Source organism: Caenispirillum salinarum AK4 (genome assembly GCF_000315795.1).
In the GTDB taxonomy this organism is placed as follows: Bacteria; Pseudomonadota; Alphaproteobacteria; order Rhodospirillales; family Rhodospirillaceae; genus Caenispirillum; species Caenispirillum salinarum.
Genome location: NZ_ANHY01000002.1, coordinates 170,937 through 283,237, shown reverse-complemented (window position 1 = coordinate 283,237; position 112,301 = coordinate 170,937). Strand labels below are relative to the sequence as shown.

The 112,301-nt window shown below is 69.9% G+C and carries 108 protein-coding genes and 1 tRNA gene (1 of these 109 only partly in view); 58 read left to right on the top strand and 51 right to left on the bottom strand.

Annotated features, from left to right (window positions below; all coding sequences use genetic code 11):
- Positions 1-144: 144 nt before the first annotated feature.
- Positions 145-900 carry a bifunctional 2-polyprenyl-6-hydroxyphenol methylase/3-demethylubiquinol 3-O-methyltransferase UbiG gene (gene ubiG, locus C882_RS01415; RefSeq protein WP_009538741.1) on the top strand — a complete coding sequence of 252 codons (756 nt, stop codon included), beginning with the start codon at positions 145-147 and terminating at the stop codon, positions 898-900.
- A 29-nt stretch (positions 901-929) separates the two neighbouring features.
- On the opposite strand, the gene C882_RS01410 is transcribed toward ubiG, so the two are convergent.
- Together C882_RS01410 and C882_RS01405 are read right to left on the bottom strand one after the other, a co-directional pair.
- On the bottom strand, positions 930-2,384 hold the full coding sequence (locus C882_RS01410) for a TrkH family potassium uptake protein (RefSeq protein WP_009538740.1): 1,455 nt from the start codon (positions 2,382-2,384) through the stop codon (positions 930-932).
- A gap of 42 nt (positions 2,385-2,426) precedes the next feature.
- Positions 2,427-2,942 (bottom strand): DUF1178 family protein, encoded by a 516-nt coding sequence (locus C882_RS01405; RefSeq protein WP_009538739.1) that lies wholly within the window; start codon positions 2,940-2,942, stop codon positions 2,427-2,429.
- A 95-nt stretch (positions 2,943-3,037) separates the two neighbouring features.
- Here C882_RS01405 and C882_RS01400 point away from each other — a divergent pair, with 95 nt between their 5' ends.
- Entirely contained in the window at positions 3,038-3,592 is a 555-nt protein-coding gene (locus C882_RS01400; RefSeq protein WP_009538738.1) for a class I SAM-dependent methyltransferase, read from the top strand.
- 20 nt (positions 3,593-3,612) lie between these two features.
- Here the strand turns inward: C882_RS01400 and C882_RS01395 are convergent, their stop codons facing one another.
- From C882_RS01395 to C882_RS01385, 3 genes are read right to left on the bottom strand one after another with little or no spacing between them, the layout of a single operon-like run.
- The gene (locus C882_RS01395) at positions 3,613-4,431 is read right to left on the bottom strand and encodes a carbon-nitrogen hydrolase family protein (protein WP_009538737.1); all 819 of its coding nucleotides are present in this window, start codon (positions 4,429-4,431) and stop codon (positions 3,613-3,615) included.
- Between the two features lie 10 nt (positions 4,432-4,441).
- A complete protein-coding gene (gene grxC, locus C882_RS01390) occupies positions 4,442-4,699 on the bottom strand; it encodes a glutaredoxin 3 (RefSeq protein WP_009538736.1) in 258 nt (85 codons plus the stop codon).
- A gap of 48 nt (positions 4,700-4,747) precedes the next feature.
- Positions 4,748-5,527, bottom strand: coding sequence for a ComF family protein (locus tag C882_RS01385; RefSeq protein WP_043642807.1), 780 nt, complete (start codon positions 5,525-5,527; stop codon positions 4,748-4,750).
- Between the two features lie 81 nt (positions 5,528-5,608).
- Between C882_RS01385 and C882_RS01380 the strand changes: the two genes are divergently transcribed.
- The 5 genes from C882_RS01380 (at position 5,609) to C882_RS01360 (ending at position 9,568) form a co-directional block, all read left to right on the top strand.
- Entirely contained in the window at positions 5,609-6,517 is a 909-nt protein-coding gene (locus C882_RS01380; protein ID WP_009538734.1) for a methyltransferase domain-containing protein, read from the top strand.
- 9 nt (positions 6,518-6,526) lie between these two features.
- The gene (sfsA, locus tag C882_RS01375; protein ID WP_009538733.1) at positions 6,527-7,264 is read left to right on the top strand and encodes a DNA/RNA nuclease SfsA; all 738 of its coding nucleotides are present in this window, start codon (positions 6,527-6,529) and stop codon (positions 7,262-7,264) included.
- A 50-nt stretch (positions 7,265-7,314) separates the two neighbouring features.
- A complete protein-coding gene (map, locus tag C882_RS01370; protein ID WP_009538732.1) occupies positions 7,315-8,124 on the top strand; it encodes a type I methionyl aminopeptidase in 810 nt (269 codons plus the stop codon).
- A gap of 24 nt (positions 8,125-8,148) precedes the next feature.
- A complete protein-coding gene (radC, locus tag C882_RS01365) occupies positions 8,149-8,928 on the top strand; it encodes a RadC family protein (RefSeq protein WP_009538731.1) in 780 nt (259 codons plus the stop codon).
- 184 nt (positions 8,929-9,112) lie between these two features.
- Positions 9,113-9,568, top strand: coding sequence for a MarR family winged helix-turn-helix transcriptional regulator (locus tag C882_RS01360; protein ID WP_009538730.1), 456 nt, complete (start codon positions 9,113-9,115; stop codon positions 9,566-9,568).
- Between the two features lie 24 nt (positions 9,569-9,592).
- On the opposite strand, the gene C882_RS01355 is transcribed toward C882_RS01360, so the two are convergent.
- Positions 9,593-9,991, bottom strand: coding sequence for a pilus assembly protein N-terminal domain-containing protein (locus C882_RS01355; RefSeq protein WP_043642804.1), 399 nt, complete (start codon positions 9,989-9,991; stop codon positions 9,593-9,595).
- Between the two features lie 148 nt (positions 9,992-10,139).
- On the opposite strand from C882_RS01355, the gene purB reads away from it, so the two are divergent.
- The 6 genes from purB (at position 10,140) to grxD (ending at position 15,494) form a co-directional block, all read left to right on the top strand.
- Positions 10,140-11,441, top strand: coding sequence for an adenylosuccinate lyase (purB, locus tag C882_RS01350; protein WP_009538728.1), 1,302 nt, complete (start codon positions 10,140-10,142; stop codon positions 11,439-11,441).
- A 141-nt stretch (positions 11,442-11,582) separates the two neighbouring features.
- Positions 11,583-12,602, top strand: a complete 1,020-nt coding sequence (locus tag C882_RS01345; RefSeq protein WP_009538727.1) for a hypothetical protein — start codon at positions 11,583-11,585, stop codon at positions 12,600-12,602.
- A gap of 40 nt (positions 12,603-12,642) precedes the next feature.
- On the top strand, positions 12,643-13,281 hold the full coding sequence (gene eda, locus C882_RS01340; RefSeq protein ID WP_009538726.1) for a bifunctional 4-hydroxy-2-oxoglutarate aldolase/2-dehydro-3-deoxy-phosphogluconate aldolase: 639 nt from the start codon (positions 12,643-12,645) through the stop codon (positions 13,279-13,281).
- A complete protein-coding gene (locus C882_RS01335) occupies positions 13,278-13,955 on the top strand; it encodes an HAD-IA family hydrolase (RefSeq protein WP_009538725.1) in 678 nt (225 codons plus the stop codon). The genes eda and C882_RS01335 overlap by 4 nt, the downstream gene beginning before the upstream one ends.
- 64 nt (positions 13,956-14,019) lie before the next feature.
- The gene (gene rarD, locus C882_RS01330; RefSeq protein ID WP_009538724.1) at positions 14,020-14,979 is read left to right on the top strand and encodes an EamA family transporter RarD; all 960 of its coding nucleotides are present in this window, start codon (positions 14,020-14,022) and stop codon (positions 14,977-14,979) included.
- Positions 14,980-15,158: 179 nt separating this feature from the next.
- Positions 15,159-15,494, top strand: a complete 336-nt coding sequence (gene grxD / locus C882_RS01325) for a Grx4 family monothiol glutaredoxin (RefSeq protein WP_009538723.1) — start codon at positions 15,159-15,161, stop codon at positions 15,492-15,494.
- 66 nt (positions 15,495-15,560) lie between these two features.
- Here the strand turns inward: grxD and C882_RS01320 are convergent, their stop codons facing one another.
- Positions 15,561-15,917, bottom strand: a complete 357-nt coding sequence (locus C882_RS01320) for an antibiotic biosynthesis monooxygenase family protein (RefSeq protein ID WP_009538722.1) — start codon at positions 15,915-15,917, stop codon at positions 15,561-15,563.
- Positions 15,918-16,092: 175 nt separating this feature from the next.
- On the opposite strand from C882_RS01320, the gene C882_RS01315 reads away from it, so the two are divergent.
- Complete coding sequence (locus C882_RS01315; protein WP_009538721.1) at positions 16,093-16,920, top strand: aldo/keto reductase; 828 nt, start codon at positions 16,093-16,095, stop codon at positions 16,918-16,920.
- Here the strand turns inward: C882_RS01315 and C882_RS01310 are convergent.
- The 7 genes from C882_RS01310 to C882_RS01280 form a co-directional block, all read right to left on the bottom strand.
- Complete coding sequence (locus C882_RS01310; RefSeq protein WP_201448315.1) at positions 16,917-17,357, bottom strand: putative toxin-antitoxin system toxin component, PIN family; 441 nt, start codon at positions 17,355-17,357, stop codon at positions 16,917-16,919. The genes C882_RS01315 and C882_RS01310 overlap by 4 nt on opposite strands.
- Positions 17,336-17,581, bottom strand: coding sequence for a hypothetical protein (locus tag C882_RS01305; RefSeq protein WP_009538719.1), 246 nt, complete (start codon positions 17,579-17,581; stop codon positions 17,336-17,338). Before C882_RS01305 ends, C882_RS01310 begins: the two co-directional genes overlap by 22 nt.
- A 143-nt stretch (positions 17,582-17,724) precedes the next feature.
- Positions 17,725-18,339, bottom strand: coding sequence for a 30S ribosomal protein S4 (gene rpsD, locus C882_RS01300; RefSeq protein ID WP_009538718.1), 615 nt, complete (start codon positions 18,337-18,339; stop codon positions 17,725-17,727).
- Positions 18,340-18,554: 215 nt separating this feature from the next.
- Positions 18,555-19,217, bottom strand: coding sequence for a 5,6-dimethylbenzimidazole synthase (bluB, locus tag C882_RS01295; protein WP_009538717.1), 663 nt, complete (start codon positions 19,215-19,217; stop codon positions 18,555-18,557).
- Positions 19,218-19,219: 2 nt separating this feature from the next.
- Positions 19,220-20,089, bottom strand: a complete 870-nt coding sequence (locus C882_RS01290) for an RNA methyltransferase (RefSeq protein WP_009538716.1) — start codon at positions 20,087-20,089, stop codon at positions 19,220-19,222.
- A gap of 21 nt (positions 20,090-20,110) precedes the next feature.
- A complete protein-coding gene (gene cimA, locus C882_RS01285) occupies positions 20,111-21,706 on the bottom strand; it encodes a citramalate synthase (protein WP_043642800.1) in 1,596 nt (531 codons plus the stop codon).
- 170 nt (positions 21,707-21,876) lie between these two features.
- Positions 21,877-22,254 (bottom strand): hypothetical protein, encoded by a 378-nt coding sequence (locus C882_RS01280; protein ID WP_009538714.1) that lies wholly within the window; start codon positions 22,252-22,254, stop codon positions 21,877-21,879.
- Between the two features lie 318 nt (positions 22,255-22,572).
- Here C882_RS01280 and C882_RS01275 point away from each other — a divergent pair, with 318 nt between their 5' ends.
- Entirely contained in the window at positions 22,573-23,850 is a 1,278-nt protein-coding gene (locus tag C882_RS01275; protein ID WP_009538713.1) for a nucleotide sugar dehydrogenase, read from the top strand.
- A 4-nt stretch (positions 23,851-23,854) separates the two neighbouring features.
- Here the strand turns inward: C882_RS01275 and C882_RS01270 are convergent, their stop codons facing one another.
- On the bottom strand, positions 23,855-24,670 hold the full coding sequence (locus C882_RS01270) for a hypothetical protein (RefSeq protein ID WP_009538712.1): 816 nt from the start codon (positions 24,668-24,670) through the stop codon (positions 23,855-23,857).
- Positions 24,671-24,874: 204 nt separating this feature from the next.
- Between C882_RS01270 and C882_RS01265 the strand changes: the two genes are divergently transcribed.
- The 3 genes from C882_RS01265 to C882_RS22775 all read left to right on the top strand — a co-directional run bounded on the left by C882_RS01265 (position 24,875) and on the right by C882_RS22775 (position 31,331).
- Positions 24,875-26,548: an NAD+ synthase gene (locus tag C882_RS01265; protein WP_009538711.1), complete on the top strand. Its 1,674-nt coding sequence runs from the start codon at positions 24,875-24,877 to the stop codon at positions 26,546-26,548.
- Positions 26,549-26,623: 75 nt separating this feature from the next.
- Positions 26,624-27,973 carry a glutamate--tRNA ligase gene (gene gltX, locus C882_RS01260; RefSeq protein WP_009538710.1) on the top strand — a complete coding sequence of 450 codons (1,350 nt, stop codon included), beginning with the start codon at positions 26,624-26,626 and terminating at the stop codon, positions 27,971-27,973.
- Between the two features lie 175 nt (positions 27,974-28,148).
- On the top strand, positions 28,149-31,331 hold the full coding sequence (locus C882_RS22775; RefSeq protein ID WP_009538709.1) for an EAL domain-containing protein: 3,183 nt from the start codon (positions 28,149-28,151) through the stop codon (positions 31,329-31,331).
- Between the two features lie 51 nt (positions 31,332-31,382).
- Here C882_RS22775 and C882_RS01250 read toward each other — a convergent pair whose 3' ends face one another.
- From C882_RS01250 to C882_RS01240, 3 genes are read right to left on the bottom strand one after another with little or no spacing between them, the layout of a single operon-like run.
- Positions 31,383-32,030 carry a class I SAM-dependent methyltransferase gene (locus C882_RS01250; RefSeq protein WP_009538708.1) on the bottom strand — a complete coding sequence of 216 codons (648 nt, stop codon included), beginning with the start codon at positions 32,028-32,030 and terminating at the stop codon, positions 31,383-31,385.
- A 5-nt stretch (positions 32,031-32,035) separates the two neighbouring features.
- Positions 32,036-32,908, bottom strand: a complete 873-nt coding sequence (locus C882_RS01245; protein WP_009538707.1) for a fructosamine kinase family protein — start codon at positions 32,906-32,908, stop codon at positions 32,036-32,038.
- Between the two features lie 57 nt (positions 32,909-32,965).
- Positions 32,966-33,436, bottom strand: coding sequence for a low molecular weight protein-tyrosine-phosphatase (locus tag C882_RS01240; protein WP_009538706.1), 471 nt, complete (start codon positions 33,434-33,436; stop codon positions 32,966-32,968).
- 111 nt (positions 33,437-33,547) lie between these two features.
- Between C882_RS01240 and cobB the strand changes: the two genes are divergently transcribed.
- Together cobB and C882_RS01230 are read left to right on the top strand one after the other, a co-directional pair.
- A complete protein-coding gene (gene cobB / locus C882_RS01235) occupies positions 33,548-34,288 on the top strand; it encodes a Sir2 family NAD+-dependent deacetylase (protein WP_009538705.1) in 741 nt (246 codons plus the stop codon).
- A gap of 35 nt (positions 34,289-34,323) precedes the next feature.
- Positions 34,324-34,938 (top strand): uracil-DNA glycosylase family protein, encoded by a 615-nt coding sequence (locus tag C882_RS01230; protein ID WP_009538704.1) that lies wholly within the window; start codon positions 34,324-34,326, stop codon positions 34,936-34,938.
- Between the two features lie 126 nt (positions 34,939-35,064).
- On the opposite strand, the gene gor is transcribed toward C882_RS01230, so the two are convergent.
- From gor to glmU, 4 genes are all read right to left on the bottom strand, one after another.
- Positions 35,065-36,441, bottom strand: coding sequence for a glutathione-disulfide reductase (gor, locus tag C882_RS01225; protein ID WP_009538703.1), 1,377 nt, complete (start codon positions 36,439-36,441; stop codon positions 35,065-35,067).
- Positions 36,442-36,556: 115 nt separating this feature from the next.
- Positions 36,557-36,973, bottom strand: a complete 417-nt coding sequence (locus tag C882_RS22770; protein ID WP_009538702.1) for a hypothetical protein — start codon at positions 36,971-36,973, stop codon at positions 36,557-36,559.
- 201 nt (positions 36,974-37,174) lie between these two features.
- Positions 37,175-39,004 (bottom strand): glutamine--fructose-6-phosphate transaminase (isomerizing), encoded by a 1,830-nt coding sequence (gene glmS / locus C882_RS01215; protein ID WP_009538701.1) that lies wholly within the window; start codon positions 39,002-39,004, stop codon positions 37,175-37,177.
- A 4-nt stretch (positions 39,005-39,008) separates the two neighbouring features.
- Positions 39,009-40,376: a bifunctional UDP-N-acetylglucosamine diphosphorylase/glucosamine-1-phosphate N-acetyltransferase GlmU gene (gene glmU, locus C882_RS01210; protein ID WP_009538700.1), complete on the bottom strand. Its 1,368-nt coding sequence runs from the start codon at positions 40,374-40,376 to the stop codon at positions 39,009-39,011.
- A gap of 123 nt (positions 40,377-40,499) precedes the next feature.
- Between glmU and gph the strand changes: the two genes are divergently transcribed.
- Together gph and C882_RS01200 are read left to right on the top strand one after the other, a co-directional pair.
- The gene (gene gph / locus C882_RS01205; RefSeq protein WP_043642961.1) at positions 40,500-41,219 is read left to right on the top strand and encodes a phosphoglycolate phosphatase; all 720 of its coding nucleotides are present in this window, start codon (positions 40,500-40,502) and stop codon (positions 41,217-41,219) included.
- 81 nt (positions 41,220-41,300) lie between these two features.
- Positions 41,301-41,375 (top strand) — tRNA-Val (locus tag C882_RS01200).
- 81 nt (positions 41,376-41,456) lie between these two features.
- Here C882_RS01200 and C882_RS01195 read toward each other — a convergent pair.
- The 7 genes from C882_RS01195 to C882_RS22765 form a co-directional block, all read right to left on the bottom strand.
- Positions 41,457-42,926 (bottom strand): AMP nucleosidase, encoded by a 1,470-nt coding sequence (locus tag C882_RS01195; RefSeq protein ID WP_009538698.1) that lies wholly within the window; start codon positions 42,924-42,926, stop codon positions 41,457-41,459.
- Positions 42,927-42,997: 71 nt separating this feature from the next.
- On the bottom strand, positions 42,998-43,477 hold the full coding sequence (locus C882_RS01190; RefSeq protein WP_009538697.1) for a phosphate-starvation-inducible PsiE family protein: 480 nt from the start codon (positions 43,475-43,477) through the stop codon (positions 42,998-43,000).
- A complete protein-coding gene (locus tag C882_RS01185; protein ID WP_009538696.1) occupies positions 43,474-44,667 on the bottom strand; it encodes a geranylgeranyl diphosphate reductase in 1,194 nt (397 codons plus the stop codon). The genes C882_RS01190 and C882_RS01185 overlap by 4 nt, the downstream gene beginning before the upstream one ends.
- Positions 44,664-46,007 (bottom strand): BCD family MFS transporter, encoded by a 1,344-nt coding sequence (locus C882_RS01180; RefSeq protein WP_009538695.1) that lies wholly within the window; start codon positions 46,005-46,007, stop codon positions 44,664-44,666. Before C882_RS01180 ends, C882_RS01185 begins: the two co-directional genes overlap by 4 nt.
- Positions 46,004-46,882, bottom strand: coding sequence for a chlorophyll synthase ChlG (gene chlG, locus C882_RS01175; protein WP_043642796.1), 879 nt, complete (start codon positions 46,880-46,882; stop codon positions 46,004-46,006). The genes C882_RS01180 and chlG overlap by 4 nt, the downstream gene beginning before the upstream one ends.
- A 70-nt stretch (positions 46,883-46,952) precedes the next feature.
- Positions 46,953-48,392, bottom strand: a complete 1,440-nt coding sequence (gene ppsR / locus C882_RS01170; RefSeq protein ID WP_009538693.1) for a transcriptional regulator PpsR — start codon at positions 48,390-48,392, stop codon at positions 46,953-46,955.
- Entirely contained in the window at positions 48,389-49,327 is a 939-nt protein-coding gene (locus C882_RS22765) for a cobalamin B12-binding domain-containing protein (protein ID WP_009538692.1), read from the bottom strand. The genes ppsR and C882_RS22765 overlap by 4 nt, the downstream gene beginning before the upstream one ends.
- 162 nt (positions 49,328-49,489) lie before the next feature.
- Here C882_RS22765 and bchF point away from each other — a divergent pair, with 162 nt between their 5' ends.
- From bchF to C882_RS24845, 5 genes are read left to right on the top strand one after another with little or no spacing between them, the layout of a single operon-like run.
- Complete coding sequence (bchF, locus tag C882_RS01160) at positions 49,490-50,182, top strand: 2-vinyl bacteriochlorophyllide hydratase (RefSeq protein WP_009538691.1); 693 nt, start codon at positions 49,490-49,492, stop codon at positions 50,180-50,182.
- The gene (locus tag C882_RS01155) at positions 50,179-51,510 is read left to right on the top strand and encodes a ferredoxin:protochlorophyllide reductase (ATP-dependent) subunit N (RefSeq protein WP_009538690.1); all 1,332 of its coding nucleotides are present in this window, start codon (positions 50,179-50,181) and stop codon (positions 51,508-51,510) included. Before bchF ends, C882_RS01155 begins: the two co-directional genes overlap by 4 nt.
- Positions 51,495-53,108: a magnesium-protoporphyrin IX monomethyl ester anaerobic oxidative cyclase gene (gene bchE / locus C882_RS01150; protein ID WP_009538689.1), complete on the top strand. Its 1,614-nt coding sequence runs from the start codon at positions 51,495-51,497 to the stop codon at positions 53,106-53,108. The genes C882_RS01155 and bchE overlap by 16 nt, the downstream gene beginning before the upstream one ends.
- A 4-nt stretch (positions 53,109-53,112) precedes the next feature.
- A complete protein-coding gene (bchJ, locus tag C882_RS01145) occupies positions 53,113-53,751 on the top strand; it encodes a bacteriochlorophyll 4-vinyl reductase (RefSeq protein WP_009538688.1) in 639 nt (212 codons plus the stop codon).
- A gap of 56 nt (positions 53,752-53,807) precedes the next feature.
- Positions 53,808-54,071, top strand: coding sequence for a V4R domain-containing protein (locus tag C882_RS24845; protein WP_009538687.1), 264 nt, complete (start codon positions 53,808-53,810; stop codon positions 54,069-54,071).
- Positions 54,072-54,083: 12 nt separating this feature from the next.
- Here the strand turns inward: C882_RS24845 and C882_RS01135 are convergent, their stop codons facing one another.
- Positions 54,084-54,869: a cobalamin B12-binding domain-containing protein gene (locus tag C882_RS01135; protein ID WP_009538686.1), complete on the bottom strand. Its 786-nt coding sequence runs from the start codon at positions 54,867-54,869 to the stop codon at positions 54,084-54,086.
- A gap of 457 nt (positions 54,870-55,326) precedes the next feature.
- Here C882_RS01135 and bchB point away from each other — a divergent pair, with 457 nt between their 5' ends.
- From bchB to puhE, 10 genes are all read left to right on the top strand, one after another.
- Positions 55,327-56,859, top strand: a complete 1,533-nt coding sequence (gene bchB / locus C882_RS01130; protein WP_009538685.1) for a ferredoxin:protochlorophyllide reductase (ATP-dependent) subunit B — start codon at positions 55,327-55,329, stop codon at positions 56,857-56,859.
- On the top strand, positions 56,831-60,550 hold the full coding sequence (locus C882_RS01125; protein WP_009538684.1) for a magnesium chelatase subunit H: 3,720 nt from the start codon (positions 56,831-56,833) through the stop codon (positions 60,548-60,550). Before bchB ends, C882_RS01125 begins: the two co-directional genes overlap by 29 nt.
- A gap of 85 nt (positions 60,551-60,635) precedes the next feature.
- On the top strand, positions 60,636-61,466 hold the full coding sequence (gene bchL, locus C882_RS01120) for a ferredoxin:protochlorophyllide reductase (ATP-dependent) iron-sulfur ATP-binding protein (protein WP_407637664.1): 831 nt from the start codon (positions 60,636-60,638) through the stop codon (positions 61,464-61,466).
- Positions 61,466-62,179 (top strand): magnesium protoporphyrin IX methyltransferase, encoded by a 714-nt coding sequence (bchM, locus tag C882_RS01115; RefSeq protein WP_009538682.1) that lies wholly within the window; start codon positions 61,466-61,468, stop codon positions 62,177-62,179. Before bchL ends, bchM begins: the two co-directional genes overlap by 1 nt.
- Positions 62,167-63,612: a BCD family MFS transporter gene (locus tag C882_RS01110; RefSeq protein ID WP_009538681.1), complete on the top strand. Its 1,446-nt coding sequence runs from the start codon at positions 62,167-62,169 to the stop codon at positions 63,610-63,612. The genes bchM and C882_RS01110 overlap by 13 nt, the downstream gene beginning before the upstream one ends.
- Positions 63,613-63,642: 30 nt before the next feature.
- Entirely contained in the window at positions 63,643-64,425 is a 783-nt protein-coding gene (gene puhA / locus C882_RS01105; RefSeq protein ID WP_009538680.1) for a photosynthetic reaction center subunit H, read from the top strand.
- On the top strand, positions 64,422-65,096 hold the full coding sequence (gene puhB / locus C882_RS01100; RefSeq protein ID WP_009538679.1) for a photosynthetic complex putative assembly protein PuhB: 675 nt from the start codon (positions 64,422-64,424) through the stop codon (positions 65,094-65,096). Before puhA ends, puhB begins: the two co-directional genes overlap by 4 nt.
- Positions 65,097-65,106: 10 nt before the next feature.
- Positions 65,107-65,583, top strand: a complete 477-nt coding sequence (gene puhC, locus C882_RS01095) for a photosynthetic complex assembly protein PuhC (RefSeq protein ID WP_009538678.1) — start codon at positions 65,107-65,109, stop codon at positions 65,581-65,583.
- Complete coding sequence (gene acsF / locus C882_RS01090; protein WP_009538677.1) at positions 65,580-66,686, top strand: magnesium-protoporphyrin IX monomethyl ester (oxidative) cyclase; 1,107 nt, start codon at positions 65,580-65,582, stop codon at positions 66,684-66,686. Before puhC ends, acsF begins: the two co-directional genes overlap by 4 nt.
- A gap of 6 nt (positions 66,687-66,692) precedes the next feature.
- Positions 66,693-68,426: a putative photosynthetic complex assembly protein PuhE gene (gene puhE, locus C882_RS22760; RefSeq protein WP_009538676.1), complete on the top strand. Its 1,734-nt coding sequence runs from the start codon at positions 66,693-66,695 to the stop codon at positions 68,424-68,426.
- Between the two features lie 213 nt (positions 68,427-68,639).
- Here puhE and C882_RS01080 read toward each other — a convergent pair whose 3' ends face one another.
- The 4 genes from C882_RS01080 to crtD form a co-directional block, all read right to left on the bottom strand.
- Complete coding sequence (locus C882_RS01080) at positions 68,640-69,452, bottom strand: methyltransferase domain-containing protein (protein ID WP_009538675.1); 813 nt, start codon at positions 69,450-69,452, stop codon at positions 68,640-68,642.
- On the bottom strand, positions 69,449-70,642 hold the full coding sequence (locus tag C882_RS01075; protein WP_009538674.1) for a cyclic nucleotide-binding domain-containing protein: 1,194 nt from the start codon (positions 70,640-70,642) through the stop codon (positions 69,449-69,451). Before C882_RS01075 ends, C882_RS01080 begins: the two co-directional genes overlap by 4 nt.
- A 74-nt stretch (positions 70,643-70,716) precedes the next feature.
- Positions 70,717-71,634 (bottom strand): carotenoid 1,2-hydratase, encoded by a 918-nt coding sequence (locus C882_RS01070; protein WP_009538673.1) that lies wholly within the window; start codon positions 71,632-71,634, stop codon positions 70,717-70,719.
- Positions 71,631-73,160, bottom strand: a complete 1,530-nt coding sequence (crtD, locus tag C882_RS01065) for a 1-hydroxycarotenoid 3,4-desaturase CrtD (protein WP_009538672.1) — start codon at positions 73,158-73,160, stop codon at positions 71,631-71,633. Before crtD ends, C882_RS01070 begins: the two co-directional genes overlap by 4 nt.
- 63 nt (positions 73,161-73,223) lie before the next feature.
- Here crtD and C882_RS01060 point away from each other — a divergent pair, with 63 nt between their 5' ends.
- The 11 genes from C882_RS01060 (at position 73,224) to pufC (ending at position 83,926) form a co-directional block, all read left to right on the top strand.
- Positions 73,224-74,093, top strand: coding sequence for a polyprenyl synthetase family protein (locus C882_RS01060; RefSeq protein ID WP_009538671.1), 870 nt, complete (start codon positions 73,224-73,226; stop codon positions 74,091-74,093).
- Positions 74,090-75,256, top strand: a complete 1,167-nt coding sequence (locus tag C882_RS01055; RefSeq protein WP_009538670.1) for a methyltransferase — start codon at positions 74,090-74,092, stop codon at positions 75,254-75,256. The genes C882_RS01060 and C882_RS01055 overlap by 4 nt, the downstream gene beginning before the upstream one ends.
- A gap of 60 nt (positions 75,257-75,316) precedes the next feature.
- Positions 75,317-76,267 (top strand): chlorophyll synthesis pathway protein BchC, encoded by a 951-nt coding sequence (gene bchC / locus C882_RS01050; RefSeq protein ID WP_009538669.1) that lies wholly within the window; start codon positions 75,317-75,319, stop codon positions 76,265-76,267.
- Positions 76,264-77,220 carry a chlorophyllide a reductase iron protein subunit X gene (locus tag C882_RS01045; protein ID WP_009538668.1) on the top strand — a complete coding sequence of 319 codons (957 nt, stop codon included), beginning with the start codon at positions 76,264-76,266 and terminating at the stop codon, positions 77,218-77,220. Before bchC ends, C882_RS01045 begins: the two co-directional genes overlap by 4 nt.
- Positions 77,221-77,238: 18 nt before the next feature.
- Positions 77,239-78,669 (top strand): chlorophyllide a reductase subunit Y, encoded by a 1,431-nt coding sequence (bchY, locus tag C882_RS01040; protein WP_009538667.1) that lies wholly within the window; start codon positions 77,239-77,241, stop codon positions 78,667-78,669.
- 3 nt (positions 78,670-78,672) lie between these two features.
- Positions 78,673-80,124 carry a chlorophyllide a reductase subunit Z gene (gene bchZ, locus C882_RS01035; protein ID WP_009538666.1) on the top strand — a complete coding sequence of 484 codons (1,452 nt, stop codon included), beginning with the start codon at positions 78,673-78,675 and terminating at the stop codon, positions 80,122-80,124.
- 96 nt (positions 80,125-80,220) lie between these two features.
- Entirely contained in the window at positions 80,221-80,439 is a 219-nt protein-coding gene (pufB, locus tag C882_RS01030; protein ID WP_009538665.1) for a light-harvesting antenna LH1, beta subunit, read from the top strand.
- A gap of 13 nt (positions 80,440-80,452) precedes the next feature.
- Positions 80,453-80,629 (top strand): light-harvesting antenna LH1, alpha subunit, encoded by a 177-nt coding sequence (gene pufA / locus C882_RS01025; protein WP_009538664.1) that lies wholly within the window; start codon positions 80,453-80,455, stop codon positions 80,627-80,629.
- A gap of 249 nt (positions 80,630-80,878) precedes the next feature.
- Positions 80,879-81,718 (top strand): photosynthetic reaction center subunit L, encoded by an 840-nt coding sequence (gene pufL / locus C882_RS01020; RefSeq protein WP_009538663.1) that lies wholly within the window; start codon positions 80,879-80,881, stop codon positions 81,716-81,718.
- A 13-nt stretch (positions 81,719-81,731) separates the two neighbouring features.
- Positions 81,732-82,709, top strand: coding sequence for a photosynthetic reaction center subunit M (pufM, locus tag C882_RS01015; RefSeq protein ID WP_009538662.1), 978 nt, complete (start codon positions 81,732-81,734; stop codon positions 82,707-82,709).
- Positions 82,706-83,926, top strand: a complete 1,221-nt coding sequence (gene pufC, locus C882_RS01010; RefSeq protein ID WP_009538661.1) for a photosynthetic reaction center cytochrome PufC — start codon at positions 82,706-82,708, stop codon at positions 83,924-83,926. Before pufM ends, pufC begins: the two co-directional genes overlap by 4 nt.
- A gap of 77 nt (positions 83,927-84,003) precedes the next feature.
- Here pufC and C882_RS01005 read toward each other — a convergent pair whose 3' ends face one another.
- From C882_RS01005 to bchI, 5 genes are read right to left on the bottom strand one after another with little or no spacing between them, the layout of a single operon-like run.
- Positions 84,004-85,035 carry a phytoene/squalene synthase family protein gene (locus C882_RS01005; RefSeq protein WP_009538660.1) on the bottom strand — a complete coding sequence of 344 codons (1,032 nt, stop codon included), beginning with the start codon at positions 85,033-85,035 and terminating at the stop codon, positions 84,004-84,006.
- Entirely contained in the window at positions 85,016-86,557 is a 1,542-nt protein-coding gene (locus tag C882_RS01000) for a phytoene desaturase (RefSeq protein WP_009538659.1), read from the bottom strand. Before C882_RS01000 ends, C882_RS01005 begins: the two co-directional genes overlap by 20 nt.
- A complete protein-coding gene (gene bchO, locus C882_RS00995) occupies positions 86,554-87,483 on the bottom strand; it encodes an alpha/beta fold hydrolase BchO (RefSeq protein WP_009538658.1) in 930 nt (309 codons plus the stop codon). The genes C882_RS01000 and bchO overlap by 4 nt, the downstream gene beginning before the upstream one ends.
- Positions 87,467-89,236 carry a magnesium chelatase subunit D gene (locus C882_RS00990; RefSeq protein ID WP_009538657.1) on the bottom strand — a complete coding sequence of 590 codons (1,770 nt, stop codon included), beginning with the start codon at positions 89,234-89,236 and terminating at the stop codon, positions 87,467-87,469. Before C882_RS00990 ends, bchO begins: the two co-directional genes overlap by 17 nt.
- Positions 89,233-90,336, bottom strand: a complete 1,104-nt coding sequence (bchI, locus tag C882_RS00985; RefSeq protein WP_009538656.1) for a magnesium chelatase ATPase subunit I — start codon at positions 90,334-90,336, stop codon at positions 89,233-89,235. The genes C882_RS00990 and bchI overlap by 4 nt, the downstream gene beginning before the upstream one ends.
- A 323-nt stretch (positions 90,337-90,659) precedes the next feature.
- Here bchI and C882_RS25345 point away from each other — a divergent pair, with 323 nt between their 5' ends.
- Positions 90,660-92,141 carry a sigma-54 interaction domain-containing protein gene (locus C882_RS25345; protein ID WP_160166758.1) on the top strand — a complete coding sequence of 494 codons (1,482 nt, stop codon included), beginning with the start codon at positions 90,660-90,662 and terminating at the stop codon, positions 92,139-92,141.
- Between the two features lie 38 nt (positions 92,142-92,179).
- The gene (locus C882_RS00975; RefSeq protein WP_009538654.1) at positions 92,180-93,577 is read left to right on the top strand and encodes a transporter; all 1,398 of its coding nucleotides are present in this window, start codon (positions 92,180-92,182) and stop codon (positions 93,575-93,577) included.
- A 15-nt stretch (positions 93,578-93,592) separates the two neighbouring features.
- On the opposite strand, the gene C882_RS00970 is transcribed toward C882_RS00975, so the two are convergent.
- From C882_RS00970 to C882_RS00940, 7 genes are all read right to left on the bottom strand, one after another.
- Complete coding sequence (locus C882_RS00970) at positions 93,593-93,976, bottom strand: hypothetical protein (protein ID WP_009538653.1); 384 nt, start codon at positions 93,974-93,976, stop codon at positions 93,593-93,595.
- A 95-nt stretch (positions 93,977-94,071) separates the two neighbouring features.
- A complete protein-coding gene (locus tag C882_RS00965; RefSeq protein WP_009538652.1) occupies positions 94,072-94,635 on the bottom strand; it encodes a hypothetical protein in 564 nt (187 codons plus the stop codon).
- A 17-nt stretch (positions 94,636-94,652) separates the two neighbouring features.
- Positions 94,653-95,372, bottom strand: a complete 720-nt coding sequence (locus C882_RS00960) for a C39 family peptidase (protein ID WP_009538651.1) — start codon at positions 95,370-95,372, stop codon at positions 94,653-94,655.
- A gap of 18 nt (positions 95,373-95,390) precedes the next feature.
- Entirely contained in the window at positions 95,391-95,771 is a 381-nt protein-coding gene (locus C882_RS00955; RefSeq protein WP_009538650.1) for a hypothetical protein, read from the bottom strand.
- Positions 95,772-95,867: 96 nt separating this feature from the next.
- Entirely contained in the window at positions 95,868-96,791 is a 924-nt protein-coding gene (locus tag C882_RS24500; RefSeq protein ID WP_009538649.1) for a hypothetical protein, read from the bottom strand.
- Positions 96,792-97,166: 375 nt separating this feature from the next.
- Positions 97,167-97,493, bottom strand: a complete 327-nt coding sequence (locus tag C882_RS00945) for a hypothetical protein (RefSeq protein WP_009538648.1) — start codon at positions 97,491-97,493, stop codon at positions 97,167-97,169.
- Between the two features lie 58 nt (positions 97,494-97,551).
- Positions 97,552-99,891, bottom strand: a complete 2,340-nt coding sequence (locus tag C882_RS00940; protein ID WP_009538647.1) for a xanthine dehydrogenase family protein molybdopterin-binding subunit — start codon at positions 99,889-99,891, stop codon at positions 97,552-97,554.
- Positions 99,892-100,095: 204 nt separating this feature from the next.
- Here C882_RS00940 and C882_RS00935 point away from each other — a divergent pair, with 204 nt between their 5' ends.
- The 3 genes from C882_RS00935 (at position 100,096) to C882_RS00925 (ending at position 104,120) form a co-directional block, all read left to right on the top strand.
- Entirely contained in the window at positions 100,096-101,805 is a 1,710-nt protein-coding gene (locus C882_RS00935) for an NADPH-dependent assimilatory sulfite reductase hemoprotein subunit (RefSeq protein ID WP_009538646.1), read from the top strand.
- Between the two features lie 145 nt (positions 101,806-101,950).
- Positions 101,951-103,366 (top strand): siroheme synthase CysG, encoded by a 1,416-nt coding sequence (gene cysG / locus C882_RS00930; RefSeq protein WP_009538645.1) that lies wholly within the window; start codon positions 101,951-101,953, stop codon positions 103,364-103,366.
- A gap of 22 nt (positions 103,367-103,388) precedes the next feature.
- Positions 103,389-104,120: a phosphoadenylyl-sulfate reductase gene (locus C882_RS00925; protein ID WP_009538644.1), complete on the top strand. Its 732-nt coding sequence runs from the start codon at positions 103,389-103,391 to the stop codon at positions 104,118-104,120.
- A 172-nt stretch (positions 104,121-104,292) separates the two neighbouring features.
- Here the strand turns inward: C882_RS00925 and C882_RS00920 are convergent, their stop codons facing one another.
- Both C882_RS00920 and C882_RS00915 read right to left on the bottom strand, forming a co-directional pair.
- Positions 104,293-104,604, bottom strand: coding sequence for a hypothetical protein (locus tag C882_RS00920; protein WP_009538643.1), 312 nt, complete (start codon positions 104,602-104,604; stop codon positions 104,293-104,295).
- 90 nt (positions 104,605-104,694) lie between these two features.
- Positions 104,695-105,513 carry a transglutaminase-like domain-containing protein gene (locus tag C882_RS00915; RefSeq protein ID WP_009538642.1) on the bottom strand — a complete coding sequence of 273 codons (819 nt, stop codon included), beginning with the start codon at positions 105,511-105,513 and terminating at the stop codon, positions 104,695-104,697.
- A 168-nt stretch (positions 105,514-105,681) separates the two neighbouring features.
- Here C882_RS00915 and C882_RS00910 point away from each other — a divergent pair, with 168 nt between their 5' ends.
- Positions 105,682-106,119 (top strand): CBS domain-containing protein, encoded by a 438-nt coding sequence (locus tag C882_RS00910; RefSeq protein ID WP_009538641.1) that lies wholly within the window; start codon positions 105,682-105,684, stop codon positions 106,117-106,119.
- A gap of 168 nt (positions 106,120-106,287) precedes the next feature.
- On the opposite strand, the gene C882_RS00905 is transcribed toward C882_RS00910, so the two are convergent.
- The 3 genes from C882_RS00905 to C882_RS00895 all read right to left on the bottom strand — a co-directional run bounded on the left by C882_RS00905 (position 106,288) and on the right by C882_RS00895 (position 108,606).
- Positions 106,288-107,043, bottom strand: a complete 756-nt coding sequence (locus C882_RS00905) for an amino acid ABC transporter ATP-binding protein (protein WP_009538640.1) — start codon at positions 107,041-107,043, stop codon at positions 106,288-106,290.
- Between the two features lie 23 nt (positions 107,044-107,066).
- On the bottom strand, positions 107,067-107,735 hold the full coding sequence (locus tag C882_RS00900) for an amino acid ABC transporter permease (protein WP_009538639.1): 669 nt from the start codon (positions 107,733-107,735) through the stop codon (positions 107,067-107,069).
- Positions 107,736-107,838: 103 nt separating this feature from the next.
- Positions 107,839-108,606: a transporter substrate-binding domain-containing protein gene (locus tag C882_RS00895; RefSeq protein ID WP_201448314.1), complete on the bottom strand. Its 768-nt coding sequence runs from the start codon at positions 108,604-108,606 to the stop codon at positions 107,839-107,841.
- 272 nt (positions 108,607-108,878) lie between these two features.
- Here C882_RS00895 and C882_RS00890 point away from each other — a divergent pair, with 272 nt between their 5' ends.
- The 4 genes from C882_RS00890 to C882_RS00875 form a co-directional block, all read left to right on the top strand.
- Positions 108,879-110,207 (top strand): TRAP transporter large permease, encoded by a 1,329-nt coding sequence (locus tag C882_RS00890; protein ID WP_043642784.1) that lies wholly within the window; start codon positions 108,879-108,881, stop codon positions 110,205-110,207.
- On the top strand, positions 110,204-110,650 hold the full coding sequence (locus C882_RS00885) for a paraquat-inducible protein A (protein ID WP_009538635.1): 447 nt from the start codon (positions 110,204-110,206) through the stop codon (positions 110,648-110,650). The genes C882_RS00890 and C882_RS00885 overlap by 4 nt, the downstream gene beginning before the upstream one ends.
- Positions 110,650-111,168, top strand: coding sequence for a metallophosphoesterase (locus C882_RS00880; RefSeq protein ID WP_009538634.1), 519 nt, complete (start codon positions 110,650-110,652; stop codon positions 111,166-111,168). The genes C882_RS00885 and C882_RS00880 overlap by 1 nt, the downstream gene beginning before the upstream one ends.
- A gap of 260 nt (positions 111,169-111,428) precedes the next feature.
- Positions 111,429-112,301, top strand: partial view of a polysaccharide pyruvyl transferase family protein gene (locus C882_RS00875; RefSeq protein ID WP_043642781.1) — the 5' portion only. The gene runs 399 nt beyond the window's last position; the window shows 873 of its 1,272 coding nt (coding positions 1-873); its start codon is at positions 111,429-111,431; its stop codon lies off the right edge, out of view.

Here is a 112,301-nt window from a genome sequence, read left to right as displayed (position 1 = left end):
GCGCTCGCCGGTTGCCCCGCCGCACGGGCGCGTATACATACTCTGTCCGGGGATGGGAGGCAAGGGAAGCCCCTGTGAGGGGCGCATGACCCGTCTTCCGATCACCGCCCAACCGCACCTGTCCATTTACCGGGAGTGCCCTCCATGTCCGCCACCGCAGCCCCGCAGACCTCCACGGCCTCCGCCGAGGAAATGGCGAAGTTCGAGGCCATGGCGGATGCCTGGTGGGACCCCGTCGGCAAGTTCAAGCCCCTGCACAAGTTCAACCCGGCGCGCGTCGCCTTCATCCGCGACAGCCTGGGCGCCCACTTCGGGCGCGACCTGGGCAGGCCGCGCCCGTTCGAGGGGCTGACGCTGCTGGACATCGGCTGCGGCGGCGGGTTGCTGTCGGAGCCCATGGCCCGGCTGGGCTTTTCCGTCACCGGCCTGGACGCGGTGGAAAAGAACGTCGGCGTGGCGCGACTCCATGCCGAGCGCTCCGACCTTGCCATCGACTACCGCTGCCAGCTGGCCGAGGACGTGCTGGCGCAGGGCGAGCGCTTCGACGTGGTCCTGACCATGGAGGTCGTGGAGCACGTGGCCGACGTGCCGCTGTTCCTGCGCACCTGCGGCGACCTGGTCAAGCCGGGCGGGGCGCTGGTGGGGGCGACGCTGAACCGCACCCTGAAAAGCCTGGCACTGGCGAAGTTCGGCGCGGAATACGTGCTGCGCTGGGTTCCCGCCGGCACCCACGACTGGCGCAAGTTCGTCAAGCCGTCGGAGTTCGCGGCCGGCCTGCGCGAGGGCGGCCTGGTGACCGAGGCCCTCCGCGGCATGACCTTCCTGCCGCTGACGGACACCTGGGAGGTGACGGGCGACCTGGACGTCAACTACATGATTTTCGCCACCAAGCCGGACTGAGGATGGCGGGGCGGGGCGGCCCGCCGCCCTCACCCTTTCCAGAAGCGGGGCGACAGCAGCACCAGCACGGTGAAGAATTCCAGCCGCCCCAGCAGCATTCCGGCCGACAGCAGCCACTTCGCCGCGTCGGGCAGCGTCGCGAAGTTGCCCGCCGGGCCGATGATGGCCCCCAGCCCCGGGCCGACGTTGGACACCGCCGTGGCGGCGCCGGAAATGGCCGTCACCCAGTCCAGCCCCAGCAGGCCCAGCAGCAGGGCAATGCTGCCGACCGTTCCCACATAGACGAAGAAGAACAACAGCACCGACACCGCCACCTCGTCGGTGATGGGGGCGTCGTTGTAGACGCGCGGCACCACGGCGTGCGGCGATTGCAGCCGCCGCAGATGGACCGAGAACAGCCGCCACGACACCTGGAAACGGAAGATCTTGATGCCGCCGGCCGTCGATCCCGTGCAGCCGCCCACGAAGGTCAGCGCGAAAAAGGCCGCCACCGCGAAGGCGCCCCACAGCGTGTAGTCGGCCGTGGCGTAGCCGGTTGTGGTCACGACGCTGGTGACGTTGAAGGCGGCCAGGGTGAGGGCCTCGAAGGCCGGGACCTTGTCCACGATCACCAGCCACCCCGCCAGGAACACCGACACCAGCGCCAGAAACGCCAGGAACGCGCCAACCTGGGCGTCGGTGAACAGCGGCCGGACACCGTTGCGGGCCATCTTCAGGTACAGCACGAACGGCACCGCGCCCGCCACCATGAACACCGTGCCGATCCAGTGGATCGCCGGCGACTGCCAGTGCCCCATCGAAGCGTCGGAGGTGGAATAGCCGCCGGTCGAAACCGTGGTCATGGCGTGGTTGATCGCCTCGAACGGCGTCATTCCGGCCAGGGCATAAAGCACGCCGCACGCCACGGTCATCGAGATGTACGTGACGACGATCAGCAGGCCCAGGTGCCCCACCTTCGCCACCGCCTTTTCCGAGCGGTCGCTGCTTTCCATGCGGAACAACTGCATGCCGCCGACCCGCAGGAACGGCAGCAGCACGATCGCCATGACGATGATGCCGATGCCGCCCAGCCACTGCAGAACGCTCCGCCAGACCAGGATTCCCGGCGGCGCGGTGTCCAGCCCCGTCAGGATGGTGGAACCGGTGGTGGTGAGGCCGGAGATCGCCTCGAAGAAGGCGTCGGTGTAGCTCAGGTCCAGCCGGGAGAAGAAGAACGGGACCGCCGAGAAGGCCGCCGTGCCGATCCACCCAAGGGCCGTCAGCAGGAACGCCTGCCGCAGGGTCAGCGACAGATCGCGGGTGCGGTTGGTCAGCACAAGCAAGCCGCCGACCAGCGTGGTGACGCCGGCGCCGACGAAAAAGCCGATCCAGTCGACATCGCCGGCCGCCAGGTCCGCCACGCCCGGCACCACCATCGCGGCGCCGAGCACCGAAACCAGCAGCCCCAGCACATAGAGCACGGGCTGCAGCGTCAATGTCTGCACGGGGATCGTCCTTTGAAGGTGAGACGGCGCCGGCGAAGCCGGTCAGGACACCGGCCGGCGCCACGGGATGGACGCGAAGGAAACGCCTTCCTCCTTCAGTTCCTCGGCCTCTTCCGGGGTGGTCTCGCCATAGATGCCGCGGGCCTCGGCCTCGCCGTAGTGGATCTTGCGGGCCTCTTCCGCGAAGCTGTCGCCCACGTAATCGCAGTGCTTTTCCACCGCCTCCTGCACCTGGCGCAGCACGTCGCTCATGCGGCGGTGGAACTCGGCCACCTTCTCGGAGTTGCCGGCGGGAAACTGCGCCGCCTGCTGCGGCGCCGGCACGTTGGCGGCTGCCGGCGCCTGCGCCGCCTGCTCATCCCGCGGCGGACGGGCCGGCCCCTCCTGCCCCTTGCGGCGCGCCAGACGGGGCGCCATGAGGGCCTTGCGGACGGAACGGTCGCCGCAGGTCGGGCATTCCACCGCGCCGGCGGCCGCCATCTTGTCGTAGGCGGCGCTGTCGCGGAACCAGGACTCGAAACGGTGGTCGTTGGCGCAGAGAAGCTCGTAGCGGATCATGATCATGTTCCCGAAAAGCGTGCGTCTGCTTTACCCCAGGGGCCTCGCCGTGACAAGCTTGCGCACCCGCAAGACATAGGAGGCATGCAACGCTCATGCACGGGGAGACGCGCCTGAAACCCGCCGCCGCGACGCCCGCCTCGCCCTGGCTGACCCGCTGGCTGCCTCTGGCTCCGACCGGCGCCACGGTGCTGGACGTCGCCTGCGGCTGGGGCCGGAACCTGCGGTGGATGCAGGCGGCCGGCTACCATGTCACCGGCATCGACCGCGACATCGCCGCCGTGTCCGACGCGGCGGGGGCCGAGATCATCGAGGCGGACCTGGAGGACGGCTCTCCCTGGCCCCTGCCCGGCCGGCGCTTCGACGTGGTGCTGGTCTCGCGCTACCTCTACCGGCCGCTGTTCCCGGTGCTGGAAAAAAGCATGGCCAAAGGAGGCTTGCTGATCTACGAGACCTTCATGCAGGGCAACGAAAAGTTCGGCCGGCCCCGCAATCCGGATCACCTGCTGAAACCGGGGGAACTGCTGGGCGCCTTCCCGAACCTGTCGGTGGTGGCCTTCGAGCAGGGCGAGGTGGAAACCTGCGGCACCGGCGTGGTGCAGCGGATCGTGCTGAGCAAGGACGCAGCGCCGCGGCGGCTGGACCTGTAAGCAGGGCCCCGCCCCGTCGCTCACACCAAACTGAACGGCCGGTCGTGCGTCAGCGACGGCACCTTGCCCCGCGCTTTCTCCACCGCGGCGGTATCCACGTCGGCGTAAACGATCCCCACCTCTTCCCCCGCGTCGGCCACCACCTCGCCCCAGGGGGCGACGATCAGCGCGTGACCGTAGGTTTCGCGGCCCTTGTGTTCGCCGGTCTGCGCGGGGGAGAAAACCCAGCATCCCGTCTCGATCGCCCGCGCTCGCAGCAGCACGTGCCAGTGCGCCGCGCCGGTCGGGCGGGTGAAGGCGGAGGGCACGGTCAGGAAGTCCGCCCCCGCCTTCGCCAGCGTGCGGTACAGGTGGGGAAAGCGCAGGTCGTAGCAGATGGTCAGGCCCAGTCCGCCCCAGGGTGTCTTCACCACCATCGCTTGATCGCCGGGGCGGAAGGTGCTGGATTCGCGGTAGGCCTCGCCGTTGCCGAGGTCCACGTCGAACATGTGGATCTTGTCGTAGCGCCCGACGATGGCGCCCGAGGGATCGAACATCAGCGTGCGGTTCGCCACCCTTCCGTCCGCCAGCTTCACCGCGATCGTCCCTGCGTGCAGCCACAGCCCCGTGTCCCGGGCAAGCTCGGCGAAGGCGGGCACGGCGGGGTGCTCGGCCTCGGGCAGGGCCTTGGCGAGCGTGTTCGACCGCCCCCACTCCATCATGGTGACGTTTTCCGGCATCAGCACCATGTCGGCGCCGTTCGTCCGCGCCTCGCGCGCCATCAGGCAGGCAGTCTCCAGGTTGGGCGCTATGTCGGGACCGGCGTTGACCTGCAGGCAGGCGACCTTGAAGGACGGCATTGCCACCCCCTCAGGCGCCCAGCATGACGTCGAGCGCGCCCTTGCGCTCCAGCGCCATCAGCTCGTCGCAGCCGCCGACATGCTCGTTGTCGATGAAGATCTGCGGCACGGTGCGGCCGCCGTGGGCGCGCCTTTCCATCTCCTTGCGGCGCTCGGGCTGCTGCATGACGTCGATTTCCTCGAAGTCGACGCCCTTGCTGGTCAGCAGCTTCTTGGCGCGGACGCAGAAGGGGCAGAAGGCGGAGGAATAGACTTCAACCTTGGCCATGGGGCCTCCTTGTTGGTTCGGCTTGAGGGTCTCTGCCCTGCGTTACGTTTAAGTTAGGGGGTCCGTGTCCGGTTGCCACTCGGGCGTGAGCACCACGCGAGCCACCGTCACCACGTCCACCGCCGCCGCACCGGCCTGCCGCAGGGCGCGCGCGCACTCGCCGACCGTGGCGCCGGTGGTCATCACGTCATCGACCAGCAGCACCACCCGACCGCGCACCGCGTCGGGATCGGACAGCGCGAAGGCGCTGCGGACATTGCGGCGGCGCGCGGCGCGGCCCATGCCCTCCTGCGGCGGCGTTTTGCGGGCACGCAACAGCAGGTTCGGCGCGAACCGCCCCGACTGCCCCTGCCCCAGACGATCCAGTTGCCGGGCCAGAAGGGCCGCCTGGTTGTAGCGGCGCTTCATCAGCCGGCCGCGATGCAGGGGCACGGGCGCGATGAGATCGGCCCCCTCCACCAGCGGACGGGCGGCGCGCAGCATCCAGCGGGCGAAGGCCGGCGCGGAGTCGGTTCGGTCGGCGTGCTTGAACCGCAGGATCAGGTCGCGCGCCACGCCCTCGTAGGTGAACACAGCCCGCGCCCGGCGCCACGGCGGCGGATCGTCGATGCAGGCGGCGCACAGGGCGCCCGGCTCCATGGGCAGCTCAAACGGGTCGCCGCAGGAGTTGCACACCGGGTCCACCAGGAATTCAACCCCGGCGAAGCACTCCGCGCACAGCGCCCCCGGCTCGGCCACCAGCGTCCCGCACGCGAGGCAGCGGGGCGGCAGCAGGGCATCGAGGACGGCGCGGGAGGCCGTGTGCAAGGGGCGGAGCGTCTGGGTCATGGTTCCTTCCGCATAGCACGATTCGCGCACCGCCGCCCTTCGCACTTGCCAGCGCCCCCGCGCGATGCCATCTAACGGCGCATGTCCGACCAGATGACAGTCTTCGACAGGGCGACCGTCCGCCGCCACCGCGACCGCGCGGCGGCCGGGCTGGATGCGTTCGATTTCCTGTTCCGCGAAAGCGCCCACCGCCTGGCCGACCGGCTGGACGACATGACGCGCACCTTTCCCGTGGCGCTGGACCTGGGCTGCCACGGCGGGGAACTGGCAGCCGCGCTCTCGCCCAAGACGGGGATCGAGACGCTGGTGCAGGCGGACCTCTCGCCCGCCATGGCCGGGCGCGCCGGCGGCCTTGCCGTCACGATGGACGAGGAATTCCTGCCCTTCGCCCAGGGCTCTCTGGATGCCGTTCTGTCGAACCTCAGCCTGCACTGGGTCAACGACCTGCCGGGCGCGCTCTTGCAGATCCGCCATGCGCTGAAGCCCGACGGCCTGTTCCTGGCCGGCGTCCTGGGTGGGGAAACCCTGCACGAGCTGCGCCACTGCCTGACCCAGGCGGAAGTGGAGGTCGAGGGAGGCTTGAGCCCCCGCGTCAGCCCCTTCGCCGACGGACCAGACCTGGGCAGCCTGCTCCAGCGCGCCGGCTTCGCCCTGCCCGTGGTGGACAGCGAGATCATCACGGTGCGCTACGAGAACCCGCTCAAGCTGCTGTCGGACCTGCGCGGCATGGGCGAATCCAACGCCATCGCCGAGCGCCGGAAGGGCTTCATGCGCCGCGCCACGCTCATGCGCGCCATGCAGATGTATATGGACGAGTTCGGCGGCGACGACGGGCGTGTGCCGGCGACCTTCCACATCATCTGGATGCACGCCTGGGCGCCGCACGAAAGCCAGCAGAAGCCGCTGCGCCCCGGCAGCGCCAGCGCGCGGCTGGCCGATGCGCTGAATTCGGAAGAAATCGGCCTTGGCGTCAAGCCCGGGCGCGACTAGGGTTTGGGAATGCAATTTACAACGCCTCTCATCCGCGGGACGCTGATCAAGCGCTACAAGCGGTTCCTCGCCGACGTCACGCTGGAGGACGGCACCGTCGTCACCGCGCACACCGCCAACTCGGGCAGCATGAAGGGCTGCGCCGAGCCTGGCAGCGCGGTGTGGCTGTCGCCGGCCGACAACCCCAACCGCAAGCTGAAGTACACCTGGGAGATCGTGCAGGTGGACGGCGGCGGGCTGGTCGGCATCAACACCAGCTGGCCCAACGCCCTGGTCGCCGACGCCTGCGCCGCCGGCGCGATCCCCGAATTGTGCGGCTACGACACGGTGCGGCGCGAGGTGAAGTACGGCAGGAACAGCCGCATCGACGTGCTGCTGGAAAAGTCCGACACCGGCGAGAAGTGCTACGTGGAGGTCAAGAACGTCACGCTGGCCCGCGACGGCCATGCCGAATTCCCCGATGCCGTCACGGCGCGTGGTGCCAAGCACCTGGTGGAGATGACCGACATGGTGGCCGAGGGCCATCGCGCGGTCATGGTCTACCTGGTCCAGCGCGAGGACTGCCACGCCTTCCGCGTTGCCGCCGACATCGACCCGGCCTATGAAAAGGCGCTGGCCCTTGCCATGTCGCAAGGGGTGGAGGCGCTGTGCTATGCCTGCACGGTGACGCCCGAGGCCATCACGGTGGCGCAGCCGCTGCCGCTCAAACTGGCCCCGGCCGCCGCGCCCGAGCCCGTTTCCGCCTGACCCGACGCCGCCCGCAAACCAGACGATCCCGAACGGACCCCGATCGACCCATGACCCAGACCGCCCGCCGCATCGACACCGCCCCGCAGCACGGCCCCGAGGACTTCGAGGCCATGCGCAAGGCCGGCCGCGTGGCCGCCGAAATGCTGGACACCATCACGCCCTTCGTGAAACCGGGCGTGACCACCGGCGAACTGGACGACCGGCTGGCCAGGCTGGGCGAGGAACTGGGCGTCACCCACGGCCCCATGGGCTATCGCGGGTTCCCCAAGCACATCTGCACGTCGGTGAACCACGTCGTCTGCCACGGCATCCCGGGCGACAAGAAGCTCAAGGACGGCGACATCATCAACATCGACGTGACCCCCATCGTCGACGGCTGGTACGGCGACACCAGCCGCACCTTCTACGTCGGCAAACCCAGCGTGAAGGCGAAAAAGCTGGTCGAGGTCACCTACGACTGCCTGATGCGCGGGATCGAGGTGGTGCGCCCCGGCGCGACGCTGGGCGACATCGGCTGGGCCATCCAGGAATACGCGGAGGCGCAGGGTTTCTCCGTCGTGCGCGATTTCTGCGGCCACGGCGTCGGGCGCGTCTTCCACACCAAGCCGAACGTCATGCACTTCGGCAGCCCCGGCGAGGGCGAGGTGATCGAGGAAGGGATGTTCTTCACCATCGAGCCCATGATCAATGCCGGTAAGGCCGCCACCAAGATCCTGCCGGACGGCTGGACGGCGGTGACGCGCGACCGCTCCCTCTCCGCCCAGTTCGAGCACACGATCGGCGTCACCGCCGACGGCTGCGAGATCTTCACCCTCTCGCCCAAGGGCTGGCACTGCCCGCCCTACGACGGCGCCTGAGGCGGCGGAACCCGGAGGGGGATCATGGGGGACGCCGGGGACGAACGGGATGATGCCGTGGCAGACATGTTCGGCCGCGTCTCTTCCGTGTCCGGCGGTTTGGCCGAAGAACCCGCATCGCCTCCCGCCAAGGACGACCACAAGCACGGCCACCGCGAGCGCCTGCGCGACCGCTTTCTCAAGGGCGGGGCCGAAAGCGTGGCGGACTACGAGTTGCTGGAGCTGATGCTGTTCGCCGCCATTCCCCGGCGCGACGTCAAACCCATCGCCAAGGAACTGCTGCGGCGCTTCAAGACAGTCGGCAACGTGGTGACCGCCAGGCCGGAGGACCTGATGCAGGTCGACGGCATCAAGCTGGCCGCCGCCACCGCCCTTAAATCGGCCGAGGCGGTCGCCGTGCGCATGCTGCGCGACCAGGTGATGGACCGCCCGGTCATTTCCTCGTGGGAAGCACTGATCGACTACTGCACGGCCTCCATGGCCTACCGCGACACCGAGCAGTTCCGCATCCTGTTCCTGGACCGCCGCAACCGGCTGATCGCCGATGAACTGCAGCAGAAGGGCACGGTGGACCACACCCCGGTCTACCCGCGCGAGGTGCTGAAACGGGCGCTGGAGGTTCAGGCCAGCGCCCTGATCCTGGTGCACAACCACCCCAGCGGCGACCCGACGCCCAGCCAGGCCGACATCCAGATGACCCGCACCATCCGCGATGCCGCCGGCCCCCTGGGGGTGACGCTGCACGACCACGTCATTGTCGGGCGCGGCAGCTATACATCCCTCAAGGCGCAGGGCTTCATCTGACAACCGCCGACTCGGCCGGACCGGCGGCGGGTTCATGTTTTCGGATGTCGGCGGGCCGGGCCGGCGTCCGCGTGCAAAATCCACAAAAATGGTGCACGGCAATTGACCAAACATTCATGAATGGGTAGTAAATGCTTATGCCGTTCGGCTTAACGGCTCGCCGAACGGACAAAAGGACTACCCCATGCTGGACGCCTATAACACCATCGTTCATATGCTGGAGCGCCTGCACCGGCACTTCCTGGATGTGCTGCGGGCCGAGTTGCGCCGGATGAACGTCAACGACATCAACGCCGTTCAAGCCCTGCTGCTGTCCAACATCGGCGACCAGGACGTGGTGATCCGCGACCTGAAGGACCGGGGCTACTATCACGGCTCCAACGTCAGCTACAACATCAAGAAGTTGACGGAATTCGGCTACATTCATCAGGAGCGCGCGGAGCACGACCGCCGCGCCACGCAGCTGCGGCTGACGGAAAAGGGCATGGAGTTGTGCCACGCCATCCGCGACCTGCAGAACCGCCTAGCCGAATCCCTGAACACCGATGCCGGCGCCACCGAGGCCGAACTGCGCAAGGCCGACGAAGTGCTTCAGAAGCTGGAACGCACCTGGACGGACTATATCCGTTACGGCCGCTGACGCGGCCTTGCCCTACAGACCGGGCTACTGCGGCGCCACCTTGATGGTGGAGGCGAACATCTCGTTGTAGCCTTCATCGGCGACGACCACCTTCGTCTCGCCCGGCTGTTCGGCAAAGATGAACAGCATCCCCGGCTCCTGCGTGCCCACGGTCACCACGCCCGGCACCAGCGAGATGATCGTGCCCGCCGGCTGCGGCAGGCGGATCACTTCCATGTCGCCCACCGTCATCTCCATCACCGGCAGGCGCTCGGCCGCCTGGGCATCGCCCTCCGCACCCGGTGCGGGATCGGGAATGGGAACGACCGGCGTAGTGAAGGGGTCGCCGCGTTCGGGCTGCTCGACCCCGTTCGCCGCCGCCGACAGGGGCGCCGCCGCCAGCAGCACGGTCGCGACAAGCGCGGATCGCAACGATAGGCGCATGGTCACCCTTCCCCTTCGAAACCACTGAACGGCAACGCTACTCCAGCGCTCCGGCCGTTGCAACGCGCTACGGTCTGGAGGTGGGCGCCGAAATCTCCTATAACCGCGCCCATCCCGAGTCCTCTGGCGAAAAGCGAGATCCGTCGACATGATTCCCCGCTACACGCGCCCCAAGATGGCCGCCATCTGGGAACCCGAGAACAAGTTCCGCATCTGGTTCGAGATCGAGGCCCACGCCTGCGATGCCCAGGCCAAGCTGGGCGTCATTCCGGAAGCCGCCGCCAAGGCCGTGTGGGAGCGCGGACAGTTCGAGGTCGCCCGCATCGACGCCATCGAGGCCGAGGTCAAGCACGACGTCATCGCCTTCCTGACCAACCTGGCGGAATATGTGGGCGACGAAGCCCGCTTCGTCCACCAGGGCATGACCAGTTCCGACGTGCTGGACACCTGCCTGAACGTCCAGCTGGTCCAGGCCGCCGACCTTCTTCTGCAGGACCTGGACGAGCTGCTGGCCGCCCTGGAAAAGCGTGCGTTCGAGCACAAGATGACGGTGTGCATGGGCCGCAGCCACGGCATCCACGCCGAGCCGGTCACCATGGGCCTGAAGTTCGCCAGCTTCCACGCCGAGTTCCAGCGCAACCGCGACCGCCTGCTGGCCGCGCGCGAGGACATCGCCACCTGCGCCATCTCGGGCGCCGTCGGCACGTTCGCCAACGTCGATCCCTTCGTGGAAGAGCACGTGGCGGAAAAGCTGGGCCTGAAGCCCGAGCCCATCTCCACCCAGGTCATTCCGCGTGACCGCCACGCCATGTTCTTCAGCGTTCTGGGCGTCATCGCCTCGTCCATCGAGCGCCTGGCGACCGAGGTCCGCCACCTGCAGCGCACGGAAGTCCGCGAGGCCGAGGAGTTCTTCTCCAAGGGCCAGAAGGGCTCCTCCGCCATGCCGCACAAGCGCAACCCGGTGCTGACCGAGAACCTGACGGGCCTCGCCCGCATGGTGCGCTCCTACGCCCTGCCGGCCATGGAGAACGTGGCGCTCTGGCACGAGCGCGACATCAGCCACTCCTCCGTCGAGCGCTACATCGGCCCCGACGCCACCGTCACGCTGGACTTCGCGCTGGCCCGCCTGACCAACGTGGTCGCCAACCTGGTGGTCTACGAGGATGCCATCGACCGCAACCTCAACCAGATGGGCGGCCTCGTGTTCAGCCAGCGCGTCCTGCTGGCGCTGACCCAGAAGGGCGTCTCGCGCGAGGACAGCTACAGCCTCGTCCAGCGCAACGCCATGAAGGTGTGGAACGGCGAGGGCAACCTTCAGGACCTGCTGAAGACCGACCCCGAGGTCTCTGCCAAGATGAGCGCCGAGGAGGTCGACGAACTGTTCGACCTGGGCTACCACACCAAGCACGTCGACACGATCTTCAAGCGCGTCTTCGGCCGCAGCGAATAAGGGCTGATGCCCCACTCATCGCGGGGGAGCGCGAGGGGGACCACGTTGGTCCCCCTCGTTTCTTTCACGAATAATGGCTCTTCTCTCACCCCCGCCGTCCGCCCACACTGCGCGCCGCCTTCACCACGCCGGAGCGCCTGAATGTCCGCCTTCCTCACCGCCGTCCAGCGCCTGATCCGCGACTCCTTGCGCGTGTGGTGGGTGCTGCTGCGCATGATGGTGCCCATCATGATCGCGGTGAAGGTGGCCGCCGAGATGGGCGCCATCCCCTACATCGCCGCGGCCTTCGCGCCGGTGATGGACCTGGCGGGACTGCCGGCGGAAGTGGGCGTGGTGTGGGCCGCCGCCTGCCTGACGACCATCTACGGCGCCGCCGCCGTGCTGCCGACGGTGCTGCCCGACGTGTCCCTGACCGTCGCGCAGATGACGGTTCTCGGCACCATGATCCTGGTCGCCCATTCCCTGCCCGTGGAGGGCCGGGTGTGCCAGCGCGCCGGGGCGGGCATCATCTTCCAGACGCTCCTGCGCCTGGGCGCCGGTCTGCTGTTCGGCATCGTGCTCAACGCCGTCTACAGCGGCCTCGGCGTGCTGCAGGAGCCGGTGACCATATCCTGGCTGCCCGAGGCCGACCCCGACGCCGGCTGGATGGGCTGGGCCGCCGACTCCGCCGTCGGCCTGGGCTGGATCTACCTCATCATCCTGGCGATCATGGCCGGCATGGCGCTGCTGGACGCCGTGGGTGCGAACCGGCTGCTCACCCGGCTGCTGTCACCGCTGCTGCGCGTCATGGGCATCGGCGAGAAGGCCGTGCCGCTGACCGTGATCGGCGTGCTGCTGGGCATTTCCTACGGCGGCGGACTGATCATCCGCGAGGTGGAGCGCGGCGGCCTGAGCCGGCGCGACGTGCTGCTGTCCATCTCGTTCATGGCGCTGTGCCACAGCCTGATCGAGGACAGCCTGATCATCATGGCCCTGGGCGGCCACTGGTCGGGCGTGATCATCGGGCGGCTGGTGCTGACGCTGGTGGTGATCGCGGTGCTGGCCCGCATCATCCACCGCATGTCCGACGAGACGCTCGCCCGCCTGTTCCTCAGCCGCGTGAAGATACCCGACCCCGCGCCTGAAACCGCCGCCGCAACCAGCGCGCCCACCGCGCGTTGACGGCGGGCCCAAGCCCATTTCCATGCCGACGGAGGCCGCCATGCCCGATGCCATGCTCGACATCCTCAAGCGAGCCCCGGTGGTGCCGGTGCTGGTCATCGAGAACGCCGACGACGCCGTGCCGCTCGCCCGTGCCCTGGTCGCGGGCGGGCTGCCGGCGCTGGAGGTGACGCTGCGCACCTCCGCCGCCCTCGACAGCATCCGCCGCATCACCGCCGACGTGCCCGAGGCGCTGGTGGGCGTCGGCACGATCATGAAGCCCGCCGACCTCGACACCGCACAGGAGGCCGGCGCCCGCTTCGCCGTCAGCCCCGGCGCCACCGACGCCTTGCTCGGGGCCGCCCGCGCGAGCGGCATGCCGTTCCTGCCCGGCGTCGCCACCGCCAGCGAAGTGATGCGCGGCCTGGAGGCCGGCCTGACCGTCTTCAAGGCCTTCCCCGCCGCCGCCATCGGCGGGCCCGCCACGGTGGCGGCCTTCGGCGGTCCCTTCCCCGAGGCCCGCTTCTGCCCGACCGGCGGCATCCGATCCAATACCGCCGCCGACTACCTGCGCCTGCCCAACGTGGTCGCCATCGGCGGCACCTGGCTGGCGCCCAAGGAAAAGGTCAGCGCAGGCGACTGGCAGGGCATCGAGGACCTCGCCCGCTCCGCCGCCGGCCTGGCGGAGCACCTGGGATGACCGCAGAGGCCGCCTTCCCGCCGCTCATGGCCGAGGCCCTGCTGCTGGACTTCGACGGCGTGCTGTTCGACACGTCGGCCTCGGTGGACCTGTTCTGGCGCCGCTTCGCCGAGAACGCCGGCCTGCCCGCCGAGCAGGTGCTGGCGGACGTCCACGGCCGGCGCGAGGTCGACACCATCCGCGCCCTTGCGCCGGACCGAGTCACCAGCGACGCCACCTACTACCGCGACCGCCCGATCCTTCCCGAGGAGATCGAGTGGGCGCGGGAGTACACCGGCGCCGTCGACCTGCTGAGGACGCTGGCGCCGGAGCGCTTCGCCATCGTGACTTCGGGCCATCGCGCGCTGTTGAAGGCGCGGCTGGCGCACTTCGGCCTGGAGCTACCGAGGGTGACGGTGACCGCCGACGACGTGTCGGACGGCAAGCCCTCCCCCGCGCCCTATCGCCTGGCGGCTGAGCGTCTGGGCGTGAACGCCGCCCGCGCGGTGGTGATCGAGGACGCCCCGCCCGGCATCACCGCCGGCAAGGCCGCCGGCGCCCGCGTCATCGCCGTCACCACCACCCATGCCGCCGCGGAACTGGGCGAGGCGGACCGGATCGTGCCCGACCTTGGCGCCCTGGCGGTTTCGGCGCTGGAGGACGGCACGATTCGGATCGCACGACGGACGCCGTAGCGGCCCCTGTCCGGGCGGCTCAGCGGCACTGGACACTATCGCGGTCCGCGGTCACTGTGCCGCCATGACCCAGTCCCCGACGCCCAGCCAGACCTCCGCCGGCGCCGCCGTCGCCGATCCCACCGTGCGCGCCGGCTTCGCCGCCGCCGTGGGCGCCTACGGCATCTGGGGCATCTCGCCCCTGTTCTTCCGCGAGATCGCCATGGTCCCGCCGCTGGAGGTGGTGGCGCATCGCATCCTGTGGGCGCTGGTGGTGCTGGCACTGGTCATCACCATCCGGGGCGGCTGGACGGAAACCATCGCCATTCTGCGCGACCGCAAGAAGGCGCTGATCTTCGTCGCCTCGGCCACCGCCATCACCGTCAACTGGATCACCTTCGTCCACGCCGTCACCAGCGGACGGGCCCTGGAGGCGAGCCTGGGCTACTACATCTTCCCGCTTGTGACCGTCATGCTGGGGGCGGTGTTCCTGAAGGAGCGCTTCTCGCCGCGCCAGATGGTGGCGCTGGGGCTGGTGATCGCGGGCGTGGCGGCGCTGGTCATCGGCCTGGGCCGGCTGCCGTGGGTGACGCTGACGCTGGCGTGCTCGTTTGCCATGTACGGCCTGTTGCGCAAGACCGCGCCGGCGGAAAGCCTGGTCGGGCTGTTCCTGGAAACCATCCTGCTGAGCCCGCTGGTGCTTGTCTTCCTGGCCTGGCTGGAATGGACCGGCACCGGCCACTTCATCGGCGCGCCCGAGGGGGCCTGGGTGACCACCTTGCTGGTGCTGGCGGGCCCGCTGACCGCAGTGCCGCTGTTCCTGTTTGCCTTCGCCGCCCGGCGGATGCGGCTGGCGACGCTCGGCCTCATGCAGTACATGAACCCGACCATCCAGTTCCTGCTGGCGACCCTGATGTTCGGCGAGACCCTCACCACGCCCCACGCGGTGGCGTTCGGACTTATCTGGACGGGCATCGCGGTCTACAGCATCGGTCCCGGCCGACTGTGCCGCCGACGCCGCGCGCGGACCGGCGATGCCGCTTGACGCCGGACAAACCCTCCATCGCTTGCGGTTGACTTGCGCTTGCGATGGGTCCATATGGCGGAACAGCCGCGAAGGACAGTGACGCCGGCGGAACAGGCGCGGTTGCCCGCAGCCCGCCCGCCAGGTCTCCCCCGACCCGCCGTCACGGACGCCCAGACGCCACAGGAGTTGAGCGAAGAATGACTGACAATCCGGCCTTCCAGCAGATCCAGAACGACATCGACACCAACGACGTCGTGGTGTTCATGAAGGGCACCAGCCAGTTCCCGCAGTGCGGCTTTTCCGCCGCCGTCGTGCAGGTGCTGAACCACTTCGGCGTTCCGTTCAAGGACGTCAACGTGCTTGCCAGCGACGACATGCGCCAGGGCATCAAGGACTTCTCCAACTGGCCGACCATCCCCCAGCTCTACGTGAAGGGCGAGTTCGTGGGCGGCTGCGACATCGTGCGCGAGATGGCCGCCAACGGCGAACTGCAGCAGATGCTCAAGGACAAGGGCGTCATGACCGCCGCGTAAGGCGGCGCGACACGCTGATCCCGAAAGGGCCGGTCTCTGCGGAGGCCGGCCTTTTTCGTATGCGCGTCAGGTGTCTTCCGTCGCCGTCTCCGGTGCCTTGGCCGGATCGCCCATGGCGTAGGCGCGTTCCAGACGGGCGACGCGGGTGATGTAGGCGGAATACCAGCCGGCGCGCCCGCCCTCGCGCGCCACGACATGCTCGGCGTGGTGCTTCCAGGCGCGGATGGCCTCCTCGCTCTCCCAATAGCTGACGGTGATGCCGAAGCCGTCCGGCCCGCGTGCCGACTCCACGCCCAGGAAACCGGGCTGGGCACGCGCAAGCGCCACCATGCGGTCGGCCATGGTCTCGTAACCGTCGTCCGGCGCTTCTGTGCGGCGCGAGGTGAAGATGACGGCGTAGCAACCCGGCGTGCGGTCGTCCATGACGGCTCCCTCCCCTGTTGAGCGGTCAGAATAACCGGCCGGCCGCGGCGGGCGGCAGGGCCATTGCGCACCGCAACCGCAGGGCGATTGCCCGCGTTGCCGAAGCAGATACCGCACGGCGCACCCGCGCCGGGCCGCGCCGTCTTCATCATCCAAAACCGTAAGGACAGCATCCATGTGGACCGTTCCCGCCAAGGACGCGCAAATTCCCGCGCTCGGCTTCGGCACTTTCACGCTTTCGCCCGACGACTGCCAGCGCATGGTGACGGCGGCGCTGGAGGTCGGCTACCGCCACGTGGACACCGCCCAGGTCTACGACAACGAGGATGCCGTCGGCGCGGCGATGGCGCAAAGTCCCGTCCCGCGTGAGGATGTCTGGCTGACCACCAAGGTCTGGGTGGACAAGTTCCGCGACGGCGATCTGCAGAAGAGCGTCGACGACAGCCTCAAGCGCCTCCAGACCGACTACGTCGACCTGCTGCTGCTGCACTGGCCCAACCCCGACGTGCCGCTGGAAGAGACGCTCAAGGCGCTGGCGTCGGTCAAGCGTGACGGCCGCGCGCGCCACATCGGCCTGTCCAACTTCACGGTGGCCCTGATGAAGCAGGCTTTCGCCGTGACCGAGGAGCCGCTGGCCGTGAACCAGGTGGAATATCACCCCTACCTGAACCAGGACCCGGTGCTGGACATGGTGCGCGCCAAGGGCATGGCGCTGACGGCCTACAGCCCGGTCGCCCAGGGCAACATCCTGGGCGACGAAACGCTCAAGCGCATCGGCGACAAGTACGGCAAGAACGAGGCCCAGGTGACCCTGCGCTGGCTGATCCAGCAGGACGGCGTCATCGCCATCCCCCGCACCAAGAGCGAGGAGCATTGCAAGACCAACCTGGAGGTCTTCGACTTCGACCTGACCGAGGAGGAGATGGCCGAGATCAAGGCCCTCCACCGCCCCGACGGCCGCCAGATCAGCCCCGAGGGCTTGGCGCCGGAGTGGGATACCTAAAGGCGGAAGCGCTCGCGGAACTCGGCGGGCGTGAGGATGGGCACCGGGAACTCGGCAGCGAGCACGAGGAGATCCCGGTCCCCTGTCACCAGGGCGTCAGCCTTGGCGGCATGGGCGGCGGCGAGGAAAATGTCATCGTCGCCGTCGCGGCACTGGGCGGGGAGCGGCATTGCCGGCGGCAGTTCGATCGGGCTGACATACGACACGTAGTCGTGGAACAGGTAGAACTTCTTGGCGGACGTCAGCCGGAGCTTGGGATAGGAAAGGACCCTATCCAGTTCCTCCACCATTGCCGGCGTTGCAACAGGCACAACGTGCCCCTTGAACCATGCCCGCCGTAGCCAAGCAAAGCCCTGTCGACTGAAGGCAAGCGATGAAATGAGAACGTTGGTGTCCAATACGGCGTGAACGGGCCTCAGCGGCCCCGGCGTGCCCACCGAACCGCCTCTTCCAGGTCCGCTTCGGTAATTCCGCGCTCTTCAAGCTCGGCCCTTACCTGGTCTGCCGGAGACATGTCTTCACCGGTGCGCGCTCCATTAAGCGGAATGAGCACGAGGCGGCCGTTGTCCTCAACGATGTCGAACCGGCGCGCGCCGCCAACGGCCTTGAGCAGGCTTTCCGGCAGCGGCAGGCAGTTGTCGGCGTTCAGGTCTGCGTGCATGGCCTGATCCAGTGTCAGCTATTTGCTCATACCAATATCGCCCGTCGCGCACTCCTTCGCAACCCGCACAAAGAAAACCGGCGGCACCCACAGGGCGCCGCCGGTTTCTTGTCGGCGGGAATTCCCGCTCGCGCCGGGGATGATTAGCGCGAGTAGAACTCGACCACCAGGTTCGGTTCCATCTGGACCGGGTAGGGAATGTCGGCCAGCTTCGGCGTGCGGACGAAGGTGCCCTTCATGGCCTTCGGGTCGACGTCCATGTAGTCGGGCACGTCACGCTCGCCGGACTCGATGGCTTCCATGATCTGCGGGATCTGGCGGGAGCGCTCGCGCACCTCGACCACGTCGCCTTCCTTGACCATGTAGGACGGAATGTTGACGCGCTTGCCGTTCACCAGGATGTGGCCGTGGTTGACGATCTGGCGCGCGGCGAAGGGGGTCGCCACGAACTTCATGCGGTAGACGACGGCGTCCAGGCGGCGCTCCAGCAGGCCCACCAGGTTCTCGCCGGTGTCACCCTTCCGGCGGGTGGCCTCGACGTAGTACTTGTGGAACTGCTTCTCGCCGATGTTGCCGTAGTAGCCCTTCAGCTTCTGCTTCGCCATCAACTGGATGCCGAAGTCGGACGGCTTGTGGCGGCGCTGGCCGTGCTGGCCGGGGCGCGACTCGCGCTTGTTCAGCGGGCTCTTGGCGCGGCCCCACAGGTTGACCTGAAGGCGGCGGTCGATCTTGTGCTTGGCGGCGATACGCTTCGACATAGCGTGCTCGATCCTTGTTTTAAAAGGTTGCGTAGCGTTGTTGTTCCGGTAGTCCCGGCCGCCGGCCCGAAGGCCGTGGTGGGCGGGGTGAGCGCACGCGGGCGCCATCCACATTCCCGGAAAGAAGCGCGCAGTATGCGTATATTTGCGGCCCCGTCAACCCCTGCGGCGCCGGGCGGGCGCCGTCCGGTTCACGCGCCGCGGAGGCGCACGCCTCACCGCCGGTAAACGAAGCTTCCGTGCGGCTTGCGGTCCTGCCAGCCGCGGCGCTGAAGCTCGGGCTCGGGGCTGTCGGCGATGTCGGGCCAGCCGATGCACATGTAGGAGACGAACTGCCACGCCTCCGGCACCTCCAGGTCCGCCTTCAGACGCTCGGGGTCGAGGATCGACACGTAGCCCACGCCGACCCCCTTGGCCCGCGCCGCGAGCCCGAGTATGACCGCCGCCCCCGCCACCGAATGCTCCAGGGTCTGCGGCATGGTGCGCGACCCCAGGCCGTGCCCCAGCGCCCCCGCGCCGTCGCAGAACAGCGCCACCTGCACCGGCGCCCTGTCCAGGCCAGACAGCTTCAGGCTGGCGTAGAGCTTTGCGCGCTCGCCGTCATAGTCGTGCAGGGCGTCGGAATTGGCGGTGGCGAAGTTGGCCCGCACGCGCACGCGCAGCGCCGGGTCGTCGACCATCACGAAGCGCCACGGCTGGCTGTTGCCCACCGAGGGCGCGAGACAGGCCAGCCGGATCAGGTCGTCCACCAGCGCCGGGTCCACCGGGTCCGGCTTGAAATGCCGGATGTCCCGACGCCACGCGACGAGGTCTTCGAAGCGGCGGCGGAAATGTTCGTTGAACACCGGCGCGGCATTGGACGGCGGCGCCTCGGCCATGGTCACTCCCCCTTGTCGTCGGTCCCCTGCCCTGCCCCGCCGGACAGGGCCTCCTCGCCCACCTCCGCCGGCTGCTGGTTTCCCTGGTAGGGCGGACGGTCGGGCCGGCGGCCCCAGCGCAGTTCCTTGACGATGCCGTGCAGGGTGCGGATTTCCGTCTCCGTCAGGTTGGCGCGCAGGAACAGGTTGCGGATGTTGCGCACCATGCTGGGCCGCTTGTCGGCCACCCGCAGGAAGCCGCTGGCGTCCAGTTCCGCCTCCAGATGCCCGAAGAAGCGCAGAACCATCTCCTTGCCCGCCAGCTGGGTCTGGTTGGTGATCAGTTGCTCCGCCGGCGGATCGACCTTCACCTGATACCATTCATAGCCGATCAGCAGCACCGCCATAGCCAGGTTCAACGAGCAGTAGGCCGGGTTGAGCGGCGCCTCGACGATCACGTCGGACAGCGCCAGCGCGTCGTTCTCAAGGCCCGTGCGCTCCTTGCCGAACAGGATGCCCGTGGCGTTGCCCGCCTGCCCTTGCGCGTGCATGTCGATCGCCGCCCGCTTGGGCGTCATCAGCGGCTTGATCATGCCGCGCCGCCGCGCGGTCGTCGCATAGACGCGCTTCAGGTCCCCGACCGCCTCTTCCAGGCTGTCGAAGACACGCGCCTGCTGCAGCACCTCCACCGCGCCCGAACTGGCGCTGATCGCCTTTTCCGACAGATGGTCCTCGCGCGGTTGCACGAGGCGCATCTGCGTCAGGCCGCAGTTGAGCATGGCGCGGGCGGCGGTGCCCACGTTCTCCCCCAGTTGGGGGCGGTCGAGAATGATGACGGGCGCGAGCGGGTCTTCCGCCAGCTCGCGTGCCCGGGTCTTGTCGGTGCCAGCCATTGTTCCGTTTTCGAAAGCCGCTCAGACGGTCGCGCCGTCGCGGTGGAGCTTGAAGTTGATGGAATCCGACAGCGCCTCGAACGACGCGTCGATCAGGTTCTCCGAGACACCCACCGTGGTCCAGCGCACGCCCGATCCGTCGGCGCTTTCAATGGTGACGCGGGTGACGGCGGCGGTGGCGGCCTCGGGGTTGAGGATGCGCACCTTGAAGTCCACCAGCCGCAGGTCGGACAGCTGCGGATAGTAGGGCAGCAGCAGCTTGCGCAGGCAGGCGTCCAGGGCGTTCACGGGGCCGTCGCCCTCGGCCACCGTCATGTTGCGCTCGCCCTGCACGGTCAGCTTGGCGATGGCCTCCGACAGGGTGATGAGCTGGCCCTTGGCGTTCCAGCGCCGTTCGTCGATGACGCGGAAGCTGTCCACCTTGAAGTACTCGGGCACGTCCTCCAGCATCCGGCGGGCCAGAAGCTCGAAGCTGGCCCAGGCGCCGTCGTAGGCATAGCCCTGGAACTCGCGCTCCTTCACCAGCTCGATCAGGCGGGCGAGGCGCGGGTCCTTGCGGTCCACCTCCATGCCGATCTCGTCGAAGCGGGCGAGGATGTTGGACAGCCCCGCCTGGTTGGAGACCAGGATCAGGCGCTTGTTGCCGATGCTGTCGGGGTCCACGTGCTCGTAGCACTTGGGGTCCTTGGCGACGGCGGAGACGTGCAGTCCCCCTTTGTGGGCGAAGGCCCGCTCGCCGACATAGGCCGCTTCCTTGCTGGGCACCCGGTTGAGCCGCGCGTCCAGGGAGCGCGACAATTTCGTCAGGCCCTTGAGGTCGGTGTCGGTCAGCCCGGTCGTCATGCCCATCTTGAGCATGAGCGTCGGGATGATGGTGATGAGGTTGGCGTTGCCGCAGCGCTCGCCCAGACCGTTCAGCGTGCCCTGCACCTGGCGGGCGCCGGCGCGGACGGCGGCCAGGCTGTTGGCGACGGCGTTTTCCGTGTCGTTGTGGCAGTGGATGCCCACATGCGTACCCGGCACCACCTTCACCACTTCGGAGACGATGTCGAACACCTCGTGCGGCAGCGTGCCGCCGTTGGTGTCGCACAGCACCACCCAGCGGGCGCCGGCTTCGTGGGCGGCCTTGATGCAGTCCAGCGCGAAGCCGGGGTTGGCCTTGTAGCCGTCGAAGAAATGCTCTGCATCGAACATCACCTCTTCCGCCACCGTGGCGGCGTGGGCGATGGAATCCGCGATCATCCGCACGTTCTCGGCCGGCTCGATGCCCAGCGCAACCTCGCACTGGAAGTCCCAGCTCTTGCCCACCAGGGTGACCACCGGCGCGCCCGACCGCACGACGGCCTGAAGACCGGGATCATTGTCGGCCGAACGCCCGGCACGGCGCGTCATGCCGAAGGCGGCGATGCGCCCGCGCGTGGTCTCGGGCAGGCTTCGGAAGAAGGCGTCGTCGGTGGGGTTGGCGCCGGGCCAGCCGCCTTCCACATAATCGAAGCCGATGGCGTCCAGTTCCCGCGTGATGGCAGCCTTGTCGGCGGCCGAAAAGTCCACGCCGTGCGTCTGCGCACCGTCGCGCAGCGTGCTGTCGTAGATGTAAACGCGGGTGTCGTCGCTCATCGGGTCCATGGTCCCACTGTATTCGAAAATGCGCTGCAAGGGGTGCGCAGAATGCCCCAGCGGCGCGGTCCTGCCAAGTCCCGCCGGCGCAGCCGGCTCCAAACGGAAAACGGCCCCCGCGACAAGCGGAGGCCGTTGTTCCCATCACGCGCCATGCAGCCCCGCGATATTCACTCCTTGACCACCCAGCCCTCGGCCCCTTCCATCAGCGTCACCGTGTCGGTGTTCGTGTCGCCGCCCGGGAACGTCAGGGTCACCACGGCGGTATAGGTCCCGTCGCTGTTCTCGGTCACGTTGCCCACGTCGACCTCCATGCCGTCGAGCATCTTCCGGGCCTTCTCCTGCTCGGCGGCCATGCGCGCCTGGAGGGGGGTGTTGCGGCCGCCGGACATGAGCTGGCCGAGGTCCTGCCCCAGTTCCATATTCTCGTTGAACTCGGCCTCGACGGCGGCACGGACGGCGTCCTGCACGTCGCTGTCGGAGGGACCGCCGCAGGCAGCCAGCACGAGCGTCATGGCGCACACGGTCGCCGCAAACAGCTTCTTCATGGTTCTCTTTTCCCCGGGGAGCGTCTTGAGCAACGGCGCGGGCGCCGCCTCTCCCCCCATTCGGCGCCGTCCGAGACGATTTTCTACCTCCTTTCCCCCTAAACAATCCAGGGGTAAAAGATGCCGCCGGCAGCCTCCAGCCGACGACGCCGGGCAACGCCGGGCGGCGCCGGGCGCCGCCACAGGGATAGGCGGCGCGCGAATAAGATGCTTCCGCACGGATTAGCCCGCGCGGGTTAAGCAGCCGGGTCAATATTGAGACCCCCGCCGGCGTGCTAGACAAGACCCACGCAGTGATTAAACAGCGAGGGCCTTCGCATGTCCGGCACCGAGAAGATTTCCGTCATCGGCCTTGGCTACGTGGGCCTGCCGCTGGCGGTCGCCATCGCCCGCCATTTTCCCACCGTCGGGTTCGACATCGACGAAGCCCGCATCGCCCAGCTTCGTGCCGGCCACGACCGCACGCGCGAGGTCGAGGACGACGCCATGGCGGCCACCGCCCTGCACTGCACCGCCGACCCGGCCGAAATGGCGGGCTGCGCGGTCTATATCGTCACGGTGCCGACGCCGGTCGACCAGTGGAACAAGCCCGACCTGTCGCCGCTGAAGGCGGCGTGCAAGACGGTGGGCGACGTGCTGACGCCGGGGGCGACGGTCGTGTTCGAAAGCACCGTCTATCCCGGCGTGACCGAGGACCTGTGCGGGCCGCTGCTGGAGCGGTTCTCGGGCCTGACCTGCGGCACCGACTTCTTCCTGGGCTACAGCCCCGAGCGCATCAACCCCGGCGACCGCGAGCACACGGTCGACCGCATCACCAAGGTGATCGCCGGCCAGACGCCCGAGGTGACGGAGCAACTGGCGCGCGTCTACGGCACGGTGACCACGGGCGGCGTCTTCCGGGCGGCCAGCATCAAGGCGGCCGAGGCGGCGAAGGTGATCGAGAACGCCCAGCGCGACATCAACATCGCCTTCATCAACGAGATCACCATGATCTTCCAGCGCATGGGCCTGTCCATTCAGGACGTGCTGGCAGCCTCCAACACCAAGTGGAACTTCCTGCCCTTCCAGCCCGGCCTTGTGGGCGGCCACTGCATCGGCGTCGACCCGTTCTACCTGGCCGAATGCGCCAGCCAGCTGGGCCACCACCCCGAGATCATCCTGTCGGGGCGCAAGGTCAACGACAGCATGGGCCACTACATCGCCGATCGGGTCATGGACCTGATGGGCCCGGACAAGGAGAACGCCCGCGTCCTCGTCATGGGCCTGACCTTCAAGGAAAACGTGCCCGACCTGCGCAACACGCGCGTGGTGGACATCATCGCCAAGCTGCGCGCCAAGGGCCATGTGGTGGACGTTCACGATCCCATGGCCGACACCGAAGAGGCCGCGCGCTACTACCAGATCGAACTGAAGCGGTCCCTGGACGAGTTGTCGGGCTACGACGCGCTGATCGGCGCCGTTCCCCACACCCCTTACAAGGCACTGGCGGCCGATGCCTTCCAGCGGCTGGTCAAGCCGGGCGGGCTGATCGCCGACATCAAGGGCATGTGGCGCGGCGCTCCGCTGCCCCAGGGGATGCAGGTCTGGAGCCTGTAGGCGCTCAAGCGGCGCGCTCCAGCGCGTCCAGCAGGCGGGCAGCGTCGGTCACGGCCACGTCGCCGAAGCGCCGGCGCAGAACGCCGCTGGCCGCCGGGTCTGCGAGCCGTTCGGCCAGCGGGTCATACAACGCGCGCAGCAGAAGCCGCGTGCGCCCGGCATCGCAGCGCCAGGCGGGGTCGTGATCCTCCGGCAGGGGCGGCGGCAGGTGGCTGTTGACCACCTCCGTCAGCCAGTCCAGGCGACGACCGACGTCCTGGAAGTGGCGCGCCGCCGCCATCAGCACGTCGCACAGCACCGCCTCGGCCTCGGGCTGGGCGGTCAGTTGCGGCCAGTCCACCAGGCCCAGCCGGTCCTCTCGGTGGCGGGCGAGCAGCGCCTCGGTGCGCCGCGCGGCGTCCTCCAGCGTCGCCGGCCCGACCATCTTGGACAGCGCCGCCATCAACCCCGGGATGGCGCGGCGCGACAGGGGGGCGTCGGGCGCCGGGCCGCCTTCGTCTCCCGCCCGCTTGGGCAGAAGATGGCTGAATCGGCGCGTCAGCAGGCGCTCGAAGGGGCGGTGGCGGCGATCCTCCCACAGCACGGCGTCATGCAGCCGCAGGCATTCGCTGGGCGCGGCGCCCGCCGAGGGACCGACCTCGGCCAGGTACGCTTCCGCCAAGCCGCGCAGATAGTCCTCGTCGGGGAAATCCCCCGGCACGGGCGCCAGATGCCCCTCCGCCCGCAGGCGATCGATGAAACCCATGAGCAGGCGGCGGTTCATGTCCAGCGGGCATGACCGCTCACGCGCGGGCGTGGCGGGCGCGGTCGCGGCGGGCATGGCGCAAGTCTCCCTGGCAAATGATTCTTGTTGCACGCAGTCTACCGCGCCGCCGGCGTCCTGGCGACATGGCCGGAAGGCATGGCCCCGACGGACGGGCCCGGGCGGCCACTCCCGCGCGAGACCGATCCGCCGCCGCCGCCCCGGCGTTGACAGCATGACGCCGCGCCCATAGCTTCGCTCCATCTTGTTCCAGGGGTCTTCATGACGATCACGGACGCGCCCATAGACCGCCTCAACATCCTGCTCGCGCAGCTTAATCCCACCGTCGGCGACATCGACGGCAACGCCGCCATGCTCCGGCACGCCCTGGAGCGGGCCGAGGCCGCCGGTGCCGACCTGGTGGTGGGGCCGGAATTGTGCCTGTGCGGCTACCCGCCCGAGGACCTGGTCTACCGCCGCGCCTTCCTCGACCGCGTGGAGGAGGCCGTCTCCGCTCTAGCCGCCGACACGAAGGACGGCCCGGCGCTCATCGTCGGCGCGCCCTGGCGGGTGGACCTGGGCGTGGTCAACGCCGCGCTGCTGCTGTGCGACGGCGAGATCAAGGCGGTGCGGGCCAAGCATCACCTGCCCAACTACGGGGTCTTCGACGAACAGCGCGTGTTCACGCCCGGCCCGCTGCCCGAACCCGTGGACTTCAAGGGCGTGCGGCTCGGCATCCTGGTGTGCGAGGACATGTGGTTCCCCGACGTGGCGGCGAACCTCAAGGAGCACGGGGCCGAGATCCTGGTGATCCCCAACGGCTCGCCGTTCGAGGTCGACAAGCACGAGGTGCGCCTGAACCACGCGGTCGCGCGGGTGGAGGAAACGCACCTGCCGCTCATCTACGTCAATCAGGTGGGCGGCCAGGACGAACTGGTGTTCGACGGGGCGAGCTTCGTCATCAATTCCGACTACGCGCTGGCCGGCCGCGCCGCCGCCTGGGCGGAGGACGACCTGCTGACGGTGTGGACGAAGAGTGCGCGCTTCGGCACCTGGAACGCCGACAGCGCGCGGGTGGAACCGCCCGACGACCGCTGCGCCGCCATCTATCAGGCCATGGTGCTGGGCACGCGCGATTACGTGAACAAGAACGGCTTTCCCGGCGTCATCCTGGGCCTGTCGGGCGGCATCGACAGCGCGTTGGCCGCCGCCGTGGCCGTGGACGCGCTGGGCAAGGACCGCGTGCGCTGCGTCATGATGCCCTCGCCCTACACCAGCCAGCACAGCCTGGAGGACGCTGCCGCCATCGCCGAGACGCTGGGGGTGGAATACGACATCATCAACATCGGCCCCGCCATGGAGGCCTTCGACACCATGCTGGAAGGCGTGTTCGAGGGCACCGAGGTCGGCATCACCGAAGAAAACATCCAGTCCCGCGCCCGCGGCATCGTGCTCATGGCGCTGTCCAACAAGTTCGGCCCCATGGTGCTGTCAACCGGCAACAAGTCCGAGATGTCCGTCGGCTACGCGACGCTGTACGGCGACATGAACGGCGGCTTCAATCCGCTGAAGGACGTCTACAAGCTGGACGTCTTCGCCGCCTGCCGCTGGCGCAACGAGAACAAGCCCGCGGGCGCGCTGGGGCCGGAGGGCCGGGTGATGCCCGACCGCGTCATCTCCAAGCCGCCCAGCGCCGAGTTGCGCCCCGACCAGAAGGACGAGGACAGCCTGCCCGGCTACGACGTGCTGGATGCCATCCTGCGCGGCCTGAACGAGGACCAGAAGGGCGTGCGCGAGCTGGTGGAGGACGGCTTCGACGCCGAGGTGGTGGAAAAGGTCTGGACCCTACTCAACCGCGCCGAATACAAGCGCCGCCAGGCCCCGCCGGGCGTGAAGATCACAAGCATGGCGTTCGGCCGCGAACGGCGCTATCCCATCACCAACCGTTACAAGTGACGCCCGCGGGCGGGTCCCGGACACGGGGTCCGCGCCCCGCGTCCGCCCGTGAGAGAAAGAGAGACCCGACCCGCCATGAGCATCCGAGTCCGTTTCGCGCCCAGCCCCACCGGTGCGCTGCATGTGGGCAACATCCGCGTCGCGCTGGTCAACTGGCTGCTGGCGCGCCGCAGCGGCGGCTCGTTCCTGCTGCGCTTCGACGACACCGACCAGGAGCGTTCCAAGCCCGAATACGTCGACGGCATCCGACGCGACCTGGCGTGGCTCGGGCTCGGCTGGGACGAGGAAGCCTTCCAGTCCGGCCGCCTGGCGGACTATGACGCCGCCTTCGAACGCCTGAAGCAGGCGGGCCGCGTCTATCCCTGCTGGGAAACCCCGGAGGAACTGGACTACAAGCGCAACCGCCAGCGCGCCCGCGGCCGGCCGCCGGTCTACGACCGCGCCGCCCTGTCGCTCAGCGACGAGGAAAAGGCCCGCCACGAGGCGGAAGGCCGCAAGCCCCACTGGCGTTTCCTGCTCGACGGCGGCGAGGTGGCGTGGAACGACGGCGTGCGCGGCCCCAGCAAGACCCAGATGGGCAGCATTTCCGACCCCGTGGTCAAGCGCGCCGACGGCACGTATCTGTACATGCTGCCCTCGGCGGTGGACGACATCGCCATGGAGGTCACCGACGTGGTGCGCGGCGAGGACCACGTCACCAACACCGCCGTGCAGATCCAGATGTTCCACGCCCTGGGCGGCGAACCGCCACGCTTTTCCCACCTGCCGCTGCTGGTGGACGCCGAGGGCAAGGGCCTGTCCAAGCGCCTGGGCAGCCTGTCCATGGCCGAGCTGCGCAACGACGGCCTGGAGCCGGGCGCGGTGACCAGCCTGCTCGCCCGCCTGGGGACCGCCGATCCGGTGGAGCCGCGCCAGAACCCGCACGACTTGGCGGCGGAGTTCGACATCACCCGCTTCGGCCGGGCGCCGGCCCGGTTCGATCCGGCGGACCTGGACCAGATCAACGCCCGCCTGCTGCACGAGATGACCTTCGGCGCCGCCGGGCCGCGCCTGGTGGCGCTGGGCATCCCCACGGATGCGGCAGAGCCGTTCTGGCACGCCATCCGCCCCAACATCACCCGCTTCGCCGAGGCCCGGGACTGGTGGAAGGTGGTAACCGGCCCGGTCGCGCCGGTGATCGAGGACGAGGACCGGGAGTTCATCGCCGCCGCCCGTGCCCTGCTTCCCCCGGAACCCTGGGATGCGGAAACCTGGACGCAGTTCGTCTCCGTTGTGAAAACCGAGACGGGCCGCAAGGGCAAGGGATTGTTCATGCCCTTGCGCAAGGCCTTGACCGGATTGGCTCATGGCCCTGAACTCAAGCCCCTTCTGCCCCTCATCGGCCGGGCGCGCGCGGACTCGCGTCTGGCTGGTGAAACGGCATAACCGCCCCCGTCGTATCCCCGCTATCCGGCCGGGTGCATTTATGGCGCTCGTCCATTCGGATAGGATATCCATTCCACGTTTGGCGTATTAGCGTTTGAGGTTACCTCCCTCGTGACGCTATTGTGTCATTCGTTTGATCTGGGGTGCGTCGGCGCGACCGGCGGGAAGTGGGGTCATGGCGACCGTCCTCATTGTAGAAGACGACAAGACATGCGCGGAACTGGTCCGCGCCCTGCTGGGCCGACGCGAAGCGCCGGCCTTCACGCCCGTGCTCGCCACCAGCGTCGCCGAGGCGCGCCGCCAGCTCGCGTCGCGCAAGGTCGATGCCGTGGTGCTGGACCTCAACCTGCCGGACAGCAAGGGCACGGCCACCGTCTCCACCCTTGTCGCCGCGGCGCCCGGCGTGCCCGTGGTGGTGCTGACCGCCGAGGATGACGACCGCACCGCCCGCAACGCCCTGCGCGCCGGCGCCCAGGATTATCTGGTCAAGGCCGACCTGACCGGCGACCGGCTGGCGCGCAGCCTTACCTACGCCATCGAGCGCCGCGCCACTCTGGCCGGCCACGATACAGGCGACGGGCTGGTGGAAAGCCTGCTCAACGGCATGGCGCCGGCGGTGCTGGTGCTGGAGACCGTCCGCGAGCGGGACGGCCCTCCCGCGGACTTCGTCTTCCGTCTGTGCAATGCGTCGTGCGAGCAGGTTCTGGGCCGGCACGGGCGCGAGCTGGCCGGCCGGCGCCTCGGCGAGGGGCTGCCCGAGCTGGCGGCGCTGGGCCTGCGCGAGCACCTTCTGGGCGTGGTCGAGACGGCCATCGGCCTGGACATCGACCTGCCCGTCCGCCTGCCCCACGCCGCCGGCATCGCCGACGGCACCGGCGGGCAGGACCGCGAGCCGTCGGAGGAGCCGCCCCGCTGGCTGCGCATCTCGGCGTCCCATGTGGCGGAGGGGGTGGCGCTCATCATCACCGACGTCACCGCCACCCACCAGCAGACCGACGCCCTGCGCGCCGCCAAGCAGAAGGCGGAAAAGGCGGATGCCGAAAAGTCCGCCCTGCTGCGCGCGCTGAGCCACGAGGTGCGCACGCCGCTGAACACCATCCGCGGGTTCTCGGAAATGGTGGCCGGGGAAATGCACGGGCCCCTGCCCCACCCGCAGTACAAGGGCTATGTCGACAGCATCCACAAGGCCGCCGAGACCCTGTCGGACGTGGTCGACGGCATGCTCGACATGAGCCGCCTGCAGGCCATGGGGCGGGGCGAGAGCGGCTCGGCCCACCTGATCGATCTGGCGCCCGACTGCGTGGCGGTCTGCCGCGACGGCATCGTGGAGATGCTCAACCCCGCCGGCGCCGACATGCTGGGCCTGGCGGCCGGGGACGAGGCCGTGGGCCGGCACTTCCGCGAGTTCGTCGCCAGCCACTACCGCCCCATCGTCGAGCACGGGCTGGATATCCTGGTGCGCGAGCGCACCCGCGTGCCCATGAAGATGCTGCGCGCCGACGGCGCCACGGTGGACGCCGAGGTGGCGGCCACGCCCTTCGACAGCGCCGGCGGCGGGCGGTCGGTCATGCTGGTCGCCCGCGACGTCACCGAACGCCAGCGCGCCACCCGCGCCATCGTCCAGCGCGAGGAACGGCTGCGCAAGATCATGGAAACCATGGTCGACGCGCTGGTCATCATCGACGACCGCGGCATCATCGAAACCTTCAACCGTGCCGCCGAGCGCATCTTCGGCTACAAGGCGGCCGAGGTGGTGGGCCGGTCGGTCAACATCCTCATGTCCGAGGAGCACGCCACCCACCACGACGAATACATCCGCCGCTACAAGCAGACCGGCGAATCCCATGTCCTGGGCGTCGGCCGGGTGGTGGAGGGGCGCCGCAAGGACGGCTCCGTCTTCCCGGTGGAGCTGGCCCTGTCGGACCTGAAGATCGGCGAGAGCCACCTGTTCATCGGCGTGCTGCGCGACATCACCGAACGCCGCGCCCAGGAAGAACGGCTGCGCTATCTGGCGACCCGCGACCACCTGACGGGCCTGCCCAACCGCGCCCTGTTCCAGACCCGCCTGGACGAGGCCGTGCGCGACGCCGACGCCGCCGGACGGCACGTCGCGGTTCTGTTCCTGGACCTCGACCACTTCAAGAACATCAACGACACCCTCGGCCACCCCATGGGCGACCGCGTGCTGCAGGCCGTCGGCCGCCGGCTGGAGGCACAGGCGCGGCCGAACGACACGGTGGCGCGGCTGTCGGGGGACGAGTTCACGGTCATCCTGGACGGCGTCGACGGCCCCGAGGAGGCCTCGGCGCTGGCCACGGTGCTGCTGGACCGGCTGTCGGACCCCTTCGAGATCGACGGGCGCGAGATCTACACCTCGGGCTCCATCGGCATCGTGATGTACCCGGAAAACGCCGAGGACATCGCCAACCTGATGAAGAACGTCGACACGGCCGTCAACTTCGCCAAGAAGCAGGGTCGCAACAACTTCCAGTTCTATACCGAGAAGCTGTCCGACGACATGGTGCGCCGGCTGCAGATCGAGAACGGCCTGCGCCGGGCGCTGGAGCGCGGCGAGATGCAGGTCTTCTATCAGGCCAAGATCGACCTGGACAGCGGCGACATCGTCGGCTGCGAGGCGCTGCTGCGCTGGTTCTCCAAGGAGCTCGGCTTCGTCTCGCCGGTGGAGTTCATTCCGGTCGCCGAGGAAACGGGCCTGATCGTGCCCATCGGCGAATGGGTCCTGCGCGAGTCCCTGCGCCAGTTGGACACCTGGATGCGCGCCGGGCTGCCGCCCGTGCGCGTCGGCGTCAACCTGTCCGCCCGCCAGTTCCGCGAGGCCGAACTGGCGGGCAAGATCACCGCCATCCTGGAGGAAACGGGCGTCAGCGCCGAGCTTCTGGAACTGGAGCTGACCGAGTCCATGCTGGTGGAGAACGCCGACGAGGTCATCCAGTCCCTGTGGGCGCTGAAGGGCCTGGGCATCACCCTGTCCATCGACGACTTCGGGACCGGCTATTCGTCCCTCAGCTACCTGAAGCGCTTCCCCATCGACGAGTTGAAGATCGACCGCAGCTTCGTGAAGGACATCCCTGACAGCATCGACGACATGTCCATCACCAAGGCCATCATCAGCATGGCGCGGTCGCTGGAGATGAAGCTGGTGGCCGAGGGCATCGAGACGGACGAGCAGTGGGAGTTCCTGCGCGACAACGGCTGCCATGTCGGCCAGGGCTATCTGTTCGCCAAGCCCCTGCCAACGTCGGAGTTCTTCGACCTGATGGAGCGCCGCCGGTCGGCCAACGACGACCACGGCAGCGAAAACGAAGGCGGCCTGTGGGCGGCGGTGGCGACCAAATAGGGATCGACGCTGTGTCCGGACGACCCGCAGCCTTGCGCGGCATTTCCGGTATCAGTACCGCACCAGCATGGTCCAGTCGCCGGGCATGTAGCCGTCCAGCACGGTGGCCTCCATGCCCGCGGCCTCGAACGCATCACGGAAGGCATCGGGCGCGGTGTAGAACATCAGCTGGTCGCGCCGCGGGTGGTCGAGGCCCAGCATGTTGAAGGCGAAGCCCTTGCGGTTCATGGCGGCGAAAGCCTTGAGCTGCGCGATCACCTCGGCCCGCCAGGCGTCTGCATCGCCGCCCGCCAGGACATTGAAGGTGCCCGAGGCGAACCCGTAATCCGCCATCACCGTCGCCCGGTCCGACAGCAGGAATCGTGCCCGGTGGTCTCGGATGGCGGACCGCGCCTGCGCCACCATGGCCCGCGTCATGTCGTACCCCACATAGCCGCGCACCCGCACCGCCTTCTGGGTCAGCAGGAAGGGGAACAGGGCGCCGTAGCCGCATCCGAGGTCGTTGACCGTGACGGACGCGCCGTGGGGCTCCCCTTCCATCAGCCGCACCAGCTGGGCGAAGCGCAGAAGCTGCCCCGCCCGGTCGCGCCAGCCCACCCCCTTGGGCGCGCATCCGTGGCGCTTGACGGCCAGGGTGTAGAGCCACTGGATGCGGGCGATGCGGTCTTCCCCGGTCTCCGGCGTCTCGGGCTGGTTCATGACGCTCACCCGACGAACCGGTCGAGGGTGCGCGACACGCTGCCGACGTAGGACCCGCCGAACAGCCGCACGTGCACCAGCAGCGGATACAGGTTGTAGAGATCCCGCCGGGCCTCGAAGAAGCCGGGCCGCAGGGGGCGCTTTTCCTGGTAGCGGCGGAAGAAGGGCTCGCCGAACGTGCCGAACAGGGTGGAGAACGCCAGCTCGATCTCGGCGTCCCCGTAATAGATGGCGGGGTCGATGAAGCCGGCGATGCGACCGCCGTCGCACAAAACGTTGCCCGTCCACATGTCGCCATGGATCAGCGCCGGCGCATCCGGCTCCTCGATCCAGTCGTCGAGCCGGCCGGCCAGGGTGTCGACCTTGCGGCGCACGTCGGCGGGCAGGCGGCCGGCGCGGTGGGACTCGTCGGCCATGTAGAGCAGCCGGTGATCGCGGAAGAACGTGCGCCACGAGGCCTCCCGCGGGTTGGGCTGGTGCAGCCCGCCGATCAGCGTGTCGCGCTCCAGCCCGAAGGCGTCCCAGGTGACGGAATGCAGGTCGGCCAGCAGGTCGGCGGCGTGCTCCTGACACGATGCCGAGATCCCGCCGCCGCCGGCCTGGATCTCCTCCATCACCAGCAGCCCCGCCTCGGCGTGCAGGACGCCCGGCACCGGCAGGCGGCTGGTGTCGGCCAGGTATCGGAGCATCCAGCCCTCGATGTCCAGGCCGCCGCCGGCATCGTCGGCCACCTTCACCACCACGGGCGCGGCGCCGTCCTCAAGCTCGGCGCGCAGCACGTCGCCGACGCAGCCGCCCGACAGCGGGCTCAGGCGCCGCACGCCATGCCCGATGGCCCGGGCGATGCGGTCGGACAGGTCTTGGCGGTCGGATGCCATGGGCGGCCTCCTTTCTGCCGTGGGCCGGTTGACGCGGATGCGCGTGGCCGGAACGCGTCAGAGCCGGGTGCGGATGTGGTCCAGAAGCCCCCGGGACGCCGCCTCCACCATGTCCAGCACGTCCTCGAACCCCCGGCCCTCGCCGTAGTAGGGGTCGGGCACGTCCTCGATGCCCAGGTGCGGGGCCCAGGCCAGGAACATGGACAGGCGGTCGCTCAGGTCCGGCGGGGCAAGGCGCGACAGCGAGCGGTAGTGCCCCGTGTCCATGGCGAGCACCATGTCGTAGTCGTGGAAGTCCTCGACGGCCACGCGGCGCGCCCGCTGGGCCGAGAGGTCGTAGCCCCGCGCCAGGGCGGCCTCCTGCGAGCGCGGGTCCGGCGCCTCGCCCACATGATAGCCGGCCACGCCGGCCGAGGCGGCCAGGATGCGGTCGGACAGGCCCTCGCGCTCCACCAGGGCGCGGAAGACGCCCTCGGCGGTGGGAGAGCGGCAGATGTTCCCGGTGCAGACGAACAGAACCTTGAACACGGCCGTTGGCCTCCTTTAATCCGGGGCGGAAAGGGACGCGAGAAACTGGCCTTCGCGCTCCCATGGCTTACCATGCCGCCGCCACTCGTCAAAGACCGGAGCCCGAGCCCCATGCACCAGACCGCCGACCAGCCCTCCATCGTCATCCTGACCGGTGCCGGGATTTCCAAGGAATCGGGGCTGGACACCTTTCGCTGCGCCGACGGCATCTGGAACAAGGTCAGCCTGGAGGACGTGGCGACGCCCGAGGGTTTCGCCCGCGATCCCGACATGGTGCACGGCTTCTACAACGCCCGCCGCGCCCAGCTCGCCGACCCGACCCTGTCGCCCAACGCCGCCCACGAAGCCCTGGCCAGGCTTGAGCGCGAGTGGCCGGGCGAGGTGCTGGTGGTCACCCAGAACATCGACGACCTGCATGAACGCGGCGGCTCGAAGAACGTGCTGCACATGCACGGCGAACTGAAGAAGGTCCGCTGCGAAGGCTGCCGCGCCGTCGCCGTGTGGGACGGCGACCTGGGCCGCGACAGCGCCTGTCCCACCTGCGGCGTGGCCGGTGCCATGCGGCCGCACGTGGTGTGGTTCGGCGAGATGCCGCTGGGCATGGAGCGTATCTATGCGGCCCTGGAGGACTGCGCCCTGTTCCTGTCGGTGGGCACGTCGGGCAACGTCTATCCGGCGGCGGGCTTCGTCCATCATGTGCTGGAAACCTCCGGCGGGCGGACGGTGGAACTCAACCTGGAGCCCAGCCAGGGCGCCACCCTGTTCGCCGAGCAGCACTACGGTCCGGCGACCGAAGTGGTGCCGGCCTTCGTCGACCGCCTGCTGGCCGAAGGACCTGCGGCCCTGGAGTAGCGCCGGGGCCCCCAACGGCCCATATCCGCACCGCCATGACATCGACTGCCTCCCACGACATTCCCGCCCCCGACCTCGCCGCCCTGAAGGCCGAGGCCGCCGCCTGCCGGGTGTGCGCACATGTCCTGCCGCTGGGTCCGCGCCCCACCTTCCGCGCCAGCGAGACCGCGCGCGTGCTCATCATCGGGCAGGCGCCGGGCACCCGCGTGCACGAGACCGGCATCCCCTGGAACGACCGCTCGGGCGACCGGCTGCGCGACTGGCTGGCGCTCGACCGCGAGACCTTCTACGACGAGGGCCGCATCGCCATCGTGCCCATGGGCCTGTGTTATCCCGGCCGCGACAGGAACGGCGGCGACGCCCCGCCGCGCCCGGAGTGCGCGCCGCTGTGGCAGAAGCGCTTCCGCGCCGCGCTGCCGGCCGTGGAACTGACGCTTTTGATCGGCATCCACGCCCAGACCTACTGGCTGGGCGACGCCCGCAAGCGCCGCTCCATGACCGAGACGGTGCGCGACTGGCGGGCCATGCCCGACGGGCTGATCCCCCTGCCCCACCCCAGCTGGCGCAACACCGCCTGGCTGCGCAAGAACCCCTGGTTCGAGGAAGAGGTGGTGCCCGAACTGCGCCGGCGCGTAGGACGGCTCCTCTAGGCACCCCGGCGAGAACCGGGGTCCACTACCGACGTCAGCCGCCTGCGCCACGGCGCACGGCGCACGCTGCATGAAAAAGGGGCCGCCCCACCGGGAGCGGCCCCTTCGTCATTTCATGCCGGCGCCTTATTCGGTGTGCTCGGCGTCCGGCTCCGGGACGGGATCGCGCATGGTGACGAACTCCTCCGCCGCCGTCGGATGAATGCCGACCGTGGCGTCGAACTGCGCCTTGGTGGCACCGCACTTCAGCGCGATGGCGATGCCCTGGACGATCTCCGGCGCGTCCACGCCCAGCATGTGGGCGCCGACCACGCGGTCGGTCTCGGCATCGACCAGAAGCTTCATGACCGATCGCTCGTCGCGGCCCGACAGGGTGTACTTCATGGGCTTGAAGCGGCTGAGGAACACCTTGATCCTGCCGCGCTTGCGGGCTTCTTCTTCCGTCAGCCCGACCGAGCCGATGGGCGGCTGGCTGAAGACGGCCGAGGCGATGTTCTCGTAGTCCATCTTGCGCGGGTTGTCGCGGAAGACCGTCTCGAAGAAGCAGATACCCTCGTTCAGCGCAACCGGCGTCAGGTTGACCCGGTCGGTGACGTCGCCGATGGCATAGATGCTGTCGACGCTGGTCTTGTTGTAGTCGTCGACGACCACCGCACCCTTGTCATTCAACTTCACGCCCGCTTCCTCGAGCCCCAGGCCCGAGGTACTGGGCGCGCGCCCGGTGGCGTACATCACTAGGTCGGTCTCGTGCTCGTCACCGCCGGCGAAGCGCAGGTTGTAGGCGCCGGATTCGGTCTTCTCGATGGAGCGCACCGTGGTTTCGGCCAGGATCTTGATGCCCTTCTTCTCCATCTCCTCCTGCAGGCCGGCCCGCATGGAGTGGTCGAAGCCGCGCAGGATCATGTCCTTGCGGATGATCTGGGTGACCTCGGCCCCCAGGGCGGCGAAGATGCCGGCGAACTCGACGGCGATGTAGCCGCCGCCGACGATGGTCACGCGCTTGGGCAGCTCGGGCAGGTCCAGCGCCTCGTTCGACGTGATGGCGTGCTCGATGCCCGGGATGTCCGGCATGGTGGGCCAGCCGCCCACGGCGATGAGGATCTTTTCCGCCGTGTAGGTCTTGCCGTCGACGGCCACCGTGTGGGCGTCGACCACCGTGCCGCGGCCGCGCAGAAGCTCGACGTTGTTGTCGCGCAGGATGCGGTTGTAGATGCCCTCCAGCCGCTCCAGTTCCTTCTGCTTGTTCTCGATCAGCGTCGGCCAGTCGTGGCGGGCGCCCTCGATGGTCCAGCCGTAGCCCTTGGCGTCCTCGAAGTCCTCGGCGAAGTGGGCGCCGTAGACCAGCAGCTTCTTGGGCACGCAGCCGCGCATGACGCAGGTGCCGCCGACGCGCGAGCTTTCCACGATGGCGACCTTTCTGCCCGAACCGCCGGCCAGGCGCGTCGCCCGCACGCCGCCCGAGCCCGCGCCGATGGTGATCAGGTCGTAATCGTACTCCGCCATGTCGGTGTGTCCTCGTTCCTGCGTCACTGAAAGGGAAGAAATCCGGAAAAAGAATGCGCGCCCGATGTGGGACGCGCAAGCGTGCGGTGCAAGATGGGGCGGCGCGGGGCCGGGATCAGATGTCCTTGTACGGTGCGTCGGGGTCGTCCGGCCCTGCCTCGCGCTCGGGCTCAGGCTCGGGCAGCGGCGTGAAGTCGGGATCACCGGGCGAAGGGCTCTGCGGCCCCTGCCCGCCCTTTTCCGAAAAGCCTTCGAAGAAGCGCTGCATGTTGCGGAACTGCTCGGCCACCCACGGCTTGGCGGCCTCGTATCCCGCCTTGGCCTCGCACACCGCCCGGTCGGCGGCGCAGGCGGCCTGGCATCCGGCCCTGGCGGCGGCGTCCTCGCGGTAGGAGAGTTCGCAGCGGGCCGTGCACCGGTCGAACTCGGTCCCGCAGGCGGCCAGGGCCTCGGGGTCCTCTGCGGCACCGACGGGCGCGGCGAGCAGGAACAGGACGGCGACGGCGATGACGGGCACAAGGCGGCGGCGCATGACGGACCTCTTGGTGGTTCGCGGAAGACCCTACAGGAGGAATGCGGCACGGGCGAGGCGCGATGCGGCGGAGGGGCGCCCCGCCGACAGCCGTCACGCGTCGCCACCACCGCCGCTGTCATTGCCGGCGTCCGCCGCCGAAGACGGCGTGGGGAGCATGACCCGCGGCCAGCCCCGGCGACTGGCCGCTTCGCCCCGCCCCTACTCCACCGTCACGCTCTTGGCCAGGTTGCGCGGCTGGTCCACGTCGGTGCCCTTCAGCACCGCCGTGTGGTAGGCCAGCAGCTGCACCGGGATGGCATAGAGGATCGGCGCCACGAAGGGGTCGACCTCGGGCATGGCAATGGCGTGCAGGGCCGTGTCCTGCATCCGCAGCACACCCTTGGCGTCGGAGAAGAAGATCACCTGCCCGCCGCGCGCCACCGTTTCCTGCACGTTGGACGCCGTCTTCTCGAACAGGTCGTCCTCGTCGTGCGGGGCGATGACGATGACCGGCACGGACTCGTCGATCAGCGCGATCGGGCCGTGCTTCATCTCGCCCGCCGCATAACCCTCGGCGTGGATGTAGCTGATTTCCTTAAGTTTCAAGGCGCCTTCCAGGGCGATGGCGTAGGACGTGCCGCGCCCCAGGTAGAGCACGTCGCGGGCCTCGGCGACGAACTGGGCGATGTCGCGGATGGCCTCGTCATGAGCCAGAACCTCCGCCGCCCGGCCCGGCACCTCCGCCAGCGCCGCCGCCAGGGCCTTCTCGCGCGCCGGGGTCAGGGTGTCCTTGGCGCGGCCGAGCGCGATGGCGAAACAGGCCAGAACCGTCAGCTGCGTCGTGAAGGCCTTGGTGGAGGCCACGCCGATTTCCGGGCCGGCGTTGGTCTGCAGCACCACGTCGCTCTCGCGCGCCATGGAGCTTTCCGGCGAGTTGACGACGGAGACGATCCGCTGTCCCTCGGCCTTGCAGTGGCGCAGTGCGGCCAGCGTGTCGGCCGTCTCGCCCGACTGGCTGATGAACAGCGCCACGCCGCCGTCCTGCAACACGGGGCGGCGATAACGGAACTCGCTGGCGACGTCGATCTCCACCGGCACGCGCGCCGTGCGCTCGATCCAGTACTTGCCCACCAGCCCGGCGTAATAGCTGGTGCCGCAGGCGACGATGGTCACCTTGGGCACATCGGCCATGTCGAAGGGCAGGTCCGGCAGGGTGATGGAGCCGCGCGCCGGGTTGTACATGGCGTTCAGGGTGTCGCCGATGACCTGCGGCTGCTCGAAAATCTCCTTCGCCATGAAATGGCGATGCTCGCCCTTGCCGATGAGCGCGCCGGACAGCGCCGTCTGGCGCACCTGGCGCTCCACCTTGTTGTCGCCGACGTCGTAGAAAGTGGCGCCGTCAAGCGTGAGGACGGCCATGTCGCCTTCCTCCAGGTAGGCCAGCCGCTGGGTCAGCGGCGCCAGCGCCAGGGCGTCGGAGCCCAGGTACATCTCGCCGTCGCCGAAGCCGACCGCCAGCGGGCTGCCCATGCGGGCCCCGATGAGCAGGTCATGATGGCCGGCGATCAGGATGCCCAGGGCGAACGCGCCGTGCAGGCGCTTCAGGGCCTTCTGCACGGCCTCCACCGGTTCCATGCCCTGGTCGAGGTGGTAGTGCACAAGATGGACGACCACTTCCGTGTCGGTGTCGGATTCGAAGCCGTGGCCGTGCTCCTGCAATTCGGCCTTCAGCTCCTGAAAGTTCTCGATGATGCCGTTGTGCACCACCGCCACCTTGGCCGAGGCATGCGGGTGGGCGTTGGCCTCGTTGGGGCGGCCGTGGGTCGCCCAGCGGGTGTGGCCGATGCCCACCGTGCCGGCGATGGGCTTCTGGGCGATGCGATCGGCCAGGTTGACGATCTTGCCTTCGGCGCGGCGGCGGTCGATGGAGCCGTTGACCAGCGTGGCGATGCCCGCCGAGTCGTAGCCGCGGTACTCCAGGCGCTTCAGCCCGTCCACCAGCAGCGGCGCCACCTCCTGGCGGCCGATGATACCGACGATCCCGCACATGGCTTCAGGCTCCCTTCTTGTCGTTGGATTTGCCGGCTTTCAGCGCCGCCATGCGCTGGCGGAAGCGCCCGGCCCAGCCGGGGCGCGCCTCCTGCCTGCCGCGCGCGACGGCCAGGGCGTCGGGCTCGACGTCCCGGGTCACCACCGAGCCGGCGGCGACGATGGCGCCGTCGCCGATCTTCACCGGCGCCACCAGGGCCGAGTTCGACCCGATGAAGGCACCGGCGCCGATGTCGGTGTTGTACTTCATGAAGCCGTCGTAGTTGCAGGTGATGGTGCCCGCGCCGATGTTGGCCTTGGCCCCCACCCGGGCATCGCCGATGTAGGTCAGGTGGTTGACCTTGGCGCCCGGCTCGACGACGGCCTTCTTGATCTCGACGAAATTCCCGATGTGCGCGCCCTCGCCCACGTCCGCGCCGGGGCGCAGGCGGGCGTAGGGGCCGACGGTGGCCCCGTCCGCGATCGTGCACTGCTCGAAGTGGCAGAAGCCCTTGATCTCGACGTGGTCGCCGACGGTCACGCCGGGGCCGAATGTGACGTGGGGCTGGATGACCACGTCGCGGCCGATCACCGTGTCGTGGGACAGGAACACCGTTTCGGGCGCGATGAGCGTCGCGCCATTGTCCATGGCCGCCGTGCGCAGGCGGGCTTGCGCCACCGCCTCGGCCACGGCCAGTTCGGCGCGGCTGTTGACGCCCAGCAGTTCCTCCTCGGCGCCCTCCACCACCGCGCAGGCCAGGCCGTCGGCACGGGCGAGTGCGACGATGTCGGTCAGGTAGTACTCGCCCTTGGCGTTGTCGTTGCCGACCCGGTCCAGCAGGTCGAACAGGCGCGCGCCGTCGACGCACATGACGCCGGAGTTGCACAGGCTCACGGCCAGCTGCTCGGCCGTCGCGTCCTTGGCCTCGACAATGGACTCCAGGCTATCGCCATCCATCATCAGCCGGCCGTAGGAACCGGGATCGTCGGGGCGGAACCCCAGCACCACGACCGCCGGACGCGCCGGGCCGCGGCGCGCCTCCAGCATCTTCGACAGGGTCTCGGGCGTGATGAGCGGCGTGTCGCCGTACAGCACCAGCACGTCGCCGTCGAAGCCTTCCAGAGCCCCACGCGCCTGCATCACGGCGTGGGCGGTGCCCAGCCGGTCGGCCTGCTCCACCGTCGGGTGTGGCGCGACGGTGCGGCCGACCGCCTCCATGCCGGGACCGACGACCACGACGGCCTCGTCCACCCCCAGGGCCTCCACCGTGGAGAGCAGATGGTTCACCATGGGCCGCCCGGTCAGCGGGTGCATGACCTTGGGAAGGGCGGACTTCATGCGCGTGCCCATGCCAGCGGCAAGCACGACGGCGGCAGTTTTGGTTTTGCTCATATGCTCGAAAACACGTTAGAACGGGTGTGCAGGCGGGTTTGGCGGAAGATGCCACAGGGGGCGAACCTGCACCAAAACAAACATTGTTGCAGGTTGTTGCGGACCATCATGACGGACACGGACATGCCTTCGATCTCCTCTCCCACCGCATCCGGCGCGCCGCTTGCGTTGATCTTCGACCTTGACGGCACGCTGGTGCACAGCGTCCCCGACCTGACCGTCGCCCTGAACCATCTGCTGGCCGAGCACGACCGGCCGGCGGTGGCCGAGGACGACGTGGCCTTCATGGTCGGCGACGGCGCCCGCGTGCTGGTCCAGCGTGCCTGGGCGCACACCGGCGCGGCGGCGGCGGAAGACGACCTCGACGGCCTGACGGAGCGCTTCGTCGCCATCTATGAGACGGCAACGGCGGGCGCGACACAACCCTACCCTGGCGTCGTAGCCACGCTGGAGACGTTGAAGGCGCGCGGCCATCCCCTTGCGGTCTGCACCAACAAGCCGCATGGGGCGACGCTCAAGCTTCTGGAGGAGCTGGACCTGGCGCGGTTCTTCACCGCCGTCGTCGGCGGCGGCTCCACGCCGGAGCGCAAGCCCCAGGCCGGCCCGGTGCTGGCGGTGCTGGCAGAAATGGGCGTTCCGGCGCGGGGCGCCCTGTTCATCGGCGACAGCCGCAACGACGTGCGCGCGGCCGCCGCGGCGGGCGTTCCTTGCGCCTGCGTCACCTACGGCTACCCCCGCGGCCCGGTGGAAGCACTGGGCGCCGACCGCCTGATCGACCACTTCGACCAGGTGCTGGACCTGGTGGACGCAGGCGCCGACATGGACCTGCAAAAAAAGGTTTGACAGGGGGCGCGGCGATTTCCTATATAGCGGCTCCCACGACGGCGGGGGCCACGGCCTCACCGGACGGGACCTGAGAGAGATGGGCGCGTAGCTCAGCGGGAGAGCACACCCTTCACACGGGTGGGGTCGTAGGTTCAATCCCTACCGCGCCCACCATCTCCTCTCAAAAAATATGACCGACACGCACCGGGCGCCGCTGCATTTCAGCCGGCGCCCGTGTCGTATGTGGTGCCTTCCCTACCGGAACGCCGGCTCGTCGAAGCTGCGCAGCTTGCGCGAGTGCAGTGTCGTCGCCCGCGCCTCGTCGCGCAGCATCTCCAGGGCGCGGATGCCAATGCGCAGGTGCTGGCTGACGCTGCGCTCGTAGAAGGCATCCGCCATGCCGGGCAGCTTGATCTCGCCGTGCAGCGGGCGGTCGGAGACGCACAGCAGCGTCCCGTAGGGCACCCGGAAGCGGTAGCCGTTGGCGGCGATGGTGGCGCTTTCCATGTCGATGGCGATGGCGCGGGACTGGTTGAAGCGCTGGGCCAGCGTATCCATGCGCAGCTCCCAGTTGCGGTCGTCGGTGGTGACCACCGTGCCCGTGCGCAGGTGCTCCTTCAGCGCGCGGCCGCGGCGGCCCATCACATCCTCCACGCCTTGCGCGAGCGCGACCTGCACCTCGGCGATGGTGGGCAGGGGGATTTCCGTCGGCAGCACCTGGTCCAGCACGTGGTCGTCGCGAAGATACGCATGGGCCAGCACGTAGTCGCCCAACCGCTGGCTCTCGCGCAGCCCCCCGCAGTGGCCGATCATCAGCCAGACATGGGAGCGCAGCACCGCCAGGTGGTCGGTCACCGTCTTGGCGTTGGAGGGGCCGACGCCGATGTTGACCAGCGTAATGCCCGTCCGCCCCTCGCGCACCAGGTGATAGGCCGGCATCTGCGGCGGCTTGGCGATGGGCGCCTTGTCGGGCTCCGCACCCTTCCAGGTGATTCGGTCGCCGGGCTCGACCAGTTTTTCGTACTCGCCCGCCTCCACGGCCTGACGCCCGAACGTCACGAATTCGTCGACATAACGTTGATAATTCGTGAACAAAACGAAGTGCTGGAAGTGCTCCGGCGCCGTCGCCGTGTAGTGCCGCAGGCGGTGGAGCGAATAGTCCGTCCGCCCCGCCGGGAACATGGACAGCGGCGTGATGGCCTCTGTCGCGGCGGGGCGCCGGCCGTCGGCGATGTCGTCGTTGGTATCCACCAGGTTGGGCAGGGCGAAGGCGTGGCGCAGGGCGCCCCGGCGGTCGGGCGTGACCTCGGCCGTCGCCCTGTCCAGCGCAAAGGTCAGCGGGATGGGCACCCGGCTGCGGCCGACGTGGAAGGTGGCGCCGTGGTTCTCGGCCAGCAGGCGCATCTGCTCCATCAGGTAGTCGGCGAACAGGCGCGGCTGGGTCACCGTGGTGCCATGGAGGCCCGCCTGGGTGACCTTGCCGAAGGCCATGCTGGTGGTCACAGCCAGATCCTCGGGCGCGATCTCGGCGCAGAGGTAGGGGTAGACCACCCGCCGCGCCGGCCCCTGCAGCCGGCCGGCTGCGAAGGCGTCGAAGTCCTCCCGCAGCATTTCCAGGCCCGTCTCGTAGATGTCGACCATGCGGGCCAGGGCCTCGTCGGGGCCGGCGCAGGTGTGCAGGTCGTCGCAGGGGATGGTGTCGAGCAGGCGGGAGGGGGTGGTCATGGAGCGGGGGTCTCCGGCGGTGGATCGGGCTTTCCTCAATAATGAGAGCCGTTTACACCCTCCGCAACGGTCTACTCCTCCTCCCGTTCCCCCGGCGTGATCGGCGGCGGCTGGGGCGCGACCTTCCCCTCCACCCACAGGATCAGCGCATAGACCGCCCCCAGCGCCAGCACCGCCACGCCCAGGCCCATGAGGAAGGTGCCCGTGGTGTCCTCGATCTCCAGCACGATCAGCTTGCGCACCACCGCCAGCACGCCGATCAGGATGACGGTGCGCACCTGCACCAGCCCCTTCTGCCCCTCGGCCATCTGCTGGACGGAGTGCGCCAGTTCCAGCGCGATGACGGCAGCCAGGATGCCGTCGAACAGGGCCTGGAAGGTGCGGTAGTCCCAGCCCGTCTCCCAACCCAGTGCCGTTTCCAGCACCGCCCGCAGAAAGTTGCCCGTCGCCAGCAGAATCACGCCGCCCATGCCGATCAGCAGCAGCCAGGCGATGATGCGCTCGAAGGCGGAATAGCCGCGGCTGGCCTTGCGCGTTCGTCCGCCCGTCACGGCCGCACCAGACCGAACAGGTGCGCCAGGTCCTTGAAGAAAATGCGCATATGGGCGGCGGGGTCGCGGCGGGTGAGTTCCTTGTTCATGTAGGATTGCCAGGTCAGCGCCTGCACGTCGGGGTCGCGGCAGATGCTGACGAAGCGCTCCCGCCGCGCATCCGACGAGTACCAGAACCGCTGCATCAGCCCGAGGATCCAGAACACGCGGCCGTGCGCCTTCAGGAACCGTTTCCGCGCCGTCGCCAGCGCGCGGGCGTCACCGGTGTCCAGCGCCACGGCCACGGCCTCGGCGGCCATGCGGCCCGAGGCCATGGCGTAGTAGATGCCTTCTCCCGAGGCCGGGGCGACGGTGCCCGCCGCATCGCCGCACAGCACCACGTCGCGGCCGTTGTCCCAGCGCCTGCGGGGCTTGAGCGGGATGGGGGCGCCTTCGGTGCGCAGGGTTTCAGCGTCGGCCAGCCCGGCCCGCTTCCGCAAAAGGGCGGTGGCTTCGCGCAAGGGGAAGCCGTCTTGCGCGGTGCCCATGCCGATGCTGGCCGTCTCGCCGTGGGGAAAGACCCAGCCGTAGAAGTCCGGCGACACATTGCCCTGGTACAGCACGTCGCAGCGCAGCGGGTCGTAGGCCCCGCCGGGTTCGGGCGCGCGGATGATCTCGTGATAGGCGATGACGCTGGGCGGCGGCGGATCGTCCGGCATCGCCAGCCGTGCGACGGCGGACCGCGCCCCGTCGGCGCCGATGACCATACGGGCACGTATGGACGCACCCTCCCCCGCCTTGTCGCGCAGGGTGATGCGCACCGCGCCGTCGGCGTCGCGGTCCAGGCCGGCGAGCGTCCCGGTGCGGCGGCGGGCGCCGAGGGTGGCGGCGCGGGCGCGCAGCCATTCGTCGAAGGTCTCGCGGTTGACCATGCCGACGAAGCCGCCGTCGGCGATGGGCATGTCGACTTGCCGGCCCGACGGCGCGATCACCCGGGCGCCGCGCACGCGGGTGCAGAGCACGCTTTCGGGTACCGCGAACTCGCGCAACAGCCGGGGCGGCACGGCGCCGCCGCAGGGCTTGGGCCGCCCGGCGCGGTCGAGCAGCAGGACCGAGCGTCCGGCGCGCGCCAGGTCGGCCGCCGCCGTGGCCCCGGCAGGGCCGCCGCCGACCACCACCACGTCGAAGGTTTCGGGGCTGTTCAGCGTCATCGGCCGCCTCCCGCGTCCAGCATGGCAAGACCACCGGCCGGCTTTGGCACGGCGCGGGCTCCCAAAGCGGGGCGCGCGGCCAGGGCGGCGGCGGCGAGGAACAACAGGGCCTCGGCGGAGAACACCAGGCCATAGGCGACGGCGGGGTCCACCAGCACGGCGCGGGCGGCGTCGACGGCGGCGGTCCCCAGGAACCCGCCCAGGCCGAAGGCCACGGCCTGCGCGGCGCCCCACACACCCATGCGCATCCCCTCGCACCCCGGTCCGCCGGCTCCGGCCAGCGCCATCATCGAGCCGATGGCGGCGACGGCGAAAGCGCCGTTGGAAACCCCCAGCGCGGCGACGGTGGCCTCCAGCGGCCAGCGCGGCCCGGCGATCCCGCCGAACGCCAGCAGCCCCAGCGCACCCGCCGAGGCAAGGCAGCCGCCCACCGTCCACAGCTTCAGCGAGCCGACCGCCCGCCCGCGCCCCCGCCATCCGGCAAGACCCACCAGCACCATGCCGACGAAGACCCCGCCATGCTGCACGCCGGCGAGGCTGGTGCTCTGCCCCGGCGTCATGGCAAAGACGGTGCCGGCGAAGGGCTCCAGGATCAGGTCTTGCAGGCTGTAGGCCAGCATGGACACGAAGACGAACACGGCGAAGCGCCGCGTCTCCCCCTCGCCCCAGACGGCGCGAAAGGCTTGCGCGAAGGCCGGCTTGCGTGCCTCGTCGGGCCGACGCACGGACGGCCCCTCGATCCGCCACACGGCCGACAGCGTCACCAGCAGCGCAACGGCGGAGACCACCGCCGTCACCGCCACCAGCCGCGCGGGCGTGTAGGGGTCGAGGTGCGCGCCGACAGCGCCGGCCGTCACGGCGAAGCCCAGGATCATCATCATCCACACCAGCGTCGCGGCGGGCGCGCGGCGGGCGGGGTCGACGCGCGTCGCCAACAGCGCCAGCAGCGACGTCCCGGCCGCGCCCACGCCCATGCCGATCAGCACGAAGCCCGCGACGGCCAGCGCCACGCCGGCGGCGTTGTTCGATCCCATCCAGGCGACGGCGGCCGAGGCGGTGACGGCGCCCAGCCCCAGCACCGCCATGCCGCCGATGATCCAGGGCGTGCGCCGTCCGCCCACGTCCGATCCATGCCCCCAGCGCGGGCGGAGGAATTGCAGCCCGTAGTGCAGCGCCACCAGGGCGCCGGGCAGCATGGCCGGCAGGGCCAGTTCCACCACCATCACGCGGTTGAGCGTGGATGTCGTCAGCACCACGATGGCCCCCAGCGCCGTCTGCACCAGGCCGAGCCGGAGGATGCCGCCCCAGCCGAGGGACGCGGGCGTGGCGGTCGTGCTCATGGGGTCACCTCCGGCAGCACGGCGAAGGCGCACACCAGCATCCCCAGCACATAGAGGCTGGTGCCGGTGGCGTTGTACCAGGGGGCAAGATCGCGGGGTCGCGTGAGGAAGCGCAGCATGAGCAGCCCCTGCGCCGCCAGCAGCGCCGCGACCACGGCGGCGTGCCAGGGCCGTCCCCAGTCCATCAGCAGCACCACGACCACCACCTGCGGCAGCGCCATGACGGCGCAGGCGAAGCGCGCGGCGGGGGCGACGCCCATCTGCACCGGCAGCGACCGCACGCCCATCCTGCGGTCGCCCTCCACCGCCTTGAAATCGTTGAGCGTCATGATGCCGTGGGCGCCCAGGCTGTAGAGCCCCGCCAGCGCCAGAATGCGCCAGTCAGGCAGCGCGGCGGCCATGACGGCAGCCCCCGTGAACCACGGCAGGCCCTCGTAGCAGACGGCGACGGCGGCGTTGCCCCACCAGCCATTGCCCTTCAAACGGAACGGCGGCGCGGAATAGGCCCAGGCGAGCAACAGCCCGACGGAGGCCGCCAGCAGCACCCACGGCCCCAGCGCCCAGGCGACGGCGAGGCTGACGAGCGTCCAGGCGATGGCGATGTAGAGCCCCCAGCGGCCGGGAATGCGGCCCGAGGGGATGGGGCGGCCGGGTTCGTTGATGGCGTCGACGTGGCGGTCGAACCAGTCGTTGACGGCCTGGCTGGTGCCGCACACCAGCGGCCCTGCCAGCAGCACGCCGGCCAGCGCCAGCGGCACCTGATCCAGCGACGGCCAGCCGGCGGAGACGACGCCGCAGCCAAAGGCCCACATGGGCGCAAACCACGTGATGGGCTTGAGAAGCTGGACGACAGGTGTGAGAGCGACTCGTTCCATGCCTTCAAGGGTAGGACGGTCGCGGGTTTTCGTCAATGTAGATTGACGTCAACTTTTCCTTACGAGCACCTCACCCGGCATTGTCGCCGTCCAGGTCGCCGATCATGCCGTAGCGGCGCAGCTTGACGTAGAGGCTCTGGCGCGACAGACCCAGCATTTCCGCCGCCGAGGCGCGATTGTCGCCGGTCAGATCCAGGGCCGCCTGGATGCACAGCTGCTCGATCATGTCGGTGGTGTCGCGGATGATGTCCTTCAGCGGCACGCGGCCGACCAGTTCGGTCAACTGGCTGACGGAGTGCGGCAGTTCGGGCTCCGTCGGCGGCGGTTCGGCGCTGACGCGCTGGCTGACGTCGCGGATGACGAAGGCGATGTCGGTCGCCGCCCCCTCGCTCAGCGCCACCGCCGACAGTTCCACGTCGGCGCCGGCGCCGTACTCGCCCTGGGCCGAGGTGCCGAGCAGCCGCACGCTGCCGTCCTCGCGCACCGTGCCGATGATCGCCGCCAGGTCGATTCCCGGCCGGCCGATCCAGCGGTCCAGCGGTTCGCCGCGCACCTGTTCCTCGGTCGCCAGTTGCACGAGATCAAGGAACGCCGTGTTGGCCGAGCGAATGCGCCCGGCGGCGTCGGTCAGGACGAAGGCGTCCGGCAGGGCCATCATGGCCTCCTGCCACGCGCCGGCGGCCTCGGCGCCCTGTCCAGGCGCCATGACGTCGGAGCGCTGGGGCAACAGGCGGATCAGGTAGAACGCCGCCCGCTCCTGCCGAAACAGGGTGGCCGACAACACCACCGGCACCGGCTGGCCGGCCAGGTGGACCGTCACGTCCTCGCCCTCGCCGCGCGCCCGCACGGTCGCCAGCAGCGACGTCACGGCCTGGACGCCCTCTCCCTCGATTCCGTGGGGAAAGGTGCGGCCGACGATCTGCCGCGTGCTGTCGCCGAACAGTGCGACGGCCGCCGGATTGGCCTCCACCACCTTGCGGGTCTGCGCGTCGACCACCAGCACGGCTTCCGAGGTCAGCTTGAACAGCAGGCGGTAGCGGGTCTCCAGGTGGCGCAGGCGGGCGTAGTCGCGCTCCAGGGATTGCTGGGCGTTGACCAGGCGCTGCTGAAGTTCCGCCAGCGAGCGCAGGTCGCGCCCCAGTGCCACGATGGGTCCGTCACGGTCCAGCCGCACGGCGGAGTAAAGCACCGGCACGTCCGCCTTGCCCCCGCCGGCCGGATGGTTGACCTGCCGCGGGCGGGGCGTTTCATCGGCGCCCGCCCCGCGCGCCGCCTTGAGCAACGCCTCGATCTTGGGGCGGCTTTCCACCGTTACGGTTTCCAGCCAGGATCGGCCCAGCCACTCCCCGCCGGCGGCCCGCTGGAGGTCTTCGCTCCCGAAGGCGGCGTCGCGCACCGTGCCGTCGGCGTCCATCACCAGGGCGATGTCGGCCGCCGAGGCGATCAGCGTCGCGGCGGCTTCCGCCCCCAGCGTGCCCAGCGATGTCTTCGGTGTGCGGAAGTGTTTCACGGATCACCAGCCACAAAAGATCGAGGACCACGGCCGTCGCGCCAGCCGCGCGAGTCGGCCTGCGGTCGCGCCGACAACCGTTCCGCCAGCGTTACCGCATGAGGACCGTTTACCCCCATTGCATCGGCTCCAACAAGCCCGGAGATGCTTGGATCGGCAAGAAAAACAGGTCCCCCCACAACGACCGCAACATTTCTGCAACAACTCTCGCGGCGAATGGCGGAGATCGTCGCCTCAAGGTCTGCCAGCCAGCGCAGGCCGGCAAGCGAGAGCCCCACAACGGCGAACGGCGTCTGCGCCACCGCCTGCACCAGCGCGTCCCGCGTGGTCGGCGCCGGCGGGGCGGTCACCTCCCAGCCGGCCCGGCGCAGGAAGACGGCGACCGTCTCGGCACCAAATCCGTGCTGCTCGCCGGGAGTCGAGGCCACCAGGACGCGCCGAGCCGGGCCGGGCGCCGCCGCCACGGCGTCGGGCGCGCAATCGGCGGTGTCCAGGTCCTTCAACAGGCCCTGCACGGTGAGCATTCCCATGGTGACGTCGGCGAAACCGCAGGCATCCGCCGCCCAGGCCTCGCCCAACCGCCGGGCAACCGGCCCCAGCAGGTCGAGCATGAGCACCGGCGCGGGCAGCCCGCGCGCAAGACGGCTGCGGAGATGCCGGCGCACCGCGCCGTGCCGTCCGACCAGCAGGAGCCGCACCAGGCCGTCCACTTCGGATTCCGTCGCCACGGCCGTCGGCTGCGCCGGTACCCGCAGCCGACGGCCGTGGCGCGTGATGAGGCGGGGGATCAGGTGGTGGGAAACCGCCCGGTCCAGGACCGCCGACGTCGGCGGGGCGGGAATGGCGAACGCGCCCGCACCGGCGGCCGGGCCGCCCAGCGCATCGGGCCGGTGCAGGACGGGCATGGGGGACAGGCCGCGACAGGGGCCGAGCATTCGCCGTCTCCTTGCGGGGGAGCCAATCGTCTACCGAACCACTGGCACAGCATGCCCTCATCCCGCCTCGCATGTCATTCATTTTTTACGTCCAGTTTAGTTGACACATGCGGCGCGGCGGTTCACAGTCTGCCCATGCGCTGAGCCTCAAGGAGGATCGTCATGCGTCAGCATCTGGCGGACGCCCGCCCCTACGCCCCGTCCTTCGGCGCCCGCCTTGCGGGCTGGCTGGACATCGACCGCGCCATCGCCGCCATCGACGGCTGCCCGTGGACGGCCACCTCCGGCCTGGCGCGGCACCGCGCCGCCGTGCGCCGCGCCAACGCCCGGCACGCCGCCGCCGTCAGCCGCATCCGGCAGGCGCGACCCCTCTACACGCCCGACGAGCGGCGACGGCGCGACGAGTCGCCGTGGACGCTGGTGCAGGGCGTGCTCGCGCCCGTGCAGTTCCTGGTGTTCGTGGTCAGCCTGGCCCTGGTCCTTCGCACGCTGGCAACCGGCGAAGGCCATGCGCTCGCCACCGGTTCGGTGGTGGTGAAGACGCTGGTGCTCTACGCCATCATGGTCACCGGCTCGATCTGGGAAAAGCGGGTCTTCGGCCGCTACCTGTTCGCCCGCCCCTTCTTCTGGGAGGACATGGTCAGCATGCTCGTGCTGGCCCTGCACACGGCCTACCTGGGCGCGGTGGCGTTCGGTTGGCTGGACGCGACCGGGCAGCTTCTGCTGGCGCTGGCGGCCTATGCCGCCTACGTGGTCAACGCCGGGCAGTTCGTCCTGAAGCTGCGCGCCGCCCGCCGCCAGGAACGGGACGAGGCGGCGGCCGGCCTGCCCGCGTCGGCGGAGCCGGCGGAATGACCCCCTTCGACCGCGCCGATCCCGCCCCGCCTGCCACCGGCTGCGCCGACACGCCGCCGGTGCTGCGGGAACGCGGTCAGCACGCGGTGTTCTGCGGCCTGACGGGCATCATCTGGCTGCACCGCAAGATGCGCGACGCCTTCTTCCTGATCGTCGGCTCGCGCACCTGCGCCCACCTCATGCAGTCGGCGGCGGGCGTGATGATCTTCGCCGAGCCGCGCTTCGCCACCGCCATCCTGGAGGAACAGGACCTGGCCGGCCTCGCCGATGCCAACGACGAGCTGGACCGCGTGGTGGACCGCCTGCTGGCCCGCCGCCCGGACGTGAAGACGCTGTTCCTGGTGGGATCGTGCCCGTCGGAGGTCATCAAGATCGACCTCGCCCGCGCCGCGCAGCGCCTGTCGCGCCGCCACCTGCCGACGACGCGCGTGCTGGCGTATTCCGGCAGCGGCATCGAGACGACGTTCACGGAAGGAGAAGACGCCTGCCTCGCCTCCCTGGTGCCGGAGATGCCGGCGACTAAGGCCGGATCGCTGCTGGTCATAGGGTCGCTGCCCGACATGGTGGAGGACCAGTTCGCCCGCCTGTTCGCCGCCATGGGGCTGGAGGACACGGCCTTCCTGCCCGCCCGCGAGGCCTTCGCCCTGCCCGCCGTGGGACCGGGGACGCGGGTGCTCATGGCGCAGCCCTTCCTCGCCGCCACCGCCAAGGCGCTGGAGGATCGCGGCGCCGTGGTGCTCTCCGCCCCCTACCCCTTCGGCGCCGAGGGCACGGAAGCCTGGCTGCGCGCGGGGGCGGAGGCGCTGGGCGTCTCGCCGGATCACATCACCGCCGCCATCGCGCCGGGCAAGGCACGGGCGGCGAAGGCGCTGGCGTCGGCGCGGGAGAAGCTGGCCGGCAGGTCGGTGTTCTTCTTCCCCGACTCGCAGCTGGAGATCCCGCTGGCGCGGTTCCTGGCGCGCGAGATGGGGATGCGGCTGATCGAGGTTGGCACGCCCTACCTCCACCGCCGCCACATGGCCGCCGAGATGGCGCTGCTGCCCGACGGCGTGACGCTGTCGGAGGGCCAGGACGTCGACCGGCAGTTGGACCGCGCCCGCGCCGCCCGCCCCGACCTGACCGTCTGCGGCCTCGGCCTCGCCAATCCGCTGGAGGCCGAGGGGCTGGCGACGAAGTGGTCGATCGAACTGGTGTTCTCGCCCATCCACGGGTTCGAGCACGCCGCCGACCTGGCGGAACTGTTCACCCGGCCGCTGACCCGCCGCGCCCTGCTGGCGCACGCCCAAGACCAGAGCACGAGGGGGCCTGAGCCATGCGCATCGTCCTGATCCATCCCAACTACCACTCGGGCGGGGCGGAGATCGCCGGAAGCTGGCCGCCGGCCTGGGCGGCCTACATCGGCGGCGCGTTGAAGGCGGCGGGCTTCACCGACGTCACCTTCATCGACGCCATGACCCATCACCTGGACGACGAGACGGTGCGTGCCCGCCTGCGCGCGTTAAAGCCCGACGTGATCGGGGCAACGGCCATCACGCCGTCCATCTACAAGGCGGAACGGCTGCTGGAGATCGCGAAGGAGGAAGTGCCGGGCGCCGTCACCGTACTGGGCGGTGTGCACGCCACCTTCATGTACCAGCAGGTGCTGACGGAGGCCCCCTTCATCGACGCCATCGTGCGCGGCGAGGGGGAGGAAATCGTCGTCAACCTGGTGCGCGCCGTGGCGGACGGCCGCTGGCCCGCCGACCGCGCGGCCGTGCGCGGCATCGCCTACCGGGACGAGGCGCAGGGGATCATCCTCGCCACGCCCGCCGCGCCGACGGTCAAGGACCTGGACGCCATCACGCCCGACTGGGGCCTGCTGTCGTGGGATGCCTACCGCTACGTGCCGCTGGGGGTTAAGGTCGCCATCCCCAACATGGCGCGCGGTTGCCCGTTTACGTGCAGCTTCTGCAGCCAGTGGAAGTTCTGGCGCGACTACCGCATCCGCGACCCGAAAAAGGTAGTCGACGAGATCGAGGGGCTGGTCACCGACCACGGCGTCGGGTTCTTCATCCTCGCCGACGAGGAACCGACCATCAACCGCAAGAAATTCATCCAATTCTGCCAGGAGCTGATCGACCGCGGCCTGCCGGAAAAAATCACCTGGGGCATCAACACCCGCGTCACCGATGTTCTGCGCGACGAGGCCTTGCTGCCCTTCTACCGCGAGGCGGGGCTTGTGCACGTGTCGCTGGGCACGGAAGCCGCCGCGCAGTTGAAGCTGGACCGCTTCCACAAGGAGACGCGCGTGGAGGAGAACGCGCGCGCCATCCGGCTCCTGCGCGAGGCGGATATCTTTGTCGAGGCCCAGTTCATTGTCGGGCTCGACAACGAGACGCCCGAGACCCTGGAAGAAACCTACCGCATGGCGAAGGACTGGGACCCCGACCTCGCCAACTGGGCCATGTACACGCCCTGGCCGTTCTCGCCCCTGTTCCAGGACCTGGGGGAGAAGGTGGAGGTCTTCGACTTCGAGAAATACAACTTCGTCACCCCCATCATGAAGCCGCAGGCCATGGACCGGGCGGAGCTTCTGGACCGGGTGATGCACAACTACCGGCGCTTCTACATGCGGAAAGCGCTGTTCCACTACCCCTGGCGCGGCACGGGATTCCGCCGGCGCTACCTGCTGGGGTGCCTGAAGGCCTTCCTGAAGGCGGGCGTGCAGCGCACCTTCTATGATCTGGGGAAGGTCGGCTACTGGGGGCCGCAGTCCAAGGAAACCGTGGACTTCCACTTCGACGAACACCGCACCCGCGCGCCCCTGCCCGCCGCCACCGACGACTGGCAGGCCGCCGCCGAGCGCGGCCGCAAGCTGGATGAGCCGACGGAGCCGGAGGCCGCCATGGCCTGCGGCGGCGGCCGTCAGCAGATGGAGGACGCCTGAGGCCATGGGCACGGTGGCCCTTCAGGAACACGCGCCCGATCCGGCGCTGGCGGCGGCGGCCGGCGTCATCGGACCCAACGCGCTGATCCAGGTGGCTGCGGCGCTTAAGGACTCGCACGGACCGGCGGAGGCGGCGGCGGTCTTCGCCCGCGCTGGCCTTTCCCGGTTTCTGGATCAGCCGCCGGAAACCATGGTGGACGAACGCTTTGTCACCGCCCTGCACGCCACCTTGCGCGCGCGGCTTGGCGTGGCGGAGGCCCGCGCGGTGGCCGATGATGCGGGGGTGCGGACGGCCGGTTACCTGCTCGCCCATCGCATCCCGTCGGCCGCGCAGCGGGTGCTGGGGGTCCTGCCGCCTGTGCTGGCGGCACGGATGCTGATGGGGTCCATCGGCGCCCATGCCTGGACGTTCGCCGGCGGCGGCGCCTTTACCTATCGCGCCGACCGGCCGGTGGTGTTCTCGGTGGAGGGATGCCCCCTGTGCCGGGACGCCCATGCGGCGCCGGGCGCGGTACTGTGCGACTATTACGCCGGCACCTTCCGTCATCTCTTCAGGACACTCGTCACGCCGCGCGCCCGCGTGGCGCAAACGGCCTGCCAGGCCGCCGGGGCGGCGGCCTGTACGTTCACCATCACCTGGTGATCGCCGCCGTCCTCAATGCACCGCCAGCAGGGTTTCTGCCTGAATCACGGCGTCGCGTGGGGTCCATCGGCGCCCATGCCTGGACGTTCGCCGGCGGCGGCGCCTTTACCTATCGCGCCGACCGGCCGGTGGTGTTCTCGGTGGAGGGATGCCCCCTGTGCCGGGGCGCCCATGCGGCGCCGGGCGCGGTACTGTGCGACTATTACGCCGGCACCTTCCGTCATCTCTTCAGGACACTCGTCACGTCGCGCGCCCGCGTGGCGCAAACGGCCTGCCAGGCCGCCGGGGCGGCGGCCTGTTCGTTCACCATCACCTGGTGATCCCTGCCGTCCTCAATGCACCGCCAGCAGGGTTTCCGCCTGAATCACGGCGTCGCGTCCGTCCACGGCCATGGCGTCGGCACCCACGTCCATGGCCCATTCCGGGTGATCGACGAACAGCGCGCCCCCCACCAGCACCTGCACCGGACGATCCCCACCGGATCGGCGGACGGCGGCGATGGCCTGGGTCAGCGGAGTCAGGTGCCGCTCACACGACGCCGACAGCCCCACCATCCCCACGCGGCGGCGGCGCACGGCCCCCGCCAGCGCGGCGCCGGAGCGGAAGGCGTCGCAGGCGCAGTCCCAGCCGGCGCGGCGCAGGAAGTTCGCCACCACCGACAGGCCGATCCCGTGCTGCTCGCCCGGCACCGGGCACAGCAGAATGGTCCGCCCGCCCTCTCCCACCACGGGAGATGCGGTGACAAAGCGGGGGCTGAGCGCGTGCAGCGCCTGTTGCAGGTTGCAGCACCCCAGCGTGACGTCGGCGAAGGAACACAGGTCTTCCTCCCACCACGCGCCCAGGCGGCGCGCGACGGGGCCCAGAAGATCCATGCAGAGGGTTTCGGCGGTGAAGCCCGCCGCGTGCAGTTTCTCCACGTGGGCGACGGCGGTTTCGGCGTCGCCCTTCATGGCCATGTCGGCAAAGTGGCGAATGTAGCCCATGCCCGGCAGGATCACCGGCGGGCTGACGGAAAACCCGACCTCGGGTACCGCCAGCGACCAGACAAGGGCATCGTGCCTGTGATCGTCGGCGGCTCCGCGCCCTTCCACCAGGGCGTCGCGTGTCGACACATCCATTCCATTGACCTCCCCGTTCCTGACAGCCGGACCGCGCGGCCGGCTGGGTGCCGGACACGGGCTGATCTCGCCGTCACGGGGCGCGGCGGTGTCGGCGGCGTTTCCCTTGAGCCCGGCGCCCATGGGGGAAGCGTGCCGGCATCGACGCGGCGCCGCTTGGCGGACCGGTCGTTGGCGTCAGGGCTCCCGGCGCGAAGCCGGTTGGTCTGGGAGGAGGCGGAGCGCGTGACGCAATCCTTCAACCGCGACATGGGAGGATTGTTCCCGGCGTATACCGGGAAATCTCCATCCGGGTGTATTTTTACCCAATCGGGTACGTACTGTGCAGTTTACGTCAACTCCGCTTGACACTCCGGCGGTGACGGCCTTACGCTTTCTCCAGTGTCACGCGGAGGACCCTTGCCATGCCTCGCCGCCACGCCCCTTTTTCGTCCCGACCCGCGCGCGGAGCCGTCTCATGCGCCTGACGGTCTGGACCTACGACGGCCCGCCCCACGTGGGCGCCATGCGGGTGGTCACGGCCATGCGCGGCGTCCATTACGTACTGCACGCGCCGCAGGGCGACACCTACGCCGACCTTCTGTTCACCATGATCGAGCGGCGCGACCGCCGCCCGCCGGTGACCTACACCACCTTCAAGGCCAGCGACCTTGGCGCCGACACCGCCGCGCTGTTCAAGGAGACGGCGCGCGCGGCGTATGAGCGCTTCCGCCCGCAGGCCATGATCGTCAGCCCGTCGTGCACGGGGGAACTGATCCAGGATGATCCCGGCGGCCTCGCCAAGGCGCTGGACCTGCCGGTGCCGGTGATCCCGCTGCACCTGAACAGCTATCAGCGGAAAGAGAACTGGGGCGCGGCGGAGACCTTCCACGCCCTGGTGCGCGGCTGCTGCCGGGGGCGGACCTATGAGCCGAAGCCCGCCGGCGCCCGCCCCACCGCGAACATCCTCGGCCCGGCGGCGCTGGGCTTTCGGCACCGGGACGATCAGGTGGAGGTGCGGCGGCTGCTCGGCCTGCTGGGCATCGACGTCGCCGTCACCGCGCCGTGGGAGGCTTCCCCGGCCGATCTGGCGCGCCTGCCGGAAGCGGACTTCAACGTGGTGCTGTACCCGGAGGTCGCCGACACCGCCGCCAAGTGGCTGTCGCGCACCTTCCGCCAGCCCTTTACGCGCACCATCCCCATCGGCCTGAACGCCACCCGCGACTTCCTGCGAGAAGCCGCCGAGCTTGCCGGTGTCGATCCCGCTCCGGCGCTGGCCGCCGTGGAGGCGGAGGCCCGGATGCCGTGGTACTCGGCGTCGGTCGACTCGACCTACCTGACGGGTAAGCGCGTGTTCATCTTCGGCGACGCCACCCACGCCATCGCCGCCGCCCGCGTCGCGTCGGAGGAACTGGGCTTCGAGGTCTGCGGGATCGGCACCTACGGCCGGGAATTCGCCCGCGACGTGCGCGCGGCCGCCGAGCGCCTGAGCCTGGAAGCCCTCATCACCGACGACATGCTGGAGGTGGAGGAAGCCATCGCCGCCGCCCGGCCCGAACTGGTGCTGGGCACGCAGATGGAGCGCCACATCGCCAAGCGCCTGGGGCTGCCCTGCGCCGTCATCTCCGCCCCCGTCCATGTGCAGGACCACCCCGCCCGCTTCGCCCCGCAGATGGGGATCGAGGGGGCGAACGTGATCTTCGACACCTGGGTGCACCCGCTGATGATGGGGCTGGAGGAACACCTGCTGACCATGTTCCGCGACGACCCGGAGTTTCACGACGAGGCCGCGCCCTCGCACCTGGGTCCGGCCGCGCCCGCGCCCGTCGCGGAAGACACTGCCGACGCGGCGCTCGCCTGGGCCGCTGACGCCGAGCAGGAGTTGAAAAAGATCCCCTTCTTCGTGCGTGGCAAGGCGCGGCGCAACACCGAACGCTTCGCAGCCGACCACGGCCTGTCCACCATCACCATCGAGACGCTCTATGACGCCAAGGCTCATTTCGGACGCTGACCGCGCCCCGGCCGGCGTCGTGCCGGTCCGCGTGGTGATCGTGACGCTGGACGCCCACCTGGCCGGTGCGCTGGACCGCGCCCGCGCCGACCTCGCCCGCGACCTGCCAGGGCTGACGCTCACCCTGCACAGCGCGGTGGAGTGGGAGCACGATGCCGGCGCGCTTGAGCGCTGCAAGGCCGACATCGCGGAAGCCGACGTGATCCTCGCGACCATGCTGTTCATGGAAGACCACGTGAAGGCCATCCTGCCCGCCCTTCAGGCGCGGCGGGATGCGTGCGACGCCCTGGTCGGCTGCATGTCCGCCGGGGAAATCATCCGCTGCACGAAGCTCGGCCCCTTCCGCATGGACGGCGCCGACCGGGGGCCGCTGGCGCTGCTCAAGCGCCTGCGCGGCGACCGCAACAAAAAGAGCGGCGGCGGCGCCAGTGGTGCGAACCAGATGGCAATGCTGAAACGCATCCCGCGCATCCTGCGGCTCATCCCCGGCAAGGCGCAGGACCTGCGGGCCTACTTCCTCACGCTGCAATACTGGCTGGCGGGGTCGGAGGAGAACATCGCCAACCTGGTGCGCTTCCTGGTGGACCGCTACGCTGCCGGCCCACGCCGCGCCCTGCACGGGCGCCTGAAGCCGCGCGAGCCCGTGGAGTATCCGGAGGTCGGGCTGTATCACCCGGACCTGACCGTGCGCGCCACCACGGCTTTGGACACCCTGCCCCGGCCGGCGTCGTGCAAGGGGACGGTCGGCCTGCTGCTCATGCGCTCCTACGTGCTGGCGGGCAACACCGCGCACTATGACGGCGTCATCCGGGCGCTGGAGGCGCAAGGGCTGGCGGTCCGGCCGGCGTTCGCGAGCGGGCTGGACGCACGCCCGGCGGTGGATGCCTTCTTCCGCCGCGCCGATGGATCGACGGCGGTGGATGCGGTGGTGTCGCTGACCGGCTTCTCCCTGGTGGGCGGGCCGGCCTACAACGACGCCAAGGCGGCCGAGGAGACGCTGGCCGGCCTGGACGTGCCAATCCTGACGGCGCACGCGCTGGAGTTCCAGACGCTGGAGCAATGGCGGGAGTCTCCGCGCGGGCTGATGCCGGTGGAGGCCACCATGATGGTCGCCATCCCCGAACTGGACGGCGCCATCTCCCCCATGCTCTACGGCGGCCGGACGGAAACGCCCGGCGGTGCCCCGGCCATGGCGCCCGAGCCCGAGCGCTGCGCCATGCTGGCGGCGCGCGTGGCGAAGCGGGTGTCCTTAAAGAAGAAGGTCAAGGCCGCGCGCAAGGTCGCCGTGGTGCTGTTCAACTTCCCGCCCAATGCCGGCGCCACAGGCACGGCGGCCTACCTGTCCGTCTTCCAGAGCCTTTACAACACGCTCTCGGCGCTGAAAGCCGACGGCTACACGGTCGATATCCCCGCCGACGTGGACGCCCTGCGCGCCGCCGTGCTCAAGGGCAACGCCGAGCGCCACGGCCAGCCCGCCAATGTCGCCGCCCACATCACCGCTGACGATCATGTCCGGCGCGAGGCCCGCCTTGCCGAGATTGAGGCGCAGTGGGGGCCGGCGCCGGGCCGTCACCAGAGCGACGGTGGCGGCATCTTCGTTCTGGGCCAAACCTTCGGCAACGTCTTCGTCGGCATCCAGCCCGCCTTCGGCCACGAGGGCGACCCCATGCGGCTGATGTTCGAGGGCGGCTCCGCCCCGACGCACGCCTTTTCCGCCTTCTACCGCTGGCTGCGGGAGGATTTCGCCGCTGACAGCCTGCTGCACTTCGGGATGCACGGTGCGCTGGAGTTCATGCCGGGCAAGCAGGCGGGACTGTCGGGCTCGTGCTGGCCCGACCACCTGATCGGCGCCCTGCCGCACGTCTACCTCTATGCCGCCAACAATCCGTCGGAAGCCACGCTCGCCAAGCGCCGGACGGCGGCGACCATGGTCACCCACCTGACCCCGCCGCTGGCCGAGGCCGGCCTGCATCGCGAGCTTCTGGAAATCAGGGACGGCATCGAGCGGTGGCGCGCGCTTCCCCACGATGCCACCGAGGACCGCACGCGCCTCGCCCAGACGCTCCAGGCCCAGGCGGCGGCCGTGGAGATCGGCCCGGACGCCGACGCCTGGACGCGCGACCCGCACAAGGCCGTCGCCGCGCTGGCCCATGCGGTTCTGGCGCTGGAGCAGACGCTCATCCCCCACGGCCTGCACGTAATCGGCAGCCCGCCCGCAGCGGAAGCCCGCGTCGACATGCTCTCGGCCATGGCCGAGGCCGCCCACGGCACCCGCCCCGACCGCGCGGCGGTGGCGGCGATCGTCCACGGTGCCCCCTCCACCCTGCCCCGCGAGCAGGCCGAGGCGCTGGCGGAGTGGGACCGGCGCCTGCGCGTCGATCATGAGCTTCCGGCCCTCTTGCGCGCGCTGGACGGCCGCTACGTCCGCCCCGCGCCTGGCGGCGACATCCTGCGCACGCCGGACGTCCTGCCGACGGGCCGCAACCTGCACGGCTTCGACCCCTACCGCATCCCCGACGCCTGGGCCGTCGCCGACGGCGCGCGGCAGGCCGACCGCATCCTCGCCCGCCACACCGCCGAGGGCCACGGCCTGCCGGAAAGCATCGCCCTGGTGCTGTGGGGAACCGACAACCTGAAAAGCGGCGGTGCGCCGCTGGCCCAGGCGCTCGCGCTGATTGGCGCCCGCCCGCGCTTCGACGCCTACGGCCGGCTCACCGGCGCGGCCCTGATCCCGCTCCCGGAGCTGGGTCGCCCGCGCATCGACGTGGTGATGACCTGCTCGGGCATCTTCCGCGACCTGCTGCCGCTGCAAACCCGCCTGCTGGCCGAAGCCGCCTGGCTCGCCGCCACCGCCGAGGACGAGGCGCCGGAGGACAATTTCGTCCGCAAGCACGCGCTCGCCTATGCCGAGGCGCACGGCTGCGACATGGAGACGGCGGCGCTGCGGGTGTTCTCCAACGCCGATGGGGCCTACGGCTCCAACGTCAACCACCTGATCGACAGCGGATGCTGGGCGGAAGAGGACGAACTGGCGGAGACCTTCAGCCGCCGCAAGTGCTTCGCCTACGGCCGCAAGGGCGCGGCGGTGAAGCAGCCGGAATTGCTGTGCGACATGCTGGCCGGCGTTTCGCTGGCCTACCAGAACCTGGAGAGCGCGGAACTCGGCATCACCACCATCGACCACTACTTCGACACGCTCGGCGGCATCAGCCGCGCCGCCCGCCGCGCCAAGGGCTCGGCCGAGGAGCTTCCGGTCTACATCGGCGACCAGACGCGCGGCACCAACGCCGCCGTCCGCACCCTGGCGGAACAAGTGGCGCTGGAAACCCACACGCGGATGCTGAACCCGAAATGGTACGAGGGCCTGCTGTCCCACGGCCACGAGGGCGTGCGCCAGATCGAGGCCGCCGTGACCAACACCATGGGCTGGTCGGCCACCACCGGGCAGGTGGCGCCCTGGGTCTACCAGCGCCTGACGCAGACCTTCCTGCTGGACGAGACCATGCGCGAGCGCATGGCGGCCTTGAACCCCACCGCGTCCGCCCGTGTCGCCAACCGCCTGCTGGAGGCGCACGAGCGCCGCTACTGGACCCCCGACCCCGAAACGCTCCGCGCGCTGCAAGACGCCGGGGAGGACCTGGAGGACCGCCTGGAAGGCGTCGCCCCGCCCCCCGGCATGGCCGCCGAATAACCGACAGGAGATTTGCCCCGTGCTCGACTCCCCCGTGAAACGGCCCCCGCGCGATGGCGACGGCGATGGCAGCGTGCAGGTGCACATGGACCTGCCCATGGAAATCGACGGCGCCAAGGTGTTCGCCGTCTACGGCAAGGGCGGCATCGGCAAGAGCACCACGTCGTCCAACCTGTCCGTCGCGTTCTCGAAGCTGGGCAAGCGGGTGGTGCAGATCGGCTGCGACCCCAAGCACGACAGCACCTTCACCCTGACCAAGCGCCTGGTGCCGACCGTCATCGACACCCTGCAAGGCGTGCGCTTCCACAGCGAGGAACTGACCCTCGATGACTTCGTGTACGAGGGCTACAACGGCGTGCTCTGCGTGGAAGCCGGCGGCCCGCCCGCCGGCACGGGCTGCGGCGGGTATGTGGTCGGGCAGACGGTGAAGCTTCTGAAGGAGCATCACCTGCTGGAAGACACCGACGTCGTCATCTTCGACGTGCTGGGCGACGTGGTCTGCGGCGGGTTCGCCGCCCCTCTCCAGCACGCCGACCGGGCGCTGGTGGTCGCTGCCAACGACTTCGACAGCATCTTCGCCATGAACCGCATCGTCGCCGCCATCCAGGCCAAGGCGAAGAACTACGACGTGCGGCTGGGCGGCGTCATCGCCAACCGCAGCGCCGACACCGACCAGATCGAGCGCTTCAACGCCGCCACGGGCATGAAGACCCTCGCCCACCTGCCGGACCTGGACGTCATCCGCCGCAGCCGCCTGACGAAGGCCACCCTGTTCGAGATGGACGGCGGCCCGGAGCTGGAGGCCGTGCAGGCCGAATACCTGCGTCTCGCCGCGACCCTCTGGGCCGGGGTGGAGCCGCTGGACGCCAAGTCCCTGAAGGACCGGGAAATCTTCGACCTGCTGGGGTTCGACTGATGGACACCACCGCCGACACCTACGCCGCCCGCCGGGCCGAGATCGAGACCTATTTCGACCGCACCGCCGTGCACGCATGGGAACGCCTGACCTCCGACGCCCCCGTCGGCCGCATCCGCGCCACGGTGCGGGAGGGGCGTGACACCATGCGCGCCACCCTCCTTTCCTGGCTGCCCGAGGACCTGACCGGCGCGCGCATTCTGGATGCCGGCTGCGGCACCGGCGCGCTGGCCGTCGAAGCGGCCCGGCGCGGGGCGGAGGTGGTGGCGGTCGACCTGTCGCCGACCCTCATCCGCCTCGCCAACGACCGGATGCCGGCGGACCTGCGCGGCCGCCTGTCCTTCCATGTGGGCGACATGCTGGACCCGGCACTCGGCACCTTCGACCATGCGGTCTGCATGGATAGCCTGATCCACTACGACAGCGCCGATGCCGTGCGCATGTTGTCGGGCCTGACGCGGCGGGCGCGCGGCTCGGTGGTGTTCACGCTGGCCCCGCGCACCCCGGCGCTGGCGATGATGCACGGCATCGGCCGCCTGTTCCCGCGCGGCGACCGGGCGCCCTCCATCGAACCGGTGAGCCTGGACGGCTTCCGCTACCGCGCCGCCGCCGACCCCGCGCTGGACGGCTGGCGCCTCGACCGCTCCGAACGGGTGAGCCGTGGGTTCTACATCTCACAGGCCCTGGAGGCCGTCGGACCATGCGCCGCTTGACCGCGCCGTCCCCGGCCGTGGCGGCCTGGCGCCGCCTGACGCCGCACCTGCTGCCCTTCGCCGATGCCGCGACGAAGGAACTGCCGCTCGGCCGCCTGCTGCGGCTGTCGCTGTTCCAGGTCTCCGTCGGCGTGGCGCTGGTGCTGCTGAACGGCACGCTCAACCGCGTGATGATCGTGGAACTGGGCGTGCCCGCCGGGCTGGTCGCCGTGATGATCGCCCTGCCGCTGGTCGCGGCCCCCTTCCGCGCGCTGATCGGCCACAAGTCCGACACCCACCGCTCCGTGCTGGGCTGGCGGCGGGTGCCCTACATCTGGATGGGCACCATGCTGCAATTCGCCGGGCTCGCCATCATGCCCTTCGCCCTGCTGGTGCTGTCCGGCGACACGCTGGGGCCGCAGGTGCCCTATGCGGGAGAAGTCGCCGCCGCGCTGGCCTTCCTGCTGGTCGGCATCGGGATGCACATGGCGCAGACGGCGGGACTGGCGCTGGCCGACGATCTCGCCCCCCGCCATGCCCGGCCGCGCGTGGTGCCGCTGCTCTACGTCATGCTGCTGGTCGGGATGGTGGCGGCGTCGGTGATCGTCGGCGCCACACTGTCCGACTACAGCCCCATGCGCCTGATCCAGGTGATCCAGGGCGCCGCGCTCGCCAGCCTGATCCTCAACGGCCTCGCGCTGTGGAAGCAGGAAGCCCGCGACCCCGCCCGCACCGCCGCCGACGCGCCGCGCCCGGCCTTCCGCGAGACCTGGGCCGCCTTCGCCGCCGTCAAGGGCGCCCGCCGCCTTCTGGTCGCGACCGGCCTGGGCGCCGCCGCCTTCTCCATGCAGGACATATTGCTGGAGCCCTACGGCGGGGAAATCCTGGCGCTCGGCGTGGGCGCGACGACCCTGCTGACGGCCCTTCTGGCCGGCGGCACGCTCATCGGCTTCGCGCTGGCGGCCCGAAGCCTGAGCCAGGGACAGGACCCGCACCGCATTGCGGCGCTCGGCGCGCTGGCGGGTGTGGCTGCATTCTCCTGCGTCATCTTCGCCGCACCGGTCCAGTCACCGCTTCTGTTCCGCGCCGGAACGGTGCTGATCGGCCTCGGGGGCGGGCTGTTCGCGGTCGGAACCCTGACCGCCGCCATGGCGCTGGGGGAGGATCGCGGCAACGGCCTGGCGCTGGGTGCCTGGGGCGCGGTGCAGGCCACCGCCGCCGGCGCGGCGCTGGGGCTGGGCGGTGTCATCCGCGACGCCGTGGGACAGGCCGCCTTGACCGGCGGCCTGGGCTGGGCGCTGGCCTCGCCTGCCACCGGCTACGCCGCCGTCTACCAGATCGAGATCATCCTGCTGTTCGCCGCCCTGGTCGCCATCGGCCCGCTGGTGCGCCACGCCCGCGTGCGGACCGACCAGGCGTCGCGGCCCTTCGGCCTGGCCGAGTTTCCCGGCTGACCACCGCCCCGTCCACCAAGGAGGCCCACCATGCCCTATGGCGCCATTACCGAATACATCGACGTCGCACAGGTGGTCCTGTACGCGTTCTTCTTTTTCTTCTTCGCCCTGGTGCTGTACCTGCGGCGCGAGGACAAGCGCGAGGGCTATCCGCTGGAAGGCCGCGAAGGGGGCCGGGTGACCGTGCAGGGCTTCCCGCCCGTCCCCAAGCCCAAGACCTTCCTCACCCGCGACGGCCGGACCGTGCTGGCCCCGCGCCCCGACGAGGTGGAGCGTGAGATCCAGGCCAAGGCCACTTGGCCGCACCCCGGCGCGCCCATCGAACCGCTGGGCGATCCGCTGCAGTCTGGCATCGGGCCGGGATCGTGGGTCAACCGCATCGACAAGCCGTTCCTCACCTTCGACGGCCTGCCTCAGGTGGTGCCCATGCGCGCCGCCCCGGGCCAGAAGGTGCCGGCCATGGATGTCGATCCGCGCGGCATGGACGTCATCGCCGCCGACAACAAGGTGACAGGCCGTGTCACCGACATCTGGGTCGACGTCGCCGAGCAGTACATCCGCTACCTGGAGATGGAAGTGCCCGCCGCCCCCGGCGCAACCGCGAAGACGGTCCTGCTGCCCATCGTCTTCGCCAACATCAGCCGGCGCTGGCGCAACATCCGGGTGGACGCGCTGATGTCCCACCAGTTCGCCACCGTGCCGGCCATCAAGAGCCCGCACCAGATCACGGCGCTGGAGGAAGACAAGATCAACGCCTTTTACGCCGGCGGGCTGCTCTATGCCGATCCGTCGCGCGGGGAGCCGCTGCTATGAGCCACGTATCCTCCGTTCCCCTGCCCGACCCGCACGACCACGAGTTCGAGCCCGTCCCCGGCCTGCCCGCGCCCCTGCCGGAAGGCGAGCGCATTCTGTGGCAGGGCCGGCCGGTGTGGACGCGCCTGGCCATCCATGCCTTCCATGTCCGCAAGGTGGCGGTCTACTTCGCCGCCCTGCTGGCCTGGGTGGTGGCGAGCGCCATCGCCGACGGCGACACGCTGGCGGAGACGGCCAAGACCGCCGCCATGGTCACGGCCGGCGGATCGGTGGCGGTGGGCATTCAGACGGCGCTGGGGTTCTTCAGCGCCAAGGCCACCGTCTACACCATCACCGACCGGCGCATCGTGCTGCGCATCGGCATCGCCCTGCCGCTGGTCATCACCGTGCCCTTCAACCTGGTCGCCATTGCCCGCTTCCGTCCGCAGAGCAAGGGCGTCGGCGACATTCCCGTGGCGCTCATCAGCGGGGAACGCATCGGCTACGGCATCCTGTGGCCGCACGCCCGCCCATGGACGCTGCTGCGCCCCCAACCCATGCTGCGCTGCGTGCCCGAGGGCGCGGCCGTCGCCACCGTGCTGGCCTCCGCCCTGCGCGCCGACATGGCCCGCCGCACGGTCGGGGACGAGGTCGAAACCGCCGCCCCGCCCCACGCCCAGGCCGCCGAGTAGGAGCCCCGCCATGAGCCAGTCCTTCGCCGACAGAACGCTCCCCCGCCCGCTGCTCATCGGTGCCGGCCTGCTGGTGGCGGTGGCGGTGGCGGCGACCGGCTTCAGCAGCCTCACCGGCCTCGGCCGCACCACCGCGGACTCCACGGTGGCCGACGTGGCGGTGGAGGAGACGGTGGCCTTCACGGTGCGCGACCGCCCCGACGGCCGCCTCGCCTTCCGGGATGCCCGCGACGGCCGCGTGCTGCACGTGGTCGACCTCAATGCAGAGGGCTTCCTGCGCGCCGTCATGCACGGCCTCGGCCAGGACCGCCTGGCGCAAGGGGCTGGTCCCGACGCGCCCTTCCACCTCACGCGCTGGGGCGACGGTCGGCTGTGGCTGACCGACACCGCCACCGGCAACCGGGTGGCCCTGGAAGCCTTCGGCCGCGACAACGCCGGCGCCTTCGCGCGCCTGTTCACGCCCTCCGCTGAAAGGTCGACGCCATGAACGCCGTCACGCCCGTCACCGCCACCGCCGGCCCGGCAACCACCGCCGCCGCAAAGCGCGCCAGCGAATCCCTGACCACGCAGAAGGCGCGCGAGGAAACCCTTCTGACGCCGCGCTTCTACACCACCGACTTCAAGGCGATTGACGGCCTGGACGTGAGCCCGGTGCGCGAGGAATGGGACGCCCTGATCGCGGAAATGAAGGAAGACAACAACCGCCGCCACTTCACCCGGCCGGAGGACTTCCGCACCGACGTCAGCGGCCTGCCCGAGGGCTTGCGGGCGGAGTTCATCGACTTCCTGACCAGCTCCTGCACCTCGGAATTCTCGGGCTGCCTGCTCTATGCCGACATCAAGAAGCACGCGACAAACCCCGACGTGCGCGACCTGTTCGGCCTGATGACGCGCGATGAATCCCGCCACGCCGGCTTCATCAACGAAAGCCTGAAGGACTTCGACCTGGGGCTGGATCTGGGGATTCTGGCGAAAACCAAGGCCGTCACCTACTTCCGGCCCAAGTTCATCTTCTATGCCGTCTATCTGTCGGAGAAGATCGGTTACGCCCGCTACATCACCATCTATCGGCACCTGCAGCGCAACCCGCACCACAAATTCCACCCGATCTTCAATTGGTTCGAGGAATGGTGCAACGACGAGTTCCGCCACGGCGAGGCCTTCGCGCTGATCATGCGGGCGGACCCCAAGCTTCTGCGTGGCGTGAATAAGCTCTGGATCAAGTTCTTCCTGCTGGCGGTCTACGCCACCATGTACGTGCGCGACCACGGCCGGCCGGAGCTTTATACGGCGCTCGGGATCGAGCCGACGGAGTACGATTACAAGGTCTTCGGCCTGACCACGGAAATCTCCCGCCAGGTCTTCCCGCTGACGCTGGACACCGACGATGCGCGCTTTCGCGCCGGGCTGGACCGCCTGCTGCGCCTCTCCCGCGCCGCCGACGCCGCCAAGAGGCGCGGCGGCGTCATGGGCTGGGCGAAAAAGGCCGCGTGCTCCGTCGCCTCCGCCGCGACGCTGGCCCGCCTTTACCTGCTGCCCGCCAGGCGCAACGCCCTGCCGGCGCGCGTCGGCCTCAAGCCCGTGTGGTGATCGATCATGTCCAACTACGTCCTGCCCGTGCTCTACGGCCTGTTCGTCTGGTGGGCGAGCACGGTGCTCATCATCTACCTGGACAACCTGCCGAAACGCACCTTCAAGTGGAGCCTTCTGGGCGCCACCGCCGTTCTGGCCGCCTGCCTCTACGGCCTGCACGCCAGCGCCGATGATCCGTCGGTGACCGGCGCCTATGTCGCCTTCACCTGCGGCGTGCTGGCCTGGGGGTGGCAGGAAATCAGCTTCTACATGGGCTACGTCACCGGCCCCCGGAAGCAGCCCTGCAAGGACGGCTGCAAGGGGTGGGTGCACTTCGGCCACGCCATCATGACGAACCTGTGGCACGAGCTGGCGATCATCGCCGCCGCCGGTGTCGTGGTGGCGCTGACCTGGAACGCGCCCAACCAGGTGGGGCTGTGGACCTTCCTCATCCTCTGGTGGATGCACCAGAGCGCCAAGCTCAACGTCTTCCTGGGCGTGCGGAACCTCAACGAGGAGTTCCTGCCCGAACACCTGAGCTTCCTGAAAAGCTACTTCACCAGGAAGCCCATGAACCTGCTGTTCCCGGTATCGGTGACGATATCGTCCATCATCACCTACGTCCTGGTGATGAAGGCCGCCAACGCCGCGACGGCGTTCGAGGCCGTGGGCTTCACCTTCCTCGCCGCCTTCATGGCGCTGGCGGTGCTGGAGCACTGGCTGCTCGTCCTGCCACTGCCCACCGCCGGCCTGTGGCAGCCCGGCCTGAAGGCGCGCGGCGACGCACCCGCCAAGCCGTTCGACGCGGAAATCGTCGTCGGCTTCCTGGGCGCGGGCAAGACCACTGTCCTGCGCCGGATGCTGAGCGAGGTCGACCCGGACGAGAAGACCGTCGTGCTGGTCAACGACTTTGGGAAACTGGGCCTGGACGGCACGCTGCTCTCGGGCCGGGGCGCGGACGTGGTGGAGCTGCCCAACGGCTGCATCTGCTGTAGCTTGCGCAAGGACTTGGCCGCCCAGCTGAAGGACGTCATCGCCCGCATGGCACCCGACCGCGTCCTCATAGAGCCCAGCGGGGTGGCCGACGTGACGTCGCTCCTGCGCGTGCTGCACGGGCCCGACGTCAAGGGGCTGGTGAAGAGCCTGCGCCTGACCACCGTCATCGACGCCGGCGCCTTCCTGCGGGACCACGCCCGCCTGCCCGAGTACTTCGAGGCCCAGGCGCGGCTGGCCCCCGTCTTCATCCTCAACAAGACCGACCGAGCGAGCGCCGAGGACCTGGCGATCACCACCGACACCCTGAAGCGCCTCAACCCCCACGCCGAAATCCTGCCCGCCGTCTACGGCGCCGTGGAGCCGGCGCGCGCGGAGGCGTGGAAGGCGGCGCCGGCGGTGGAGGCTCATACGCACGCACACGATCACGCGCATGAGCACCACCACGACCACGGCCCGGATGCGCTCGGCCTGGAAAACTGGAGCACCGCCCTCTCCGGCCTCCACGACGCCCGCGCCCTGCGCGGCGTGCTGGAGGCCGTCGCCGCCGGAGCCTTCGGCGAGATCGACCGCCTGAAGGGCATCCTGCAAGTGGAGGGCGGCTGGCTTCAGGTGGACGTCGCCGGCGGCCACCCCGCCATCGCCGCCCACGCCGCCCGACCCGAGGACACCGCCCGCGTCATGGCCATCGGCAAGAGCATAGAGCGCGACCTGCTCCACCGGGCGCTCCGCCGTTGCACAGTACCGGAGGCGGCCGTCGCCTGAAGGATGCGAGGGGCCCAACGTGGGCCCCTCGCGCTCCCCGCGATTCCTTGGTTTCGCAAGGGCGGCAGACAGCATGTGTGGACCCCTGCTTTCGCAGGGGTGACGGGTTTTTCTCTAAGTGTTTGTTATAGAGAAAAAATAAACCGTCATTCCTGCGAAAGCAGGAATCTACTTACGGTGTCAGCCATCCTGCCCCACACCTGGCCTTACCGGCTATTCCGGCACCATGCCCGAGGTGAAGTACACGCCCACCGACCCATACAGAGACCCGTCCCGCGCCGCCGCGTAGGTCTCCGCCAGCAGGTCGCGCGCCCAGGGCCGGCGGTCTTCCGGCAGAAGCTCCACCTTGAACGACGTGGTGATGTCCAGGAACGACTCAGGGTCGATGTCGTCCGTCGTCACGCTCACCACCGAAGGCCGCACGCCCACGAACCCCGCCTGGTGCATCAGCCCCGCCAGACGCCGGCCGATGAGGCGGTCGCCGCCGCGCGCCTGCTGGCCGGCCAGGGCCTCCTGCAACAGCACGTCCAGCGCCGCCGGGCGCGGCACCACGTCGAACAGCGCGTCGTCGCTGTCGGCGATGAGCAGCCGCCCGCCCGGCTTCAGGATGCGGCGGATCGCCGCCAGCGCGTCCAGCGGGCGCTCCAGGTGCTGGAACAGGAACCGCGCATAGGCGATGTCGAAGCTCGCCGCCGGCAGGTTGGACAGGTCGTAGACGTTGCCTTCCTCGAAAGTCACGGCGGCGCCGTCCCGCGCCGGCTGGGCGCGGGCGACCGCAAGCAGTTCCGGGTTCAGTTCGACGCCCGTGACGCGGCCCTCGGCGCCGACCTCCTCGGCCAGGCTGCGGCTCACGATGCCCGGCCCGCAGGCCAGATCCGCCACCGTCATGCCGGGCTTCAACCCTGCGGCGCGCAGGGCGGCGCGCTCGATGGGCCAGGCGATGGAAGCCTGACGTTGCAGGCGTTCAAGCTCCGCCTCGTTTTCCGAAAACGTGCCGAAGGCGTAGGAACCCAGGTCGGTGGTCATGCGCTGTCTCCCGTTCCGCGCAGGTGGTCGTTGGTGCTGGTCAGCCGCGTGCCCAGGATGTTGGCGAGGTTGAGCAGGAGCCGCGCGGCCAGTTCAGGCTCCACCTTCATCAGGCGGTCGAGCGCCTGGCGCGTGTAGGTGAGGATCTCGCAGTCCTCCACCACATCCACGAAGGCCGAGCGCGGCGCCCGGTTGAGCATGGACATCTCGCCGAACACCTGCCCCGGCCCCAGTTCGGTGATGGGCGGGCCGTCGGCCTCCAGCCGCACGACGACGCGGCCCGACAGCACCACGAACATCTCGTCCCGGCTGTCGCCGCGCTGCACGACACGCTCGCCGGCGGCGCAGCGCAGCACGGCGTTGGAACGCAGCACCCGCTGCATTTCATCCCCAGTGAACCCGGAAAAGACGCCGGGGCTGTTGTCGGACAGCGCGTGCATGGCGTGGCTGAGTTGCGCCCAGGCGCGGTCGGCGTCGTACCGGCCGTCGAAGGTTTCCAGCGCCGCGCCATAGTGTTCGTGGAACCAGGCCACGGTGGGGTCGGGCGGCGCCTGCGTCGCGCCGGCCTTGGTCGCCACGCGCAACAGCGGCGAGTTGACCTCGGCCAGATGGTCCCAGTCCCGCAGCGGCAGCACCAGCGGCACCAGATAGCCTACCGACGGGTCGGTCTTGGACTTGGTGTAGAGCCGGTAGCCCAGTTGCAGGTACATCTCCACCAGGTACGGCGGCGCGTAGCAGAAATCGAAGGATCGGCCCTCGTCCAGCGCATCGGCATAGGCGCGACCGATCAGGCGATGCAGCATGGCCGAGCCGCGCCGCGTCAACGCCACCATCAGCCGGGAGGAGAACGTCAGCGCCGCCGGCCAGGCGTCCAGGAACGGCCCCAGGGCGTGCATGTCGACAAGGCTTTGCGGCAGCGGGTGTGCGGGCGTGAACTCGGCGCCGTGGTTGACGCGCAGCGTGCCGCAAATCTCGCCGCCCGCCTCGGCGATGTAGATGCGCGCCCTCGCGTCAAGCGGTTCTTCCAGGGTACGGCGGGCATGGTCGGCGGTGGGCGGGCGCTTCTTCATGCCATCGACATAAAGATCGTAGCGGAAGCGGAAGACGGCGGCGCGCTCCGCCTGCGTTTCCGCGCGCGCGACGCGCGTCCCGCCGGCCGCGCGGCCGGCGTCGCCTGTGGTGTCGGGCATGGCGTCCCCCTTCCCCCGGTTCTCGTCCCCGAGAAAAAGGATAGCCTTTTACCTATTTCGATCCAACCCGCGTATCAGCGCCCGAAGGCGCGCGGCATGCGGAACGGCAGCATCGCCTGCACCAGCGGGTTGGTGAACCGGCGCATGTCCAGGCTTTCATGCACCGCCGTCGCGTCCTCCCCCGCCAGCCGTAGCGACAGGAGAGAGCGCGCGTAGAAGGGCGTATCCTCAAGCGTTCCCGCCACCCGCGCGGCCTCCGGCGCCTGGGATCGGCTGGCGCGGCGGATGCGCCAGAGGCGGGTTTTCGGCAACATCACCGGCGGGGGCGGTTCGATCTCCCGGCTGGACCCATCACGCCCGATCCGCAAGGACAGGCAGCGAGACGGCCCATCCAGCGGGCGGGTCTCGTAGAGGATCGCCGCGCCGCCGTCCTTCAGCGGCGCCCGGCACCAATCCCAGTCCTTGAAGCCCTTCTCCAGCGGTTCCGACCCGTCGTTGGTGTCGAAGTATGCCCGCCCTTTCCACGACAGCGCGGGCTTCTCCAGCACCACCTCCACCCGCGAGGACGGCGCGATGGGCCACCACCGATGCGCGCCCGCCGGGTCCAGCGTGAAGGCGCGCGGCGTCACGGCATCGGCATGCACCCGCAGCCGGCCCTTGAGGCGGCCGGGGATGGGGGCCGTCACCTCGTCGAAATCCACCGTCAGCACGCCGCCCTCCCACCGCAACCCGCTCGGGCCGATGCGGATGGTGGTGGCGTCGCGCGCAAGGCTCGCCGCGCCGCGCTCGGTCATGGCCCAGCGGTTGGCCGACGCCCCGTAGAGCACCACGTTCATGCAGCAGTGCCGCGCCGGGTCCGTCGGGCCCTTGCGGCGGGTCCAGGCGTAGTAGGGCGAAAAGACGCTGCCGATGAAGCAGATGATCGTCAGCGCCTCCCGCCCGTCGTCGCTGACCGCATCCACGTACCACCAGACGTAGCCGTCGCGGCTCACGGCTGCATCGAAGCGCGGTCCTTCGCCAGGCACGCCGCCGCCAATCGACCAGAGAGCGCCGCCATGGGCACCCCCGCCCCCGGATGCACGCTGCCCCCCGCCAGGTACAGCCCCGGCAGCCTGGTCCGCGCCCCCGGCCGGTCGAAGCTCGCCGTCCAGCCGTGCGAGGCCCGGCCGTAGAGCGCGCCCCCCGTCGCCGGGAACAGCCCCGCGAACTCCGCCGGGCCGGTGCGCACCATGTCCGTCGGCGCTGTCTTCAGCGTCAGGCCGCAGCGGGCCATCAGGGTGAAGGTCGTCTCCTCGCATCGCGCGATCTCCTGCTCTGAAAGGGGGTGCGTGTCGGCGGTGGCCGGGGCGTTGACGATGAGGAACAGCCGCTCCACCCCCTGCGGCGCCGGGCTGTCCGCCGCCGCGCCCCGGTCCTGGGCGCAAACGTAGACGGTGGGCTCCGGCGGCAGGCGGCCGCGCGCGATGGCGTCGAACTCCGCCCGGTAGTCGCCGGAGAAGAACACCGTGTGGTGGGACAGCGGAAAGCCCTCGGCCTCCGCCACCAGCGCCAGCGTGAGCGCCGAGAGCGAGCGGTCGGCGGGCCTGGTAGCCGGCACGGCGGCGGCCGGCGCGGTGCCGAACAGGCCGGTGGAGAGCGCGGCCACGTCGGCGTTGCAGACCACCGACTCGGCGGCGATGGTCGCGCCGTCGGCCAGCCGCACGCCCTCCACCCCCTGCCGGCCGGTCAGGATGGCGGAGACGTCGGCGCTGTAGAGGAACGCCACGCCCAGCGACTCCGCCAGACCGGCCAGCGCACGGGCCACCGCCGCCATGCCGCCCTGCGGCACCCACACCCCCGCCTGCTCCACATGGGCGATCAGCATGAGCGTCGCCGGCGCAAGGTAGGGATTGGAACCCGTGTAGGTGGCATAGCGGCCGAACAGCTGGCGCAGGCGCGGGTCGTGGAAGTAGTCGCCCAGCGCCTTCCACAGCGTCGCGAAAGGCTTGATGCCGGCCAGGTTCAGCGCCCCGGCCCGCTTCACCAGCCCGCCGACGCTGGGGCGCTCGGACCGCATGAACGGCTGATCCAGGGTCTGGTAGATGCGCCGGGCATCCTTGAGGAACCGGGCGAAGCGCCGGGCCTCCGCCGCGCCGGCGAAGGCCTCCACCGCCGCCACCGCCGCGTCCGGGTCGGCGGGCAGGTCGAAGCGGCCGCCATCGTCCGGCCAGGCGTGACGGGCGAGGATGTCGGCACCCTCCAGCGTCAGATGATCGGCCAGCCGCGCCCCGGCGTCGGCGAACAGGTCCTCCAGCACGTCCGGCAGGGTGAGCACCGTCGGCCCGGCGTCGATGGCGCGGCCGGCGACGTCGACCGTGCGCATCTTCCCGCCCGGCGTGGGGCCGCGCTCCAGCACCGTCACGGCGAAGCCCCGGCGTGCCAGGTCCACCGCCGCCGTCAGCCCGGCGACGCCCGCCCCGATCACCGCCACATGCGCCCGCCGATCCACCGCCGCGAAGACCTCTCTGGAAATGGACACCAACTTGTGTCTACACTAGCTTACACGTCGCCCTGACAAAAGAGATTTACAGGGGAGGTTTTCATGGATGCCATGACGCGGGTGGAGCAGACGTTGAACGCCGCCGTCGCGCGCGGCGAGGCGGCATCGTGTCCGCCCCGGCTGGCGCGCGCGGTGCGCTATGCCGTGTTTCCCGGCGGGGCGCGCATCCGCCCGCGCCTGGCGCTGGCCGTGGCGCGTGCCTGCGGCGACGATGCGCCCCGGCTGTCGGAGGCGGGTGCCGCGGCGGTGGAACTGATGCACTGCGCATCGCTGGTGCACGACGACCTGCCCTGCTTCGACGACGCGGAGACGCGCCGGGGCAAGCCATCGGTCCACAAGGCGTTTGACGAGCGCCTGGCGGTGCTGACGGGGGACGCGTTGATCGTGCTCGCCTTCCAGGTGCTCGCCCAGGCCGCGCCCGCAGCGCCCGACCGGCTGCCGGCGCTGGTGGCGATCGTCGGCGCCTCGGCCGGGCTGCCGTCGGGGATCAGCGCCGGGCAGGCGTGGGAATGCGAGCCCGCCGTGTCGCTGTCCGACTATCACCGCGAGAAGACCGGCGCCCTGTTCGCCGCCGCCACCATGGCCGGCGCGGCGGCGGCGGGTTTTCCGCACGCCGGTTGGCGGGAGTTGGGGGAGACGCTGGGCGAGGCCTATCAGGTGGCCGACGACCTGCGCGATGTCGCGGGCAAGGCGGAAGACCTGGGCAAGCCCGTTGGTCGCGACGCCGCCCTCGGACGCCCCTCGGCGGCGGCCGAACTGGGAGTCGCCGGCGCCATGGCGCGGCTGGACGGGTTGGTGCGCCAGGCCATCGGCGCCATCCCCGAGTGTCCGGGCCGCGACGACCTGCGCGACCTGATCCTGCTGGAAACCAAAAAGTTCCTGCCCAAGGGCCTGGCCCAGAGCGCCGCATGACAGAGGCCGTCCTACCCGAGCGGCGCGGCGGCCTGCGGGACCGGCTGGCGGCCTGGCGCGACCGGACGCTCGCCGACCCGCGCTTCCAGCGCTGGGCGTCCGGCTTTCCGCTCACTCGGCCGGTGGCGCGGCGGCGGACAAGGGCGCTGTTCGACCTGTGCGCGGGCTTCGTCTATGCGCAGACGCTGGCCGCCTGCGTGGAGCTGAAGCTGTTCCCGCTCTTGCGCAACGGCCCGCGCTCCACCGACTCCCTGGCGCCCGACCTGCGGCTTTCCCCTGCCGCCGCCGAACGGTTGCTGAAGGCCGCCGCCGCGCTGGAGCTTGTCTCCGCCCGTCGCGACGGCCGCTGGAGCCTGGGCCCCTTGGGCGCGGCCATGCTCGGCAATCCGGGGGTGGAGGCCATGGTGCGCCATCACGCCATGCTCTACCGCGACATGGCCGACCCCGTCGGTCTGCTGCGCGGGGAGCGGCGGGAAACGGCGCTGGCGTCCTACTGGCCCTACGCCCGCGCCGACGATCCCGCCGCGCTCGACCGCGACCAGGTGGCCGACTACTCGGCGCTGATGAGCGCGTCGCAGCACCTGGTGGCGGAGGACGTGCTGGATGCCTTTCCGCTGGACGGCTTCAACCGGCTGATGGACGTGGGCGGCGGCGACGGCACCTTTCTGCGCGCCGTCGCCGCCCGATCCGCGACGCCGGACCTGATCCTCTTCGACCTGCCCCCCGTCGCCGCCCTGGCCCGCGAGAGTTTCGCCAAGGCAGGCCTGTCCGACCGCGCCAGGGCCGTCGGCGGCACCATCTTCCGCGAGCCGCTGCCAAAAGGGGCCGACGCGGTGACGCTGATCCGCGTGCTGCACGACCACGACGACGCGGCCGCCCGCACCATCCTGCGCGCCGTCGCCGGCGCCCTGCCGCCCGGCGGCACGCTTCTGGTGGCCGAGCCCATGTCCGGCACGCCCGGCGGGGCGCCCATCACCGATGCCTACTTCGGCTTCTACCTGCTCGCCATGGGCAGCGGCCACACACGCACTCCGGTCCGCCTGCGGGAGATGCTCCGCGAGGCCGGTTTCGGCGCGATCCGGGAGCCGCGCACCCGGCGGCCGCTGATGACGCGCCTGCTGGTGTCACGGCGGAATGACACCTTGACAGACAACACGCCTTGACACTCGCGCCTGTAAGTTTAAGCTGACAGATGGATTGGTCCATAGCAGGAGACATCCACCGTGCACCCCGACCTCGACACCCTTGCCGCCGTCCTGGAGGAGCCCGAGCGCCTGACGCTCCGGCGCCTGCCCCTGGCCGCGCCTGGGCCGGAGGACGTGGTGGTGGACATCGCCTTCAGCGGCATTTCCACGGGCACCGAGCGCCTGCTGTGGAGCGGCCGCATGCCGCCCTTCCCCGGCATGGGCTATCCGCTGGTGCCGGGCTATGAGTCCGTCGGCCGTATCGCGGCGGCGGGCGAGGCCGTGCGGGATCGGCTGGGCGAGACGGTCTTCGTGCCCGGTGCCCGCTGCTTTGGCGACGTGCGCGGCCTGTTCGGCGGCGCGGCCCGTCGCGTGGTGGTCCCCGCCGCCCGCGCCCATGCCGTCGACCCGGACCTTGGCGAGCGCGCCGTGCTGCTGGCGCTGGCCGCCACCGCGCACCACGCCATCACCGGCGGAGATCGCGCGCCGGACCTCATCATCGGCCACGGGGTCCTCGGCCGTCTGCTGGCCCGGTTGACCATCGCGCTGGGCCACCCGCCCCCGACGGTCTGGGAGCACGATCCCGGCCGCCGCGCGGGTGCGACCGGCTACACCGTCACCGCGCCCGGCGACGACACCCGCGCCGACTATGGATGCATCGTCGACGTCAGCGGCGACGCCGACCTGCTCGACACCCTGATCGGCCGCCTCGCGCCCAGGGGAGAGGTGGTGCTGGCCGGCTTCTACGCCGGGCGTGTCGGCTTTGCCTTCCCGCCCGCCTTCATGCGCGAGGCCCGCCTGCGCATCGCCGCCGAGTGGGCGCCCGACGACCTGACCGCCGTCCGCGCCCTGGTGGCCGAGGGGCGTCTGTCGCTGGAGGCCCTCATCACCCACCGCCGCCCCGCCGAGGACGCCGAAGAGGCCTACCGCACCGCCTTCCAAGACCCCGCCTGCCTAAAAATGATTTTGGACTGGAGCGCCTGCTCATGACTCCGCGCGACACCGACCACGCCCCCGCACCGCCGCCGGCGAAGCGCACGAAGACCGAGGTCATCGCCATCTACGGCAAGGGCGGCATCGGCAAGAGCTTCACGCTGGCCAACCTCAGCTACATGATGGCCCAGCAGGGCAAGCGCGTGCTGCTCATCGGCTGCGACCCCAAGAGCGACACGACAAGCCTGCTGTTCGGCGGGCGCAGCGTGCCCACCATCATCGAGACCTCGTCCAAGAAGAAGCTGGCCGGCGAGCCGGTGGAGATCGGCGACGTCTGCTTCATGCGCGACGGCGTCTTCGCCATGGAACTGGGCGGCCCGGAAGTCGGCCGCGGCTGCGGCGGGCGCGGCATCATCCACGGCTTCGAGCTGCTGGAAAAGCTGGGCTTCCACGACTGGGACTTCGATTACGTCCTGCTCGACTTCCTGGGCGATGTTGTCTGCGGCGGCTTCGGCCTGCCCATCGCGCGGGACATGTGCCAGAAGGTCATCGTCGTCGGCTCCAACGACCTGCAAAGCCTGTATGTCGCCAACAACGTCTGCTCCGCGGTGGAATACTTCCGCAAGATGGGCGGCAACGTGGGCGTCGCCGGGCTGGTGGTGAACAAGGACGACGGCACCGGCGAGGCCCACGCCTTCGCCAAGGCCGTGGGCATCCCGGTGCTGGCCTCCATTCCCGCCGACGATGACATCCGCCGCAAGTCCGCCAGCTATCAGATCATCGGCCGGCCCGGCACCCCCTGGGCGCCCCTGTTCGAGAGCCTCGCCGCCGAGGCCGCCGCCGCCGGGCCGGTGCTGCCCGCGCCGCTGGACCACGACGGGCTCCTGAACCTGTTCAAGGGCGAGGACGTGGGCCGCGACGTGGTGCTGCAACCGGCCACCATGGCGGATATGTGCGCGGCCGAGGTGGTGGCCCGGCCCTCCCTCGAAGTCATCTACGACGGCGCCTGAGCGGGGGGAGGCATGACCATGACACGTAACCTTCCGGAAGACGGCTGCCACGCCGCCGACACCCTCCGCGACGCCGCCGAAAAGGCGGGCAAGGGTCCGGCGCTGGCGCGGCTGGCCGAGGACTACCCCAAGGGCCCGCACGACCAGCCGCAGAGCATGTGCCCGGCCTTCGGGTCCTTGCGCGTCGGCCTGCGCATGGCGCGGACGGCGTCGATCCTCTGCGGCTCGGCCTGCTGCGTGTATGGGCTGACGTTCACCGCGCACTTCTACGGCGCGCGGCGGACGGTCGGCTATGTGCCGTTCGACAGCGAAAGCCTGGTGACGGGCCGCATCTTCCAGGACATCGAGGACGCGGTGGTGGAGACCGCCGATCCCGACCGCTACGACTGCATCGTGGTGACGAACCTTTGCGTCCCCACGGCCTCCGGCGTGCCGCTGGACCGGCTGCCGGAGCAGGTGAACGGCGTGCGCGTCATCGGCATCGACGTGCCCGGCTTCGGCGTGCCCACCCATGCCGAGGCCAAGGACATCCTGGCCGGCGCCATGCTCAAGCGCGCGCGGACGGAGGCCGAGGTCGGCCCCGTCGCCCGCCCCGACAGCATCCCCGACACGGACGCGGAAGACGCCCGCCGCGTCACCCTGATCGGCGAAATGTTTCCGGCCGACCCCGTGGTGGTCGGCGGGCTTCTCGCGCCCATGGGGCTGACGGTCGCCCCGCCGGTCCCCAGCCGCACATGGCGTGACCAGTATGCGGCGCTGGATTGCGCCGTGGCGGCCGCTGTCCACCCGTTCTACACCGCCAGCGTCCGCGAGTTCCGCCGCGCCGGGCGCCCCGTCGTCGGCTCCGGCCCCGTGGGGGTGGAGGGCACCGCCGCCTGGCTCGACGCCGTGGGACAGGCCGCCGGCATAGCGCCCAGGCGCATCGAGGCCGCCCGCGCCCAAGCCGTGGCGGCCATCCGGGGCGCGCTCGCCGCCAACCCCATCAACGGGCGCGTGACCGTCTCCGGCTACGAGGGCTCGGAACTGCTGGTCGCCCGTCTGCTGATCGAGGCGGGGGCCGAGGTGCCCTATTGCGGCACCGCCTGCCCCCGCACCGAATGGAGCGAGGCGGACCGCCAGTGGCTCACCGCCCACGGCTGCCATGTCCAGTACCGCGCCGCGCTGGAACAGGACGTGGAGGCCATGCGCGAGGTGCGCCCCGACCTCGCCGTCGGCACCACGCCGCTGGTGCAGAAGGCCAAGGAGCTGGGCATCCCGGCCATCTACTTCACCAACATGGTCAGCGCCCGGCCGCTGTTCGGCGCCGCCGGGGCGGGCTCCATCGCCGGAATCGTGGCCGCCCAGACGCGCGGGCGGGAGCGGTTCGCCCGCATGGTGGAGTTCTTCGGCCCCATCGGATCGGGCCGCCGCGCCGGCTACGGCCCCGCCTCCACCGGAACGGAGGGCTGAGCCATGCTTGTGCTCGACCACGACCGCGCCGGCGGCTACTGGGGTGCGGTCTACGCCTTCACCGCCATCAAGGGCCTGCGCGTCGTCATCGACGGCCCGGTGGGGTGCGAGAACCTGCCGGTGACGGCTGTCCTTCACTACACCGACGCCCTGCCCGCCCACGAACTGCCCATCACCGTCACGGGGCTCGGCGAGGACGAGCTTTCGATGAACGGCACGGAAGCGGCCATGAAGCGCGCCAACGGATCGCGCGACACCGACCTGCCGGCCGTCGTCGTCACGGGCTCCATCGCCGAGATGATCGGCGGCGGCGTCACGCCCGAGGCCAGCAACCTCCGGCGCTTCCTGCCGCGCACCATCGACGAGGACCAGTGGCAGAGCGCCGACCGCGCGCTCGCCTGGCTGTGGCAGGAGTTCGGGGCGAAGAAGGCGAAGTGCCGAAAAGCCGCCCGGGCCGAGAACGCGCGCCCGCTGGTCAACATCATCGGACCGCAGTACGGCACCTTCAACATGCCCTCCGACCTGGCGGAAATCACGCGGCTGGTGGAAGGCATGGGGTGCGCCGTCAACCTGGTGTTCCCGCTGGGCACGAAGCTGGAGGACATCCCCCGCCTGGGCGACGCCGACGTCAACATCTGCCTCTATCGCGAGTTCGGGCGCAAGCTGTGCGAGGCGCTGGGCAAGCCCTACCTGCAAGCGCCCATCGGCATGTTCGCCACCACCAACTTCCTGCGCACGCTGGGCGACCTGACGGGCCTGGATCCCGAACCCTTCATCGGCCGAGAGAAGGAAACCACGCTCAAGCCCGTGTGGGACCTGTGGCGCAGCGTGACGCAGGACTTCTTCGCCACCGCCAGCTTCGCCGTCGCCGCCAGCGCCACCTACACCCACGGCCTGCGGCGGTATCTGGAGGACGAGCTGGGCATCCCCTGCTCCTTCGCCGTCAGCCGCCGACCGGGAGAGAAAACCGACAACGCCGCCGCGCGCGAGGCGCTGGGCAAGTCCCCGCCGCTGGTGCTGTTCGGCTCGTATAACGAGCGCATGTATCTGGCCGAGACGGGGGCGAAGGCGCAGTACATCCCCGCCAGCTTCCCCGGCGCCATCGTGCGGCGGGCGACCGGGACGCCGTTCATGGGCTACGCCGGCGCGACCTACGTGCTTCAGGAATACTGCAACGCGCTGTTCGACGCCCTCTTCCACATCCTGCCGCTGGGCACGGCCATGGACGACCGCGCGGCGACACCCGTGCGCGATGCCCTGCCGTGGGACGCGGCGGCAAGTGCCGCGCTGGAGCGGATCGTGGCGGAAACGCCCTTCCTGCTGCGCATCTCGGCCGCCAAAACCTTGCGCGACCGGGCGGAGCGCGACGCCCGCGCCGCCGCCGAACCCCGTGTCACCGAGGCCCGCGTAACGCGGGCGCACGAGGCCCTACCGGAGTCCGCCGGCCCGCCCTGACCGGCGCGGCGGCGTCCTTCGGGGCGTGTGGGCGCGCAACTCGCCGGTCCGACCCCGGCACGGCGCGCCCGATCCCAACCATCCGAGGAGGACACCATGGCAGACACGGAGCACGGAGCCTCGATCTCCGGCTTGACGGAAGGAGAGGCCAAGGAATTCCACGACATCTTCATGAAAAGCTTCCTGATCTTCACCGGCGTGGCGGTGATCGCCCACATCCTGGCCTGGATCTGGCGGCCCTGGCTGCCGGGCGAGGAAGGCTACGACACCTCCATGGTCGAGACGGTCCAGTCCGTCCTGCCCATGCTGACCTGAGGAGGAGCACACCATGCACAAGGTCTGGCTTCTTTTCGATCCGCGACGGGCGCTGATCGCGCTTTTTACCTTCCTGTTCGTTCTGGCGCTGCTGATCCACTTCATCCTGCTCAGCACCGACCGGTTCAACTGGTTGACCGGCCCGCAGCCGTCCGTCTCCGCCGGGCAGATGCCGCCGACGTCGGGCTGACGCCGACGGCACGCGACAGGTGGCGGAGGGGCGACGGTGAAAACCTGGGTCCCTCCGCCGTCTCGCCGGGCGCAGAGCGACGACCGGCCACGCCGTGGGCGGGCGTCGCGAATAGGGTCGCGGAGCCGAAGGCGTGTGCGAAGCACACACTGCGACCCCGCGCCGGTCAGGCGCGTGAGCCTGCGTGGCGCCTGAACGCAGGCCTGTCGCATCGCGACAGGCCGCACAAAAGCTCTGGGAGTCGCCGCAATGTCCATGCTGAGTTTCGAGCGAAAGTACCGCGTTCGAGGAGGAACGTTACTAGGCGGCGACCTCTTCGACTTCTGGGCCGGGCCGTTCTACGTCGGCTTCTTCGGCGTCACGGCCATCTTCTGCGCGCTGATGGGCACGCTGCTGATTGTCTGGGGCGCGGCCATGGGGCCGACCTGGAACGTCTGGCAGATCAGCATCAACCCGCCGCCGCTGGAGTACGGCCTGGGGCCGGCGCCGCTGCTGGACGGGGGCCTGTGGCAGCTCATCACCATCTTCGCGCTGGGCGCCTTTATCTCCTGGACCCTGCGCGAGGTGGAAATCTGCCGCAAGCTGGGCATCGGGTACCACGTGCCCATCGCCTACTTCACGGCCGTCATCGCCTACATCACGCTGGTGGTCATCCGCCCGGTGCTCATGGGCGCCTGGGGGCATGGGTTCCCCTACGGCATCCTCAGCCACCTGGATTGGGTGAGCAACGTCGGCTACCAGTACCTGCACTTCCACCTGAACCCGGCGCACATGCTGGCGGTGACGTTCTTCTTCACCACCACGTTCGCCCTGTCGCTGCACGGCGGCGTGATCCTGTCGGCGGTCAACCCCGGCAAGGGCGAGGTGGCGAAGAGTGCGGAGCATGAAAACGCCTATTTCCGCGACACCATCACGTATTCGATCGGCGCGCTCGGCATTCACCGGCTGGGGCTGTTCCTTGCGCTGAACGCCGGCATCTGGTCGGCCATCTGCATCGTCATCAGCGGCCCCTTCTGGACCCAGGGCTGGCCCGTCTGGTGGAACTGGTGGCTCAACCTGCCGTTCTGGGACCCGCGCGGCTTCATGTGAGGGAGACGGCACAATGGCTCGGTATCAAAGCATATTCACCCAGGTCCAGGTGCACGGCCCCAACGAGGAAGGCATCGACCTTCCCCGCACGTCGCTGCCGCGCCTGGGCCGCCCCGTCCATTCCTACTGGCTGGGCAAGATCGGCGACGCCCAGATCGGACCTGTCTACCTGGGCGCCTGGGGCGTGGCATCGCTGGTCTGCGGGTTCATCGCCATCGAGATCATCGGCCTGAACATGTGGGCGACGGTGGACTGGGACCCGGTGGAATTCATCCGCCAGCTGCCATTCCTGGCCCTGCGCCCGCCGACCGCCGAACACGGCCTGGGCCTGGCGCCGCTGCAGGAGGGCGGCTGGTGGCAACTGGCCGGGTTCTTCCTGACCGCGTCCATCCTGCTGTGGTGGGTGCGCATGTACAGGCGCGCCCGCGCGCTCGGCATGGGCACGCATGTGGCCTGGGCGTTCCTGTCGGCGATCTTCCTGTACCTGAGCCTCGGCATCATTCGCCCGGTGTTCATGGGCAGCTTCGAGGAAGCCGTGCCCTTCGGCATCGTGCCGCACCTGAACTGGACGGCGGTGTTTTCCGTGCGCTACGGGAACTTCTTCTACAACCCCTTCCACATGCTCTCGATCTTCTTCCTGTACGGCTCGACCATGCTGTTCGCCATGCACGGCGCGACCATCCTGGCGGTGGTGCGCTTCGGCGGCGAGCGCGAGGCCGACGAGATCGTCGATCGCGGCACGGCGGCCGAGCGCGGCGCGCTGTTCTGGCGCTGGACCATGGGCTTCAACGCCACGTTCGAGAGCATCCACCGCTGGGCCTGGTGGTTCGCGGTGCTGACCACGCTGACCGGCGGCATCGGGATTCTTCTGACCGGGACCGTCGTCGACAACTGGTACCTGTGGGGCGTCAAGCACGGCATCGCGCCGCCGTACCCCGACATCTGGGGCGACTTCCCCGTGCCACAGGGTGTTCTGGAGGCGCCGCAATGAGCGAAGATCCGAACATCAAACGCTTCTACGCCATCTTCGGGGGCGTGGTGGCCACGCTGGCGGTGACCGCCTTCTTCCTGATCGTTCCCGACTGGGACCGGCCGCCGGTGGAGAGTGTTCAGACCGGTCACCGGGGCATCGGCATGGCGCAGGTCTACAACCCGCGCGAACTGGTGGAGCAGCAGGCGCTCAACGCCGTGCCCGAGCCCCTGCCGCCGTGGCCGGCGGCGGAAGCGGCCTATGACGCCGAGGGCGGCGTGGTGCTCGACCGGCTGGAGCCGGTGCCCGAGGAGCAGAAGGCCAGGAACGTCTACGAGAACGTCCAGGTCCTGGGCGAACTGGACGCCGACCAGTTCATCCGCCTGATGTCGGCGATCACCGAATGGGTGGCGCCGGAGCAGGGCTGCGAATACTGCCACAACCTGGAAAACCTGGCGCTGGACGAGCCCTATACCAAGATCGTCAGCCGCCGCATGTTCCAGATGACGCAGGCCATCAACACCAACTGGGGGTCGCACGTCTATCCCTCGGGCGTGACGTGCTACACCTGCCACCGCGGCCAGCCGGTGCCGCAGCCCATCTGGTTCCGCGACGGCGAATACAAGACCACGGGCATCGTCGGGCAGTTGGACGTCAACTGGGACTTCAAGGCGCAGAACGTCTACGACTACTTTTCGGAGAAGGCCTTCGAGGACTACCTGCTGGCCTCCAAGCCGCTGAACGTGCAGTCGCTGACCGCCCTGCCCACCGCGGGCACGCCGGCGCCGGCGGGGCTTCTGGACGACACCCAGTACGTCTACGAACTGATGATGCAGATGTCGGACAGCCTGGGCGTCAACTGCACCTTCTGCCACAACAGCCGGGCGCTGGCCAACTGGGGCCAGAGCAATCCGGCGCGATCGACGGCGTGGTACGGCATCAACATGGCGGCCGAAATCAACACCAAGCACATCGAGCCGCTGGCCGACGTCTTCCCGCCCGAGCGTCTGGGCCCCATGGGCGACCCTGGCAAGGTCTACTGCAAGACCTGCCACAAGGGGGCATGGAAGCCGCTGTACGGCGCCAACATGGTGGTGCACTACCCCAGCCTCGGCCTGCCCCGGCTGCCGCTGGACCCGGCGGAGCGCGTGGGCGCGATCCCGTATGAGTTCGCCCCCAAGACCATCACGCCGCGCGCGCTGGAGGTGCTGGACCCGGACATGGCACCGAACCAATAGACGGCGGGAGCATGACGAGAAACGGCGCCATCGCGAGGTGGCGCCGTTTTCCGTTTCGGTGATGGCTGTAAAGGGATTCACGGCGCCGAGGCCGCCCGTTCCCGCCGGGCCAGTTCCAGGAACAGGTCGATGGTCCATTCCGCCGCGCCCTGCCGCTGGCCAGCCCCGAGAGGCGCCGGCGCGTTCGTCACCGCGTCCACCAGGAACCGCGTCTCCGGCAGGGCCTCCAGCGCCAGCCCCTCCGCCCGCGCCGGTCGTGCCGCCGCCACGAGCGCCGGGGCCAGAAGCCACAGCTTGCGCCCGGACGGCACCACCGCGCGACGCGCCACCGGGTCTTCCACCGCCCGCCCGATCTCGGCATAGAGCACGCGGGCGGCCTGGATCGCCGGCCGGCAGCGGCGGGGCAGCCGGTCGATGCCCGGCCGCGACCGCGCGTACAGCCCATCCGCCTCCGCCAGCAGCCGCGCCACCACGCCCTGAAGCGCCGGCGTCGTGGCGGGCGCGGCCAGGAAGGCGTCAGGATCGAGCCCCGCCTCGCGCATCCAGGCGCGCGGCAGGTAGAGGCGGCCGCGCCGGGCGTCTTCTCCCACGTCGCGGGCGATGTTGGTCAGCTGCATGGCCACACCCAGGTCGCAGGCCCGCGCCAGCACGGACGACTCCCGCCGCCCCATGAGCAGCGTCATCATCGCGCCCACGGTTCCCGCCACCCGCGCGGCGTAGGTGCGCAGGTCTGCGAGTGTTTCATAGGAGCGACCCTCGGCGTCCCAGGCCAGCCCCTCCAGCAGCGCGGCAGGCAGCGCCGGCGGGATGGCATGGGCGGCCAGCGTCGCGGCGAACGCCCGATCGCAGGGGTGGTCGAGCGGCCGGCCGGCGGCGGCGCGCTCCAGCCGGGCGCGCAGGCGCACCACGGCGGCGGCGGGGTCCGCGCCCTCGTCCACCGCGTCGTCCGACGATCGGCAGAAGGCATAGAGCGCATAGGCCGGCCCGCGCAGGCGCGGCGGCAGCAGAAGCGACGCCGCATAAAAGGTGCGCGACCCGCCGCGAATGGTTTCGCGGCAGGCGGCGAAGTCGGCGGGGCTTGCCAGCGGCTCAGCGGACGGTCGACGCATGGGGCACCACCTCATCCAGGATCTTGGCCGACGACAGCACGCCCGGCAGGCCGGCGCCCGGGTGGGTCCCGGCGCCGACGATGAACAGCCCGGCCACGTCCTCGCTGGCGTTGTGGGGGCGGAACCAGGCGCTTTGCGTCAGCACCGGCTCCATGCCGAAGGCCGCACCGTGCCACGCCTTGTAGCGGTCGCGGAAGTGAACGGGCGTGGCGACGCGGCTGGCGCTCACATGCGCCGGCAGGCCGGGCAGCACGGTCTCCTCCAGCCGCTTTTCCACCGCCCGACGGTAGGCCTCCACCCGCTCCGCCGACCATGTCTCCCCGCCCGAGAGGTTGGGCACCGGAGACAGCGCATAGAAGGTATCCCGCCCCGGCGGCGCGAGGCCGGGATCGGTGGCGGTCGGGCGGTGGAGGTAGAGGCTCATGTCGCCGGCCAGCGCCTTGCGGCCGAAGATGTCCGTCAGCAGACCCTTGTAGCGGGGGCCGAGCACGATGGTGTGATGGTCCACTTCCGGCCACTGGCGGTCCGTGCCGAAGTACCACAGGAAGACGCCCATGGACTGCCGCGCCCGGCGGACCTTCGCGTCCGTCCATCGCCGCCGCGCCTCCGGCTTCAAGAGCCGTGAATAGGTCCAGGCGGTGTCGGCATTGGAGACCACCACGTCGGCGGCGATGGCCTCGCCGTCCGCCAGCACCACGCCCGCGGCCCGGCCGTCGCGGGTGATGATCTCGGCCACGTCGGCCTTCAGCCGCACCGCGTTCCCCTGCCCTTCGATCAGCCCCACCAGCCCGCGCACGATGCTGTGCGTTCCGCCCATGGCGAAGTGCACGCCGTCGCGGCGTTCCAGATACGCAATCAGGCTGTAGACGCAGGTGACGCTGAAGGGATCGCCGCCGATAAACAGCGGATGAAAGCTGAGCGCCGTGCGCAGGCGCTCGTCCTTCACGCAGGACGCCACGTGCCGCCACACACTGCGGTGCGCCCCCATGCGGATCAGGTCCGGCAGGCATCGCAGCATGTCGGCCGCCGAGCCGAAGGGCACGGCACCCAGCTTTTCGAAGCCGACGCGGTAGATGTCGGCCGCTTCCCGGAAGAACCGCTCGTAGCCCGCCACATCGGCCGGTGCCAGCCGTTCCACCTCCACCCGCATGGCGTCGGCATCGGCGGAGGCGGCGAAGGTCGCGCCGTCGTCAAAGCGGATGCGGTAGAAGGGGTGCATGGGAACAAGCGTCACGTCGTCGGTCAGCCGCCGGCCGCACAGGCTCCACAACTCCTCCAGCAGGAAGGGGGCGGTGACAATGGTCGGCCCGGCGTCGAAGACGTGGCCGTCCTGATGGAAGACGTTGGCCCGGCCGCCGGGCTGGTCCAGGCGCTCCAGCACCGTCACCCGGTATCCCCGCGCGCCGAGGCGCACCGCCGCTGCCAGTCCGCCGAACCCCGAGCCGATGACGACGGCGTGGGGGCGCATGTCAGCGGCCGGATATGCGGCGGAAAGATCGCGGGGCGGCGGCATGACGGTCATGGCGGACCTCCGTTGACGGCCGGAGGCGCGATCTTCCCCGGCAGGACGCCGGCCTCGCGTGCCGTCTCCAGCAGCAGGGCGACAATGGCCCCGGGCCGTTCCTCGTGAACAAGGTGCCCGCCGCTCTCCTGCACCAGCAGCGTTGCGCCCGGCACGCGCCCGGCGGCGCGGCGGGCCTTTTCGGGCGGGATCATGCGATCGTCGCGGGTGGTGACCAGCGTCAGCGGACAGCGAAGGTCCGGCAGCGCCCGCTCCAGCCCGTGCAGGTCCCATCCGGCCATCATGCCCAGCGCGCCGGCGACGTGGCCGGGCTTGCGGAACAGGCGCAGGTACAGTTCCTCGCCCCGCGCGCCGATGGTCGAGCCGGTCTCGGACAGCATCCGGCGCACGCGGGGTTCCTCGGCACGCATGGCGAACAGGCGGGGCGTCAGCGGGTTGACGAACAGAAGCTTGGCGAGCGACGGGAACAGGTGCCCCGCCACGCCGTCGAACCCCACCAGCGCCCCGTTCAGGCTGACCAGAAGGTCGGGACGGACACGCCCGTCCAGGGCCATGCGCACGGCGATGGCCGCGCCGGCGGAGTGGCCGACGATCATCGCCGGCGCCACCTCCAGCCGCCGCAGCAGATCGGCCACCGCCGCCGCCATGCCGCCCAGGGTCAGCCGGTGGAAGGGCAGCGGCTCGGTGAACCCCTGGCCCGGCAGGTCGGGGGCGATGACGGTCATCTCGCGCGCCAGCAGGGGCAACACGTCACGCCAGGTGTGGGTGGAGGCGCCGGTGCCGTGCAGCAGCACCACCACCGGTCCCTCGCCCGCCCGCTGTACGTGCCAGCGCAGGCCGGCGGCGGCGACAAAGCGGCTGTGTTCGCGGTTGGGCCAGTCGCGGCCGTCGCGGTCCCAGTCCGGGGCTTCAGGCGGGAACAGCATGGCCGCCCTCCTCTCCCGCCGCGCGGGCGGCTCGGGACAGGGTCGCCGCGTCGGCGTGCGGCAGGGCCAGATAGCGTGCCGCCATGGCCGCCGCCAGCGCCGCCGCCAGCGCCTCGGGCCGGGTGGCGGTGTCGACGACAAGGCAGGCGGCGCCGGAGGCCCGCAGCGACCGGGCGGCGGCCTCGGCCTCGGCGGCGGCGGCCCGGCGGCCGCCCTTTCCGTCCCGGCACACATTGGCGCGGCCGTCGGTCAGCACCACCACAACCGGCCGTTCGCCGCGCCGCAGGGCCGCCTCCACTTGCGCCAGCGCCGCGTCCAGACCGGCGGCCAAGGGCGTGCCGCCGCCACCGGGCAGCGCCGAAAGGCAGCGCCGGGCGCGCGCCAGCGACCGGGTCGGCGTCAGAAGAAGGTCGGCGCCCGTTCCGCGGAAGGCGATGACCGCCACCCGGTCACGGCGCACGTAGCAGTCGGCCAGCAGCAACTCCACCGCGCCCTTGGCCTCCGCCAGGCGCGCCACCGCGGCGGAGCCCGAGGCGTCGACGGCGAAGATGGTGGTGGTGCGCGTGCGCGGATTGGTCCGCTGGTGGCGGAAGTCCTCGGCCCGGATGCGCAAGGGCTCGCCCGGCGCAGCACCCCGCAGCCGCTGCCAGGGCGCCGCCGCGCGCAAGGTCTCCACCACCGCCAGACGCGCGCCCGGCGGCGGTGGCCCGGCGCGGATGCCGGCGGGACGCCCCGGCCCCTGTGCGCGCCGCCTGACCGGCGTGCGGCCGACGGACGGCCCGGCGGCCTGAAGACGCGCGGCCGTCTTCAACTGTTCCAGCAGGCCCGGCGGCAGAACGGCTCCGGCGGCCTCCTGCCCGTCGCCGTCACAAGCCTCGCCGCCGCCCGCCCCGTCCTGGTCCGGCCGCGGATCGTCCTCGCCCGGCGCCTCCGGGGGCTGATCGGCCTCCGGCTCCGCCTGGGGAAGGCGCGTGGCGCGGGGGGCGAGCACCAGCATGGCGGCACGGGCCACATCGGCCTCCGCCACCGCGGCGCGCCCGGCCAGTGCCGCCGCCGCCCGGGCGGCACGCACAGCCAAAAGCGGCGCGCGCAGCGAGTCTGCACCCAGCGCCACGGCCGCCGCGCTCAGCGCCTCCACCACGTCGTCGCCCACGGATACCGAACCCAGCCGTGCCCGCGCCGCCGCAACGGCCGCCGCGTCGGGCACGACTGCGGGCTCGGTGGGACGGAAGGGGTGCAGATCGAGATGCAGGGCCAGGCGATCGGCGAGTGCGGGCGGCACGGCCTCGTCGTCCGCAGTGCCTTCATCCAGCGCCACCACGCCCAGCCGCGCCGGCGCCTCCAGCGCCAGCCCCTCGCGCGCGGCCCGCACCCGGCCTTCGTCCAGCACGGCCCGCAGCCGCGCCGCGACGCCCGCCGACAGACGCTCGGCCATGGGAACCACCACCGCGCCGCCATGCGCCCCGGCCAGCAGTCCGGCACGGGCGACGGGACGGCCGGCACGCAGGGTGGCCGGCAGGTCAAGGCCGCCGAGCAGGCCGTCGTCGGAAACATGCGCGGGGATGCGCCGCATCGGCGCCGCCTCCGGCAGACGCTCGCGGAACAGCCGCAGCCAGCGCTCACGCACCGGCCCCGGCGCCGCCCGCAGCACCGCGCCGCCCAACCCCGCCGGGTCGACGGCCAGCAGGGCGGCGGCGTAGGCGGCATCGGCCCAGCACAGGCCGGCCCCGCCGGGGGCGGCGGCGTCGGTCATGGCGCGAAGACCTCCTCCACCGCGCGCGCTACCCGGGCGCCGGAGCCCGCCTCGTCCAGCGGGTCGCGGCGCAGGCGGTGCCCGAGCGCCAGGGGCGCCATGCGCCGCAGGTGGCCGGCGGCTACCGCCGGCGCCCCCTCCAACGCGGCCAGGGCGCGGGCGCTGCGCATGAGCGTCAGTTCGCCGCGCAGGCCGTCGGTGCCCAGCGCCAGGCACAGGGCGGCGGCCTGCTCCAGGGCATCGTCGGGCACGGCCACCGCCGCCAGCCGGTCCCGGGCGGCGACGACGGATGCGCGCGTCTCGGCCTCGGCCGCCGCCCAGGCGGCGGCGAAGGCGGCCGGGTCGCGGTCGAAGGCGTCGCGGCGCTTGACCACTGCCACGCGCGTCTTGACGTCGCGCGGCGTGCCGACGTCCACCGCCAGTCCGAAGCGGTCGAGAAGCTGCGGGCGCAGTTCGCCCTCCTCGGGATTGCCGCTGCCCACCAGCACGAAGCGGGCGGGATGACGGACGCTCAGGCCTTCGCGCTCGACCACGTTCTCGCCCGAAGCCGCGACGTCAAGCAGCAGGTCCACCAGGTGGTCCTCCAGCAGGTTGACCTCGTCCACGTAGAGGAACCCGCGATGGGCCCGGGCCAGCAGGCCGGGCTCGAACGCTTTTTCGCCGCGGGTCAGCGCCCGCTCCAGGTCCAGGGCGCCCAGCACGCGGTCCTCGGTGACGCCCAGCGGCATGTCCACCACCGGAACCGGGGCGGACACCGATGCCGCGGCACCGCCGCGGCACCCCGGGCAACCGGCGACGCATGGTGCCGGGTCGGCTGGATCGCGGTTGTAGCGGCACCCCTCCACAACGGTCATGGACGGCAGCAGCCCGGCCAGGGCGCGCACCGCCGTCGACTTCCCCGTGCCCCGGTCGCCGAACACCATGACGCCGCCCACCGAGGGATCGACGGCGGCGACCAGCAGGGCGGTCTTCATGGCCTCCTGGTCGACGATGGCGGAAAACGGATAGCGCGAGGGCGCCGCCGCGGCGGACGGAACCGACGCCGCCAAGCCGGATTGGGCCTGGGCCGGAGCCGGGGCGAGAGAGGCGGCTGTCGGCATGGGAACTCCTCGCATCAATGGCGTTGGATCGCTCTATGCCCCGAGTATGGCCCTCCATCATAGTTGACGTCAACATTTCGTTACACACAACCAAGTCTTGCGCCCGCTACACACATAAGTCGCATCAAGGCTGCGCTCTTGGCCGAAGGTACGGAGGCACCACCCATGATCGCTTTCGCTCTACGACCCTTTATCCCGCTCTGCACAATCGCCCGGATTAGCGGCCGCGGCACATGTGGGTGATGGAAGCAATTGTGTCTCGCAGCGTCGGCTCTCGGCCCTGTAGGCTTGCCCAGCGTCCAAAGAAAGAGAAGAAGGCATCCATGCGGAAGGCCCCGGCACCACCGGCACACCGGCCGGCGAGCACCGCCGACCGCGCCTCCAGGTCAACGGAGACCGCAACACCCGCGGCCGTCGCACTGGTGGTCGGATCGGACGAGGAAAAGGCGTCCGAAAGCGCGGCGCTCGGCGGTGGGCGCTTCACGGTTCGACGGATCGTCGGCCCGGGCGATATGTCGACCGTCGACGATGGACACCGCGTTTTCGCCGTGGTGATCGAAGGCCGCGGCCGTCTGCGGCGCCACCTCGCCTCGGCGGCGGCGGCGGCGGCCGAGGCGTTTCCGGCCGCGCGCCTTCTGCTCGCGGTCGAGCCCGAGGAGCTGGAATCCGAAACCGTGGCCACCCTGGTCGCCGACGGCGTGGCGCACCTGGTGGCGCCGCTGCCCCTGTCGCTTGCGGACCTGACGGCGGACCTGCACCGCCTGTGGCTGCTGTGGCATATAGACGCCGCCGGCGCCGCGTCCGACATGCCCTCGGGCGGCGGAAGCGCAGGCGCCACCGCCGACGGCGAGCCGCTGATGGTCGGCGACGGGACCGCCATGCGGGAGGCCTTCGCCCGCATCCGCCGCTTCGCCGCCACCGACGTGCCGGTCCTCATCACCGGCGAGAGCGGCACCGGGAAGGAACTGGCCGCCCGCGCCATCCACGAACGGTCCGCCGTCGCCGGCGGCCCCTTCGTCGCCATCAACTGCGGCGGCATTCCCGCCGACCTGGTGGCGGCGGAATTGTTCGGCCACGAAAAGGGCGCCTTCACCGGCGCCCACCAGCGCCGCCCCGGCCGCATCGAGATGGCCGACGGCGGCACGCTGTTCCTGGACGAGATCGGGGACTTTCCCATGCACCTGCAGCCCCACCTGCTGCGCTTCCTGCAGGAGGGCACCTTCGAGCGGGTCGGCGGCCTGGAGACCCTGCGCATCAACACCCGCATCATCGCCGCCACCAACGTGGACCTGGAGGAGGCGGTGGACTCCAAGACCTTCCGCCGCGACCTGTTCTTCCGCCTGAACGTGCTGCGCCTGCACCTGCCGCCCCTGCGCGAGCGCGGCGACGACGTGACGCTGCTGGCGCGCTACTACATCGATCGCCTGCGCCACGCCCATGGCAAGCCGCTCGCCCGCCTGACGCCCGAGGCCCTGGTGGCGATCCGCAACCATCCCTGGCCAGGCAACGTGCGCCAGCTCATCAGCGCCCTGCGCCGCGGGCTGACCCTGTGCCGGCGCGGCCGCATCACCAGCGCCGACCTGGGCCTGAACGACGATCCCGCCGCCGGCTCCGAGGCTCCGCCTCCGTCCCTGGAGGCCGCCCGTGCCGAGGCCGAGAAGGCCGCCGTGCTGTCGGCCATGCGCCATGCCCACAACCGGCCCAGCGCGGCGGCTGAGACACTGGGGATCTCGCGCGTCACGCTCTACAGCCTGATGAAGAAGCACGACCTGGCCCGCCGGTTCGAGTTGAAAACCCGCCGATGACCCGCCACCCCACCGCCCCGTTCAGAAGAGGTTCCGCGATGACGGCCATCAGACCGTTGCAGACAGGATCCCTGGTTACCCTCTCCCTCGCCCTGGCCGCCTGCTCCGGCACGCCTGCGCCGACGGCGGCGGGCGGCGGCGCGGGCGCCGCGACCGGCACCAGCACCGAGGCCGTCTACGCCCGGCTGGCGGCACAGGAAGCGCGGCTTGCCGCGCAGGCCGCCGAACTGGAGCGCCAGCGCCGTGAACTGGAGGCGCAACGCCAGGCCTTGTCCGACCTTGTCCTGGCGGCACAGACCGGCCGCGGCCTGACCGTGCCGCCCCGCGCCGCCGAGCGCCCACAGCGCGCCCCGGCGCCGCAGGTGGCCCAGGCCCAGGCCCAGGCGCAGGCACAAGCCCCGGCCGCGGCACCGCAGGCGCCGCCGCCGAACGCAGCGGCGGAAGAAGGCTCGACGGCGCCGGGCGACGCGCCGCAAAGCACGGTGCGCGAGGTCGACCTGGCGGTCATCCGCGACCAGGGCGGCGTGCTGACCCCCCAGGGCACGGTGATCGTCGAGCCGGAGATCGAGTTCTCCACCTCGTCATCGAACCGCTTCTTCTTCGAGGGCGTGGAGATCGTCGAAGCCGTGCTGTTCGGCGTCATCGAGGCGACGGAAACCGAGCGCGAGCGCGCCACGGCCGCGGTCGGCGCGCGCTACGGCGTGACGGACCGGCTGGAGGTGGACCTGCGCGTGCCCTACACCTACAGCAACGACCGCACGATCACCACGGCCGTCAACGCGCTGCCCGGAGAGGGCGGCGTCCGCGATCTGGAGGGCTACGGCATCGGCGACGTGGAGGCCGGCGTCCACTACCAGTTCAACGACGGCGCCGAGGACTGGCCCATCTTCATCGGCAACCTGCGCATCAAGACGCCCACCGGGCGCGGCCCCTTCGACGTCGACCGCGACCCGGAGACGGGGCTGGAGACGGAGTTGCCGACCGGATCGGGCTTCTGGACGGTGGAGCCCAGCATCACCGCCCTGGTGCCGGCGGACCCGGTGGTCATCTTCGGCAACCTGGGTTACGCCTACACGCCGTCGAGGGATGTCGACCTGCTGATTCCCAACCCCGGTGCCGTGGATACCCCCACCCGCATCGGCACCGTCGACCCAGGCGATTCCATCGGGCTCAGCTTCGGCGTCGGCATCGGCTTCAACGAGCGGTTCAGCATCAGCCTGGGCTATGAACACGACTACATCTTCGGGACCGAGACCGAAGTGAACGGCGTCACCACGAAGGGCGACGACGCCCACTCCGCCTCAATGCTGCTGGGCGGCAACTATCGGTTCAACGACCGGACCTCCGTCGACCTGCGCATCGCCGCCGGACTGACGGAGGAAGCGCCGGACACCCGCGTCACGCTGCGGGTGCCCTACCGCTTCCCGGTGGACTGACGGGGCCGCCCCGACTCAGTCTCCCGGGCTCAGGTTGGAGATGAAGTGGAGCGACAGCGTGTTGGGGGCCGTCGAACTCGCCCCGCCGCCTCCGCCGCCGGCATTGCGCGGCTGGGGCCGTCGGGGCGGCTTGGGAACCTCGTCCCACAGAACGACGCCCACGCGCGTTTCCAGCAGGCCGTCGGTCAGGACCGAGAGGCCGTTGCCCCGCGCCTCTCCCAGGGCGTCGGTGGAAACGGCGGCCGTGTCGAAGGGGTCACCGCCGCCGTCATCGGCACGGGCGCCCGACGGGGCCGTCACCGCCCCGGCAAGCGAAAGCGCCAGTGCGGCGGCGGCGACGGATGCGCCGGCACCCGGCTTTCGGCGGGCGCGGCGGCGGGGAACGGATCGCTTGGGCATGGGCGACTCCTGTCTGTATCCCGACTCTCTACCTCCTGGAACTCTCTCTTACTGTCTTATTGTTTTTCACCGTCGTGCGCGGGTGCGCGGCCCCGTCAGGGCGATGCGGCGCGCATCTCGCGCAGAATACCCGACAGCGCGCGCCCGGTCTGCAGCGCGCCGAGGCGTTCGCGGTAGTTGGAAACCCGGATGTTGACCTCCAGCCGGGTGCGGATCGCCTGGTTGTCCAGACGGTTCAACACGGTTGACCCGCCGAGTCCGGCGGGATCGTGCAGCACCGTCAGGCCGTCGGCCGGGCGCCAGGCCACGCCGCCGTTGGGCAGGTCGGCGATGGCGTTTCCCGCCGCCCCGGCCGCGCTGCCGACGGCGGCCCCGGCGCGCGTAAGGCGTCCCCCCACCGCCTGGAACCGCGAGGTCAGGTCCAGTCCCTCGTCCAGCGCCGTGTTGAGCGCGACGCCGATGTCGAAGTCGAACGCGCCGATCCGCATCCCCCCGCGCGTTTCGGCCAGCGTCGCGGCCTTCACCGGCGCCACGCCGGCGAAGGGCGCGGGATCGGCGGCACCCGCCGCACCCGGCACCAGCGCCAGCGCCCCGGCGGCGGCCATGGCCGCGGCGATGCATCGAGCGGAGACAACGCGGCGGACAAGAGCGGCGGTCATGGCGGACTCCTTTCGGCTCACCAGGTGTTGCCGGCGCGGTAGAGGCTGGCCGTGAACGTCGCCAGCGCCGTGCGCGGCAGGGCCTTTCCCAGAGGCGCCCCCGGGGGCAGCAACTCCCACTCGGGATCGCGGTTGAAGCTGGCCTGTCCGATCGGGATGTCGTCGGTGATGACGAAGGCGATCCCGTTCCACATGGCCTTGAACTCGTCATGCGGGATGCGGCGCAGCCCGCGCGCGGGATCGCCCACCAGCACCGTCTTGGCGTCCAGCCCCTTCACCAGCACGAAGTGGCGGTAGCCGTCGCTGTCGATGAGCGCGATGGTGGGCAGGCGGGCCGTCGCCAGACGCTCCAGCGGCACGCGGTAGCCGTCGGACCCGATGCCCAGGCGCGCCAGGTACTGCTTCATGTCCAGCAGGGAAAACCCCAGGCGCTCGATCCGGGCCCGGTCGCCGTGCTCGTACATGCTGGAAAAGACGTCCAGTTCGCCGCGCTCGATGCCGTAGTGATACGTCAGCAGGGAGGCCAGCGCCGCCGAGCCGCACGAGAAGTCGTGCTGCTGGCGGAAGACGGTGGCGAACTTGGCCTCGTGCATGGTGCGGGCCGGCACGCGGAAGGTCCCGCCCAGCCCGACGCCGCCCAGCACGACCTCGCCGGCCGAGGCGGACGGGACGGCGGCGGGTGCCGCGGCGAAGCCGAATGCAAGGGCGGCCAGACCCATCAACGGCGCGTATCGCATGAAACCTCCGGCATCGGCTCAATCAAGGAAGATGTTGTACTGAACGCTTGTCTGGAAGGTGTTGAAGTTGCCCGTGTTGAAGTTGGAAATGGTCAGGCCCCGGTTGTCCGAGACGCTGTTGCCGCCAAGCGCGCCGTTGACGGTGGGCGCGGTGATGGCATTGCCGGCGATGGTGCCGCGCTGGTCGGACAGGTTGACGCCGACATCGCCGGTGATGGTGGTGTTCTGTGTGCCGCGCGCGGTGGCCAGCGTGTCCGCCTCCACCAGCGGTGCACCGCCGAACAGGGCGGACGCCTGGGCGCCGTCGGCGAGCGCCGGGGCGGACGCGGGCGCGGCCAGAAGGCCGGCGAGCGCCAGCACGCGGGCGGCGACGGCAGTGCGGTCGATAAAGTGCGACATGTCCAGCATCCTCGTCATGGCGGGCCGATGAAGCGACGGTCGGTCCGCGACCGGCGGGGGGTGGGCCTGCCCCCGCCGGTCGGGCCGAACGGCCGATCAGTCGCCGATGCGCGAGTTGATGGACACGCTGTTGTTCATCGCCGCGACGCCGGTGTTCATGTTCAGCTGGCTGATGCCGCGCGAACCGCTGATCTCGGTGTTGCGGATGTCGCCGGTCATCACCGAGCCACGGCGATAGACATCGCCCGACAGGCCGCTGGTGGTCGAGGCGTTCAGCGCGGTGTCGTTCATCGCGACGCTGCCCATGACCAGGTTGGCACCGGCGCCCAGGGTCGGGGAGTCGGTGGTGTTGTAGCTGTCGATGGTCTTGTAGGCGTCGGCGACGCTGTTGTCGGTGTTGAAGCTGTCGTTGGTGCTGTTGTCGTCGTTCGAGTTGAAGCTGTCGTTCGTGCTGTTGTCGTCGTTGTCGGCGCTGTTGAAGCTGTCATTCGTGCTGTTGTCGTCCGCCGAATTGAAGCTGTCGTTGGTGCTGAAATCGTCGTTGGAGCTGTTGTCGCTGTTGTTGGTGTTGTCGGTGTTGAAGCTGTCGTTGGTGCTGTTGTTGTCGGCCGAGTTCCAGCTGTCGTTGGTGCTGTTATCGCTGTTGTTGCTGAAATCGTCGTTGTCGACCGTGCTGTTGTCGTCGTTGGAATTCCAGCTGTCGTTGGTGCTGTTGTTGTCGGCCGAGTCGAAGCTGTCGTTGGTGCTGTTATCGCTGTTGTTGCTGAAGTCGTCGTTGTCGACCGTGCTGTTGTCGTCGTTGGAGTTCCAGCTGTCGTTCGTGCTGTTGTTGTCCGCCGAGTCGAAGCTGTTGTCGTTGGTGTTGTTGCTGTAGGCATTGTTGTCGTCGCCGATGAAGGCGTCGTCCTGGGCGGCGTTGCCCGGGCCCGCTTCGGAGTTGGCATCCTGCGCGATGGCCGGCGCGGCGGCCAGCAGGGCGAAGGACGACACGGCGGCGAGCAGAACGTGCTTGACGGTCATTGGGGCTCTCCTTGAAGAGGTTGGTCTTCGGATCCTGCCGAAGGCCGGCGGGCCATCCCGCCGTCACGGCCATGCCCCTTCCATCAAGGATCGTGCCACTGCCACGGATTCGCCGAATCCCGGGGTTTTCCGCGGGCTCCGGCCGATGGCGAGGCCGCCTCCGTTCGCGCCGCTTAACGCCGCCGCGTCATCGGCCACCGCGGCTGCGCCGCAGACACAGGAAAAGCCGACCTTTTCGCTCCGTCCGGAAACGTCAAGAACGCTTAAACCCTTGTGTACACACAAGAAAGGCGCCCTTTGGCAAGGACGCCTTTATCGCGGTTTCAAGCACATGAATGGATGACCCGGGCTGCGCCGGATGGCTGAGGCGGCCGGCTAGAAGCCACCTCCCTTGGTGACGAGCTTCGGCGTCGTCAGCTCGATGATGGGCGTCAGGCCGATATCCTGGTTGATGTCGCTACGGCTTGTGGCGAAGCCGGCCCTGCCCGCATCGGCGTAGGTGTCCAGATCCCCGACATCGCCGCCGCCCGTGCGAACCTGGGGACGCATGAGCGGCCGGATCGGCGCGGCGGGACGGGCGGCCTCGGCCTCCGTCAGCGGGGCGGTGCCGAAGGGGGAGTCCGCGGCCTCCTGCGCCGATGCAGCGGCGGAAACGGCAAGGCCTAGGACAAGGAGGATCAATGGGCGCGACATCTGGAGCATGACGGAAACCCTTTCCGGCTGGGTATGCCCCTCACCAAGCAAGCGCCGCGCCAGTCACCTACTCCGCCGCCGCGCGGCCGGCGGCCGCCTGCAGGGCCTGCCAGACCTTGAGCGGCGTCGCCGGCATCTGGATGTCATGGACGCCGGCGGGCCGCAGCGCGTCCAGCACGGCGTTCATCACCGCCGGAGCGGCGCCGATGGTGCCCGCCTCGCCCGCGCCCTTCACGCCAAGGATATTGGTGCGGCAGGGGATTTCCACGGTGGAGAAGTCGATGTCGGGCAGCAGGTCGGCCCGCGGCATGGCGTAGTCGAGCATGGTGCCGGTGACCAGCTGGCCGCTGTCCTCGTCGTAGACCACTTCCTCCAGCAGCGCCTGGCCCGCACCCTGGACGATGCCGCCGATGATCTGGCCGCGCAGCAGCATGGGGTTGAGCACCACGCCCATGTCGTCCGCCACCGTATAGCCGACGATGCAGGTCTGGCCCGTCTCAGGGTCGATCTCCACCTCGCAGATGTGGCAGCCGTTGGGATAGGTGGCCTCTGGCGGGGTCCAGGCCGCCTGCTCGCGGATGCCCGGGGCGTCGGCGTCGGGGCTTTCGTCGAAAGCCGCCGCCGCCACCTCGGCCAGAGAGCGTACCGCGTTGGTGCCGCGCGCCCGGAAGGTGCCGGCATCGAAGGTGACGTCGTCCACCGGCACCTCCAGCAGCCGCGCCGCGACGGCCTTGCCCGTCTCCACCACCTTGTCCACCGCCTGCGACAGCGAGGCCCCGCCGACGGGCAGCGAGCGCGAGCCGCCGGTGCCCTTGCCCGTCGGCACCACCTGCGTATCCCCCTGGACGACGCGGATGCGGTCCATGGGCAGGCCCAGCTCCGCCGCCACCATCTGCGCGTAGGCGGTCTCGTGCCCCTGGCCCGACGACTGGCTTCCGATGAGCACGGTCGCGTTGCCCCTGCGGTCCAGGTGAACGTGGGCCGTCTCGTCGCCGCCGCCGCCGCAGGCTTCCACGTAATAGCTCATGCCGATGCCGCGCAGGCGCCCGCGCCGGGCGGCATCGGCACGGCGGTCCTCGAACCCGGCCCAGCCGGCGCGGCGCATGGCCTCGTCCATCAGCCGCGCGAATTCGCCGGAATCGTAGGTTCGGCCAAGCGCGGTCTTGTAGGGCATGGCGTCGGACGGGATGAAGTTGCGGCGACGGATTTCATCGCGCGGAAGGCCCGTCGCCTCGGCGGCGGCGTCCGCCAGCCGCTCGATCACATAGGACGCCTCGGGCCGGCCGGCGCCGCGATAGGCGTCCACGGGCGCGGTATTGGTGGTCATCACCCGCACCCGGGCGTAGGCCGTCGGAATGGTGTAGACGCCGGGCAGCATGGCCGTGCCCGCCATGGTCGGTACGAAGGCACCCATCTGCGAGACATAGGCGCCGACGTTGGCGCGGGTGTCCACACGCATCCCCAGGAACCGACCCTCTGCATCCAGGGCGAGTTCGGCATGGCTTAGGTGGTCGCGGCCGTGGGTGTCGGCCAGGAAGCCCTCGGTGCGCTCCGCCACCCATTTCACAGGGCGGCCGACCTTGCGCGCGGCGGCCAGCACCAGGGCGTGCTCGTTGAACAGGAACAGCCGCATCCCGAAGCCGCCGCCGACGTCCGGCGAAATGACGCGAAGCTTTTCCGGCGGCACCTTCAGCACGCTCTGGCACAGCCACCCCTGCAGGGTGTGGGAGCCCTGGCTGCCGGTGGTCAATGTGAACCGCTCCTCCGCGGCATCGTACTCCCCCAACGCCCCGCGCGGCTCCAGCGGAGTCGGCGCGAGGCGGTTGTTGACCAGGTCCAGGCTCACCACCCGGTCGGCCTTGGCGAAGGCGGCCTCTGTCGCATCGGCGTCGCCCATGGACCAGTCCACCAGCACGTTGCCGGGCGCCAGGTCGGGCCAGACCTCCGGCGCGCCATCGGCCGAGGCGGCGGACAGGCCGCCGACGACGGGCAGGTCCTCCACATCCAGCACGACGGCCTCGGCGGCATCGCGGGCCTGCTGGAGCGTCTCGGCCACCACGAAGGCCACCGGCTCGCCGACGAAGCGCACCGTGTCGCGGGCGAGCACGGGGCGCGGCGGCACGGGCATCTTTTCGCCGGCGGCATTCCTGGGGCGGACAATGGTGGGCAGGTCGCCGATATCGTCCGCCTCCAGGTCGGCAGCCGTCAGCACGGCCAGAACACCCGGCATCTCGCGCGCGGATTCTACATCCAGCTCGCGGATTTTGCCGTGGGCGAAGGACGACCGCACCGTCACGCCATGCACCTGACCGGCGGGGGCGATGTCGTCGGTGTAGTGCCCCGTGCCGGTCAGGAATCGCTGATCCTCAACCCGGCGGATGGCCTGTCCCGCGCCGAAACGACCCATGAAAGCGCCTCCCTGATGTCCGATGCCTTTGCTCGACCATACGACAAGCGGGCCGGCTCAGGAACCGGCCGCCTTTACAACATTTTCTTTGTGTTGTTTTTTATCGTTTGACTCTGCGACGGTGTGTTTTATGGTGTGATCCACACAGCCGGCAGACTATTTCCCACGCCGGCCCGTCACGCAGCAGCACAGCAGGGACCAGGCATGGCACAGAAGCGCACCGCGCCGTCGGCCGTCGAGGCGATCAAGCAGGAGAGCAAGGGCCTGCGCGGCACCCTGAAGGCCGAACTGGCCGAGCCCGGTGCCTTCACCGAGGCCGCGCACCAGCTCCTCAAGTTTCACGGCGCCTACGAGCAGTTCGACCGCGACACCGCGACGGCCCGCAAGAAACAGGGGCTGGAGAAGGAATACAGCGTCATGGTGCGCGCCAAGATCCCGGGCGGCCGGGTGACGGCGGCGCAGTATCTGGCGCTCGACACCCTGGCCGACACCTGCGGCAACGGGTCCCTGCGCGTCACCACGCGCCAGGGCATCCAGTACCACGGCATCCTCAAGGGCGACCTGAAGGCGGCGATTGCGGGCATCAACGACAGCCTGCTGACCACGCTGGGCGCCTGCGGCGACGTGGTGCGCAACGTGATGAGCCATCCCGCGCCCATCGCCGACGCCAAGCATCGGCGGCTGGAAGAGGACGCGCGGCGCATTTCCGAACGCTTCAACTGGACCTCGGGCGCCTACCACGAGATCTGGCTGGACGGCGAGCCGGTGGACATGGGCGCCGACGGGCTGGCGAAGGAAGACGCCATCTACGGCAAGCTCTACCTGCCGCGCAAGTTCAAGATCGGCATCGCCCTGCCCGAGGACAACTCGGTCGACATCCTGACCCACGACCTGGGCATCATCCCCCTGTTCGAGGGCGAGACGCTGACGGGCTACAACTTCGCGCTCGGCGGCGGGCTGGGGCAAACCCACAACCGCGAGGACACGTTCCCGCGGCTCGGCACCCCGCTGGTCTTCGTCGGGCCCGATGACCTGATCCGGGGCGTGGAGGCGGTGGTGGCCCTGCAGCGCGACCACGGCAACCGCGCCGACCGCAAGCGCGCGCGCCTCAAATACGTGCTGGAGGACAAGGGCATCCCTTGGGTCCGCAAGACGCTGGAGGAATACTTCGGCGGTCTGCTGGAGGACGCGCGCCCCATGCCGGCCTTCCAGGTCGCCGACCACATGGGCTGGCACGAACAGGGCGACGGGCGCTGGTACCTCGGGCTGCCCGTCTCCAGCGGCCGCATCCAGGACACCGAAGCCGTCCGACTGCGCACCGCGCTCCGCACCGTGGTCAAGCGGTTCGGCGTGGACATGGTGCTGACGCCCGAGCAGGACGTCATCCTGTCCAACGTCGAGCCCAGCGACCGGACGGACATCGAGGACGAACTGCGCGCCCGCGGCGTGCGGCTGGCGGAAGACATCGTCACGCTCGACCGCTGGACGCTCGCCTGCCCCGCCCTGCCCACCTGCGGCCTGGCGCTGACCGAAGCCGAGCGTGTGCGCGATCCGCTGGTGGCCGCCATCCATGCCGAGATGGAGCGCCACGGCATCGGCACCGAAGCCGTCAGCCTGCGCATCACCGGCTGCCCCAACGGCTGCGCCCGCCCGCCGACGGCGGAAATCGGGCTGGTCGGGCGGATGCCGGGCAAGTACGCGGTGTTCGTCGGCGGATCGTTCGAGGGCACGCGCCTGAACGAGAAGCTGCAGGACAAGGTGCCCGAGGCCGACGTGCCGGTGCTGCTGGGCCGCCTGTTCGGCCTGTTCACCGAACAGCGCCAGGACGGCGAGCGCTTCGGCGACTTCTGTCACCGGCTCGGCACGCAGGCCCTGGCTGACCACCTGAATGCCATGGCCGAGGCGGCGGAATAGTCCGCCCCGGCCCAACCCTTCCCGACCTCCTCCGCCGGTCCGCGTCCTTCGGCGCCCGGCTTCGACCCCCGCTGACGGGCGCCTTCCCCGCAGGCGCGGCATCGGCGGAGGAGGCGGGGACCCTGCACCCCCTGGAGGGCACGGCATGGAGCAGTTCCCCATCTTCCTCACCACCACCGGCGGATCGCTGCTGATCGTCGGCGGCGGGGTGAACGCCGCCCGCAAGGCGCGCCTGCTGAGCAAGGCCAGCGCGCGGGTCGACGTCGTCGCCGACGCGCCCGTGCATCCCGAGCTTCAGGCCCTGGCCGATACCGGTGCGGTGACGGTGCACGCGCGCCCCTTCACGGACGAGGACGTGGACGGCCGCCTGCTGGTGATCGGTGCGGCAGAGGACGACGACGCCCTGCTGTCCCGCGTCGCCGCCGCCGCCCGGGCCGCGCGCGTGCCGGTGAACGTGGTGGACCGACCGGACCTGTCCAGCTTCCTCATGCCCGCCATCGTCGACCGCGACCCGCTGGTTGTCGCCATCGGATCGGGCGGATCGGCGCCCGTGCTGGCGCGATCGATCCGCGCGAAGATCGAGGCCCTGCTGCCCGCCCGCACCGGCGCGCTGGCGCGCTTCGCCGACGGCTTCCGCTCCACCGTCGCCCGCGCCCTGCCCGCCGACGCCCGCCGCCGGTTCTGGGAATGGGTGTTCGACGGTCCCGTCTCCTCTGCCGTTCTGGCGGGCGATGAGCCGCGCGCCCGGTCGGCGCTGATCGACCGCCTCAACCGCAACCAGGCCGGCGAGACGCCGGGCCTGGTCCAGCTTGTGGGCGTCGGGCCGGGCGACCCGGACCTGCTGACGTTCAAGGCCCTGCGCGCCATGCAGACCGCCGACGTGGTGCTGGTCGACAGCCTGGTCTCGCCGGAGATTCTGGAATGCGTGCGCCGCGATGCCCTGCGCATCGACGTCGGCAAGCGCAGCGGCCGTCACACCATGCCGCAGGCCGATATCCAGGCCCTGATGGTTGACCACGCCCGCGCCGGCAAGCGCGTGGTGCGGCTGAAGGGCGGCGATCCGTTCCTGTTCGGCCGCGGTGGTGAGGAACGCGAACACCTGCTGGCCGCCGGCGTTCCGGTGGAGGTGGTGCCCGGTGTTTCGGCGGCGTTCGGCTGCGCTGCGGCAACCGGCATCCCGCTCACCCACCGCGACCATGCGCAAGGAGCGACCTTCGTCACCGGCCACGCCCGAGACGCCGAGGGTGCGCCGGACCTGGACTGGGAAGCCCTGTCCCGGCCGGGGCATACGGTTGTCGTCTACATGGGTGTCGCCACCGCGCCCGCCATTGCCCGCCGCCTCATGGCCGCCGGCCGCAATCCCGCCACGCCCTGCGTCGTGGTGGAGAACGGCACTCGCCCCGACCAGCGCACTCTGCCGACCACCCTTGGCGCGCTGGCCGACACGGTGGCCGCCGCCGGCGTCAGCGGCCCCGCCCTTCTGTTCATCGGCGAGGTCTGCCAGGCCGCCGTCGCCGATGTCGCCGTTCAGGCCCCGCCGCTCGCGGCCGGCGCCGTGTAAGTCAGGTCAGGGAGCCAACATCATGCATTCCTCCTCCGCCCAGGCCCTCGCCGACCTTCCCGACGCATCCCCCGCCCTGGCGGCGCTCGCCGACGAAAGCCTGTCGGCCGAAGCACTGCTGGAACGGGCCGTGGAGATGTTCTCCGGCAGATTGGCGCTGGTCAGTTCCTTCGGCGCGGAAGCCGCCGTGCTGCTGGACCTGATGGCATCGGTGGACCCCACCGTGCCGGTGCTGTTCGTCGATACGGGCAAGCTGTTCGGCGAGACGCAGCGCTACCGCGACAAGGTGGCGGAGCGCCTGGGACTGACCGACGTGCGCTCCATCCGCCCGCGCCGCGACGCCGTGCAGGCCGCCGATCCCAACGGCATCCTGTGGACACAGGACCCCGACGCCTGCTGCGCCCTGCGCAAGGTGGAACCGCTGGAACGCGCGCTGTCCGGCTTCGACGCCTGGATCAGCGGCCGCAAGCGCTTCCATGGCGCCACGCGAGCCAGCCTGCCCAAGGCCGAGGTCGTCGACGGACGGGTGAAGATCAATCCGCTGGCCGACTGGACGCGCGAAGAGATCCAGGCGCGGTTCGAGGCGTCGAAGCTGCCGCGCCACCCGCTGGAGGCGGATGGGTTCCTGTCCATCGGCTGCATGCCCTGCACCGACCGCGTTCAGCCCGGCGAGGACATCCGCGCCGGCCGCTGGCGGGGCCAGGACAAGACCGAATGCGGCATTCACTTCACGGGAAGCGGCGACGGGATTTGAAAAGTGCGCTCGCCGCTGATCCAGGTGGGTCAGGATGGTTGGCACCGGATGTGGTTTCCTGCTTTCACAGGAATGACGGAAAATTCAGGGGTGTGAAACAATACCTTGCAACACCCGTCGCCCCTGCGAACGCAGGGGCCCAAGCACGCCGCTAGCCGCCTCGCGATACCCCCTACTCCGCCGCCTCCGGCGCGGGCTCGCGCGGGGTGGCGGCCGACAGGAGGTCGGTCAGGCGGTCCAGCGCTTCAGACAGCGGCGACGGGCCGGGGGCCGGATCGGCGTCCACCGGCGTCGCCACCACGCCCTCGCCGTCCAGGCGCAGGACCACCGGCCAGACCAGACCCGCGGCAGTGAAGAACTCCACCTCGCCGTCCTCCCGATCCGGGCCGACGACGTAGACCGGGCGGGCGTCGATGCCGTCGCGCGACAGGCGGGCGCGGGCCTGGGCGACCACTTCGTGCGGCACGAGATGGGCGTGGGGCATGGGAAGCCTCCATCCTTGCTGTCGATGTGCCGCGACAGTGGACGCCCCCGCCCGCGCCGTATACGGAAACTTCCGTGACAGCCCGATGGATCAGCCGCCCTCGGGCACCTCGTCCGTCCAGACGCGGAACGACGTCAGCCCCGCAGGGCCAAAGATGTGGGTCAGCGGCACGTCGGCGGCATCGCGGCCCTGGGCGATCAGTACCCGGCCAACCCGCGGTACACGGTTGCGCGGGTCCACCGTGTACCAGCGGCCGCCCACGAACACCTCGAACCAGCCGGCGAAGTCCATGGGGCCGGCCGGCGGCGGGATGTCGATGTCGCCCAGGTAGCCGGTGCAGTAGCGGGCGGGCACGTTCAGCGCGCGGCACAGCGCGACCCCCAGGTGCGCGAAATCGCGGCAGACGCCGGTGCGCTCGGTGAAGGCCTCGAAGGCGGTCTTGGTGGGGCGGGCAAAGTGGTAACCGAAGGTGATGTGGCTGTGGACCCAGTCGTTCACCGCCTCCACCCGCGCCCACGTCAGCGGCAGATGGCCGAAGGTGTCCCACGCCGCCTGCGACAGCCGGTCCGTCTCGCAATAGCGGCTGCCCAGCAGATAGACCAGCGTTTCCGGCGGCAGGTCCTGCACCGGGGTCAGCGGCGCGTCGGGCGGCGGCCGCTCGTCGGGCACACGGGGCAGGCGAAGGGTGGCGTCGGTGGTCAGGCGCATGGTCCCCGGCGGCGCGACAAGGCGCGAACACCAGTTGCCGAAACCGTCGCGGTAGGGCGTGATGGGCACCGGCGGGTCCGTCGCCAGGCGATCGGGCCGCAGCATGGCGTGCGACAGGGAATGGTGGATGGTCAAAAGCACGATCATCGGCGTCGGGCCGGGACAATCGTATCGCACGTCGTAACCGACCCGCAGCAGCATGGCGTGCTCTCCCTTGCGGCGATTCCGCACATGCTAACGCTTTTCTCCGCCGCCATGCGCCCCCAAATTAGTCCGAGGCGCCGCCGAGGCCGGCGCGCACAATGAGTAACCCCCGTGGCGGGGCCTCACCGGCCACCGCCACGGCCACTCCAGACCGGGGAGCGCGGCATGACGATCAGCAAGATCCTGTCTCAGAAGGGTACCGCCGTTCACACCGCCCGCAGCACCATGACGGTGGAAGAGGCCATCAAGACCATGTGGGAGCTGGAAATCAGCGCGCTGGTGATCTGCGACGACGGCCGCCGCATCGACGGCATCGTCTCCGACCGCGGCATCATCCGCGCGCTGGCGAGCCAGGGCACCGAGATCATGGGCCGGCCCATCGCCGACATCATGACGCGCGAGGTCATCACCTGCCGCCCGACGGACCGCATCAACGACATCATGGCCCAGATGACCGAACGCCGCATCCGCCATTTCCCGGTGGTGGACGGCGAGGGAATGCTCATGGCGCTGGTGTCCATCGGCGACGTGGTGAAACACCGCATCGACCAGATTGCCAACGATGCCGAGCACATGCGGGAGTACATTACGAACGCGAGGTGAGGCTGGCGGGGCGGCGCTGGTCGTTTCGCCCGTCGTCTGACACCGTATGTGGATTCCTGCTTTCGCAGGAATGACGAGTATTTTTGTGTTTTAAAACAGAAATTTACAGAACCCGCCGCCCCTGCGACAGCAGGGGCGCACGTCCGGTATCAGCCGCCCCGCCCCTTCTCAGTGCTTCAGCACCCGCGACAGGAAGGCCTTCGTGCGTTCGCTTTGCGGGTTGTCGAAGACTTCCGCCGGCGGTCCCTGCTCCACGATCTGGCCTTCGTGGATGTAGATGACCCGGTCGGCCACCTCCCGCGCGAAGCCCATTTCGTGGGTGACCACCATCATGGTCATGCCCTCGGCCGCCAGTTCGCGCATGACGTCCAGCACCTCGCCGATCATTTCCGGGTCGAGGGCCGACGTCGGTTCGTCGAACAGCATCACGCGCGGGTCCATGGCCAGCGCGCGGGCAATCGCCACGCGCTGCTGCTGGCCGCCCGAAAGCTGGGTCGGGAACTTGTCCGCCTGATTGCCGATGCCGACACGGTCCAGCAGGCGCCGGGCCGTTTCCTCCGCCTGGTTCCTGCCCACCTTGCGCACCCGCATGGGGGCCAGCATGATGTTCTTCAGCACGGTGCGGTGCGGGAACAGATTGAACTGCTGGAAGACCATGCCGACCTCGCGCCGGATGGCTTGCAGGCTGCGGCTGGTCTTGCTGGTGTTGCCGGGCTCCAGCGGGTGGCCGTCGACCACGATGCGCCCGCCCTGGAAGGGCTCCAGCCCGTTGACGCAGCGGATCAGCGTCGACTTGCCCGAGCCGGACGCGCCGATGACGACGATCTTCTCGCCGGGCACGACCTCCAGGTTGATGTCCTTCAGCACGTGATGACTGCCGAAGTACTTGTTGACGTCCTTCATCTCGACGATGGGGTCAGCCATTGTCGTCGTCCTCCCCGTCCCGCTCATTGACCGACCAGACCGCTGCGCTCAAGCCCGCGCAGGATGGCGGAGAGCGTCAGCGTGATGACCAGGTACAGGATCGCCACCATCAGGTAGACCTCCAGCGCGTTGAAGGTCGTGGCGATGTAGATCTGGCCCTGGCGCACCAGTTCGCCGACGCCGATGACGGCGAACAGCGAGGTGTCCTTGATGGACACGATGGCCTGGTTGCCAAGCGGCGGGATCATGCGCCGCAACGCCTGCGGCCATATGACGTAGCGGAAGGTGTCCAGCCGCGACAGCCCCAGCGACAGGCCCGCTTCCCGCTGGCCCTTGTCGATGGACTGCACGCCGCCGCGCACGATTTCCGAGATATAGGCACCCGAGTTCAGCGCGATGGCGGCAATGCCGGCCGTCAGCGCATCAATGGGACCACCCAGAACCTCCGGCAGGCCGTAGAAGATGAACAGCACCTGCACCAGGACGGGCGTGCCGCGGAACACCTCGATATAGGCGATGGCCGGCCAGCGCAGGAGGCGTATCGGGTTGATGCTGAGCAGCCCGAAAACGATGCCCAGGACGAACCCGAACACAAGTCCGACGCCGGAAATGAGAAGGGTGTACGGGATGCCTTCCAGCAGGTGCGGGATCGAGCTGATCATCGCCTGCCAGTCGAACTGGAAGTTGCCCACGTGCGGGGTCTCCTCGGTCTCCTGTGCTCAAACGGCACGCACCGGGGCGGGGGTGCGGCCCTGCCCCGGTGCGCGGCCCCGAAAAGACGGGGGTCAGGTTGCCTTAGTTGCTTTCGCTGCTCGGCATTTCGCCGAACCACTTCTTGTAGATCTCGGCGTAGGTGCCGTCTTCCTTCATGGAGGCGAGCGCCTCGTTGGCGTCGTCCACCCACTCGGAGCCGTCGTTGAAGGCGATGCCGTACTGCTGGCCCTCGTACAGCGGGCCGACGGTCTTGACCTTGTCGCCGCCCTTGGTCTTGGCGAAGTAGCCCACGTTCGGCGCGTCGTAGAACACGGCGTCCACGCTGCCCGACATCAGCGCCATGTACATGTCGGCGCTGCCCGGGTACGGGGTGATGTCGGCGTCTTCCAGGTTGGCGGTCAGGTAGTCGTAGCTGGTCGAGCCGATCTTGGTGCCGACCTTCTTGCCCTCCAGGTCGGCCATTTCGTCGACGTCGCTGTCCTGGGGCACCAGCAGGCGCAGGCCGCTGTCGTAGTACGGGTCGGTGAAGTCGACGATCTTCTCGCGCTCTTCGGTGATGGTGATGCCGGCGATGGCGACGTTGGCGTTGCCGGTCTGGACGGCCGGAATGATGCCGTTGAAGTCCATGGTGCGCAGGTTGTAGTCGAACCCGGCGCGCTTGGCGACCTCGGACAGGATGTCCATGTCGAAACCGACCATCTCGCCGGTTTCCTGGTCCATCATCTCGAACGGCACGAAGGACGGGTCCGTGACGGCTTCCAGCGTCTCGGCGGCGGCCGGGGTGGCGACCGCGGCGGGCACGGCGACGGCGGCGGCCAGGCTCAGGCGCGAAATCCAGGTCCTGTTCACGGTGTTCTCCTTGTTCATCGTGTTGGCCCCGGCAAGGCGGCGGCGAAAACCCCTGTTCGGGGCAGGCCGAAGCGGGCCGAGGCTCCGAAAAACCGAACCGGGCGCCCCGTTGGAGGCGCCCGCCTAACCCCATTAGGTTCCTCGGGCTTGGAGCATCTGTCAACCGCCACGGGTTTGATCGAACGGTCGAAGCATCCCTTGCGGGCTTTCGCAATGGCCGCGCATGACGCATCCTGCGCCCGCTTTTGTCGCAACCGGAGACGCCGTTGGTCATGGACGGGACAGCCCTCTCGCTTCTGATGTTCGCCGCCCTGGTGGGCCTGCTGGTGCTGGCCGTGCCGGTGGGGCTGGCCATGCTGATCGCCGGCGGGCTGGGCTATGCGCTGATCGCGGGCACGGCGCCGCTGCTGGACTACATGGCGACCGCCCCCTGGCACCTGGGCGCGTCGTACTCGCTGTCGGTGATCCCCCTGTTCCTGCTGATGGGGCAGTTCGCCACGCAAGGGGGCTTGAGCCGCGCCCTGTTCGGCGCCGCCAACGCCTGGCTCGGCCACCGGCGCGGCGGCATGGCGATGGCGGCCGTGGGCGCCTGCGGCGGGTTCGGGGCGATCTGCGGCTCGTCGCTCGCCACCGCCGCGACCATGGCGCACGTCTCCCTGCCCGAGATGAAGCGCCGCGGCTATGACGGATCGCTGGCCTGCGGAGCCCTGGCCGCCGGCGGGACGCTTGGCATCCTGATCCCGCCCAGCGTGATCCTGGTGATCTACGCCCTGCTGACGGAACAGAGCATCGGCGCCCTGTTCATCGCGGCCGTCATTCCCGGCCTGCTGGCGGTTTTCGGCTACATGGCGGCCATCGCGGTCGTGGTGCGGCTGAGCCCCGGTGCCGGACCGGCGGGGCCCCGCCATGGGCTGCCCGCCCGCCTTCGGGCGCTTCTTGAGACGGGGCCGGTCCTTGGCCTTTTCGCCCTGGTGATCGGCGGCATCTACGGCGGGCTGTTCACGCCGACAGAAGGGGCCGCCGTGGGCGCGGCGGGCACGGCGGTCGTCGCGGCGCTCAGCGGACGCATGAGCCGGGCGGGATGGATCGACTGCCTGCTGGGGACGGCCAAGCTGACGGCCATGGTCATGCTGATCCTGATCGGCGCGGACCTCTACAACGCCTTCCTCGCGCTGTCCCGCATGCCCATGGAGGCCGCCGGGCTGGTCGCCGACAGCGGATGGCCGCCGCTGGCGGTGCTGGGACTGATCCTGGCGTTCTACCTGGTGGCGGGATGCCTGATGGACAGCATGTCCATGATCCTGCTGACCGTGCCCATCTTCCACCCCATCGTCATGGGCCTGGACTTCGGCCTGGGTCCCGACGAGACGGCGATCTGGTTCGGAATCCTGGTGCTGATCGTGGTGGAGGTGGGGCTCATCACGCCGCCCATGGGGATGAACATCTTCGTCATCCAGTCCTTCGATCCCGGCACGCCGCTGACCCGGGCCTTCCGCGGCGTCGTGCCCTTCCTGGCCGCCGATGCGGTGCGCGTGGCCCTGCTGGTGGCCTTCCCAGGCATTGCGCTCGCGGGCCTGACACTGGCGGGAGGAGGCCCGTGACCCGCGCCCTGTTGACGCCGATCCTGGCCGGGACGGCGCTGGTGCTCCTGGGCCTCGGCATCGGCCTGCCGCTGTTGCACATCGACCGGCTGTGGCTGTTCACCGACAGCGTGTCGCTGTGGCAGGCCATCGTGACATTGTATTCGGAGGGGGAACCATTCCTGGCCGTCGTCCTCACCGCCTTCTCCATCGTCTTCCCGGTGCTGAAGCTGATCGGCGTGCTGTGGGCGTGGCGCCGGCCGTCGCCGCGCATGGCCGCCGTGGTGGACGGCCTTGGCAAGTGGAGCATGATGGACGTGCTGGTGGTCGCCCTGCTGATCGTGACGCTGAAAGGCTCGGGGCTGGTGAACGCGGCCTCGGCGCCGGGCGTCTACTGCTTCGCGGCGGCCGTGCTGCTGTCCATGATCGCAGGAATGCTGGCGAAGAAGGACCCTTCCACCTGATGCCGCGCCTCTGGTTCACCAGCGACACACACTTCGGCCACGGCGGCAGCCTGGGCCTGTTCAGGCGCCCGTTCGACAGCACGGCCACCATGACCGAGGCCCTGGTGGAGAACTGGAACGCCGCCGTGGCGCCCGACGATACCATCTGGCACCTGGGCGACTTCGCCATCGGACCGAAGCCGGATGCACAGGCCGCGATCCTGGGCCGGCTGAACGGCACCAAGCACCTGGTCAGCGGCAACAACGACGGCCCGGCGACGCTGGCGCTGGCGGGCTGGGCATCGGTGCAGGCCTATGCGGAGCTGGAAGCCGAGGGACGCAAGCTGGTGCTCTGCCACTATCCCTTCCGCAGCTGGAACGGCCAGCACAAGGGCGCGCTGAACCTGCACGGCCACAGCCACGGCAAGCTGGCCCCCCTGCCCCGCCAGATCGACGTCGGCGTCGACGTCTGGGACTTCGCCCCGGTGGCGGTGGAGACGCTGCTGGAGCACGCGACCCGCCGCCGCCGCAACTCCTAGCCACCGCGCACCGTCGGCCGAAGCCAACGGATGCGGCCGCTGCAGCACGTTCGTCTTTTCCGTATTTCAGGTGCCGGCGGGCGGCCGGTCGCCGATTTCAATACATCCACGGCATGTCGCCGCCTGCGCCGGAAGGTTTCGATGGATTAGCCGGTTGTGGAATGGTGGCACACGTCCCCGAAACGTATCCTCGACGCGTCGCGCGGCCTCCCATAGCGATCCATGGCCGTACGTCTCGAGCCAACCGACGCGAGTGAGCCATGCTGGAAAATTTGAAGGACGGACTCGTCAACAATGTCTGGCAGGCCGTCGCAGGCAGGCGGAAAGAGAGCCGCAGTGCGCCATCCGCGGCCTTGGTTGTCGCTCCGTCCGTGTCGGGAAGCGTCGGCGACGCGGCGCTGATCGTCGGGACCACGGAAGCTCTGCGCGCCGCCGGCTATCAGCGGGTCGACATATTGACGCCGGAGACGGAGGATGACTGGCCGGTATCCGTCACGCCCGACCACACGCTCTGCCTGCCAGGACTGTTGATGCGTGGCGGACGCGGCGCACTGATGCGCATGGCATTCGCGATGCGGGATTACGAGGCTCTGTACGTTATCGGAGCCGATATCATCGACGGCATCTATAGCCACCAGCGCGCGCTGGCGCGGATCCGGCTCATGCAACTCGCCGCCCAAGGGGGCCTGCAGACGGTTCTTGTCGGAGCAAGCATCAGCGAGGCGCCAAAGTCGGCCTGCATGAGGGCCCTCGGCCAGTTGCCGGGATCGGTTCGCATCAATGCGCGTGACCCGCTGTCTGCGCAGCGGATGGTGCCGTGGCTTGGCAGGATGCCCTCCATCGCGCCTGACGCCGCCTTCCTCATCCCGCCGCCCGTTGAGCGAGAGGCGCCGGAGGCGGAGGCGGCCTGGCTTGCCCGCATGGAGCACGCCGGCCTTCAGCCGGTGGTCGTGAACGTAAATGGCGGGCAGGCCTATAAAAAGCCCGCCCTTGCCGAGGCGATGGGGCGGGTTATTGATGGGCTTCTGGCTCGACGCTGCGCCGTCATGTTGTTGCCTCACGACAGTCGAAAGCCGGGTGACGAAGAGATTTGCCGGCATCTTGCGGAGCAACGCGGCGCGTCGGTCCGCGCT

Excerpts from the sequence above, each read along its gene's own strand:
- ubiG (WP_009538741.1), top strand. The coding sequence starts at position 145 with ATGTCCGCCACCGCAGCCCCGCAGACCTCCACGGCCTCCGCCGAGGAA.
- C882_RS01405 (WP_009538739.1), bottom strand. The coding sequence starts at position 2,942 with ATGATCCGCTACGAGCTTCTCTGCGCCAACGACCACCGTTTCGAGTCC.
- C882_RS01400 (WP_009538738.1), top strand. The coding sequence starts at position 3,038 with ATGCACGGGGAGACGCGCCTGAAACCCGCCGCCGCGACGCCCGCCTCG.
- C882_RS01395 (WP_009538737.1), bottom strand. The coding sequence starts at position 4,431 with ATGCCGTCCTTCAAGGTCGCCTGCCTGCAGGTCAACGCCGGTCCCGAC.
- grxC (WP_009538736.1), bottom strand. The coding sequence starts at position 4,699 with ATGGCCAAGGTTGAAGTCTATTCCTCCGCCTTCTGCCCCTTCTGCGTC.
- C882_RS01385 (WP_043642807.1), bottom strand. The coding sequence starts at position 5,527 with ATGACCCAGACGCTCCGCCCCTTGCACACGGCCTCCCGCGCCGTCCTC.
- C882_RS01380 (WP_009538734.1), top strand. The coding sequence starts at position 5,609 with ATGTCCGACCAGATGACAGTCTTCGACAGGGCGACCGTCCGCCGCCAC.
- sfsA (WP_009538733.1), top strand. The coding sequence starts at position 6,527 with ATGCAATTTACAACGCCTCTCATCCGCGGGACGCTGATCAAGCGCTAC.
- map (WP_009538732.1), top strand. The coding sequence starts at position 7,315 with ATGACCCAGACCGCCCGCCGCATCGACACCGCCCCGCAGCACGGCCCC.
- radC (WP_009538731.1), top strand. The coding sequence starts at position 8,149 with ATGGGGGACGCCGGGGACGAACGGGATGATGCCGTGGCAGACATGTTC.
- C882_RS01360 (WP_009538730.1), top strand. The coding sequence starts at position 9,113 with ATGCTGGACGCCTATAACACCATCGTTCATATGCTGGAGCGCCTGCAC.
- C882_RS01355 (WP_043642804.1), bottom strand. The coding sequence starts at position 9,991 with ATGCGCCTATCGTTGCGATCCGCGCTTGTCGCGACCGTGCTGCTGGCG.
- purB (WP_009538728.1), top strand. The coding sequence starts at position 10,140 with ATGATTCCCCGCTACACGCGCCCCAAGATGGCCGCCATCTGGGAACCC.
- C882_RS01345 (WP_009538727.1), top strand. The coding sequence starts at position 11,583 with ATGTCCGCCTTCCTCACCGCCGTCCAGCGCCTGATCCGCGACTCCTTG.
- eda (WP_009538726.1), top strand. The coding sequence starts at position 12,643 with ATGCCCGATGCCATGCTCGACATCCTCAAGCGAGCCCCGGTGGTGCCG.
- C882_RS01335 (WP_009538725.1), top strand. The coding sequence starts at position 13,278 with ATGACCGCAGAGGCCGCCTTCCCGCCGCTCATGGCCGAGGCCCTGCTG.
- rarD (WP_009538724.1), top strand. The coding sequence starts at position 14,020 with ATGACCCAGTCCCCGACGCCCAGCCAGACCTCCGCCGGCGCCGCCGTC.
- grxD (WP_009538723.1), top strand. The coding sequence starts at position 15,159 with ATGACTGACAATCCGGCCTTCCAGCAGATCCAGAACGACATCGACACC.
- C882_RS01320 (WP_009538722.1), bottom strand. The coding sequence starts at position 15,917 with ATGGACGACCGCACGCCGGGTTGCTACGCCGTCATCTTCACCTCGCGC.
- C882_RS01315 (WP_009538721.1), top strand. The coding sequence starts at position 16,093 with ATGTGGACCGTTCCCGCCAAGGACGCGCAAATTCCCGCGCTCGGCTTC.
- C882_RS01305 (WP_009538719.1), bottom strand. The coding sequence starts at position 17,581 with ATGCACGCAGACCTGAACGCCGACAACTGCCTGCCGCTGCCGGAAAGC.
- rpsD (WP_009538718.1), bottom strand. The coding sequence starts at position 18,339 with ATGTCGAAGCGTATCGCCGCCAAGCACAAGATCGACCGCCGCCTTCAG.
- bluB (WP_009538717.1), bottom strand. The coding sequence starts at position 19,217 with ATGGCCGAGGCGCCGCCGTCCAATGCCGCGCCGGTGTTCAACGAACAT.
- C882_RS01290 (WP_009538716.1), bottom strand. The coding sequence starts at position 20,089 with ATGGCTGGCACCGACAAGACCCGGGCACGCGAGCTGGCGGAAGACCCG.
- cimA (WP_043642800.1), bottom strand. The coding sequence starts at position 21,706 with ATGAGCGACGACACCCGCGTTTACATCTACGACAGCACGCTGCGCGAC.
- C882_RS01280 (WP_009538714.1), bottom strand. The coding sequence starts at position 22,254 with ATGAAGAAGCTGTTTGCGGCGACCGTGTGCGCCATGACGCTCGTGCTG.
- C882_RS01275 (WP_009538713.1), top strand. The coding sequence starts at position 22,573 with ATGTCCGGCACCGAGAAGATTTCCGTCATCGGCCTTGGCTACGTGGGC.
- C882_RS01270 (WP_009538712.1), bottom strand. The coding sequence starts at position 24,670 with ATGCCCGCCGCGACCGCGCCCGCCACGCCCGCGCGTGAGCGGTCATGC.
- C882_RS01265 (WP_009538711.1), top strand. The coding sequence starts at position 24,875 with ATGACGATCACGGACGCGCCCATAGACCGCCTCAACATCCTGCTCGCG.
- gltX (WP_009538710.1), top strand. The coding sequence starts at position 26,624 with ATGAGCATCCGAGTCCGTTTCGCGCCCAGCCCCACCGGTGCGCTGCAT.
- C882_RS22775 (WP_009538709.1), top strand. The coding sequence starts at position 28,149 with ATGGCGACCGTCCTCATTGTAGAAGACGACAAGACATGCGCGGAACTG.
- C882_RS01250 (WP_009538708.1), bottom strand. The coding sequence starts at position 32,030 with ATGAACCAGCCCGAGACGCCGGAGACCGGGGAAGACCGCATCGCCCGC.
- C882_RS01245 (WP_009538707.1), bottom strand. The coding sequence starts at position 32,908 with ATGGCATCCGACCGCCAAGACCTGTCCGACCGCATCGCCCGGGCCATC.
- cobB (WP_009538705.1), top strand. The coding sequence starts at position 33,548 with ATGCACCAGACCGCCGACCAGCCCTCCATCGTCATCCTGACCGGTGCC.
- C882_RS01230 (WP_009538704.1), top strand. The coding sequence starts at position 34,324 with ATGACATCGACTGCCTCCCACGACATTCCCGCCCCCGACCTCGCCGCC.
- gor (WP_009538703.1), bottom strand. The coding sequence starts at position 36,441 with ATGGCGGAGTACGATTACGACCTGATCACCATCGGCGCGGGCTCGGGC.
- C882_RS22770 (WP_009538702.1), bottom strand. The coding sequence starts at position 36,973 with ATGCGCCGCCGCCTTGTGCCCGTCATCGCCGTCGCCGTCCTGTTCCTG.
- glmS (WP_009538701.1), bottom strand. The coding sequence starts at position 39,004 with ATGTGCGGGATCGTCGGTATCATCGGCCGCCAGGAGGTGGCGCCGCTG.
- glmU (WP_009538700.1), bottom strand. The coding sequence starts at position 40,376 with ATGAGCAAAACCAAAACTGCCGCCGTCGTGCTTGCCGCTGGCATGGGC.
- gph (WP_043642961.1), top strand. The coding sequence starts at position 40,500 with ATGCCTTCGATCTCCTCTCCCACCGCATCCGGCGCGCCGCTTGCGTTG.
- C882_RS01195 (WP_009538698.1), bottom strand. The coding sequence starts at position 42,926 with ATGACCACCCCCTCCCGCCTGCTCGACACCATCCCCTGCGACGACCTG.
- C882_RS01185 (WP_009538696.1), bottom strand. The coding sequence starts at position 44,667 with ATGACGCTGAACAGCCCCGAAACCTTCGACGTGGTGGTGGTCGGCGGC.
- C882_RS01180 (WP_009538695.1), bottom strand. The coding sequence starts at position 46,007 with ATGAGCACGACCGCCACGCCCGCGTCCCTCGGCTGGGGCGGCATCCTC.
- chlG (WP_043642796.1), bottom strand. The coding sequence starts at position 46,882 with ATGGAACGAGTCGCTCTCACACCTGTCGTCCAGCTTCTCAAGCCCATC.
- C882_RS22765 (WP_009538692.1), bottom strand. The coding sequence starts at position 49,327 with ATGCTCGGCCCCTGTCGCGGCCTGTCCCCCATGCCCGTCCTGCACCGG.
- bchF (WP_009538691.1), top strand. The coding sequence starts at position 49,490 with ATGCGTCAGCATCTGGCGGACGCCCGCCCCTACGCCCCGTCCTTCGGC.
- C882_RS01155 (WP_009538690.1), top strand. The coding sequence starts at position 50,179 with ATGACCCCCTTCGACCGCGCCGATCCCGCCCCGCCTGCCACCGGCTGC.
- bchE (WP_009538689.1), top strand. The coding sequence starts at position 51,495 with ATGCGCATCGTCCTGATCCATCCCAACTACCACTCGGGCGGGGCGGAG.
- bchJ (WP_009538688.1), top strand. The coding sequence starts at position 53,113 with ATGGGCACGGTGGCCCTTCAGGAACACGCGCCCGATCCGGCGCTGGCG.
- C882_RS01135 (WP_009538686.1), bottom strand. The coding sequence starts at position 54,869 with ATGGATGTGTCGACACGCGACGCCCTGGTGGAAGGGCGCGGAGCCGCC.
- bchB (WP_009538685.1), top strand. The coding sequence starts at position 55,327 with ATGCGCCTGACGGTCTGGACCTACGACGGCCCGCCCCACGTGGGCGCC.
- C882_RS01125 (WP_009538684.1), top strand. The coding sequence starts at position 56,831 with ATGACGCCAAGGCTCATTTCGGACGCTGACCGCGCCCCGGCCGGCGTC.
- bchL (WP_407637664.1), top strand. The coding sequence starts at position 60,636 with ATGGACCTGCCCATGGAAATCGACGGCGCCAAGGTGTTCGCCGTCTAC.
- bchM (WP_009538682.1), top strand. The coding sequence starts at position 61,466 with ATGGACACCACCGCCGACACCTACGCCGCCCGCCGGGCCGAGATCGAG.
- C882_RS01110 (WP_009538681.1), top strand. The coding sequence starts at position 62,167 with ATGCGCCGCTTGACCGCGCCGTCCCCGGCCGTGGCGGCCTGGCGCCGC.
- puhA (WP_009538680.1), top strand. The coding sequence starts at position 63,643 with ATGCCCTATGGCGCCATTACCGAATACATCGACGTCGCACAGGTGGTC.
- puhB (WP_009538679.1), top strand. The coding sequence starts at position 64,422 with ATGAGCCACGTATCCTCCGTTCCCCTGCCCGACCCGCACGACCACGAG.
- puhC (WP_009538678.1), top strand. The coding sequence starts at position 65,107 with ATGAGCCAGTCCTTCGCCGACAGAACGCTCCCCCGCCCGCTGCTCATC.
- acsF (WP_009538677.1), top strand. The coding sequence starts at position 65,580 with ATGAACGCCGTCACGCCCGTCACCGCCACCGCCGGCCCGGCAACCACC.
- puhE (WP_009538676.1), top strand. The coding sequence starts at position 66,693 with ATGTCCAACTACGTCCTGCCCGTGCTCTACGGCCTGTTCGTCTGGTGG.
- C882_RS01080 (WP_009538675.1), bottom strand. The coding sequence starts at position 69,452 with ATGACCACCGACCTGGGTTCCTACGCCTTCGGCACGTTTTCGGAAAAC.
- C882_RS01075 (WP_009538674.1), bottom strand. The coding sequence starts at position 70,642 with ATGCCCGACACCACAGGCGACGCCGGCCGCGCGGCCGGCGGGACGCGC.
- C882_RS01060 (WP_009538671.1), top strand. The coding sequence starts at position 73,224 with ATGGATGCCATGACGCGGGTGGAGCAGACGTTGAACGCCGCCGTCGCG.
- C882_RS01055 (WP_009538670.1), top strand. The coding sequence starts at position 74,090 with ATGACAGAGGCCGTCCTACCCGAGCGGCGCGGCGGCCTGCGGGACCGG.
- C882_RS01045 (WP_009538668.1), top strand. The coding sequence starts at position 76,264 with ATGACTCCGCGCGACACCGACCACGCCCCCGCACCGCCGCCGGCGAAG.
- bchY (WP_009538667.1), top strand. The coding sequence starts at position 77,239 with ATGACACGTAACCTTCCGGAAGACGGCTGCCACGCCGCCGACACCCTC.
- bchZ (WP_009538666.1), top strand. The coding sequence starts at position 78,673 with ATGCTTGTGCTCGACCACGACCGCGCCGGCGGCTACTGGGGTGCGGTC.
- pufB (WP_009538665.1), top strand. The coding sequence starts at position 80,221 with ATGGCAGACACGGAGCACGGAGCCTCGATCTCCGGCTTGACGGAAGGA.
- pufA (WP_009538664.1), top strand. The coding sequence starts at position 80,453 with ATGCACAAGGTCTGGCTTCTTTTCGATCCGCGACGGGCGCTGATCGCG.
- pufL (WP_009538663.1), top strand. The coding sequence starts at position 80,879 with ATGTCCATGCTGAGTTTCGAGCGAAAGTACCGCGTTCGAGGAGGAACG.
- pufM (WP_009538662.1), top strand. The coding sequence starts at position 81,732 with ATGGCTCGGTATCAAAGCATATTCACCCAGGTCCAGGTGCACGGCCCC.
- pufC (WP_009538661.1), top strand. The coding sequence starts at position 82,706 with ATGAGCGAAGATCCGAACATCAAACGCTTCTACGCCATCTTCGGGGGC.
- C882_RS01005 (WP_009538660.1), bottom strand. The coding sequence starts at position 85,035 with ATGCGTCGACCGTCCGCTGAGCCGCTGGCAAGCCCCGCCGACTTCGCC.
- C882_RS01000 (WP_009538659.1), bottom strand. The coding sequence starts at position 86,557 with ATGACCGTCATGCCGCCGCCCCGCGATCTTTCCGCCGCATATCCGGCC.
- bchO (WP_009538658.1), bottom strand. The coding sequence starts at position 87,483 with ATGCTGTTCCCGCCTGAAGCCCCGGACTGGGACCGCGACGGCCGCGAC.
- C882_RS00990 (WP_009538657.1), bottom strand. The coding sequence starts at position 89,236 with ATGACCGACGCCGCCGCCCCCGGCGGGGCCGGCCTGTGCTGGGCCGAT.
- bchI (WP_009538656.1), bottom strand. The coding sequence starts at position 90,336 with ATGCCGACAGCCGCCTCTCTCGCCCCGGCTCCGGCCCAGGCCCAATCC.
- C882_RS25345 (WP_160166758.1), top strand. The coding sequence starts at position 90,660 with ATGCGGAAGGCCCCGGCACCACCGGCACACCGGCCGGCGAGCACCGCC.
- C882_RS00975 (WP_009538654.1), top strand. The coding sequence starts at position 92,180 with ATGACGGCCATCAGACCGTTGCAGACAGGATCCCTGGTTACCCTCTCC.
- C882_RS00970 (WP_009538653.1), bottom strand. The coding sequence starts at position 93,976 with ATGCCCAAGCGATCCGTTCCCCGCCGCCGCGCCCGCCGAAAGCCGGGT.
- C882_RS00965 (WP_009538652.1), bottom strand. The coding sequence starts at position 94,635 with ATGACCGCCGCTCTTGTCCGCCGCGTTGTCTCCGCTCGATGCATCGCC.
- C882_RS00960 (WP_009538651.1), bottom strand. The coding sequence starts at position 95,372 with ATGCGATACGCGCCGTTGATGGGTCTGGCCGCCCTTGCATTCGGCTTC.
- C882_RS00955 (WP_009538650.1), bottom strand. The coding sequence starts at position 95,771 with ATGTCGCACTTTATCGACCGCACTGCCGTCGCCGCCCGCGTGCTGGCG.
- C882_RS24500 (WP_009538649.1), bottom strand. The coding sequence starts at position 96,791 with ATGACCGTCAAGCACGTTCTGCTCGCCGCCGTGTCGTCCTTCGCCCTG.
- C882_RS00945 (WP_009538648.1), bottom strand. The coding sequence starts at position 97,493 with ATGCTCCAGATGTCGCGCCCATTGATCCTCCTTGTCCTAGGCCTTGCC.
- C882_RS00940 (WP_009538647.1), bottom strand. The coding sequence starts at position 99,891 with ATGGGTCGTTTCGGCGCGGGACAGGCCATCCGCCGGGTTGAGGATCAG.
- C882_RS00935 (WP_009538646.1), top strand. The coding sequence starts at position 100,096 with ATGGCACAGAAGCGCACCGCGCCGTCGGCCGTCGAGGCGATCAAGCAG.
- cysG (WP_009538645.1), top strand. The coding sequence starts at position 101,951 with ATGGAGCAGTTCCCCATCTTCCTCACCACCACCGGCGGATCGCTGCTG.
- C882_RS00925 (WP_009538644.1), top strand. The coding sequence starts at position 103,389 with ATGCATTCCTCCTCCGCCCAGGCCCTCGCCGACCTTCCCGACGCATCC.
- C882_RS00920 (WP_009538643.1), bottom strand. The coding sequence starts at position 104,604 with ATGCCCCACGCCCATCTCGTGCCGCACGAAGTGGTCGCCCAGGCCCGC.
- C882_RS00915 (WP_009538642.1), bottom strand. The coding sequence starts at position 105,513 with ATGCTGCTGCGGGTCGGTTACGACGTGCGATACGATTGTCCCGGCCCG.
- C882_RS00910 (WP_009538641.1), top strand. The coding sequence starts at position 105,682 with ATGACGATCAGCAAGATCCTGTCTCAGAAGGGTACCGCCGTTCACACC.
- C882_RS00905 (WP_009538640.1), bottom strand. The coding sequence starts at position 107,043 with ATGGCTGACCCCATCGTCGAGATGAAGGACGTCAACAAGTACTTCGGC.
- C882_RS00890 (WP_043642784.1), top strand. The coding sequence starts at position 108,879 with ATGGACGGGACAGCCCTCTCGCTTCTGATGTTCGCCGCCCTGGTGGGC.
- C882_RS00880 (WP_009538634.1), top strand. The coding sequence starts at position 110,650 with ATGCCGCGCCTCTGGTTCACCAGCGACACACACTTCGGCCACGGCGGC.